Annotated in this window: 129 protein-coding genes, 3 pseudogenes and 1 other annotated feature (2 of these 133 only partly in view); of the genes and pseudogenes, 87 read left to right on the plus strand and 45 right to left on the minus strand. The window is 36.0% G+C overall.

Going from position 1 to position 115,343, the window contains the following annotated elements; genetic code table 11:
• The 3 genes from KVT27_RS06815 to KVT27_RS27185 form a co-directional block, all read right to left on the minus strand.
• Nucleotides 1-394 carry the 5' portion of a LysE family translocator gene (locus KVT27_RS06815; RefSeq protein ID WP_036146067.1) on the minus strand. The gene continues 236 nt to the left of window position 1, outside the view, so the window shows 394 of its 630 coding nt (coding positions 1-394); it begins with the start codon at nt 392-394; its stop codon lies beyond the left edge, outside the window.
• A gap of 110 nt (nt 395-504) precedes the next feature.
• On the minus strand, nt 505-699 hold the full coding sequence (locus KVT27_RS06820) for a hypothetical protein (protein WP_036125450.1): 195 nt from the start codon (nt 697-699) through the stop codon (nt 505-507).
• 702 nt (nt 700-1,401) lie between these two features.
• Nucleotides 1,402-1,854: a CBO0543 family protein gene (locus KVT27_RS27185; protein WP_309140222.1), complete on the minus strand. Its 453-nt coding sequence runs from the start codon at nt 1,852-1,854 to the stop codon at nt 1,402-1,404.
• A gap of 149 nt (nt 1,855-2,003) precedes the next feature.
• Between KVT27_RS27185 and KVT27_RS06825 the strand changes: the two genes are divergently transcribed.
• The 3 genes from KVT27_RS06825 to KVT27_RS06835 all read left to right on the plus strand — a co-directional run bounded on the left by KVT27_RS06825 (nt 2,004) and on the right by KVT27_RS06835 (nt 5,278).
• Nucleotides 2,004-2,258, plus strand: a complete 255-nt coding sequence (locus KVT27_RS06825) for a hypothetical protein (protein WP_036127865.1) — start codon at nt 2,004-2,006, stop codon at nt 2,256-2,258.
• Between the two features lie 303 nt (nt 2,259-2,561).
• Nucleotides 2,562-4,334 (plus strand): oleate hydratase, encoded by a 1,773-nt coding sequence (locus KVT27_RS06830; protein ID WP_036125453.1) that lies wholly within the window; start codon nt 2,562-2,564, stop codon nt 4,332-4,334.
• Between the two features lie 176 nt (nt 4,335-4,510).
• A complete protein-coding gene (locus tag KVT27_RS06835; protein ID WP_036146062.1) occupies nt 4,511-5,278 on the plus strand; it encodes a copper amine oxidase N-terminal domain-containing protein in 768 nt (255 codons plus the stop codon).
• Between the two features lie 101 nt (nt 5,279-5,379).
• Here the strand turns inward: KVT27_RS06835 and KVT27_RS06840 are convergent, their stop codons facing one another.
• Nucleotides 5,380-5,841, minus strand: a complete 462-nt coding sequence (locus KVT27_RS06840; protein WP_036146059.1) for a GNAT family N-acetyltransferase — start codon at nt 5,839-5,841, stop codon at nt 5,380-5,382.
• Nucleotides 5,842-5,919: 78 nt separating this feature from the next.
• Here KVT27_RS06840 and KVT27_RS06845 point away from each other — a divergent pair, with 78 nt between their 5' ends.
• On the plus strand, nt 5,920-6,318 hold the full coding sequence (locus KVT27_RS06845) for a pyrimidine dimer DNA glycosylase/endonuclease V (RefSeq protein WP_217580987.1): 399 nt from the start codon (nt 5,920-5,922) through the stop codon (nt 6,316-6,318).
• A gap of 16 nt (nt 6,319-6,334) precedes the next feature.
• Entirely contained in the window at nt 6,335-6,955 is a 621-nt protein-coding gene (locus KVT27_RS06850; protein ID WP_036125463.1) for an HAD family hydrolase, read from the plus strand.
• A 35-nt stretch (nt 6,956-6,990) separates the two neighbouring features.
• Here KVT27_RS06850 and KVT27_RS06855 read toward each other — a convergent pair whose 3' ends face one another.
• From KVT27_RS06855 to KVT27_RS27490, 4 genes and pseudogenes are all read right to left on the minus strand, one after another.
• Nucleotides 6,991-7,461: a DinB family protein gene (locus KVT27_RS06855; RefSeq protein WP_036146056.1), complete on the minus strand. Its 471-nt coding sequence runs from the start codon at nt 7,459-7,461 to the stop codon at nt 6,991-6,993.
• A gap of 147 nt (nt 7,462-7,608) precedes the next feature.
• Nucleotides 7,609-7,830: a hypothetical protein gene (locus KVT27_RS06860; protein WP_052059768.1), complete on the minus strand. Its 222-nt coding sequence runs from the start codon at nt 7,828-7,830 to the stop codon at nt 7,609-7,611.
• A 337-nt stretch (nt 7,831-8,167) separates the two neighbouring features.
• Nucleotides 8,168-8,296 (minus strand): hypothetical protein, encoded by a 129-nt coding sequence (locus KVT27_RS27020; RefSeq protein ID WP_256448880.1) that lies wholly within the window; start codon nt 8,294-8,296, stop codon nt 8,168-8,170.
• A 103-nt stretch (nt 8,297-8,399) separates the two neighbouring features.
• Nucleotides 8,400-8,483 (minus strand): annotated as a pseudogene (locus tag KVT27_RS27490) (YjcZ family sporulation protein); the annotation flags it as partial.
• A 466-nt stretch (nt 8,484-8,949) separates the two neighbouring features.
• Between KVT27_RS27490 and KVT27_RS06875 the strand changes: the two are divergent.
• Nucleotides 8,950-12,168: a collagenase gene (locus KVT27_RS06875; protein WP_217580988.1), complete on the plus strand. Its 3,219-nt coding sequence runs from the start codon at nt 8,950-8,952 to the stop codon at nt 12,166-12,168.
• A gap of 177 nt (nt 12,169-12,345) precedes the next feature.
• On the opposite strand, the gene KVT27_RS06880 is transcribed toward KVT27_RS06875, so the two are convergent.
• On the minus strand, nt 12,346-13,140 hold the full coding sequence (locus KVT27_RS06880; protein ID WP_217580989.1) for an SDR family NAD(P)-dependent oxidoreductase: 795 nt from the start codon (nt 13,138-13,140) through the stop codon (nt 12,346-12,348).
• 30 nt (nt 13,141-13,170) lie between these two features.
• Entirely contained in the window at nt 13,171-14,154 is a 984-nt protein-coding gene (locus tag KVT27_RS06885) for an AraC family transcriptional regulator (protein ID WP_217581368.1), read from the minus strand.
• Between the two features lie 418 nt (nt 14,155-14,572).
• Between KVT27_RS06885 and KVT27_RS06890 the strand changes: the two genes are divergently transcribed.
• The 5 genes from KVT27_RS06890 (at nt 14,573) to KVT27_RS06910 (ending at nt 17,890) form a co-directional block, all read left to right on the plus strand.
• Nucleotides 14,573-16,009 (plus strand): hypothetical protein, encoded by a 1,437-nt coding sequence (locus KVT27_RS06890; RefSeq protein ID WP_217580990.1) that lies wholly within the window; start codon nt 14,573-14,575, stop codon nt 16,007-16,009.
• Nucleotides 16,010-16,100: 91 nt separating this feature from the next.
• Nucleotides 16,101-16,403 (plus strand): RNA polymerase alpha subunit C-terminal domain-containing protein, encoded by a 303-nt coding sequence (locus tag KVT27_RS06895; protein ID WP_036125474.1) that lies wholly within the window; start codon nt 16,101-16,103, stop codon nt 16,401-16,403.
• Nucleotide 16,404: 1 nt separating this feature from the next.
• A complete protein-coding gene (locus tag KVT27_RS06900) occupies nt 16,405-16,965 on the plus strand; it encodes a DUF4256 domain-containing protein (RefSeq protein ID WP_217580991.1) in 561 nt (186 codons plus the stop codon).
• A 303-nt stretch (nt 16,966-17,268) separates the two neighbouring features.
• Nucleotides 17,269-17,469 carry a cold-shock protein gene (locus tag KVT27_RS06905; protein WP_008175097.1) on the plus strand — a complete coding sequence of 67 codons (201 nt, stop codon included), beginning with the start codon at nt 17,269-17,271 and terminating at the stop codon, nt 17,467-17,469.
• A gap of 193 nt (nt 17,470-17,662) precedes the next feature.
• Nucleotides 17,663-17,890 (plus strand): hypothetical protein, encoded by a 228-nt coding sequence (locus tag KVT27_RS06910; protein ID WP_036125478.1) that lies wholly within the window; start codon nt 17,663-17,665, stop codon nt 17,888-17,890.
• Between the two features lie 201 nt (nt 17,891-18,091).
• On the opposite strand, the gene KVT27_RS06915 is transcribed toward KVT27_RS06910, so the two are convergent.
• A complete protein-coding gene (locus KVT27_RS06915; RefSeq protein ID WP_080709324.1) occupies nt 18,092-18,214 on the minus strand; it encodes a YjcZ family sporulation protein in 123 nt (40 codons plus the stop codon).
• A gap of 1,164 nt (nt 18,215-19,378) precedes the next feature.
• On the opposite strand from KVT27_RS06915, the gene KVT27_RS06920 reads away from it, so the two are divergent.
• On the plus strand, nt 19,379-19,573 hold the full coding sequence (locus KVT27_RS06920) for a hypothetical protein (RefSeq protein ID WP_036125479.1): 195 nt from the start codon (nt 19,379-19,381) through the stop codon (nt 19,571-19,573).
• Nucleotides 19,574-19,750: 177 nt separating this feature from the next.
• On the opposite strand, the gene KVT27_RS06925 is transcribed toward KVT27_RS06920, so the two are convergent.
• Entirely contained in the window at nt 19,751-20,278 is a 528-nt protein-coding gene (locus tag KVT27_RS06925) for a GNAT family N-acetyltransferase (protein WP_208704330.1), read from the minus strand.
• A 513-nt stretch (nt 20,279-20,791) separates the two neighbouring features.
• On the opposite strand from KVT27_RS06925, the gene KVT27_RS06930 reads away from it, so the two are divergent.
• Nucleotides 20,792-21,778 carry a hypothetical protein gene (locus tag KVT27_RS06930; RefSeq protein ID WP_217580992.1) on the plus strand — a complete coding sequence of 329 codons (987 nt, stop codon included), beginning with the start codon at nt 20,792-20,794 and terminating at the stop codon, nt 21,776-21,778.
• Nucleotides 21,779-21,832: 54 nt separating this feature from the next.
• Here the strand turns inward: KVT27_RS06930 and KVT27_RS27220 are convergent, their stop codons facing one another.
• The 9 genes from KVT27_RS27220 to KVT27_RS06975 form a co-directional block, all read right to left on the minus strand.
• Entirely contained in the window at nt 21,833-22,981 is a 1,149-nt protein-coding gene (locus tag KVT27_RS27220; protein WP_217580993.1) for a tyrosine-type recombinase/integrase, read from the minus strand.
• The gene (locus tag KVT27_RS06940; protein ID WP_217580994.1) at nt 22,981-23,352 is read right to left on the minus strand and encodes a helix-turn-helix domain-containing protein; all 372 of its coding nucleotides are present in this window, start codon (nt 23,350-23,352) and stop codon (nt 22,981-22,983) included. Before KVT27_RS06940 ends, KVT27_RS27220 begins: the two co-directional genes overlap by 1 nt.
• An 88-nt stretch (nt 23,353-23,440) precedes the next feature.
• The gene (locus KVT27_RS06945; protein WP_217580995.1) at nt 23,441-23,902 is read right to left on the minus strand and encodes an ImmA/IrrE family metallo-endopeptidase; all 462 of its coding nucleotides are present in this window, start codon (nt 23,900-23,902) and stop codon (nt 23,441-23,443) included.
• A 90-nt stretch (nt 23,903-23,992) separates the two neighbouring features.
• Complete coding sequence (locus tag KVT27_RS27225; protein WP_217580996.1) at nt 23,993-24,766, minus strand: DUF1829 domain-containing protein; 774 nt, start codon at nt 24,764-24,766, stop codon at nt 23,993-23,995.
• A gap of 26 nt (nt 24,767-24,792) precedes the next feature.
• On the minus strand, nt 24,793-25,278 hold the full coding sequence (locus tag KVT27_RS06955) for a DUF6978 family protein (RefSeq protein ID WP_217580997.1): 486 nt from the start codon (nt 25,276-25,278) through the stop codon (nt 24,793-24,795).
• A 62-nt stretch (nt 25,279-25,340) separates the two neighbouring features.
• Nucleotides 25,341-25,856, minus strand: a complete 516-nt coding sequence (locus KVT27_RS06960) for a hypothetical protein (RefSeq protein ID WP_217580998.1) — start codon at nt 25,854-25,856, stop codon at nt 25,341-25,343.
• Nucleotides 25,849-26,364 carry a hypothetical protein gene (locus KVT27_RS06965; protein WP_217580999.1) on the minus strand — a complete coding sequence of 172 codons (516 nt, stop codon included), beginning with the start codon at nt 26,362-26,364 and terminating at the stop codon, nt 25,849-25,851. Before KVT27_RS06965 ends, KVT27_RS06960 begins: the two co-directional genes overlap by 8 nt.
• Nucleotides 26,315-27,553: a hypothetical protein gene (locus KVT27_RS06970; protein WP_217581000.1), complete on the minus strand. Its 1,239-nt coding sequence runs from the start codon at nt 27,551-27,553 to the stop codon at nt 26,315-26,317. Before KVT27_RS06970 ends, KVT27_RS06965 begins: the two co-directional genes overlap by 50 nt.
• A gap of 175 nt (nt 27,554-27,728) precedes the next feature.
• Nucleotides 27,729-28,085, minus strand: a complete 357-nt coding sequence (locus tag KVT27_RS06975; protein ID WP_217581001.1) for a helix-turn-helix domain-containing protein — start codon at nt 28,083-28,085, stop codon at nt 27,729-27,731.
• A gap of 164 nt (nt 28,086-28,249) precedes the next feature.
• Between KVT27_RS06975 and KVT27_RS06980 the strand changes: the two genes are divergently transcribed.
• On the plus strand, nt 28,250-28,444 hold the full coding sequence (locus tag KVT27_RS06980) for a helix-turn-helix transcriptional regulator (RefSeq protein WP_217581002.1): 195 nt from the start codon (nt 28,250-28,252) through the stop codon (nt 28,442-28,444).
• A gap of 65 nt (nt 28,445-28,509) precedes the next feature.
• On the opposite strand, the gene KVT27_RS06985 is transcribed toward KVT27_RS06980, so the two are convergent.
• Nucleotides 28,510-28,677, minus strand: a complete 168-nt coding sequence (locus KVT27_RS06985) for a hypothetical protein (protein ID WP_217581003.1) — start codon at nt 28,675-28,677, stop codon at nt 28,510-28,512.
• 237 nt (nt 28,678-28,914) lie between these two features.
• Here KVT27_RS06985 and KVT27_RS06990 point away from each other — a divergent pair, with 237 nt between their 5' ends.
• The 24 genes and pseudogenes from KVT27_RS06990 to KVT27_RS07110 all read left to right on the plus strand — a co-directional run bounded on the left by KVT27_RS06990 (nt 28,915) and on the right by KVT27_RS07110 (nt 48,827).
• Nucleotides 28,915-29,223 (plus strand): DNA-binding protein, encoded by a 309-nt coding sequence (locus KVT27_RS06990; protein ID WP_217581004.1) that lies wholly within the window; start codon nt 28,915-28,917, stop codon nt 29,221-29,223.
• Between the two features lie 74 nt (nt 29,224-29,297).
• Entirely contained in the window at nt 29,298-29,564 is a 267-nt protein-coding gene (locus KVT27_RS06995; RefSeq protein ID WP_217581005.1) for a helix-turn-helix domain-containing protein, read from the plus strand.
• A 35-nt stretch (nt 29,565-29,599) separates the two neighbouring features.
• Nucleotides 29,600-29,965 (plus strand): hypothetical protein, encoded by a 366-nt coding sequence (locus tag KVT27_RS07000; protein WP_217581006.1) that lies wholly within the window; start codon nt 29,600-29,602, stop codon nt 29,963-29,965.
• A gap of 118 nt (nt 29,966-30,083) precedes the next feature.
• A complete protein-coding gene (locus tag KVT27_RS07005) occupies nt 30,084-30,293 on the plus strand; it encodes a hypothetical protein (protein ID WP_217581007.1) in 210 nt (69 codons plus the stop codon).
• Nucleotides 30,290-30,511: a hypothetical protein gene (locus KVT27_RS07010; RefSeq protein WP_217581008.1), complete on the plus strand. Its 222-nt coding sequence runs from the start codon at nt 30,290-30,292 to the stop codon at nt 30,509-30,511. Before KVT27_RS07005 ends, KVT27_RS07010 begins: the two co-directional genes overlap by 4 nt.
• Before the next feature lie 116 nt (nt 30,512-30,627).
• Nucleotides 30,628-31,278: an ORF6N domain-containing protein gene (locus KVT27_RS07015; protein WP_217581009.1), complete on the plus strand. Its 651-nt coding sequence runs from the start codon at nt 30,628-30,630 to the stop codon at nt 31,276-31,278.
• A complete protein-coding gene (locus KVT27_RS07020) occupies nt 31,275-32,078 on the plus strand; it encodes a conserved phage C-terminal domain-containing protein (RefSeq protein ID WP_217581010.1) in 804 nt (267 codons plus the stop codon). The genes KVT27_RS07015 and KVT27_RS07020 overlap by 4 nt, the downstream gene beginning before the upstream one ends.
• Nucleotides 32,078-33,354, plus strand: a pseudogene (locus KVT27_RS07025) (replicative DNA helicase). The gene KVT27_RS07020 and the pseudogene KVT27_RS07025 overlap by 1 nt, the downstream one beginning before the upstream one ends.
• The gene (locus tag KVT27_RS07035; protein ID WP_217581013.1) at nt 33,351-33,845 is read left to right on the plus strand and encodes a hypothetical protein; all 495 of its coding nucleotides are present in this window, start codon (nt 33,351-33,353) and stop codon (nt 33,843-33,845) included. The pseudogene KVT27_RS07025 and the gene KVT27_RS07035 overlap by 4 nt, the downstream one beginning before the upstream one ends.
• Nucleotides 33,846-34,089: 244 nt before the next feature.
• Nucleotides 34,090-34,317 (plus strand): hypothetical protein, encoded by a 228-nt coding sequence (locus KVT27_RS07040; protein WP_217581014.1) that lies wholly within the window; start codon nt 34,090-34,092, stop codon nt 34,315-34,317.
• 95 nt (nt 34,318-34,412) lie between these two features.
• Nucleotides 34,413-34,604 (plus strand): XtrA/YqaO family protein, encoded by a 192-nt coding sequence (locus tag KVT27_RS07045; protein ID WP_254636121.1) that lies wholly within the window; start codon nt 34,413-34,415, stop codon nt 34,602-34,604.
• A gap of 159 nt (nt 34,605-34,763) precedes the next feature.
• Nucleotides 34,764-35,561, plus strand: coding sequence for a hypothetical protein (locus KVT27_RS07050; RefSeq protein WP_217581016.1), 798 nt, complete (start codon nt 34,764-34,766; stop codon nt 35,559-35,561).
• A gap of 96 nt (nt 35,562-35,657) precedes the next feature.
• Nucleotides 35,658-36,101, plus strand: a complete 444-nt coding sequence (locus KVT27_RS07055; RefSeq protein WP_217581017.1) for an ArpU family phage packaging/lysis transcriptional regulator — start codon at nt 35,658-35,660, stop codon at nt 36,099-36,101.
• Entirely contained in the window at nt 36,098-36,670 is a 573-nt protein-coding gene (locus KVT27_RS07060) for a tyrosine-type recombinase/integrase (RefSeq protein ID WP_217581018.1), read from the plus strand. Before KVT27_RS07055 ends, KVT27_RS07060 begins: the two co-directional genes overlap by 4 nt.
• A gap of 289 nt (nt 36,671-36,959) precedes the next feature.
• On the plus strand, nt 36,960-38,315 hold the full coding sequence (locus tag KVT27_RS07065; protein ID WP_217581019.1) for a potassium channel family protein: 1,356 nt from the start codon (nt 36,960-36,962) through the stop codon (nt 38,313-38,315).
• Nucleotides 38,316-38,689: 374 nt separating this feature from the next.
• A complete protein-coding gene (locus KVT27_RS07070) occupies nt 38,690-39,268 on the plus strand; it encodes a hypothetical protein (RefSeq protein WP_217581020.1) in 579 nt (192 codons plus the stop codon).
• On the plus strand, nt 39,234-39,935 hold the full coding sequence (locus KVT27_RS07075) for a phage terminase large subunit family protein (RefSeq protein ID WP_217581021.1): 702 nt from the start codon (nt 39,234-39,236) through the stop codon (nt 39,933-39,935). Before KVT27_RS07070 ends, KVT27_RS07075 begins: the two co-directional genes overlap by 35 nt.
• Before the next feature lie 51 nt (nt 39,936-39,986).
• Nucleotides 39,987-40,463: a hypothetical protein gene (locus KVT27_RS07080; RefSeq protein ID WP_207974146.1), complete on the plus strand. Its 477-nt coding sequence runs from the start codon at nt 39,987-39,989 to the stop codon at nt 40,461-40,463.
• A gap of 265 nt (nt 40,464-40,728) precedes the next feature.
• Nucleotides 40,729-41,160: a BrxA/BrxB family bacilliredoxin gene (locus tag KVT27_RS07085; RefSeq protein WP_036125483.1), complete on the plus strand. Its 432-nt coding sequence runs from the start codon at nt 40,729-40,731 to the stop codon at nt 41,158-41,160.
• Nucleotides 41,148-41,936, plus strand: coding sequence for a class I SAM-dependent methyltransferase (locus tag KVT27_RS07090; RefSeq protein ID WP_150907680.1), 789 nt, complete (start codon nt 41,148-41,150; stop codon nt 41,934-41,936). Before KVT27_RS07085 ends, KVT27_RS07090 begins: the two co-directional genes overlap by 13 nt.
• A 62-nt stretch (nt 41,937-41,998) precedes the next feature.
• Nucleotides 41,999-42,559, plus strand: coding sequence for a hypothetical protein (locus KVT27_RS07095; RefSeq protein WP_217581022.1), 561 nt, complete (start codon nt 41,999-42,001; stop codon nt 42,557-42,559).
• Between the two features lie 572 nt (nt 42,560-43,131).
• Nucleotides 43,132-43,923 (plus strand): nucleotidyl transferase AbiEii/AbiGii toxin family protein, encoded by a 792-nt coding sequence (locus tag KVT27_RS07100; RefSeq protein ID WP_217581023.1) that lies wholly within the window; start codon nt 43,132-43,134, stop codon nt 43,921-43,923.
• 549 nt (nt 43,924-44,472) lie between these two features.
• Nucleotides 44,473-47,910, plus strand: coding sequence for an immunoglobulin-like domain-containing protein (locus KVT27_RS07105; protein WP_217581024.1), 3,438 nt, complete (start codon nt 44,473-44,475; stop codon nt 47,908-47,910).
• Nucleotides 47,911-48,284: 374 nt separating this feature from the next.
• Nucleotides 48,285-48,827 (plus strand): histidine phosphatase family protein, encoded by a 543-nt coding sequence (locus KVT27_RS07110; RefSeq protein ID WP_217581369.1) that lies wholly within the window; start codon nt 48,285-48,287, stop codon nt 48,825-48,827.
• Between the two features lie 184 nt (nt 48,828-49,011).
• Here KVT27_RS07110 and KVT27_RS07115 read toward each other — a convergent pair whose 3' ends face one another.
• Nucleotides 49,012-49,644, minus strand: a complete 633-nt coding sequence (locus KVT27_RS07115; protein ID WP_036125492.1) for a Crp/Fnr family transcriptional regulator — start codon at nt 49,642-49,644, stop codon at nt 49,012-49,014.
• A gap of 93 nt (nt 49,645-49,737) precedes the next feature.
• Here KVT27_RS07115 and KVT27_RS07120 point away from each other — a divergent pair, with 93 nt between their 5' ends.
• From KVT27_RS07120 to KVT27_RS07150, 7 genes are all read left to right on the plus strand, one after another.
• On the plus strand, nt 49,738-50,691 hold the full coding sequence (locus KVT27_RS07120) for a nucleoside hydrolase (RefSeq protein WP_254636061.1): 954 nt from the start codon (nt 49,738-49,740) through the stop codon (nt 50,689-50,691).
• Nucleotides 50,692-50,708: 17 nt separating this feature from the next.
• Nucleotides 50,709-51,593 carry a ribokinase gene (locus KVT27_RS07125; RefSeq protein ID WP_217581026.1) on the plus strand — a complete coding sequence of 295 codons (885 nt, stop codon included), beginning with the start codon at nt 50,709-50,711 and terminating at the stop codon, nt 51,591-51,593.
• Nucleotides 51,594-51,873: 280 nt separating this feature from the next.
• Nucleotides 51,874-52,422, plus strand: coding sequence for a helix-turn-helix domain-containing protein (locus KVT27_RS07130; protein WP_025117096.1), 549 nt, complete (start codon nt 51,874-51,876; stop codon nt 52,420-52,422).
• A 139-nt stretch (nt 52,423-52,561) separates the two neighbouring features.
• Nucleotides 52,562-53,818, plus strand: coding sequence for a hydroxymethylglutaryl-CoA reductase, degradative (locus KVT27_RS07135; protein WP_150907674.1), 1,257 nt, complete (start codon nt 52,562-52,564; stop codon nt 53,816-53,818).
• Nucleotides 53,811-54,260 carry a hypothetical protein gene (locus KVT27_RS07140; RefSeq protein ID WP_230584788.1) on the plus strand — a complete coding sequence of 150 codons (450 nt, stop codon included), beginning with the start codon at nt 53,811-53,813 and terminating at the stop codon, nt 54,258-54,260. The genes KVT27_RS07135 and KVT27_RS07140 overlap by 8 nt, the downstream gene beginning before the upstream one ends.
• Complete coding sequence (locus tag KVT27_RS07145; RefSeq protein ID WP_008175065.1) at nt 54,257-55,612, plus strand: tripartite tricarboxylate transporter permease; 1,356 nt, start codon at nt 54,257-54,259, stop codon at nt 55,610-55,612. The genes KVT27_RS07140 and KVT27_RS07145 overlap by 4 nt, the downstream gene beginning before the upstream one ends.
• Before the next feature lie 19 nt (nt 55,613-55,631).
• Nucleotides 55,632-56,528 carry a hydroxymethylglutaryl-CoA lyase gene (locus KVT27_RS07150; protein WP_217581027.1) on the plus strand — a complete coding sequence of 299 codons (897 nt, stop codon included), beginning with the start codon at nt 55,632-55,634 and terminating at the stop codon, nt 56,526-56,528.
• Between the two features lie 378 nt (nt 56,529-56,906).
• Here the strand turns inward: KVT27_RS07150 and KVT27_RS07155 are convergent, their stop codons facing one another.
• Nucleotides 56,907-57,059, minus strand: a complete 153-nt coding sequence (locus tag KVT27_RS07155; protein ID WP_191967729.1) for a hypothetical protein — start codon at nt 57,057-57,059, stop codon at nt 56,907-56,909.
• Nucleotides 57,060-57,444: 385 nt separating this feature from the next.
• Here KVT27_RS07155 and KVT27_RS07160 point away from each other — a divergent pair, with 385 nt between their 5' ends.
• A complete protein-coding gene (locus KVT27_RS07160) occupies nt 57,445-60,192 on the plus strand; it encodes an S-layer homology domain-containing protein (RefSeq protein WP_217581028.1) in 2,748 nt (915 codons plus the stop codon).
• Between the two features lie 391 nt (nt 60,193-60,583).
• Here KVT27_RS07160 and KVT27_RS07165 read toward each other — a convergent pair whose 3' ends face one another.
• The 3 genes from KVT27_RS07165 to KVT27_RS07175 are packed head-to-tail and all read right to left on the minus strand — an operon-like array spanning nt 60,584 to nt 62,327.
• The gene (locus KVT27_RS07165; protein WP_217581029.1) at nt 60,584-61,720 is read right to left on the minus strand and encodes a zinc-dependent alcohol dehydrogenase; all 1,137 of its coding nucleotides are present in this window, start codon (nt 61,718-61,720) and stop codon (nt 60,584-60,586) included.
• Between the two features lie 22 nt (nt 61,721-61,742).
• On the minus strand, nt 61,743-62,105 hold the full coding sequence (locus tag KVT27_RS07170; protein ID WP_217581030.1) for a spore coat protein: 363 nt from the start codon (nt 62,103-62,105) through the stop codon (nt 61,743-61,745).
• A gap of 12 nt (nt 62,106-62,117) precedes the next feature.
• Complete coding sequence (locus KVT27_RS07175; protein ID WP_016993944.1) at nt 62,118-62,327, minus strand: hypothetical protein; 210 nt, start codon at nt 62,325-62,327, stop codon at nt 62,118-62,120.
• 464 nt (nt 62,328-62,791) lie between these two features.
• Here KVT27_RS07175 and KVT27_RS07180 point away from each other — a divergent pair, with 464 nt between their 5' ends.
• Nucleotides 62,792-63,301 carry a DUF3231 family protein gene (locus KVT27_RS07180; protein ID WP_036146001.1) on the plus strand — a complete coding sequence of 170 codons (510 nt, stop codon included), beginning with the start codon at nt 62,792-62,794 and terminating at the stop codon, nt 63,299-63,301.
• 28 nt (nt 63,302-63,329) lie between these two features.
• Complete coding sequence (locus KVT27_RS07185; protein ID WP_036145998.1) at nt 63,330-64,187, plus strand: manganese catalase family protein; 858 nt, start codon at nt 63,330-63,332, stop codon at nt 64,185-64,187.
• A 234-nt stretch (nt 64,188-64,421) separates the two neighbouring features.
• Here the strand turns inward: KVT27_RS07185 and KVT27_RS07190 are convergent.
• Nucleotides 64,422-64,754 (minus strand): annotated as a pseudogene (locus KVT27_RS07190) (manganese catalase family protein); the annotation flags it as partial.
• Between the two features lie 443 nt (nt 64,755-65,197).
• On the opposite strand from KVT27_RS07190, the gene KVT27_RS07195 reads away from it, so the two are divergent.
• The 3 genes from KVT27_RS07195 (at nt 65,198) to KVT27_RS07200 (ending at nt 67,398) form a co-directional block, all read left to right on the plus strand.
• Complete coding sequence (locus tag KVT27_RS07195) at nt 65,198-65,806, plus strand: YpjP family protein (protein ID WP_036125508.1); 609 nt, start codon at nt 65,198-65,200, stop codon at nt 65,804-65,806.
• Between the two features lie 157 nt (nt 65,807-65,963).
• Nucleotides 65,964-66,095 carry a hypothetical protein gene (locus KVT27_RS27045; protein ID WP_255350113.1) on the plus strand — a complete coding sequence of 44 codons (132 nt, stop codon included), beginning with the start codon at nt 65,964-65,966 and terminating at the stop codon, nt 66,093-66,095.
• A 391-nt stretch (nt 66,096-66,486) separates the two neighbouring features.
• Nucleotides 66,487-67,398, plus strand: a complete 912-nt coding sequence (locus tag KVT27_RS07200; protein ID WP_036125510.1) for a 1,4-dihydroxy-2-naphthoate polyprenyltransferase — start codon at nt 66,487-66,489, stop codon at nt 67,396-67,398.
• Nucleotides 67,399-68,180: 782 nt separating this feature from the next.
• Here the strand turns inward: KVT27_RS07200 and KVT27_RS07205 are convergent.
• Nucleotides 68,181-68,741, minus strand: a complete 561-nt coding sequence (locus tag KVT27_RS07205; RefSeq protein WP_052059767.1) for a hypothetical protein — start codon at nt 68,739-68,741, stop codon at nt 68,181-68,183.
• Between the two features lie 1,058 nt (nt 68,742-69,799).
• Between KVT27_RS07205 and KVT27_RS07210 the strand changes: the two genes are divergently transcribed.
• The 4 genes from KVT27_RS07210 to KVT27_RS07225 all read left to right on the plus strand — a co-directional run bounded on the left by KVT27_RS07210 (nt 69,800) and on the right by KVT27_RS07225 (nt 76,189).
• Complete coding sequence (locus KVT27_RS07210; protein WP_208704321.1) at nt 69,800-70,462, plus strand: serine/threonine protein kinase; 663 nt, start codon at nt 69,800-69,802, stop codon at nt 70,460-70,462.
• Nucleotides 70,463-71,207: 745 nt separating this feature from the next.
• Entirely contained in the window at nt 71,208-72,074 is an 867-nt protein-coding gene (locus KVT27_RS07215) for an alpha/beta fold hydrolase (RefSeq protein ID WP_036145992.1), read from the plus strand.
• A 986-nt stretch (nt 72,075-73,060) separates the two neighbouring features.
• Nucleotides 73,061-74,059, plus strand: a complete 999-nt coding sequence (locus KVT27_RS07220; protein ID WP_150907663.1) for an ABC transporter substrate-binding protein — start codon at nt 73,061-73,063, stop codon at nt 74,057-74,059.
• A gap of 540 nt (nt 74,060-74,599) precedes the next feature.
• Nucleotides 74,600-76,189, plus strand: coding sequence for an AraC family transcriptional regulator (locus tag KVT27_RS07225; RefSeq protein ID WP_217581031.1), 1,590 nt, complete (start codon nt 74,600-74,602; stop codon nt 76,187-76,189).
• Nucleotides 76,190-76,479: 290 nt separating this feature from the next.
• Here KVT27_RS07225 and KVT27_RS07230 read toward each other — a convergent pair whose 3' ends face one another.
• A complete protein-coding gene (locus KVT27_RS07230) occupies nt 76,480-76,773 on the minus strand; it encodes a hypothetical protein (protein WP_036145983.1) in 294 nt (97 codons plus the stop codon).
• A gap of 373 nt (nt 76,774-77,146) precedes the next feature.
• Between KVT27_RS07230 and KVT27_RS07235 the strand changes: the two genes are divergently transcribed.
• From KVT27_RS07235 to KVT27_RS07245, 3 genes are all read left to right on the plus strand, one after another.
• Nucleotides 77,147-77,833, plus strand: coding sequence for a DUF421 domain-containing protein (locus KVT27_RS07235; RefSeq protein ID WP_150907660.1), 687 nt, complete (start codon nt 77,147-77,149; stop codon nt 77,831-77,833).
• Nucleotides 77,834-78,011: 178 nt separating this feature from the next.
• Complete coding sequence (locus KVT27_RS07240; RefSeq protein ID WP_036145980.1) at nt 78,012-78,809, plus strand: MerR family transcriptional regulator; 798 nt, start codon at nt 78,012-78,014, stop codon at nt 78,807-78,809.
• A 22-nt stretch (nt 78,810-78,831) separates the two neighbouring features.
• The gene (locus tag KVT27_RS07245) at nt 78,832-79,476 is read left to right on the plus strand and encodes a DUF1295 domain-containing protein (RefSeq protein WP_036125527.1); all 645 of its coding nucleotides are present in this window, start codon (nt 78,832-78,834) and stop codon (nt 79,474-79,476) included.
• A 437-nt stretch (nt 79,477-79,913) separates the two neighbouring features.
• On the opposite strand, the gene KVT27_RS07250 is transcribed toward KVT27_RS07245, so the two are convergent.
• Complete coding sequence (locus KVT27_RS07250; RefSeq protein ID WP_036145978.1) at nt 79,914-80,180, minus strand: gamma-type small acid-soluble spore protein; 267 nt, start codon at nt 80,178-80,180, stop codon at nt 79,914-79,916.
• Nucleotides 80,181-80,554: 374 nt separating this feature from the next.
• Here KVT27_RS07250 and KVT27_RS07255 point away from each other — a divergent pair, with 374 nt between their 5' ends.
• Nucleotides 80,555-82,636 carry a serine hydrolase domain-containing protein gene (locus tag KVT27_RS07255; RefSeq protein WP_217581032.1) on the plus strand — a complete coding sequence of 694 codons (2,082 nt, stop codon included), beginning with the start codon at nt 80,555-80,557 and terminating at the stop codon, nt 82,634-82,636.
• A gap of 596 nt (nt 82,637-83,232) precedes the next feature.
• On the opposite strand, the gene KVT27_RS07260 is transcribed toward KVT27_RS07255, so the two are convergent.
• Both KVT27_RS07260 and KVT27_RS07265 read right to left on the minus strand, forming a co-directional pair.
• The gene (locus KVT27_RS07260) at nt 83,233-83,385 is read right to left on the minus strand and encodes a YjcZ family sporulation protein (protein WP_081937001.1); all 153 of its coding nucleotides are present in this window, start codon (nt 83,383-83,385) and stop codon (nt 83,233-83,235) included.
• A 343-nt stretch (nt 83,386-83,728) separates the two neighbouring features.
• Complete coding sequence (locus tag KVT27_RS07265) at nt 83,729-84,175, minus strand: helix-turn-helix domain-containing protein (RefSeq protein WP_036125533.1); 447 nt, start codon at nt 84,173-84,175, stop codon at nt 83,729-83,731.
• 388 nt (nt 84,176-84,563) lie between these two features.
• Here KVT27_RS07265 and KVT27_RS07270 point away from each other — a divergent pair, with 388 nt between their 5' ends.
• On the plus strand, nt 84,564-84,749 hold the full coding sequence (locus tag KVT27_RS07270) for a hypothetical protein (RefSeq protein ID WP_036125535.1): 186 nt from the start codon (nt 84,564-84,566) through the stop codon (nt 84,747-84,749).
• A 921-nt stretch (nt 84,750-85,670) separates the two neighbouring features.
• On the opposite strand, the gene KVT27_RS07275 is transcribed toward KVT27_RS07270, so the two are convergent.
• The gene (locus tag KVT27_RS07275) at nt 85,671-86,039 is read right to left on the minus strand and encodes a DUF4180 domain-containing protein (protein ID WP_208704313.1); all 369 of its coding nucleotides are present in this window, start codon (nt 86,037-86,039) and stop codon (nt 85,671-85,673) included.
• A gap of 174 nt (nt 86,040-86,213) precedes the next feature.
• Here KVT27_RS07275 and KVT27_RS07280 point away from each other — a divergent pair, with 174 nt between their 5' ends.
• Complete coding sequence (locus KVT27_RS07280) at nt 86,214-86,450, plus strand: DUF3953 domain-containing protein (RefSeq protein ID WP_150907656.1); 237 nt, start codon at nt 86,214-86,216, stop codon at nt 86,448-86,450.
• A gap of 237 nt (nt 86,451-86,687) precedes the next feature.
• The gene (locus tag KVT27_RS07285) at nt 86,688-87,110 is read left to right on the plus strand and encodes an ester cyclase (RefSeq protein ID WP_150907655.1); all 423 of its coding nucleotides are present in this window, start codon (nt 86,688-86,690) and stop codon (nt 87,108-87,110) included.
• Nucleotides 87,111-87,638: 528 nt separating this feature from the next.
• Here the strand turns inward: KVT27_RS07285 and pdxR are convergent.
• Nucleotides 87,639-89,045, minus strand: coding sequence for a MocR-like pyridoxine biosynthesis transcription factor PdxR (gene pdxR, locus KVT27_RS07290; RefSeq protein WP_036145962.1), 1,407 nt, complete (start codon nt 89,043-89,045; stop codon nt 87,639-87,641).
• A gap of 156 nt (nt 89,046-89,201) precedes the next feature.
• Here pdxR and KVT27_RS07295 point away from each other — a divergent pair, with 156 nt between their 5' ends.
• Nucleotides 89,202-89,819 carry an FMN-binding negative transcriptional regulator gene (locus KVT27_RS07295; RefSeq protein ID WP_217581033.1) on the plus strand — a complete coding sequence of 206 codons (618 nt, stop codon included), beginning with the start codon at nt 89,202-89,204 and terminating at the stop codon, nt 89,817-89,819.
• Between the two features lie 118 nt (nt 89,820-89,937).
• Here KVT27_RS07295 and KVT27_RS07300 read toward each other — a convergent pair whose 3' ends face one another.
• The gene (locus KVT27_RS07300) at nt 89,938-90,111 is read right to left on the minus strand and encodes a hypothetical protein (protein WP_170844050.1); all 174 of its coding nucleotides are present in this window, start codon (nt 90,109-90,111) and stop codon (nt 89,938-89,940) included.
• Nucleotides 90,112-90,386: 275 nt separating this feature from the next.
• Here KVT27_RS07300 and KVT27_RS07305 point away from each other — a divergent pair, with 275 nt between their 5' ends.
• The gene (locus KVT27_RS07305) at nt 90,387-91,016 is read left to right on the plus strand and encodes a LysE family translocator (RefSeq protein WP_036125548.1); all 630 of its coding nucleotides are present in this window, start codon (nt 90,387-90,389) and stop codon (nt 91,014-91,016) included.
• 713 nt (nt 91,017-91,729) lie between these two features.
• On the opposite strand, the gene KVT27_RS07310 is transcribed toward KVT27_RS07305, so the two are convergent.
• Nucleotides 91,730-91,822: a YjcZ family sporulation protein gene (locus KVT27_RS07310; protein WP_080709335.1), complete on the minus strand. Its 93-nt coding sequence runs from the start codon at nt 91,820-91,822 to the stop codon at nt 91,730-91,732.
• Nucleotides 91,823-92,421: 599 nt separating this feature from the next.
• Here KVT27_RS07310 and KVT27_RS07315 point away from each other — a divergent pair.
• A complete protein-coding gene (locus KVT27_RS07315) occupies nt 92,422-93,435 on the plus strand; it encodes a S66 family peptidase (protein ID WP_217581034.1) in 1,014 nt (337 codons plus the stop codon).
• A 65-nt stretch (nt 93,436-93,500) separates the two neighbouring features.
• On the opposite strand, the gene KVT27_RS07320 is transcribed toward KVT27_RS07315, so the two are convergent.
• Nucleotides 93,501-93,848 carry a hypothetical protein gene (locus KVT27_RS07320; protein WP_036145955.1) on the minus strand — a complete coding sequence of 116 codons (348 nt, stop codon included), beginning with the start codon at nt 93,846-93,848 and terminating at the stop codon, nt 93,501-93,503.
• Nucleotides 93,849-93,955: 107 nt separating this feature from the next.
• Here KVT27_RS07320 and KVT27_RS07325 point away from each other — a divergent pair, with 107 nt between their 5' ends.
• The 9 genes from KVT27_RS07325 (at nt 93,956) to KVT27_RS07365 (ending at nt 101,149) form a co-directional block, all read left to right on the plus strand.
• Nucleotides 93,956-94,810: a leucine-rich repeat domain-containing protein gene (locus KVT27_RS07325; protein WP_225316208.1), complete on the plus strand. Its 855-nt coding sequence runs from the start codon at nt 93,956-93,958 to the stop codon at nt 94,808-94,810.
• Nucleotides 94,811-94,913: 103 nt separating this feature from the next.
• Nucleotides 94,914-95,162: a hypothetical protein gene (locus KVT27_RS27230; protein WP_152564530.1), complete on the plus strand. Its 249-nt coding sequence runs from the start codon at nt 94,914-94,916 to the stop codon at nt 95,160-95,162.
• Between the two features lie 542 nt (nt 95,163-95,704).
• Nucleotides 95,705-95,913 (plus strand) — a binding site (T-box leader).
• 166 nt (nt 95,914-96,079) lie between these two features.
• Nucleotides 96,080-96,532, plus strand: coding sequence for an HIT family protein (locus KVT27_RS07335; RefSeq protein ID WP_036125557.1), 453 nt, complete (start codon nt 96,080-96,082; stop codon nt 96,530-96,532).
• The gene (locus KVT27_RS07340) at nt 96,525-97,337 is read left to right on the plus strand and encodes a PP2C family serine/threonine-protein phosphatase (protein ID WP_036125559.1); all 813 of its coding nucleotides are present in this window, start codon (nt 96,525-96,527) and stop codon (nt 97,335-97,337) included. The genes KVT27_RS07335 and KVT27_RS07340 overlap by 8 nt, the downstream gene beginning before the upstream one ends.
• Before the next feature lie 455 nt (nt 97,338-97,792).
• Nucleotides 97,793-98,734, plus strand: a complete 942-nt coding sequence (locus KVT27_RS07345) for a phosphotransferase (protein ID WP_254636063.1) — start codon at nt 97,793-97,795, stop codon at nt 98,732-98,734.
• Nucleotides 98,735-99,054: 320 nt separating this feature from the next.
• Nucleotides 99,055-99,405, plus strand: coding sequence for a PadR family transcriptional regulator (locus tag KVT27_RS07350; RefSeq protein WP_036125561.1), 351 nt, complete (start codon nt 99,055-99,057; stop codon nt 99,403-99,405).
• A complete protein-coding gene (locus tag KVT27_RS07355) occupies nt 99,392-100,390 on the plus strand; it encodes an HAAS signaling domain-containing protein (RefSeq protein WP_217581035.1) in 999 nt (332 codons plus the stop codon). Before KVT27_RS07350 ends, KVT27_RS07355 begins: the two co-directional genes overlap by 14 nt.
• Before the next feature lie 216 nt (nt 100,391-100,606).
• Nucleotides 100,607-100,816 carry a hypothetical protein gene (locus KVT27_RS07360; protein ID WP_025117169.1) on the plus strand — a complete coding sequence of 70 codons (210 nt, stop codon included), beginning with the start codon at nt 100,607-100,609 and terminating at the stop codon, nt 100,814-100,816.
• Nucleotides 100,817-100,942: 126 nt separating this feature from the next.
• Entirely contained in the window at nt 100,943-101,149 is a 207-nt protein-coding gene (locus KVT27_RS07365; RefSeq protein WP_217581036.1) for a hypothetical protein, read from the plus strand.
• 52 nt (nt 101,150-101,201) lie between these two features.
• On the opposite strand, the gene KVT27_RS07370 is transcribed toward KVT27_RS07365, so the two are convergent.
• Both KVT27_RS07370 and KVT27_RS07375 read right to left on the minus strand, forming a co-directional pair.
• Nucleotides 101,202-101,855, minus strand: coding sequence for a FusB/FusC family EF-G-binding protein (locus KVT27_RS07370; protein ID WP_036224511.1), 654 nt, complete (start codon nt 101,853-101,855; stop codon nt 101,202-101,204).
• 437 nt (nt 101,856-102,292) lie between these two features.
• On the minus strand, nt 102,293-102,580 hold the full coding sequence (locus KVT27_RS07375) for a hypothetical protein (protein WP_217581037.1): 288 nt from the start codon (nt 102,578-102,580) through the stop codon (nt 102,293-102,295).
• 386 nt (nt 102,581-102,966) lie between these two features.
• Here KVT27_RS07375 and KVT27_RS07380 point away from each other — a divergent pair, with 386 nt between their 5' ends.
• The gene (locus tag KVT27_RS07380; RefSeq protein ID WP_217581038.1) at nt 102,967-103,611 is read left to right on the plus strand and encodes a class I SAM-dependent methyltransferase; all 645 of its coding nucleotides are present in this window, start codon (nt 102,967-102,969) and stop codon (nt 103,609-103,611) included.
• 173 nt (nt 103,612-103,784) lie between these two features.
• On the opposite strand, the gene KVT27_RS07385 is transcribed toward KVT27_RS07380, so the two are convergent.
• A complete protein-coding gene (locus tag KVT27_RS07385) occupies nt 103,785-104,120 on the minus strand; it encodes a hypothetical protein (RefSeq protein ID WP_036125567.1) in 336 nt (111 codons plus the stop codon).
• A 300-nt stretch (nt 104,121-104,420) separates the two neighbouring features.
• Here KVT27_RS07385 and KVT27_RS07390 point away from each other — a divergent pair, with 300 nt between their 5' ends.
• The 8 genes from KVT27_RS07390 to thrS all read left to right on the plus strand — a co-directional run bounded on the left by KVT27_RS07390 (nt 104,421) and on the right by thrS (nt 110,428).
• A complete protein-coding gene (locus tag KVT27_RS07390; protein ID WP_025117176.1) occupies nt 104,421-104,819 on the plus strand; it encodes a MarR family winged helix-turn-helix transcriptional regulator in 399 nt (132 codons plus the stop codon).
• A complete protein-coding gene (locus KVT27_RS07395) occupies nt 104,819-105,166 on the plus strand; it encodes a DUF3147 family protein (RefSeq protein WP_025117177.1) in 348 nt (115 codons plus the stop codon). Before KVT27_RS07390 ends, KVT27_RS07395 begins: the two co-directional genes overlap by 1 nt.
• 14 nt (nt 105,167-105,180) lie before the next feature.
• A complete protein-coding gene (locus KVT27_RS07400; protein WP_036145946.1) occupies nt 105,181-105,663 on the plus strand; it encodes a GNAT family N-acetyltransferase in 483 nt (160 codons plus the stop codon).
• Nucleotides 105,664-105,714: 51 nt separating this feature from the next.
• Nucleotides 105,715-106,179: a hypothetical protein gene (locus tag KVT27_RS07405; protein WP_036125569.1), complete on the plus strand. Its 465-nt coding sequence runs from the start codon at nt 105,715-105,717 to the stop codon at nt 106,177-106,179.
• 134 nt (nt 106,180-106,313) lie between these two features.
• Nucleotides 106,314-106,823 (plus strand): hypothetical protein, encoded by a 510-nt coding sequence (locus KVT27_RS07410; protein ID WP_208704303.1) that lies wholly within the window; start codon nt 106,314-106,316, stop codon nt 106,821-106,823.
• 133 nt (nt 106,824-106,956) lie between these two features.
• The gene (locus KVT27_RS07415; RefSeq protein ID WP_036145937.1) at nt 106,957-107,547 is read left to right on the plus strand and encodes a hypothetical protein; all 591 of its coding nucleotides are present in this window, start codon (nt 106,957-106,959) and stop codon (nt 107,545-107,547) included.
• A gap of 12 nt (nt 107,548-107,559) precedes the next feature.
• Nucleotides 107,560-107,916: a hypothetical protein gene (locus KVT27_RS07420; RefSeq protein ID WP_036145935.1), complete on the plus strand. Its 357-nt coding sequence runs from the start codon at nt 107,560-107,562 to the stop codon at nt 107,914-107,916.
• A gap of 598 nt (nt 107,917-108,514) precedes the next feature.
• On the plus strand, nt 108,515-110,428 hold the full coding sequence (gene thrS / locus KVT27_RS07425; protein WP_217581039.1) for a threonine--tRNA ligase: 1,914 nt from the start codon (nt 108,515-108,517) through the stop codon (nt 110,426-110,428).
• A 109-nt stretch (nt 110,429-110,537) separates the two neighbouring features.
• Here the strand turns inward: thrS and KVT27_RS07430 are convergent, their stop codons facing one another.
• A complete protein-coding gene (locus KVT27_RS07430; protein WP_036125579.1) occupies nt 110,538-111,008 on the minus strand; it encodes a hypothetical protein in 471 nt (156 codons plus the stop codon).
• Nucleotides 111,009-111,168: 160 nt separating this feature from the next.
• On the minus strand, nt 111,169-111,339 hold the full coding sequence (locus KVT27_RS07435) for an aspartyl-phosphate phosphatase Spo0E family protein (protein ID WP_025117185.1): 171 nt from the start codon (nt 111,337-111,339) through the stop codon (nt 111,169-111,171).
• A gap of 911 nt (nt 111,340-112,250) precedes the next feature.
• Here KVT27_RS07435 and KVT27_RS07440 point away from each other — a divergent pair.
• The gene (locus tag KVT27_RS07440; RefSeq protein WP_217581040.1) at nt 112,251-112,808 is read left to right on the plus strand and encodes a histidine phosphatase family protein; all 558 of its coding nucleotides are present in this window, start codon (nt 112,251-112,253) and stop codon (nt 112,806-112,808) included.
• A gap of 163 nt (nt 112,809-112,971) precedes the next feature.
• Here KVT27_RS07440 and KVT27_RS07445 read toward each other — a convergent pair whose 3' ends face one another.
• Nucleotides 112,972-113,526, minus strand: a complete 555-nt coding sequence (locus KVT27_RS07445) for a GNAT family N-acetyltransferase (RefSeq protein WP_036145928.1) — start codon at nt 113,524-113,526, stop codon at nt 112,972-112,974.
• Between the two features lie 131 nt (nt 113,527-113,657).
• On the opposite strand from KVT27_RS07445, the gene KVT27_RS07450 reads away from it, so the two are divergent.
• The 3 genes from KVT27_RS07450 to KVT27_RS07460 are packed head-to-tail and all read left to right on the plus strand — an operon-like array spanning nt 113,658 to nt 115,203.
• Nucleotides 113,658-114,290 (plus strand): SMI1/KNR4 family protein, encoded by a 633-nt coding sequence (locus tag KVT27_RS07450; protein WP_217581041.1) that lies wholly within the window; start codon nt 113,658-113,660, stop codon nt 114,288-114,290.
• Nucleotides 114,290-114,778 (plus strand): GNAT family N-acetyltransferase, encoded by a 489-nt coding sequence (locus tag KVT27_RS07455; RefSeq protein WP_036125588.1) that lies wholly within the window; start codon nt 114,290-114,292, stop codon nt 114,776-114,778. Before KVT27_RS07450 ends, KVT27_RS07455 begins: the two co-directional genes overlap by 1 nt.
• Nucleotides 114,775-115,203, plus strand: a complete 429-nt coding sequence (locus tag KVT27_RS07460) for a GNAT family N-acetyltransferase (RefSeq protein ID WP_036125591.1) — start codon at nt 114,775-114,777, stop codon at nt 115,201-115,203. Before KVT27_RS07455 ends, KVT27_RS07460 begins: the two co-directional genes overlap by 4 nt.
• A gap of 17 nt (nt 115,204-115,220) precedes the next feature.
• On the opposite strand, the gene KVT27_RS07465 is transcribed toward KVT27_RS07460, so the two are convergent.
• Nucleotides 115,221-115,343 carry the 3' portion of a class I SAM-dependent methyltransferase gene (locus KVT27_RS07465; protein WP_036125595.1) on the minus strand. 615 nt of this gene lie beyond the right edge of the window, so 123 of the gene's 738 nt are visible here — the last part of the coding sequence; its start codon lies beyond the right edge, outside the window — the gene reads right to left on this strand; the stop codon is at nt 115,221-115,223.

The raw sequence follows: 115,343 nt of genomic DNA on the forward strand, positions 1-115,343 counted from the left end.
CAATGAAAAATAAGGAAACCTTTGGATTCGTCAAACTTGTAAATAGGCCCTGTATATAAATGTTTCTTAAGTTTAGTGTCCCTGTAGATGACTCAAAACCGATCGTTGACTGATCGCGTATCATCTTTATTCCTAAATAAGCGAGGTATATAACACCCATTACCTTAATGATTGTAAATAATATAATTGATTTTGTCAGAATGAGTGATAGACCAAAAGAAACCAATAACGTATGAATTAGGGAGCCAGTAATAATTCCAAAAACAGAATATACACCCGCTCTTTTTCCTTGGGCAATACTTCGCCCAATAATATACATAGTGTCTGCGCCAGGAACTAGATTTAATAAAATTCCTGTTAATAAAAACATTTCATAATTAATAATACCAAACATGTCAGCACCTCTATCTCTTTATTTTAGGGTGCCCTTATTGATAATAAAGGAAAAGACTTAGAAATAAAAGGATTTATTTATGTGGAAATTTACCTGAGAGTCCAAGTGGTTTATCGAGTATTGACTTGTTTTTTATCAGTTTTCTGTGTAAAAGGAATCCGTACAATACCGACGATCAATAAAATATTGCCTGTCCATCTTAGCCATACATAATAAGGATGATCCTTTAACAGAAACAGTGAGGTAAGGATAATAATCATCCCAATCCCAATGAGCAGCTTTATATAAATGGGTATTTTTGACATTCGCCAACCTCCTTTTATAAAAACTATTTGAATTTATAAAAATGTCGAGAGGGGAAATCATACGAAATACATAGTAGCCTCACAACAGCGTTACTACGTATTCGGTCTTATACTTCATTTCGTTTAAAAATAAGAATGAGGATATTTAATAGAATCGTACTTACTAATAAGAATAGGAGCCAGTATGGAACTTCTTGATAAGAGCACTTCAATCCTTAATCTTCACAAGATGGACATTATAAATTAATTGGAAACTAATCGAAATAGCACAAGCACTTAGACTTAATATGCGTATCGTTAATCAATAATGTTGAATTTGTTTCGAAGTTGCTGAAAGACTAGCAATGGGTAACGATATGGCCATTAATCCAAGGACTATGCTTCCCACATTTAGCATACTCATCATGGAACAGTTCCTCCTTTTTAATTTGAAAACGAAAATAGGGAGGAAAATGTTTTGATATATTGTAAATTTTACGTTTACTCAATCTTCCTAATAACTTATGTAAGTCCTATTAAACATATGAAGGGTCACTTTGGTAAGAAGTGACCCTAAGTAACAAATCAGGAGGTTGTTAAACTAGTTTAGCTTAACTACTACTATATATATGAAGCGTTCACTTAGTATATCTAGTTGATTGCCTCTTCAGTAGAAATTAAAACTATATTGAAGAAAAATTATTTATTTTAGCAAAAAAATAGTTATTGGAGGACGCGTATTTTCAGTAAAAATCTATAATACCCATACAAAAATAAATAAGGGAGCAAATAGGAGAAAAAGGTAAAATAAATATTCCATCCGTTTTGGTAGTTGACCCTATCAAAGAAAACAAATATCCCTTCTAAAAAAGTGGTGAGCAATGTCATTAATAATAGAACCAAAAAAGGTTTGTTCGTTTTTTTTATGGAATAGATACAGTAGCAGGATAAGACAGGATATATGCCAATATCAAAAGGTAGTGAAGCGAAGCTTTTTTGTTCGGGAAAAGGTAGCACCTCCCAAAAATCAAAATAAAAGCCAAGAGAATTCATCAGATAAGCCACTACGCTAAAAAATGGAGCCACTAAAAAAAGCAATACTTTATCTTTTTTGTATAGATGCATGAGACAAATCGTCCAAGGAATTAGAAAAACTAAAAATAAATGTAAAATCATCTTTTACCCTTTCATTACTAACTAATCTAATCTTTATTAGTATTACTGCAGAACCGTTGAAACATACAGATGTTGGTGATGTGAAAAATAACAAGACGTCAAAAATATTTTATGGATGTGGACAATAATGAGGACGGGAGTTGAAAAAAGTGAGCGGAATTGATAAACGAAATCGATTAAGCGAGGAGCCTTTTACGTATCAAATTATGAAAAAAGGGACTGTCGCTATTTATTACGAGGGGAAACAAATTAAAGTGGTTAAGGAAAAAGAGGCAGAGCGTCTTTTAGCAAAAATACATGAAGCGGAACAACAGACAATAGAAGTTCAATTATTATTAGCGAAATTGACAGGTAATTTTAAAAGAGGTAATGAAAAATTTGGTAAACATAAAAGGAAGTTTTAACTAAGGAGAATCAAAATTTATGTGACGAATGATTTTTTTAATATAATATTTATGCAATTTGTACATCCAATAATTGTATTCCGTTTTCCTTTTTAAGGCATTGATCTAGGTGTAGATCGTCATTTTTTGTACTTCATCATCCACTTATAAAAATACAACCGACTGTTATGTCCAATTATAGGGGACTTCGAATGGAGTGCTTTCTTTTGAATTTGAATATTTTGTTAATCATTCTTTCCTTTTACCATTTCTGTGGTAATTCATGTTATTCTATATTGGAATAATAAATATGGAGGCGGTAATATGTATTACAGCAATGGTAACTATGAAGCTTTCGCACGTCCTAAAAAACCGGAGGGAGTAGATAAAAAATCTGCTTATCTCATTGGTTCGGGCCTAGCCTCGCTGTCAGCAGCATGTTTTTTAATTCGTGATGGCCAAATGAAAGGTGAAAATATTCATATTCTGGAAGAGTTAGATATTTCAGGAGGTAGTCTTGATGGCATACTTAATCCGACGAGAGGATTTATTATTCGCGGTGGTCGAGAAATGGAAGATCATTTTGAATGCCTATGGGATTTATTCCGTTCCATTCCTTCATTAGAGGTAGACAATGCTTCTGTGTTAGATGAATTTTATTGGTTAAACAAAGAGGACCCCAATTATTCAAAATGTCGTTTAATAAAAGATAGAGGTCAAAGACTTGAGGATGATGGCAAATTCACCTTATCGGATCAGTCATCCGAGGAAATGATTAAATTATTCTTTACACCTGAGGAAAAGCTAGAGGATAAAAAAATTACAGATGTTTTCTCAGAGGAATTCTTTGAATCGAACTTTTGGCTGTATTGGTCCACTATGTTTGCGTTTGAAAAATGGCATTCAGCAATGGAAATGCGCCGTTATATTATGCGTTTCATTCACCATATTGGTGGATTACCAGATCTATCAGCATTGAAATTTACGAAATATAACCAGTATGAATCGTTAGTGCTGCCGATGATAAAATATTTAGAAGGTCATGATGTTGATTTTCAATATAATACGGTAGTGGAGAATGTTTTGGTCGATAAAGTGGGCGACAAAAAAGTAGCTCATACATTAGTTTTAAGAAAAAATGGTGAGAAAAAGAATATTGAACTTACAGAAAATGAATTGGTATTTGTGACAAATGGTAGTATCACAGAGAGTACAACATACGGGGATAATTATACACCAGCCCCTGTCAATAAAGAATTAGGTGGAAGCTGGTCACTGTGGAAAAACATCGCTGCCCAGGATACTGACTTTGGACGACCAGAAAAGTTCTGTGATAATCTTCCAGAGGAAAGCTGGTTTGTTTCCGCCACCCTAACAACTTTAGACGATCGAGTGGCACCTTATATTGAAAAAATTAGTAAAAGAGACCCGTATGCAGGCAAAGTAGTGACTGGAGGTATTGTCACAGCTACAGATTCTAATTGGATGCTAAGCTATACGTTAAACCGACAACCTCACTTTAAGCATCAACCAAAAGACCAATTAGTCGTTTGGATTTATGGTTTACTATCAAATAAACCAGGTGATTTTATTAAAAAAAGCATTACGGAATGTTCAGGTATTGAGATAGCACAAGAGTGGCTCTACCATATGGGTGTACCGGTTGATGAAATTCCAGACATCGCCGAAAATTCCTGTAATACGATTCCGTGCTATATGCCTTATATCACCTCTTATTTCATGCCAAGAGCCATGGGGGATCGTCCACTAGTTGTGCCAGAAGGGTCTGCTAATTTAGCCTTCATTGGCAACTTTAGTGAAACTGTAAGAGATACCGTTTTTACTACTGAATATTCAGTAAGAACTGCGATGGAGGCAGTCTATCAATTATTAAATATTGATCGTGGAGTTCCAGAAGTATTCGCCTCTTCTTTTGATGTTCGCACATTATTAGCTTCAACTGCTCGCTTATTAGATGGCAAAAAATTAACAGATATTGATGCGCCATTTATTTTAAAACAAATTGGTAAATTAGGAATTCACAAAACAAAAGATACGATTATTTATGACTTACTGAAAGAAAGTAAATTAATATAGACAAGTGATACTGGTTGAAATCAGCTCAGAAAATAGACAAAGTCTTGAATAGGACTTTGTCTATTTTTTTCTATTACAATCCTAGAAAGATTTAACGGAATTTAATAAAACTATTAAATTTAGTAAAAATATGATATTTTAGACATGGATAATGACTAGATGAAAGAGTGGGAATCATGAAAAAATTAGTGAGTGGTTTACTGGCGCTGGTCGTTTTATTACAGGTAGGTACTGTCCAAGGTACTGCCTATGCCAGTGAAAAGGATTATGAAATCTACAATGGTAAAGTCGTGAATGCTAGACTTTACGCGCCTATACGAGCTGTAGGTGAAAAGCTAAAAGCTAAGGTAAATTGGGATAACACTACAAAAACGGCAACGGTCATCACTGACAAGACGGTGATGAAAATGACACTTGGCTCAAAGGTATTAAAAGTCAATAATGAGCAAATTCAAATGGATGTCTCATTACTTTTAGAAAATGGCAGCATTTTTTTACCCATTAGATTTATTGGTGATGCATTAGGGCATAGTACGTATTGGGATAAAAAAGCTCGGATGGCTAGTTCCTCTTCAGAGCAAAATAGGTTCGTTGTTTATGCACAACCACTGTTTTATCGGGATGGCTATAAGCTGCTAGATGAGGCGATTAACAAAGTGAAGAATTTGTCGAATGTCGCGCAAAAAAGACAATACTTAAAGCCGTATTTTACTGATGAAATGATTAATTTAATTATTATGAGAAATGTAACCTATACAGATTTATCTCCATATACAACAAGTTATAATTATTATTATCCAAAAGAAACAAATATGTATATCTATCGTAGTGAGAGTTTACCTAATCAATCTAATGAAATTTCTCAGCAGATTTTAATCACGAAGAGAAATAATCAATGGGTAATAGGTTCTTTGAGCGAACGTATGTATGAGCCGATGCCATAAAACGAAATAAACATCAAAAAAGTCGCCCTATTATATAGGCGACTTTTTGATTATATGCATCAGAAGGGCTGAGCGCAAGTTTTTCATTGCTTGAGAGTACTCTACAACTCAAAGCGCATCGTATGGTTCATATCCTGAAACCCAAGTTTTTCATATAAAGCGATAGCTCCTTTATTTCCAGACAGAACGTTCAACTCCAAATAATCCAATTTGCGCGTATCAGCCCATTTCTTCGCTTCTAGCAGTAGGGCCGTTCCAATTCCTTTACTTTGATATCGCTTGCCAACAATGACATCAATAATAAAAGCGTATTTGTATTCAACCATGCATGTATAACGAGGGGTCGTCATTTCCTTTAGTAATAAAAACCCTACGATTTCTTGATCTTTTTCAGCGATTAAAATATCGGAATCTTCCTCGATAATTGTAAAGCGAATAAAATTGACATCTTGTTTAGTAGGTCTGATATATTTAGGTTGTAGAATGGACATTTCTAAAAAGAGCTCTTGGTATAACACCTCGATTTGTGGAATGGCATCAAGTGTGGCAATTTTTATTTCCATAGTAATATACCTCCATTTGTGTTTTACTAATATGGAATATTTTACATGATTGAGTGAATAATAGAAAGGGGAGAGAGCATGAGATTATGGCATGTAGATTTAATAGCCTTCCTACCAAAAGGGCAGCTACTTTCACAATGGCGAGAATTAAACAGTATATTTGCCAAGGAAGATAAGCATATACTCATTAATTATATATACGAATATCCTAAAGACGACTTGTTTATTTATACGGAAATGATCATTACTGAAATGAAAAAGCGTGGCTATCAAATTAGAACATTTGAAAAGATGAATAAATACTTTGAGGCGTTGGGGACAGTCGAGGCAAAAATACCTTTCAAGCAGCATCATAATAAGGAATATCTTGACATTTGTTTTTATAATTTAAAAGAGAAGTTTATACGCGGTCAAAAAGATTATGATGAGGACAAGTACCATCAATTATGTATGTTTGTCAACAGCAATCATGTATAGGGAAGGCGGGATGGTTATGCTACAGGCGATTATTTTTGATGTAGATGGGACAATTTTGGATACAGAACAAGCGATTTTACAGTCGCTGCAAAGGACATTGCGTGAGGAAACAGCAAAAGAGTATGCTTTGGATGAATTAAGGTTTGCCCTAGGCATTCCAGGGAAGGACACATTACAACAGCTTAACGTTGATAATATAGAGACAGTTCATCAAAAATGGTCTACAGCTGTTCTTGATTTTTCACAGGAGGTTTCGGTCTTTCCAAAATTAGAAGCGGTCATCCAATCTTTAGCAAGTAAACCCATACAGCTCGGCATTGTTACATCGAAAACAAGACAAGAAGTAACAGATGAGTTTGATCCTTTTGGGTTAAGTAATTATTTCACGCACATCATTAGTGCCAGTGATACGGAGCAACATAAACCTCACCCAGAGCCACTTTTAGCCTGTCTGGAATTATTGCAGGTAGCCCCTGAAAATGCTATTTATATTGGGGATTCGGTATATGATTTGCAATGCGCCAAACAAGCAGGAGCCAAATTTGCTCTAGCTTTGTGGGGGGCCAAAACGACTAAGGGGTACGAAGAGGCAGATTATGTTTTACAGGAGCCGAAGGATATTTTAACGATCATTTAAAAAAGGTGTATCTACTAGTGATACACCTTTCATTATTAATCCCAAATTTTCGGGATTGTCACTTTCGCTGTTCGGAAATAATCCAGTAATTGCCCCGTATGAACGGACTCATGGTAGGCAATCCTCAGCAACATATCTCCCAAATCTCTTATGTATCCTACATCTGAGCGGTCAATTTGAATCCTTGTTAAATCCTCATTCGCGAATGATTGAACCGTTTCCATAAATTCAAGTCGATAAGGCTCTGCCCATAATAGTTCTGCTTCAACAGTGGTGTAAGGCCGTTTTTCAAATGGAGATTCATAAGTACCTAGACTGCCTTTATTTTTAATCGCCTGGTGGTAATAATGTTCACTTTCAAGCACATGTCGTATCATCTCGATACAAGACATTGCCTCATGATCGGGCTTCCAACGTAACTTTTCTTGAGGGATAGATGTCCATAGCTTAATACTACGTCTACGCACTTCCTCGAAATTTAATACAAGTAGATCAATTGCGTTCATATTCTTCCTCCATTCGCTCGTATACTAAAATTATACACGAATATATGTTCTGTTGGAAGTTATTTCTACCAACCTAGAGGACGATTTTTCAATTGTTTGTGTAAAAAATCTATAAATTTGGCTTGCGTTCTTTTTTTTCTTCATCATCTAATTGACTCGTCTATTATGTTGAAGATATTTTCTGACGTGACGATTGGCAAAAAATAATCTGTGGTACCGATCATCTTGGTATTCTTCCTCAAACCAATCATACTGTCGTAGCCTTTCCATATTGCGATCGATTTTTGTTGTATGTAAAGTGGTAGAACCATCCAATGCATTGGCTAAAATGGCTAACATAAACTCTAACATGGATTCACAACCAATCATGTTGAATACTCTTATACGAATGTAATGAAATCGCGTGACCGAAAAATGGGAGGGGCACTCATAGAAAGTACCCCATAGTAACAAATCAGGAGATGCCTTGTTAAACGCTTTTCGCTTAACATTACTATTTATATGATAAGATAACTAGGATTTATAGACCATCATAACGATTTCACCATTAAAAAGAGATCTATCTATCGACTTTAGGATAAATGTAAAAAAATAAACCAGGTACCCTTTATTTAGGCGTACCTGGTTTATTGTATGAATGAGGATGAAATTGTCTATGTAATAAATGGATGCCTATAAAAATACTGCTGACACCGATAATTCTTACTTATACATTTTGGAGAAATTGCTTATCGTCTACAGAGATTACGATGAACATGAGACCTATCGTTAGTAATGCAGAGCCAATGACCCCTTTTATTATTCTCATAAAGATGTTCGGTTTATAATTTTGCAAAAAAACGAATCGCTCCTTTCTGAAAAGCAAAAGGATCACTAGGCTGGTTTAAGTGACCCTTTCATTATATTGAAGGGATATTTTTAGGTGCTAAAGGGATGTATTAGTATCCGTAACCCATAAAACTAGCGCCAACGATAATTAAAAGAATGAAAAGAACTACGATTAATACAAAAGATGAACCGTTATAGCTGCCGCCATTGTCGCCGCCATAATAACAACCGCCGTTGTTCATATTACCTACATTTCCGCCGTATCCGTATCCCATTGAAGATCCCCCCTTTCTACAACCTATAATATGTAGGTGGGGAGGGTAGAGAAATGGTATTTACCCTATACTAGCTTATTTATTTTCAAGAATATCATAAATAGAGGGGATTTTCTTTGTTTGTCTAGTGAGAAAGAAGGAAATGAGGGGAATTCTCTCCGCTTGTATGGTCGCTCCTTTCTAAAAAGAATCCGCATCTCGGGTTTTTTTAATAAGGAAACAATCTAAATGTGTCTTAGTGTTCAAAATATGGAAGAAAATATTCCTAAATATAACATTTAATGTTGATATTTTTACATAATATGTTATTTTAAGATAGGTAATATAGTACCAAATAATAACTATATTGCCAAAAAACCTACATAGGACTATAGGAGGATATAGAATGAAGAAAAAATTTACATTCAATCAGTTGTTAATTGGGGTTAGTACAATGGCCATTTCGTTAGGTGGGCTACAGGCGGAAGCATCGGCAGCAGAAAAAACGCCCTATAATGTATTACAAATGAAACCCATTGGCATAGAAATGTCGAAAGATGAAATGGTGCATTCGACAATGGCTGAAGAAACATTATCCTATGAAGAACGTTTAGAAATTGGAGATTTTTCACAACATCCAGCACCCATTATGGAACAGATGGATACACAGCAATTGCAGGAGCAGTACTCGATGGCAGAGCTTAATAAAATGAGCGATCGTGACCTCATCCATACGCTGGGCAGTATCCGTTGGTACCAAATTACAGACTTATTCCAATTCAATGATGACACAAAAGCTTTTTATCAAAATGAAGAGCGCATGCAAGTAATCATTAATGAATTAGGGAATAGAGGAAATTCGTTTACGAAGGATGATTCAAAGGGGATCGAAACATTTGTTGAGGTACTGCGTTCTGCTTTTTATGTAGCGTTTTATAATAATGAACTAGGTTATTTAAATGAGAGAAGTTTCCAAGATAAATGTTTACCAGCCTTAAATGAAATAGCTAAAAATCCAAACTTTAAACTTGGTACAGATGAGCAAGATAAAGTTGTATCTGCCTATGGAAAATTAATAGGTAATGCTTCTAGTGATGTGGAAACCGTTCAACATGCTACGAAGATTTTAAAACAATATAATGAAAATCTTTCTACCTATGAACGTGAGAATTCAAAAGGACAAGCTATTTACGATTTAATACACGGCATTGATTATGATATGCAGTCGTATTTATATGACACTCGTAAAGAGGCCAATACAACGATGTGGTATGGGAAGATTGATAGCTTCATAGAGGAAGTTAATAACATTGCCCTAATACATAATGTGACGGATAGCAATAGTTGGTTAATTAATAATGGCATTTATTATGCAGGGCGTTTAGGGCAATTCCATAGCAATCCGAATAAAGGTTTAGAAGTAGTTACACAAGCGATGCATATGTATCCCTATTTAAGTGAAGCTTATTTTGTGGCAGTAGAGCAAATTACGACAAATTATGATGGACGTGACTTAAACGGAAATACCGTTGATTTACAAAAAGTACGCGAAGAAGGAAAAAAACAGTATCTACCGAAAACATATACATTTGATGATGGATCTATTGTATTCAAAACGGGAGATCAAGTAACGGAAGATAAAATTCAAAGATTATACTGGGCGGCAAAAGAGGTAAAGGCACAATATCATCGTGTAATCGGGAATGATCAAGCACTAGAGCCAGGTAATGCTGACGATGTCTTAACAGTTGTCATTTATAACTCTCCCGATCAATATCGATTAAACCGTCAATTGTACGGATATGAAACAAATAATGGTGGTATTTATATTGAAGAGACTGGAACATTCTTTACATATGAACGTACACCTGAGCAAAGTATTTATAGCTTAGAAGAGCTGTTCCGTCATGAATATACGCATTTTTTACAAGGTAGATTTGAGGTGCCTGGTCTATTCGGGACGGGTGATATGTATCAAAATGAGCGACTCACATGGTTCCAGGAAGGGAATGCAGAATTTTTTGCAGGGTCAACACGTACAAATGACGTTGTGCCTCGTAAGAGCATTATAAGTGGGTTGTCACATGATCCATCACAACGCTATACAGCTGAACAAACAATGTTTGCCACATATGGTTCCTGGGATTTTTACAATTATTCATTTGCTTTACAGTCTTATATGTATACTCATCAATTCGATATGTTTGATAGAATTCAAGATTTAATTCGCGCGAACGATGTGAAAAATTATGATGCCTATCGTGACACTTTAAGTAAAAATTCACAGTTGAATATGGAATATCAAGCGTATATGCAGCAATTGATCGATAACCAAGAAACATACGAGGTGCCACAAGTAGCAGAGGATTATTTAATGCCGCATGAACCAAAAGCGTTAAACGAAGTACAGCAAGAAATTGTCGATATTGCACATGTGAAAGATGCAAATATGACGAAACACCAGTCTCAATTTTTTAATACGTTTACACTCGAGGGAACATATGTAGGTGGTGCTACACAAGGAGAATCTCAAGATTGGAAAACGATGAGTAAGCAAGTAAACCAAGTGCTGGAGCAACTGTCTCAAAAAGAGTGGAGCGGCTATAAAACATTGACTGCGTACTTTGTCAACTATCGTGTAAATGCGGCAAACCAGTTCGAGTATGATGTAGTCTTCCACGGCGTTTCCACTGATGACGGTGAAACGCAAGCACCAATTGTACAGGTAAATGGTCCATATGCTGGCACGACCAATGAAAAAATTCAATTTAACAGTGATGGGTCAAAGGATACGGATGGAGAAATAGTTTCTTATCTTTGGGATTTTGGTGATGGCGCAACAAGTGAAGCAGCAAATCCTACTCATGTATACGAAAATGAAGGAACTTACAAAGTGACGTTAACCGTGAAAAATAATAAGGGACAAGAAAGTAAAGGGCAAACAACTGCCACTGTACGGAAAGGAGGACAGACAGGGCAAGAACATGCGACGATCATTCCATTCAATAAACCACTAAAAGGTAGTTTGATTGATAATGATACAAATATCTATCAATTTGACATTACATCGCCAGAAGAAATTGATATTTCTGTCGTAAATGAAAATCAAATTGGCATGACGTGGGTGCTTTATCATGAATCTGATAAGCAAAACTATGTAGCATATGGACAGGAAGATGGACAGACAATAAAAGGTAAGTACAATGCGAAACCAGGAAAGTATTATTTATACGTTTATAAGTTTGATGATGAAAATGGAACATATACAGTTCAAGTACAAAATAGTACCAAAACGGAGATAGAACCAAACAATCGTCCAGAAGAAGCCACTATGCTTCCATTTAATACACCACTAAACGGTAGTTTAATGGAGGATGATCATACGGATGTATACGAATTCAATGTTACATCTCCTAAAGAAATAGATATATCAGTTTTAAATGAAAACCAAATTGGCATGACATGGGTGCTTTATCATGAATCAGATAGCCAAAATTATGCGTCTTTTGGACAGGAAGACGGAAACATGATAAACGGTAAATTGAATGCAAAGCCTGGAAAGTATTATTTATATGTTTATAAATTTGCGAATGAGAACGGAACATATACAGTTCATGTACAGTAATGAATGGATAGAAGGTAAATAACAGTATAAAAATATGCCATTCAAACGGTCAAAGCCATCGAGAGTTCACACTCTTGATGGCTTTTATAGCATAAGTTAAAGGGCGGTGACACATGAGGTAGACAGTTCGACTCGCCGTAGTGGTGACATTGGCTTTCCGTTTTTGAGCTCTACCTATTAAAAGATAGTCGGTATCATACCTCCGTCCATACGAATCGGAGAGCCTTTAAAGGCGGAAGCATAGGGACTACAAATAAAGGTAGTGATTCGCCCAATTTCAATGGGTTTGATAAACCTTTGTATTTCCGATTGAGGGAGGTTTGTAGTCATAAATTTGTGCTCTTTCTCGGTAAAGCTCATCTCTTGATTAGCATACATACTATCAATGATTGCATACACATTCTCAGAAAGTGTTGGGCCAGGCATAATTGTATTGACGGTAACCTCTGTTCCTTTTGTTAATTGAGATAGGCTTTTTGACAAAGAGAGGAGCATCGTTTTTGTCATACAATATTGAGGCATTTGCCCAGAAGGCATAATGGCCTCTTCACTCGCGATAAAAATAATGCGGCCGAACTCATTTTCTAGCATTGTAGGTAAGTAAAATTTACATAGACTATTAGCCGCAAGAACATTCGTACGGAAGTATTTTTCCCATATCTCATCGTCAACATCTTCATAGGACATCATTTCATAAATACCCATATTGTTCACGAGTATATCTATATGGGGATACTTTTCGAATAAAGCTTCTCTTTGCTGGGTATCTGCAAGATCGGCTGTTGCATTTTGAGGTGACGTAGATGGGTAAGCGGACTTTATTTCATTTACAATGCGTTCTACCTCATTATAATTTCGCCCATTAATGAGTACATGAACACCTTCCTTGGCTAGCTCAAAAGCAATGGCTTTCCCTATACCTCTCGTTGATCCAGTAACTAAAGCTGTTTTATTGTTCAATCCCATATCCATACTCTATTTCTCCTTTATTATTATAGTAATTTAAACATTTGTTTCTATATGTTTAGTACGCCAATTTGCTGGTGTATCCCCTTCCCAAAGGCGGAAGGCACGGTAGAACGAGTTCTGATCTTCATAGCCAATTAAAAAGGCGACCTCTTTAATATCAAGAGAGGGGTCTGCTAAATAAACCTGTGCCTGCTCCTGTCTAACTTCCATTAACAGATGCTTAAAGCTCGTACATTCGTCTGAAAGCCGACGCTGTAAAGTACGGTCGCTCATCCCTAACTCGCTGGCAACCGTCAGAATGTCTGGGCGTCCTCCCATTAAGCTACGTTTCATCATCCACTTGACCGTCTCGGTAAGCGAACGGCTTTGTTGGTGCTCGCTCAATGATTGATCTAGAGGCGGAGTCAGCATCTCTAATAGCTCTAAATTATATGAAGAGAAGGGGCGGTCCAAATCCTCTCGATGTAACGTCAACCTGTTCCATTTTGTTCCTATCTGGATACGACAACCGAAATAGGCTTCAAGCGTTTGGATATCACCCATTGAATGTGAAAATTCAACGCATTTTGCTGTTAAAGGGCTATCCGTTCCTCGTCGTCCTAGCTCAAGCAGAAAGGCCAGTGTGATGCCAACAAGCATCGGCGGACCCGACTGCTCCCTATCTGACCATTGCAGCTCGATTATACAATTTTCTCCCTCCTCAGTAATACGGAGGCTCTCAGGCGGGCACAATTGCTTGTAGCGTGCCATTCTGTTGAGAGCATCACGGAAATCACGAGCATGGTAAGCTGCTAAGACGGTTGGTGGGTAATGATTGCTATCAAAGCTAGTTGCCAGCTGGATGATTCCTGTAGCCATGTCGTCCATGTGATCGGCATATGCCTGCCAAATCGCGTAATATTGTGCTAGCGAAACAGTTGGTTCAGTCATCAAAGTGATAGGTAATTGTGCTTTTCGGATGACATCGTGGGGGGCTATCCCTAATTGACGGAGCCCCTCCCAAAATCCTAATGGCATTTTAATACGAGTAGAGGTAGGTAACGTCAATGTATCAGGCTCCTTTATTCATTTATTGTCTTTAAGAAGTTGTGTTTAAACGGAACAGTATATATAGTAACTTTTTCATCACGCCATGTAACTAGCAAACACTGACTACCAACTTGCAAATTACGCCAAATTTTTTTGAATGACAACGGGGCATTACTTTTCGATTCAGAAAGAATGTAATTATCATCAATTTATCATGCTACTAGGACGGAAATACATTTTGTAACATAATAATATCTTTTATATAAACATCCTTTTGGTTATTTTCTTATAGTGTTTACGTAAAATCAAAATTTTACTAGATACAGCTTAGTGATATTGGTATAAAGTAGTAAATATAGGAAATTGATATAGATATTATTAAGGTATTGAAAGGTTGTAGTGTTAAATGAAAAAAAGTTATTTATTATTATTATTTTTAGTTGTACTAATGTACGGATGCTCTAACGGAGTAAAGGAGACACCTACTGCTAAAGCTGAGGATGCTGAAAAAATAGTCACAAACGATCAAGAGAGGCAAAAGCAAGTGGTCGATCGTCAATTATACGAAAAACTATCTGAAGCAGTAGAAACATTAGGTTATACATATGACATGCATACTTTTGCAGAAAATGAGCATGATAGAGGAGTTTTATATGCGGAATTAGTTGATTTTGATAATGATGGTGTTAATGAGGTTTATACATTCATGAAAGGAATTGACTACCCGCTATCTGCCTATCCTCATCGTAATAAAGATAATTACATACAAGAAATTTGGACGGGAAATCCAAATGGAGAAGATGCGTTGCTATCTTTTTCAAGTGAAATTGATAAATTAGTATGTTCCGCTTGTGACATGAATGTTTCTTTAGTAAAGGGGAAGGATGGTCGTACCTTTGTTAAAATGTTTTCCCATCAAATGAGTCAAGGTATTGCTAATAACAACATATGGGTTTACGCAAAGGATCCCAAAAAATCAGAGATGGAATTAGTAGTGTCCGGTAATTTCGGTCATAATAATGAAGGCGATCTCTTTTATACATTAAATGATGAAGAAACAGATCGAATGACGTTCGAAGAAGAATTTGCACGATATGATGGAGAGGAACGTCCCATACTGATTAGTAATTTTGCTGAGAAAAATTACGGTTTTGACGCTTCTAGTCCAGCCACTATTGTTGGAAAAACCCTTGCAACTCTTTCACCGAGTGTAAATAATATTGTAGGGAAAGAAGAATTACTGGAGAAGGATAAAAAGAAAGAGATTGTTGAGGCATTAGATGAATTTAGTAGTATGAGAAGCATTAATCATCATGACCCGCAAATTGTTATGACTTTAGTGTTAGACGTTGTCCAGAAGTACAATATTGATCATGAGTATTCGGAAAATGGCGAAATGGTTTTCGATGGAGCTATCGTACAAGCGAAATATAAAGAGGTATTCGGCGTTGACCTTGCTATAGATAGTATGAATTTTCCATCGAGAGATAGCCAAGGCATTATAACTTATGAGTTAGGTAAGTTTTATATTTATCCAACTGGCTTTTATTTCGATTCCATTCATCGTAATTATCATGATGTCTATAAAGTATCTAATGATGTATATTATGTAACATTTCTTGACTCTGAATTTAATAGCTTAGATTATTCCTTAACAAAAGATGTGACGGTCACTTCTGAGGAAATGTTCAAGAAGGACATTGCAAGTTGGCCAATGGATGCTCGGGAATTGCTAAAGCCAAATATACAAAGATATGCAGTGGTTAAATATGTGGATGGTGAACCAAAAGTTCAATATATGGGCGTACAGAATTTAACAGATAACCAATTACAAACGTTTTAAATCGAACAAATTTTGATCCAGTTCTTCTTTTCATTCCGACAAGTGAAATATGATACTATAAACAAATAGTATGTATGTTGGAGGGATGATAGTGAAAGCAGAAAAACGTTTAAGGTTTTGCGAAAAAGGACATCGTTTTTACAAAAGCACAGATTGTCCAAGCTGCCCGACCTGCGATAAAGAAAATAAGCCTACGAGTGGTTTCCTTTCAAAACTGAGTTCTCCTGCAAGAAATGCCTTAGTTCACGAGGGGATTGATACCTTGCATGAACTATCCAAATACACCGAAAAAGATTTATTAAAAATTCATGGAATTGGACCAGCGTCAATCCCCATGATGAGAGCTTCATTGGAAGAAGAGGGACTATCATTTAAGCGTGAGGGGGAAAACTAAAATGGCAAATAAAGAACTATCAGTTGAACAACGCGAGGAACTATTGCAAACATTGCAAGCTCGATTTGAGAAAAATATGAATCGCCACGAGGGCCTTCAGTGGACAAATATCCAGGCTAAGCTGGAAGCGAATGTAGATAAACTGTGGTCGCTCCATGCAATGGAAGCAACTGGCGGAGAACCGGATGTCGTTCGCTATCATCCAAATTCGGATGAATATATGTTTTATGATTGTTCGGCAGAAAGTCCAAAAGGTCGCAGAAGTGTATGCTATGACCGAGAGGCATGGGAAGCAAGAAAAAATCATAAACCCGAAACGACCGCAATGGATATGGCAGCAGAAATGGGGATTGAGCTTTTAACGGAAGAACAATATCGTGAGTTACAGCAACTAGGTAAATTCGATTTAAAAACATCAAGCTGGATTCAAACCCCTGAAAAAATCCGTAAACTGGGCGGGGCTATCTTCTGTGATCGTCGCTACGACACAATCTTCCTCTATCATAATGGGGCAGATTCTTATTATGCAGCTAGAGGTTTTCGAGGATCACTAAAGGTTTAAGTGGAAAATAATCATGAAAAAACATTTTTCTCTAGGTAATCAAGTGACTTGATTACCTGAGTTTTTTTAGAAATACACGCAAACATATAACGAGCCAAATAATTGTTTATGGATTTTTTTACTTAGTACTAGACAAATATGGTTTTTTATTATACAATGATATTAATAAAATCGGTCCTAAAGAAACAATGAATTCACATATTACAAAGAGTAATCGTGTTTTTTTGATACTTTTTGCAATATGTGAATTTTTTCTTGAACGATGTAAGATTTTATTTAATACAATTAATGGAGGTCATTCAAATGACACAAGGTACAGTAAAATGGTTTAACTCAGAAAAAGGTTTTGGATTCATCGAAGTAGAAGGCGGACAAGACGTTTTCGCACACTTCTCAGCTATCCAAGGTGAAGGTTTCAAATCACTTGAAGAAGGCCAAAAAGTAGAATTCACAATCGAAGATGGTCAACGTGGACCACAAGCTGCAAACATCGTAAAACTTTAATATTTGCATGCTTTCAATACCCATTATCGGGTAATAATAAAACCAGGCGCTCATTTATAATGAGTACCTGGTTTTTTTCTATGGATTATATAAGAACTCTTACAATGGCATGGGATTTTATTACATTTATATTTCTTTTGATTACTTCCACACTATTTATCCCATGATAAAGATAGATGGGGGGTGTTGGTTCGTGGATTATGAATATACAGTGAAGTTCCACTTTAACGAAAGTCGCGAAGAAGAATATAAAATCAAAACTAATATTGGACAAGAAACTTTTACAGAAGAAGTATTTAATGGGTTCAACGAGAAACCATGGTATACCTTTACAGAAACAGAACATTTTAAATCGATATTAATTAATACGAAAGACGTTTATAAGGTATCCATCGTGCAACAGACTATACAATTTGATTAATTTTATGTCGAAGGCCATATCCCATGTCGGAGTGGCTTTTTATCATGTCGTTCGTAATGAAAAGGGAGGCGGAAAAAATTAAAAGAGTCACCCGAAAGTGACTCATAAAATAGATAGGTGCATGGATTATTGTTATTACCAGTATTGGAGGATTTATTGTTTTCACGGGACGGATTAATAGGGTGTTCCCTTTTAAAGGTATTAATATGAATTATACAGGAAAGCAGCTCCAACGATTATGAGAAGTATGAATAGAACAACGAGAAGTGCAAACCCTGTACCATTCCCGTAGCCTCCACCGTTACCACCATAGTATCCAGACATAATGATAAACCTCCTTTCGATAATTTTATAATATGTATGCCTAACCAAATGATTAGCGATAAATGTCATAGGACACATCAGAAAAAAGTTAAAAGTTGAATTCATGAAGGAGAAATTGAATGGGATACAAAAGGAAACAGATGAAGTGGAAGGGTGTAGGTTTTTTTAACGGAGACTAAGCGATTAAAGAACTGTATGAAAATCGACGATCAAAAAATGCAAGCGCACGAGCACCTGCTTCAGATAGGGACTACATCCATTTTAACCATCATTACATATTCATTTTTCGCCTTTTTTCTTTTCTTGCATAATATGTTCTAAGGAAGGTATTAAATACAGAAGTGGAAATGATTATATACCATGGAGCCCCGATCTCCCCTGTCGTAATCCGATCATAAATTCCCCAAACCATTACAGAAGCCAATAAAAACACAGCCGTATATCTTTCTGATTTTGGATAAATTTTATACTTTTTATAGTCATGCTCACTAATGATTAACCACCTCTTTCATTTTTTATGGGACTATATTCTATTAGAGGAACGACTAAAATACAGGCTGATGAAGAATGCCAAAAGGAAGCATATGGCTTTCAATTAACCTAATATTGGAATATTAAGTAATGATAAGTATATTATAGAATGTGCCGTAAATAATCAATGGGGAGCTATGTAACGGTGTCTAAACTGGGATGTTAATCTCCGTGTTTCTATATGTGCATAAGGTGGCAGTTACATAATTACGCTAGAAGCGAGACAAGTCACCTATCGTTCGAATTTCAAGCCCACCTACAGAAAATATTTTTTCATGAAATTGAAATGGGACATAATGAATTTCCGGTACGATCAGGTATGGCGAATATTTATTATACGTGCTTAAATCGGGTGGCGGACGTTTGTTATGAACAACTCAATGTCTGATTTTTCCGCTCATGCATGGAATCTGAATCCAAATTTATAGTGTGGAATACATCTGGCTGACGTAGATGAGCCGTGCTTGATTTAAACTTTTTTATCTCTCAAAGAATGAAGATGTTTGATAGGGAAGGTACGGTGGAAAGGAGTGGATAGCTGCTATTGAAGGGGCTGTAAAAGGAAAATAATTAGTAGTGGGCCAGGTACTTATTCATGTTTTATTTTATCTGATTGACATAAGGAGGATTTGAATGAAAAGTTTAGCAGGGACACTATCATTATGTTTTTCATTTACATTATTCATCTATTTGTTTGGCATAAAAATGGAGCATTCCGTCAAATATGATGCAGGACTCTTTTTCCTCCCCGTTATTTTACTAGGGCTTTCACTCTCTTTCTTTATTTCAGATTACAAAATAAATAGTAAAAGTAAGGGAAGAGGATGACACTACATTATTCAGTAAAGCGTCAATTGGATGAAGACTTCGAAGCTTAAGCTGAATAATCTTTTTTAGTAAGCATCCTCTTATGATAATTTGAATGCTTGTTAATATGTTCTAACTGGAGGGCTGAACAATAGTAAATGGTAAAGTATGAGCCCTCCGTTAGCACAGTAAATAATTCTACTCCTTCAAATCAGAGGCTAACATGCCATACACAATGCTATCGGTCCATTCATTTTTATTCCAAAAATCTTGTGTGAAATGGGCTTCTTTTCTCATGCCTATTCGTTCACATAATTTTTGTGAAGCGATATTCCGTGCATCCAGCTTAGCTTGTAGACGATGTACATTAAAAACATCAAATAATTGAACTACTAAACTACTTACTGCTTCGGTTGCCAAACCTTTCCCAGCCACTTCATTGGAAAAGCTATATCCAATTTCAACAGTATCTTTCATATCTGTATACCATACAGACAAATCACCAATGACTTTATTCTTATAGACAACTGCCAAACTTAACATTGACTCATTTGAGAGTATACCATTCGCTAGTTTCTTATTAAATTTTTTCTCCATATTTTCATGAGTCCATTGATTATGTAATAGGAATTTACAAGTATCTTCATTATTATAAATCGCAAATACATCCTGTAAATCGGTATTCTTAAAAGGTCTAATCATTAATCTTTCTGTTGTGAATTCCAAGCTAGCTCGCCTCCCTTTCATTCATTCTACAAAATTAACCAAAAACATACAATGTTCAGGTGCTTAATAGAAAACCTTACTTACGAGTAAAAAATATGACCCTGTTGCTTGCGATGTTTACTGAAAGTTTGGGGGTGGGCTAATATAATTAAATATGCTCCTCTCGTTACACCAAAATCGAAAAAGCATGTCTTTGTACATTCGCACAAAACCTTGCTATAATAAGGTTTGCGAATACATATGAAAGAGGGTAAAAGCATGAACGCTTATGATGAATATAAGCGTTCATGCTTTTTTGATTCTTGATATACCAGGGTTTGTAGAGATTAAATGAGGTTGATTTTTGAAAAAAGTCACGGAAAGTAAACATTTATTCTTGTATTAAATCTGTATGTGACTATTAGATTCTTACATTTCATTACAATATTTATATATTTTATAAATTATTGTATTATTTATTCTTTCTATGTAATATTAAGAAGTGAACTATAAATTTGAAGAAGATGAAGTAATATGTTGTGTAGCTATTGCCAAGAGGAGAAACAACTCACAGGTGAACATTTGTTTCCTAAATCAATAATCGATCTTTTCCCAGAAAGTGAATATAATTTAAGAGGCAAAGATGAAAAACCATTTAAAAGTGAACATATTGTTATCAATGATGTTTGTAATAAATGTAACAACGAAAACTTATCCGATCTCGATACATATGGCTCCAAGTTAGTTGAAGAGTATTTTGTGAAAACCTATGAAGCTGATGATAATCTAACTTTAAATTATAATCATTCAATGCTTTCTAGATGGCTTCTAAAAATCGCATTTAACATTGCCAGAACAAAAAAAGACGATATCGACACTACTTGGTTCAATTATAATAGAAAATATATTTTAGGCCATCTAACCGATCCTGAAGCTCCTTTCTCAATTTTTGGGGGTCTATCTGTAGATATGACACCTCTCCCAGAGTTTTATTTTGATAATTTAAAAATGGGGTTGTACTTTAATCCATTGTTAATTAGAGATAGTATTTTAACTTTTGACAACCCAGTAGAATATAAATTTAAAACACGAGAAAGTTTAGAGACTTTAAAAATAGATAAACTATTACTATCTGTAATAATTAGATTTGGTTCTGGCATGTTTTTAGTTTTTCTTTGGGACAAAAATATTAGTTCTACTGAAAAACGGACAATGGAAAAATTAATAGGATCATTGTATCCATATGTTCTTTTAGGTAGTGATTTAGATGAAGTTAAACTTGAAAGAGTAACTCATGCTTATAATTATCATCATTATTATATAATTGATACAAATATGGGATTAGGAATTGCAGACCAAACCAATTGTCTTTTATCAACAAGTATAGACCCTATTCAAAATAGAAAAGATGCAAGTAAAGAATGGAATCAACATGTTGAGGGTATCAGGGAAAATAGGAGAATTAAAAGACAAAAAGAGCGTGAGAAAAGAAAAAGGAAGAAACAAAAGAAAAATAGATAATTTAGATAGTTTTATACTTATAAGGAGATATTGAATCAACTCAATATCTCCTTTTTAGTCATTTAACAATTTTGTAAATTGATCATGCATTTTCTCAGTAGCAGCTGCACGCATACCAGACGTAACATGCAAATAAATTTTCGTTGTTGTATCAGAATTTTTATGCCCACCACGATTCATAATGAAATTCAAATCCACACCAGCCTCTGCCAACAGACTAATGTGTGTGTGGCGGGGGATGTAGGTGCGGAATTGTTTGTTGAGGTCGGTGAGGGCTCCAAGGCGTCGAACTGTTTGATTGAGCATTTTGACAGTAGGGGGGATGCCATCCTTATCACCGAATACAAAATCGGACTTGATCCATTCACGATCCTCTCGCCATTGATAGAGCTGCTTCAATTTTCCTACTATAATATCATCAATATCAATGGAGCGGATGCTTCCAAATGTTTTTGGAGGAGTGAGCTCAAAGTCGCCTCGTATGCTTTTTTTCGCATATACCGTTTTGTTGATGTGAAGAACCTTTTTCTCCAAATCGACATCCTCATATTTTAGTGCAACAGCTTCTCCTGGTCGCATTCCTGTGAAGGCGATTGTATAAATTAAAGTTCGATAAATGATATTACGATGCTTGTCCACGTATCTAAAAAATTCCTTCAATTCATCCGTTTCTAGATAGAGCTTTGATGTTTCCTCAGTAGTAACTTCTTCTAATGTCATTTTCTTTTTTGGTACAAAAGTTGCTTCTACAGGGTTTATCTCAATCAATCCTGTTTCTTTTGCATAGGCAAAAATCAATTTTGCTGCATTATGAGTACCCCGTAGTGTATTAAATGCGGTACCATTTTCAAATAGGTGATTGAGCACACCTTGTAATTCAATCGTTGAGATTGCAGTCATTTTCTGTTTCGCTAAGTAACGATTGAGTAGGGAAATGCAATAGGCACGATGTTCATTTGTTGTTTCCTTATTGCCTTTCAGCTGATAGAGCTTCAACCATTCTTGGCTAAACTCATCAAACGTAATCTTTGCATCGAAGGTATATACCTTCTTTAGCTCAGCAATAGCTTTTTCTACCCTTTTACGAGCTTCACCTTTACTTTTACCACGGCGTGTAATTTGACGACGTTTACCAGTGGAAGGGTTACGGGGGCCCTCACCAGTACAACGCCATGTAGTCTTATTAATTTGAACGAAATGCACTAGTTGTCACCACCTTCATGAATTACATCCCAGATTATTTTTAGTTTTTCAACATCTTGCTCATTGCAATAGGGAAGAGACTTATACCATTGCTGTAATGTAGGATTATGAGCAAAAGGTTCTTTTAATGCTGGATTATAAAAAGGATCATCCGAAAAACCTGCCACTTCTATTAACTTAAAATAATCATATTTATATGCGTTAGCGATTTGTAACAGGGTTTCTGGTGTTGGTTTAATAGTATTACCTGTGCGACAATCTTTTCCTCTTTCAAGCATAGCTAAGTAAGAATACGTAATGTTCATACGCTTTGCTGCATCACGTAAACCCTCATCACCACGTAGTTCCTTCAATAACTCACCTAATCTCAAATTATTCACCTTCATTTCATTAGTTTTGAATGCCTATATCATTCTGATTAAAACTATAAAATAGAGTCATTTGATTGCCTATTCCATTTCAGAATGGGTTCTTCTTACTAAAGTATTGTTCTATTCGTTTGAAGGCCAATTCATATTCCACATTAAATTGCTGCTGAACATATTCAACAGTTAGATTACGTGGCTCTATTTCGTCTAACATGAAGGTAGGGACACAAGCATGGTACATAAAGTTGTTTGCCTTATTCTCTTGATACTCACGAAATAGGGGAGACATATGTCCTTGATGTCCAGTATGTAAAAGTACATGTCCTAATTCATGACAAAAATCTTGCCATAGTTGCTGTTTAGTTAGTTGTTCATTTAAAAATAAATATGAGTGTTCTTTTATGAAGAGGGCTTGGCTTTTATCTTGCCAGTAAAATACTTGAATCCCAAGCAGCTCAGCGATTTTATGAAATCCAAGCTGATGAAGCAATAGAATGTTCAAATAACTATAAAGCTCTTTAATAAAGTCTTCGGTATAGGTTGTATAGCTCATATAAACATCCCCTAAAAATAATATAAATAGAACGTGTGTTCTAGTAAAGTGTACAATAAAACCCTACTTATTGGAAGTAGAGTTTTTAATTTATGCTATTGTTGGATTCAAATCATTGACCCACTCATTTCTTTGACTCCAACGGAGAACCTTTATTCCATGATTAACAAAGGAGGTTTCAAACTTTTCACTAATTTGATTTTGCGCATCGTTTGCGATTACTACAAATTCTGATTCTGATCTATTATCTTTGATATCCAAAAATGATAAAAGTGGATATTTGTAGTTGTCACCATTTGCTTTATTAATAGTTTTAATTACTTTTTCTTGTTTAATCCGACTAGCTGGTATAACATAGTCAAATTTATTCTCGTTTCCACTCGTTCCTGTAATACCTATATCAGGAGTTTTTAAAATATAATGATCATCTAAAAAATTTCCAACTTCTTCATAAAAAATACTTGTAACAGTTGAGCGACTTGTAAGAAGCATATCTGAAATTCTTACAATACATTGTAATAAACTAAGCATTTTTTTCGGATAGACGTTAATATCATTAAAAGTAATTGTTAATTCAGAATTAATAATAGAAACACCGAAGCTATTGAGCGTTTGTTTTAAGAATTCTTTTCGCTTGGAATTTTTTTTATAATCAATTTCATAGATATCCAATTCGTTTAATGTATATCCGTCGTCTGTAAGAACAATCTGATTATTATTGGTGTATAAAACCAATTGAAGGAAATCATGGTGATTGTCTACGAAAGGAGTTGTAATTTCAACGAAGTCACCTTGATCTATAATTTTTATGTTTTCTTTATTCCATCTAATATAGATATTTTCTAATTCGTTGATTTTAAACACTTCTTCTCACCCTTTCCGTAATTTTTCTAAATCCCCATATCTTCTTGATATGCATAATTGTAGTTATCTATACCCTCAATATTACTTCTCAATAAAAAAGTTTTCAATATTACTACAAAATCATCTAATTGAGCCTCTGTTAAATTCATACGTGTGATTTCATCTGTAAGCGGATAAGCAATTCTATCTCCATAATCTTCATGTGCAATATGTAGATGTGGACAAGGAATCAAATGTCCTGCATATGGAAAATCTCCAGGTGGATTTTCGTGTGGAGGTCCTAATAAATCAAATCGAAGAAGGGGAAGATCTTTCCTTTCTTGACTTCTCAATTGCAATGTAAATCTTCTAATTTTATTACCTTTTCTGTTTAAATCTATGTAAAAAAATTTACTCACAGATTTTGCTTCTAATTTTTCGTATTGATTACTTTTAGGTATATTTATAGTATTATTATCTAAAATAAGTCTTTTGAATTGGTTAATCAATTCGTTGATTTCATCCTGTTGCATATCTAGAACACCTTCTTATTCTTACTAATTTTTTTATAGAGCAAGCAAAGTGATATGGTAGTTTAGATTATTAATAATTTATCAATTTCTTGTTTGAAATCGTTAAGAGTTTCTAATTCTGCAATTAAATCTTTGATATTATCTTGTTTAAGTAAAAAATCATCGTTTTTTATTCTAAATAATAAAGAATAATAATCCAATAATGCTTGATAAAGATCGTCTATATCTAACTCTAACTTTATTTTATTAAAAATATTATCACTTAAGCTATATTGAAGTATACTTTTTATGGTTTCTATATCTGTTTTTATATTAATACTAGTAGTAAATAAATTATTGTTTTCTAATTCTTGTCTAAGGGCTTTTTTATATCTAATTAAGGTAGAAAGTCTTTCTTCATGTACAAGATCTTTTTCTTTTTGGACTTGTAATTTAGCTACTTTGTATGCAACTAATCCACCAATCGCACCTCCGAGAAAACTACCTGTAGCACCTATAACTGCAGCAAACATATTAGAACTAAGTAGGGGTTGAATAACTTTACTATAAATAAATAAATAGAATTGTATTTTATCCATTTCGACGTTGTTTTAAAATATCTCCCATTCTATAATTCAAACGCTCTTTTGACTCTGTGTAGGTAGTTATATCAACCCCATAACTCTTTCCCGTAGATTTTTGTTCCTGTGGGAAACTTCTAATTGATGGGGGAGATGTTGGTTCCATTATCAATTCATAATATATAACTATATCCCTGCTTGAAATTTCTTCTTCTAGGTTAAGGTCATAATTAAAATGAGATGTTGGAATATCATCTAAGTTATAAAAAGATCCTACATTCGTGTTTGATGATTGAATAACTACATCAAATCTTTCTCTTAGAACATTTATTTCTTCATAGGTACATACCTGAAATAAATCTAAAGAAAGCTCATAGTCAATATTTGCATATTGACTGAAGCTCAAGGGATCTAAATAATTTTTAATTGCCTCTCTACGGGATGCTAACCAAAAATCTAACTGTTTAACTAATGGTTCATCTATCCCAATTAAAGGTATCATATTCTCTAAGCTTGGAAAATACATACTCTTGGTCCTCCTTTATTAGAAAAGTATCTAAAAAATGTATAAGTAAATATTCATTAGCTGTTTCAAATTTTGTTTTTATTTTAGCTATATTTTCTTTATTAGTATCGTCTATTTTAAACCAATCTATCCATAAAGTTTTTAACTTCTGTTCTTTTTCAATTGATTTTCTAGTATCAAAAAACACATCACTTAGCTCTAAAGTATCACCATTTTTACTTCCTGAGCTAGCTTGTACTGAAGCACCCGTCCCATCTTTAAAATGCATCTTATTTAAAACAGCTACTTTTCCCTCGGCATAACCAATATATTCTTTAAAGTTATCTTGTATTAATATTCGCTCCATTAAATCAACAATTCTTTCATTTAAAAGACTGTTATATTTTTCATTTGAGAATAATTTTTCTTGTGAAACATTTTTAATAAAAGGTTCTATTAAGTGAGTGTGTGTTTTTATTCTATCTCTGAATGGTTTTTCAGAAACATCAGTAGTATTTTTAAACAAATCATAGAGCATTTCTTGATAAGAAATCATTTCCTTGAAATTAATCGTTTCAGAAAGCAAATCTCTTATACTATTAAATAGCTGAATTGCTGAATAGTTTTTTCCGAAAATATCATTCTGAGGTGGATGAATTCTAATTATCAGATTTCTATGTCTAATATCTATATTTACCCATATGTATTCTTTAACTTGGTTAATAGCTTGATTTTTCTCTTTATCTTTAACAGTAATCTCTGAAAAATAGGTAAAGCAAATGTCTATTGAATTAACATTAACTTGTTTATCATTTGTAATTAAGCTAATATATTCAGTGTTTAAATCTTTAGAGATTTTAAAATTGTTTGATTCAATACTATTGAGAGTATTGAGATTCATTGATTTTTTCCCAGTTATATTAAACAAAAATGCTGTTGCTTTTTCAACCGTGTTTATTTTTTTTGCATCTGCAAAACTAAATTTTGCAAGAAATAAAGATCTTCTACTACCATATTTAATTTCCTCTTTTATCAAATCATTGATTGCAGTTTCTGTAAATGCTGGATTCTCAGAATTTAGTTCTGCTTCAATCTTTTGAAACAAGTCTTCTTTTCTATGTGAATATGATTTTCCATAATTTTTCATGAAATTTTGTAGAGATTGATGAGATATTTCTTCTTTGACGAATTTACCAAATCTAAATGACATAAGCTGACCCCCAAATTAATATATATGACTATTGTCTTAAGTAATATTTCCTAAATGAAGTACAAAAAAATAACCTAGTTTTGTGTAATGTAAAGGACAAGATTTTTCCTTCTACCATTATTGTTTTATTATTACATTTATAGTGGTTATTAAGGGCATGCAGTCAATGCATGCCCTAATTTTTTTCGTTTTTTATGATTTCCCAAATGTTGCGAAGCTTGCGTACTGCTTCTTCATCTGATTCAGGAAGCTCCCTGTAAAATACATTAAGTTCTGGATCATTGGCGAAGGCTTGAAAAGCAGCTTCGTCTTTTTCTTGCTGTGTATTTGCTGAATTGTCTGTACGTCCAAGAAGGTAGTCAGTACTTACTTCAAAATAATCAGCTAATTTAGCTAGTGTTGAGTTATCAGGTTCACCTAAATTATTTTCATATTTTGCATAACCTTGTCTTGTAATCCCAAGTAAATCAGCCATTTCCTGTTGGGTCTTACGTTGTTGTGTTCTTAAGGCTTTTAAACGAATTGAGAGCATTGTAACCCCCCTTAGTTTAGTAAATATTAAACAATTTTTATTATATCGTAACTATGAGTTGCTGTGTGCAACTCATAGTTGCTAAAAACGTTGACAGTAACATATAGTTGCTTTGTATTGGGTTTAAAATGTAACTAAACGTTGCTTTTGAGGAGAGGTGAAACGTGAGAGATAAATTAATTAAACTTCGCGGAGATAAAACATTAACAGAAGTTGCACAAGGTCTTGAAATAACAAGACAAATGTTAAGTGCCATTGAAATGGGTGTAAGAACACCTTCATTAGAATTAGCTAGAAAAATTGCTATTTACTATTCATCCACAATTGAGGATATTTTTTTTGAATCCGAACGCAACTAATTGTTACTTAGTTCGAGGAGATGATTTGAAATAGAAGCAGCCTCTAGAAAGACGGCTAAGAAGAATTATTTATACAACATACGAACAATTTGTTTTTTTCGGTTAGCTAATTCTTTTGAAAATAATTCGATTTCCATATTGAGTTGCAAATAGGCATTGAAGGCTGCTCCAGGTTCAGAGGCTTGAAACGCCTTGGCGATACTTGATATTTGGTTTGTATCACCATCAATCAAGCCTTATGGAATCTCACCTTCAAGAATTGAAATGATTTGTTTGCAAAGTTGTTGTTTTACACTAGCAGGGCAGCTGCATTGAGCAGAAAAAGTGGTGTCTGTGTGCAAGAAGTTTGTTGAATATGAATCGGTTCCACTACCTTGAATTTTGAATGTTGGTATCATATGTAATCACCTAGTCACTATTCGACAAGGTAGGTGGAAAATCCTACAAATAACTAATAAGGAGGTGAGAGGATGTATAGCGAGGAGTTTAAGGTGGAGATAATAGAGGAATTTCGCCAGTTGTTTCGAGAGGAAATAGAGAAGGCACTTACACCAAAACCTCTAATTCGTGAATTACCAGTCTTATTAACCCGTAAGCAGTTGATGGAGTTGTTCAACATCAGAGATACAAAAGCATCAGCATTATTAGGAAGATCCGATTTCCCGAAGTTCTATGAAGCAGGGAGGGTACTGATACCATCCAAAGCATTATTGCAATGGATTGATGAACATACAGAATGGGTCAATACAAATACAAAGTATTTTCGCTCCATTGGATGAATTTCATATAAAAATTTTAACGTACAACAACTGAATAGAGTATTCCAGTTTGGAATGTGGAAGGTGGTGAAACTATGAAAATAGGAGCCATATTGCAAGCTTGTCGTGAGCGTGCTGGACTATCCCAAGAAGAACTAGCACATCGAATGAATCGTACGCAGCCTTGTATCTCAAAATTTGAGAACAGTGCAAAGGTTCCAGATGCCATCACCTTTATGGATTGGTTCAAACAGACAAATACACAAGAGGTCGCGGTCGTATTCTTAATGGGCATGGACGGGCTTACGATTTTACAAACACTGCTACCGATTATTGGTGGGTTTGTTTGGTGGTTTATTTAAAAGCATAGAGCAAATTATTAGGAAGGGAGTTAAATATGAAAAAAATCAAAGAATTTCTTGCTTGTCTTGAAGAATCTAAATTTAAGATTCATAGATTAGCAAATACCAATCTGGATATGTGTTATTCAAATTATGAGATGGAGAATTTGTTTTTGATGCTAAAGGAAAAGCATGAAATGGCACAGAAGGCTGGAATATTGTCTACAGATTTTCATGATGGAAACTTAAAAGTGCAAGTGACGTATGAATATTTTCAGCATTTAACGGGAGGAATCAAGGAGATTCACAATGAGTCTTCAAGGTTTCCACAGTTTGGATATGAGCATCTTTTTGCTGAAGTAGATGGCGTTCATTTATTAGCTGTAAGAAAAATTGAGAATAAAAAAATGCAAGCGCAATAGCACCTGCATCATGCTTGAACTGTAACTTTGGTCGGTCCACAGTTCAAAAAAATATTAAATATCTTGTCCCTTTATTATGGACAAGAACTGTATATAAGTCAATAAAGGAGGAGTTTACATGGAACAAGTATTAGAAAAACTACGTACATTTTTATCACAGGAGGAAGAATTGCTACGGGATTATGCGGTCGATGTAGCGGAGGCCTTCAATAGTTGTTTGTATATGAGCAATCAAAAGGATTATTTTGCACAAAAGGGTCGAGTAAATGCTATTAAAGACGCTATCGAACTAGTTGAAGATTTAGAGAATCCATTAAAAGCTGTTTGATTCGTTCTCGTCACAGGATTCATAAGCAACAAGCTTGTGAGTCCGATGATGTGAATGCATCGGAAAGGCAGGTGATTCAAGTGAAGATTAATGTAAAAGGATGGCTAGCAAAGAAGCCAGTAGATCGTTTTATGGCTATTTATAAAGCCGCACGACAAAATGACGCTACCCTTAAAAATAAGCATAAAAAAGGCTTACAAGCACTGGCATGCGAGTAAGCGTCTATCTAATATCATTAATAAAATTATATCAATTATCTAGCAAAATATCAACTAGGAGTATAGACAAGGGGAGGGCGACAATTTGTCGTTACCCTTGTGAAAGGGGAAGTAGCATGATTTTGATGGAGATTCAGCATGCAGATAAAAAGGTTTTAACAACAGCGCAAATTGCTGAGGTGTATCAAGCGGATAGTAAGTCGTTAATGCGTAACTTCCAGCGAAACAAGGAGCATTTTAAAGAAGGTGCTCATTATTATGCCCTTACTGGTGAGACTCTTAAACAATTTAAAGGCGGACGACAAAATGACGCCACCCTTAAATTTGTATCTGTGTTGTATTTATGGACCGAAGAAGGTGCATTTCTGCTAGCAAAATCGCTCAACAGTGAAAAAGCGTGGCAGGCTTATAACATGCTTGTTGCGCAATATTATCAAATAGCTAAAGGCTTGCAGCAGGCGCAGCATGTTTCCTTGCCGTATGACGAAAAGCGTTTTTTAGCTTTGGAGCAACGTGTCCAAGAAATTGAGCAACGATTGCAAGGAGTTACACTGCATTCAGGGGAGCAGAAGCGTCTACGACAGGCAGTGACAGAGCGTGTCGATCAACTGTGTAAGGTTCAAGCACGTCGCGCAGCCTGTTTTGCGTCCATTTATCGTGAAATTAAAAGGCGGTATCAAGTGGAGTCTTATCGTGATGTACCTCAGTGCAAGTTGCAAGATGCCCTGCATTTTGTGACAACTTGGAAAGGAGGGGCAGATGCATGAATTTACTCATCAATGAGCCGCCTTTACAAGTTCTGCCTAGTTTAGCTGTAAAAGTGGGCTTGAATGAGGCAATTATCCTACAGCAATTGCACTTTAAATCACTTATATCTGCACATGTTCATGATGGGCATAAATGGGTGTTTAACAGCTATCAGCAATGGCAAAATATGTTTCCATTTTGGTCTGAAAAAACGATAAAACGTGCAATTAGAAAGCTAGAAGATGATAGCTATATCATCTCTACAGATGAATTTAACAAATACAAAATCGATAAGACAAAATGGTATCGGCTGAATTATACAAAACTTGGTTATTTGACGATGGGACAACATGACCCTTCGAACGAGACAAAATGTCCTGACACATGGGGACAAAGTGACCCTACACAGGAGGACAAGTTGACCCCATCAAGTAGGGACACTTTGTCCCCACCAATAACCAAAGATATTAAGAGTAATAAAAATAATATTGTCGAGGAGCTCGACATTGTGCATGAAATTATTGGTTACCTAAACCAAACTGCACTTAAAAATTTCAAAGCAACAACGACAGCTACGAAGCGACTCGTCAATGCTCGACTTGCAGATGGCTATACGCTAGAGCATTTCAAATGCGTAATCGATACAAAGGTCAAGCAATGGCTGCACAACCCTGAAATGAATAAATACTTACGTCCAGACACGTTGTTCAATGCAACGAAATTTGAAGGCTACTTGAACGAAATACAAAGCGTACAGCCTGTTCAGCATAATTCGTCTGGTCCACTAGATTTAGATTTTAGCAAGGGAGAGGATCTGTAATGGAATTACAAAACATTAGCTTTGAGCTAGCAGAAAAAAGCTTACTCGGAACGATGCTACAAGAAAATTATTTGATTGCAGATAGCAACTTAGAGGCTGATCATTTTTCATCACAGGTGCATAAAAATATTTTCTCCAGCATGCTCCAGCTAGTCAGTGAGCGTAAGGTAGTGGACTATATCACCTTACTGACAACACGAGAGTCGATAGAGCTGGGAGGGGCCAATTATTTAGCAGAGCTTGGCAACTTCGCCAGTGGAACTAATTATGAGCAGCACCACAACATTGTGCTTGAAAGTTGGCGAGAGCGTTCTAAGCGTCAAATCATGGTGCAAGCACAGCAAGAGGATTGGGGTATTGAAGAGATTCAACAGGCATTGGACAAGCTAACAACCCAACACATCAGTACAAATACGAGCATTAAAGCAGATTTAATCCAAATGGCAAATCGGCCTTTCGAGCAAGAAAATGTTAAAACGGGTGTGCCTACAGGATTACTTGACTTGGATAAAATGCTAAACGGCTTTCAAGATGCAGAGCTGACTATCATTGCCGCAAGACCCTCTATGGGGAAAACAGACACGATGAATCATCTTGGGCTAAATGCTGGGTGGAATGGCTATGTACCGATTATCTTTTCATTGGAAATGAGCAGGACAACATTAATTGATCGGCTCATTGCAACAGCAGGGAATTTTAATCGCTTAAAGATGCGTAATCCCTTTGAATATTTTACAGACGGACAAAAAGAAAAGTGGATGTCAACACTCGGTATGATTGACAATGCCAATATCGAGATTGATGATCGAGCAGGGCTGACAGTACCTCAGATTCGTGCAACCGCTCGTAAAATCACCAAGTCCAACCCTAATAAAAAGCCCATTATTTTGATTGATTACTTGCAAATCATTCGAGGAACTAACCCACGAGACAATCAGACAAAACAATTGGGCAAATTTCATGGGATTTAAAGCAAATGGCTAAAGAGTTTAACTGCCCTGTTGTTTGTTTGTCACAGCTCAATCGTAGTGTAGAGCAACGCCAGAACAAGCGACCCGTAATGAGCGATTTACGAGACTCAGGCAATATCGAACAAGATGCTGATGTAATTGCATTTTTATATCGTGATGATTACTACTCCAAGGAATCCGAAAGTAAAAATATTCTGGAGTTCATTATAGCCAAACACCGTAATGGACCAACTGGCACCGTATCCGCAGCCTATATAAAAGACACCGGTCGCCTATCAAATATTTCCTGGGGAACGATGAAATGAATGAACTAATCACAGTGAAGGAAATTTTGGAATATGCCACAGAGTTCGAATTGTGTCGCCTTGCCCACCAAGTATTTTGGGCTGTATCTACACAACAAATTAATCTAGCAGATGATTCTAATAAATTGCTAGATGTGGCCTATGATGAGCTTGCTGTTTATGAAATGACAGAAAGTAACGTACTTGGGATTGGTCGCATTAAGCTATTTGTTGTAGAAAGTTTTGCCGGATACGCTTTTTACTTTGCCAGCAATTCACTGGAAGTCAGCGTAATGCACCGTGAGAAATTTGGTGAGCGTACAGGAGCCATTACAGAGGCACATCGACTATTGACTAAAGTGATGTATTTCGCTGATTTAGATATACACATTCCACTAATCGATCATCGCAAAACCATCGTACAATTTCCTGCTTATCTCGGACATGCAGCTGCAGGACAATATATTTTGCATCGTCTAGATCAGTATAAAGGGGTGAGAGGTATTGTCTAAGGAAGAACGTGAGGAAATCATTGCAATTATCATGATGCGTAAAAATTATGCGGAGGAAATGCTACGTAATATGTCGGACGAGCAGCTATTAAAAACATTGGATGAGTTGTAATTTGGGGAGGAATAGGTAAATGAAATTTAGAAAATGGTTATCGTTGTCTCTGGAGCGTCGTTTAGTGATTATTAGTAATGCTATTCATACTAAAAATGTTTTTAAGAGAAAAATTTTTTAGGGGGATGAGGGATGTTGAAGATAGTTAATGTAAATATTTATGATATCATTGGCCTTTCTTTTGATCCTGTTTATATGGCATTACAACAACTTGAGGATAACGAAGAAATTCTTATTGATAAATATACCATTCGAAAAACAGATAAATTTTACGAAATTGAAAATGGAGACATGCATGAATGCTTTATGGAGAAAGAGAAGTGCTATCATGTTCTAAGCAATCTGATTATGACCATTTAAAAAAGCTATGGCGGCAACCATAGCTCTTCAATAACAAGGCTTCTCCCTTGCTAGCAGTAAAACTATTATAGCATAAGGGGGAAGCTATTGTGAGAATGAAAGAGTTAAAAGTTGGTGTTGATGGAAAACTTTATCTTGATATAATGGAATTACCTGAGACTTGTGTAATAGTTCTTTCGAAAGGGGTAGCCAAGTTGACGGAGCTTCCAGCATACGCAGAAACAAAGATTATTACACACCAAGGTCAGGTAAAACGTGTGAAGTGGGATGAGGGCGAGGAGTTTTGAATAGGGAAATAAAGAAAGATTAGAAAATAAAGTAGACGAATAACCATAATTTTCTGAATTTTATTTACGAGGTAACCCATTTTATTTTACCGTATAGAAAGAGAAAATTTGCTGGTTACTGAAACAAATGTGGTGAAGTAGCAAATAGAGGGAGGAAATTTGATTAAATCTAATTTAAAGAGTGCTTTATTTTATAATATAGTATTCTATTTAATTATTGTAGCCATAATATTTTTTTTTAAAACTAAATTATTTTGGAAATATTCCTTAGTTATGTTGATTTTTTTGGTTCTCATGGTGGTCTTTTCTTATCTTATAAGTCCACAAATTAAATTAATGATACTAGATGAACCTAAATTTTTTACTGTACTTCTAGGAGAAGCCCTTGTGCTCTTAATGTATTTAGTTATTTCTATATTTTCTTGTATAACTAGTTTTTTACTAATCCAAATTATATGGAAAATAAATTTATTTAATCCATCTGATTCATTTTGGGGCAAATTATCAATGTTGTTTGCAATTGAAGATATAGGATACATGTATTTTCTTATACAAAGTATTTGGATTATTATTAGCTTCATTGTGTATAGTATTGCTTTAAGAATTTTTAATGCTATTTCAACATTAAGAAATGATGGTTTTAATTTTAATGATCAAATTTTAGTAAAACCATTATTAAAACATTGTACAGTTTTTGTAGGGCTTATTGCAGTAATAGCTGTAGGTACTGTATTTATTCAGCAGGACAACTATGTTTATGATAAAGAAACGGAAACATTATATAAAGTAGTTGAAATAAATTATGATATTAAAAGAATTGAAAAGCTGACAACGCAAGAAAAAGAAATCTTTGAGAATTCGTATGAAGGAGATAAAACAAATCCAATATTTCCCTTATTCATATTTTCAGTATTTTTCCTTATACCGTATGTTCATTTGATTTATAAAAGTAAATAAATTCTACCAGTTCTTTGGAGGACAACAATGTATAGTAGCAAAACGCTGCCAACTTTTGTTGTCCTTTTTTATTTTATTTAAAGAAGTGGAAAGATCATGGATATCTTAAAAAATATTGATGGTAAGGCTACACAAAAAGCTATTGAAAATGTACTACGACAATATCGAACTTATCAACTAACAACGCCAGAGGATTTATTGCCAACTATTACACCAAAGTATACATTAGAAATGCCGTTCTTTGGTGGAGGAATCCATTCAAAAGTTGAAAATGCTGCTATTCGGAACGTAGAATATTACAAGCAAGCTGAAAGTTTTTTCGAACGATTTAATAGAGGTTTTTATAAGCTGAACCAAAAAGAGCGTCAGATTATCGTCATGGCATATTTAGAAGAATTGCCAATGTTTAATTATCAAATTTCAAAAGATCTTCATATCAGTGAACGAACTTTTTATCGTATAAAAGCACAAGCTTTGTATAAATTAGCATTAGCTTTACAAGTAGAGGTATATCAAGAGGAAGAGGCGATTACTCAATGAATTTTGTCCAGCCAATACGTGATTTAGAAAAGGTTCGAAATGTCAGAACAACATTGCTGGGCAATCCACGTGATGAGCTACTATTTTGTTTTGGGATATATACTGGGTTAAGGATTAGTGATATATTACGTTTAAAAGTTGGTGATGTCCGTAATAAAAACGTATTACATATAAAAGAGTTAAAAGTGCAGAAAAAGAAAAAACTCAATAAGACGAAACGCATCCCCATTTTAAATGAATTACAAAAGATGATTGCTTCATATATCGAAGAAAAAGAAGACCAAGAGTATTTATTTAAATCCCGACAAGGTAAAAATAAACCGATCACTAGGGTAAGGGCTTACGATATTTTACGAGCAGCTGCCCGAGTAAATGATTTGGATGAAATAGGGACATATACTTTGCGAAAGACATTTGGCTATCATGTTTATCAAGAAGAAAAAGATGTTGCATTATTACAGGATATTTTTAATCATTCAGCACCATATATCACAATGAAATATATTGGAGTAAACCAAGATGCGATTGATAAAGCCTATCAAAAATTAAATAAGCGTTTGAAGTTTTAAAATAGCACTGATAATGGTGCTATTTTTATTTTGCTCTTTTTAGGAAATGGTACATTTTCTAAAAGAGTGGAATACTTTCGTATACTAAAGACATTTACAAAATAAGGACATGTACAACTCATTTTCAAAATAGGGTGTAAAGTGTTTATAAATCTAGTTTTTTTAAGAGTTTCGCAGGTTAACAGAATATAAGATATGTTAATGTGAATACTAAAAATTAATTAAGTGATATAATATTGGAATATATATGTTATTAAAGAATTTAATTGAAATTATATAGGAGGAATCTATGGAAAAATATATTTTTAAATTTTTTAAGAAGTTATGGTTTTTTATTATAAATAGATTTAGAATTCCATATATAGAGTTTGTAATGATAATTTATTATTCGTTAGTATTATTTAATGATGTAGCTATACCAGAAAAATACTTATTGAAACTAGTAGTTGCATATTTAGCTGGGTTTACAGGTTTTTTAATATTGTTAGATTGTATAATAAGTTTGTATAAATATATGACGATTGAACATAAAGGCACAGATAAAAAACTAGTTATAAAAAAAATCGTCTTAAAAATCGTTTTACTGATTTTTCCTTTAATAATACGCTTCATAGAAAAAGTCTTATCACAAATAATTATACCTTCTGAGGGGATATCAAACCTAAGCCAATTAGGGCTGCTATATGTACTTTTAGTATTAATTAGTTCACTAGTTTTCATTTCCTTAATTGTAAGGTATTCAATGATAAGTGGATTTTGGAAAAATGGCTGGGTTTCCTTAATATTTGCTTCGTATATCTTTATAGCGTATTCTTTTTCATTAATATATTATATTGGTGATTATTACTCTGTTAGTAAGGGAGAAGGATTTAGTTTTAGTGAGAAAATAGAAAATGAGATTTTAGTAAGAAATGCTCTAAATAATTTTGACAAGGAATTAGTTGGTTTTCAAGAGGGCTACCTAGAGACAGTTATTAAAGAAAAACAAAATAAAATTGGATATACGGTTATAGATGTTGAAGGAAATGAGTTGAATCTAACTACTGATAAGATAGGTGAAGGTTGGGCCGGCTATTTTTATGATGATTTAATAAAAAGTTATAATCTATTTTCTATTTTAGATATAACTGACTTTAAGTTTAGTAATAATAGTTTTATTGAATCTTATTCCAAAGTAAATTATAATATATTTATAAATGGTAATTATAAATTGCTGAAAATTGGTTTATATAATATTCCTAACAATGAATTAAACGGTAGTATTATTAAAGATAAATACTCTGGATTAGGAATTGAACGATATCTAAAAAGAGAAATATATTTGGTTATTAGTGAAGAGAATTTTACAAATTATTCAGTTTTAGAATTACAAAGTAAGAATTACATATTGTTAAATAAATTATTAGCATTCTCAAATGTTTTATTAGATGATTCAATTGTTCAAATAAATCAAATAATTACGGAAGGGAAATCCATTAGTTTTATTGATTATCTTTACTATAGCTTTGTGGTAATTACAACTTTAGGTTTTGGCGATATTACACCTATAAGCAAATTATTCAGATTTTTAACGGTATTAGAAGCACTTTTAGGTCTAATAACTATGGGACTTTTTTTAGCTAAAGTTTTTGATAGTAAGAAATAAGCAGAGGTAGTTTTGAATATTTATCAAGAATTAGTTCTCAAATAATAATAGCAGGAAATGATTTTAAGTTATTTTTTGTTGTTAAACCTTGTAACCTAATAAATTTTGGCAGACTTTTGGCAGGAAGTTGGCACACTTTTTCAAAATAAACGTGCTATTATGGTAGTAGGCAATATTAATTGAACAACATAAAGACAGGCGATGTGGCTCATGCTGCGTCGTCTTTTTTGTTGTGTTCATAATTCTATAAATACAAATTTAGGTTCTCCAAGAGGCTTTTAAAAAGACTGCGGGTCTCGTGAGCCCCAAAAACGGTCTAGATATATGGGGGAAATAAGCGTTCCTTCCATCCTTTCAGAAAAGGAGGTGAGAATTTGAGTGAAACAGCAAAAACGAAGCTGGATGAAAAAACAGTCGTAAATACCAAGTCGATTGCCAAAATGTTCAATATGACAGAACGTAATGTTCGTTACTTGGTTGAGGAAGGTGTCATTTCTCGTGTTACGCATGGTCGTTATGATCTTATAGACACAGTGAGCCGATATATTACTTTTCTTAAAATGTCTTTTGATGGGATAGATGAAAGTAAGGTAATGGAATCACTAGACTATGAGAAATGGCTACATGAAAAGGCGAAACGAGAAAAGGCAGAGATTGAGCTAGCTCATATAAAAAAAGAGATGCACAAAGCTGATGAGGTAGAGAAGGTTCAGAATCATATGGTGATGGCATTTCGTTCGAAAATGTTGTCTCTCCCATCCAAGGTAGCATTACAGTTGGTCAATAAAGATGATCCTAAATTGATTGAAGCCATTTTGGAAAGGGATATACATGAAGCTTTGTCAGAGTTGGCTGAGTATAATCCAATGCAATATTTCATTGAGGATGATGTAGAAGTAGAAATGGTAGGTGATGAAGATGGTTCGGAAACAAACGATGAACCTGTTCAATAAGATAGCAAGCTTGGTAGCACCACCACCGAAATTAACCGTATCACAATGGGCAGATAAACATAGGGTCTTGTCTAAAGAAGCCTCTGCAGAACATGGTCGATGGAATACAGATCGTGCACCTTATCAACGTGAAATAATGGATGCTGTAAATGATCCTGATGTGGATCAAATTGTTGTAATGTCCTCTGCCCAGGTTGGGAAGTCGGAAATCATTAACAATATTATTGGCTATCATATTGATTATGATCCAGCACCAATGCTATTAATGCAGCCGACACTTGAAATGGCCGAAGCTTATTCAAAAGATCGTATAGCATCGATGATACGTGATACGCCAGCTTTGTCTAAGAAAGTTAACAGTCCTAAAGCGAAAGATGGTAACAATACACTTCTTCAAAAGAAGTTTGCAGGTGGTCATTTAACGCTTGTAGGTGCAAATTCACCAGCAAGTTTAGCGTCACGTCCAGTTCGAATAGTGTTGGCCGATGAGGTAGACCGATTCCCACCGTCTGCAGGAGCTGAGGGAGATCCGTTAGCTCTTGCGCAAAAGAGGACTAAAACGTTTTGGAATAACAAATGGGTGTCTGTATCAACACCAACTATCAAAGGTGCGTCCAGAAAGAGTATGAGTATCTGGTCTATAGTTTATAAAGCATTGGTATATTAAGTAAGTTAAAGTATACTTTATAAATAAATACATATTAGGAGCGGTGAAGCGATGGTTAAAGCCCTGAACTGTCCAAACTGTGCTGCAACTTTTAATCCTAAAGACTCTATATGTGAGTACTGTGGCAGTTACATCATCACATCAGAAGCAAAACAGTTAACATATGATTTAAATGAATTTAAACCAACCTATAAAAAAATCTTTTTCCATGAAATTGAGATGTGTGCAAATGAGCTGCCAATACGGTCAGGTATGGCGAATATCTATTATAGTGCAACAAAATCAGATGGTGGCCGTTTGCTATTAACAAATCAACGTCTTATTTTTTGTGCACATGCACTAAACATGAACCCTAATTTATATTGGGAAATTAGTTTGAAAGATGTAGATCGAGCTGAACTTGGCTTAAATCTTTTTATTTCACAAAGAATTAATGTTTTTGATGTGAAAGATAATGAAACAACTTTTGTTGTTTATGGCGGGAAAACTTGGATAGCTGAAATTGAATGTGCTTTAAACCAAAATTAACATAGAAATGACCAGGTATTTAATTATTATAAAGCCTGGTCATTTTTTCTATATGCTGAATTTACTTTATTTTAATTCCATCTTTTAGGTGTGTAACAACTGCGAATAAAACTACTATCCGTTACACAAAAAAGTCACCAAAATCACGAAAAAGTCACATTTCCCCCGAAAACCTACGAAATGAGGCAAAAAGCATGTCTTTGTACATTCACACAAAACCTTGCTATAATTAGGTTTGCGAATACATATGAAAGAGGGTAAAAACATGAACGCTTATGATGAATATATGAAGCAGGTTGTGAAACCGATGCGTGAGGAGCTAGTGGGAGCTGGGTTTACGGAGCTGACGACGGCTGATGCGGTAAATGAATTTATGGCAGAGACGAAGGGGACCTCGTTAGTAGTCATTAACTCGGTGTGTGGTTGTGCGGCAGGGCTTGCTCGTCCAGCAGCGCGTGAGGCGATTGCGGCAGTGAAGCCGGATCATCTTGTGACAGTGTTTGCGGGGCAGGACCCAGAGGCGACTGCAGCAATGCGTGGTTATTTCGATGAAGTACCACCAAGCTCACCTTCCATGGCGATTTTAAAGGATGGGGAATTGGCTTATTTTATTCCACGTGAACAAATTGAAGGCTTCCCTGTGGAGCAAATTGTTTCCCATTTAACTGGCGTATTAGAACAAACATGCGAGCAATAAATACGATTGTAACAACAGCGGGCAGACCAGACGATGAATCGATGGCGCTCGCTGCTTTTGCGTGTCAAACATTAGGGGCTACATTTGAGCCGAGGAAAAAGCGCTCTGTTCGGAAGATGTCAGAGGCGTTTCAGGCAAATATTATAGTGGCGGGGAAAAATCGCTATGATTATTATGCTTATGGGGTAGAGGAGCCGTTTTTCTTCCATCCTAATTCTGCGGCATTTCGCTTAAAACGGATTGCTCGAGGTGAGGCAGAGCCATTTTTAGAAGCCACGCAGCTTCAGCTAGGAGATACAGTGCTGGATTGTACGCTTGGACTAGCGGCGGATGCGATGTTAGCCGCTTATATCGTTGGGGAAACAGGGCGCATTGTAGGCCTAGAAGCAAATCCAAATGTCGCCTTTATTGTCGGGCAGGGAATGCAAACTTATGATACAACAGAGCTACCGTTAACGGCCTGTATGCGACAAATCGAGGTCGTTCAGTCCGAGGCAGTTCATTATTTAAAAACATTGCCAGCGAATGCGTTTGATGTCGTTTATATGGATCCAATGTTTGAGGAAGCTATTGAAGAATCCAATAATTTCGAGGCTTTACGCCGAGTGGGTGAGCATGTTACTTTAACTGATGAATGGGTGCAAGAAGCGAAGCGGGTCGCGAAAAAGCGTGTGGTGCTGAAGGCTCATTTTCGATCAGAATGGTTTACGAAGTATCATTTTCAGCAATATGAGCGAGTGACCGCTAAGTTTCATTATGGTGTTCTCGAAGTGTAGGGGCTTGTTTTAAGACAGGCCTCTATTTACTTATAGGGCAAAAATAAGGAGGCTCCAAATATATGACGAATAGCGAAATTAGAACCCCTTTTGAACTAGATTTATTAGCCAAAGCACAATCATTGAAAGCTACAAAACCTCCGAGTCCGTGGGAGCATGAAACGATCATTCCTGCCAATGGTGTACGAGCCTGTGGATGGGATCAAGATGAAAATATCATCCTCATAAGTGGGTCGGGCTATAGTATCACTGAACCGATAACGGGTCTTTGTCTTCATCGTGAACGAGATGCAGAATTGACGGAGGACTGTGTCAGTGAGGATCGCTTAACTTTTCACTCTCCATTATCAAAAAAAACTACCTCCATTTTTGGCTTGGAAGCGGGGGATGGGATACATGTGACAGCGGACGGCTGGCAGGTTGAAGTTATTTACCCATGGTGGCCACGTGCAACAGTAGTCCTCGATTATCTATTTACACCCCGTTATAGCTATTTAAGCAATGCTACAGCTATTGATATACAGCGTTTGGATGGTGCTATAAAATGTGGATTTTCTCCTTCTGGTAAACATTTAATGATGATGGGATCAGGTGGTGCCTTAATCTATTCGAGAAAAGAATGACATCCCATTTGGTAACTCTATTTATTTTTGAACGATAATTCGTATGGTGTTTGAGAGATTTTATAATTAGTGCTTTACATTTTTAATATAGAGTGATATAATTGAAAACGTGCTATTTTAGGTGGCATATTTCAGTAATCTGGCATTCTGCTTTTTGTTTTTGTAGATACTTATTCACACTGGCGCATGCTTTGGGGCTGCAAGGACGCAAAAGATGGTAGGGTTTGCGTTGCTTAAGTTAGAGAGCACACAGTGGAATTTTACCGCGGTGATGAAACAACTATTGTTTCAAGATAATATTCCCCAGATGATTGGGTTGAGACTTTTACAATTTACGAAAATGTTACCTATAAATACTAAAGGGGTAGTTTCGCATGAGCGAGGCTGCCCCTTGTCTAATTGTTGGACGCTGTCGCATGAGTTGCTGGCAGTTTTTTTGTTGCCAAAATTATGCTGGTATACATTACCGTTTACTATGCTAGTAAAATAAGTAATAATAAAAGCAAGAATTTTAGTAAAAGTCTAAATTCTATAGTTAAAAATCTGAAAAATCAAAAAGGTGAGGGAAGTTTATGGAGAAAATCAATACAATAACAGCAGATGTAATTACGCAATTAACAAAAATGGCAGAAATGAAGAAAGTAAGCATTGAGCAACTAGTAGCATTTTATTGTCAGGAAAGACTTCTCTACCGTTTATCAACATCATCCTATTATGATCAATTTTACATAGAAGGGGATCTTTTCTTCTTTACATTAGCTGAAGGAGTAGGGATGTCTCCGAATGAACTAACACTCACAGCACAAAAAAGCGCGTATCAAAACGACATAGTCCAACAGGCATTTACAGAAATTTGTTCGATCGGAATACAAGAGGACGGCGTTCAATTTTTAGAAAATGACATCGAAAGTATAATAACGGATTCGCGTATTCACTTAAAGATACCGGCAAAATTGGATACGATCACTACATACATAGAAGTTAAAATAACCTTTATAGAAAATCGAATAGCGCCGACGACCATTACTTTCCCGTCGATGCTAGACATGAAGCTAGCGGAGCTCTCTACCTCTCCAATTGAATTTGTAGTTGCCCAAGGCTTGCTTGACATATTCCAATATCCCTCTATGACTTCAAAAATAGTAGTAGATATTGAGAGGGTATTAGAAACACAAAACATAGAAGGTCGTAAATTACAAGCTTATCTTGAAGAATTGTCTGACCAACGTCACCTGACATGGGAGCCAACAACTATACTAGAAAAAGGTATTGTTAAACAATTTTTCAACCCAATATATGAAGTCCTATTGGCAGATGAAGAGTTTTTTAAACAGTGGGATGGTAAGGAGCAGGCTTGGCAATAACGATAGAAACCCCTCGAACAATAAAAAGTTCGAGGGGTTTTTCATAAAATGATTTCGTGTATCTGGGATAGGGAGATGATCAAAACGCAATTGCTGGGGAGCAGTCGTTACGCTATCTTCTCACTAGTTGTACAAAGACATGCCTAGAGCAGTTTCAATAAATTATGTAAGAATATATATGAATTTGTACTAAGTCCCGCTTTAAAAACGATAGAAATATGATAATTTGTCGGTAGCATCAGGAAAAATTTCAGGTGCTACCTTTTTTATAGCTTTACGGGTGACTATTCTCGTAGGTTTCTTAATTTGAGAGTAGTTGAAGTGGTCGTGTGAATGAACTCTTTAGGGTTTTAAGTAACGGATTATTACTTACAGTCCACTTTACATTTGATGCTATACAAAAATCTATTAATTTTGAATGTTAATTTGCTAATCATTAACATTATTCAGTATTACTCTTTTTTTTTCTATAGTATAGTGAAAATGTATGTATTTCTATAATGATACATAGAGAAAAACGGCAAATCACGTAAAGGAGGGCAATTATCTTTGAAAAAAATAAGTAACATCTTCATCATTTTATTTCTATTTGGTTTACCCTGGGGGAATATGTCTGCCGATGCAAATGATACAAACGATGATGATGTTGTTGTGACACCTATCGATTCGGATGTCATGTTAACTGATGATACTGCACAAGAGGAAAATGTGGTCATTCCAGAAAGACTTAATGGTCTTCGATCTGCATCAGCTGCTGATACGCTTGACCAAACATCCGGAGCGGGGGACCCGGGTGGAATCTTTCGAGCGCACGGAAAGGGTCAAAGCTTTACGGCAGGCTTGTCCGGTTATTTGAATAAAATCGATTTGTATATGGTGGATTACGGAAGCTCAGGTATTGTTTTTACGCTCAGTATTTATGCTGGTGAAAGTGTTTCTGGAGCTGCTCTGGCAACTGCGACATTTAGCAGTAAGGATATTCCCTATAATCCGGGAGGCTGGGTGAACGTATTATTCGATAAGCCGACGCAAGTACAAGCGGGACAGCAATATACAATGCTGTTAACATCCTCAATCGGTGATACGCCGCAAACGTCTTGGAAGGTTTATACTTCCGACGTATATGGAGGGGGCCAAGCCTATACGGAAAACAATTGGACAAATTATGACTTCGGCTTTAACACCTATGTCGGACAATCACCAAGGGATTATACAACTACGCTCGCAGTGTCTCCTTTGAATGGTACATACGGCCAAACGGTAGTTATTTCGGCAATGCTGACAACACCTGATGGGCCTATCGCAGGAAAGAGAATTACTGTCTCCATTAATGGAAGTACTATAGGGTTTATCACAACCAATTCAGCAGGTATTGGTTCGGGCTCCTATTCACTTAGGCAAGCTGCGGGAAGCTATGAATTGAAAGTATCGACAGAAGCTTCGTATCCTTACCCTGCGGCAGAACAGACAACAACACTTACGGTCAACAAAGCCCCGCTTACTGTAACGCCTAACAATGTGTCTAGACAATATGGAACATCTAACAACAATTTTACACTGAACTATAACGGCCTGATGCCATGGGACACAGCTGCCTCCATCGGGCAACCAGTGTATTGGACAGTAGCTGATACTTCAAGCTCAATCGGCAATTATAATATAACAGCCAGTGGTTTGGCATCAACGAAGTACACAATCACCTATTCACCAGGTACTTTAACTGTGACACCAGCACCTTTAACCGTCATGGTTGCGAATCAATCCCGGGCATATGGACAAAGCAATCCGCCTTTGAGTGGTTCAATCACTGGAATTGTGAATGGAGATGAAATTCTAGCGACCTATTCGACAGCAACAACCGAATCAAGCTCAGTAGGATTGTATCAAATCGTTCCGTCCTTATCTGATCGCGAAAACAAGCTTAGTAATTATCAGGTTGTGATGGTGGAGGGAGTGCTAACAGTTACAAAAGCCGAGCTTCGCGTTGCGACAGATTCAGTATCACGCTGGGCTGGTAAAGCAAATCCTCCATTCACTGGTAATCTTACAGGCGCTGTTGCCGATGACTCCATTACGGCAAAATATGATTCAGCAGCGAGGGAAGATAGCGCTGAAGGTGTTTATGATATTACTGCACAGCTTCTTGATCCATTGAACCGTTTGTCCAATTACGAGGTTATAAACGACATAGGTAAGCTAACCGTTTATGCTACTCCAAAGCCAGTGTTCGCCACAGGAGAAACGTTCAATGCGGTGAAGTCAAATGTTGGGTTACCAAGTGCAGATGATGCAGGCCGTCCAATTCGCTGGACGTCTTCGGACAACAGCTTACTTGATGCAACAACAGGAGCCGTGCATCGGCCGGCTTACCCAGTTGGCGACTCAGCCATAACGCTAGAAGCAGAGGTTGATGCGAATCAGACAACTTATAAAATCCGATATAACCTAACGATTTTAGCTACTGATATGGTGGATAAAGAGGCAGTGGCTCGAGATATTAAGCTACTTGCGATTGGTTACACAGCTGGTGATGACGAAAAGCACGTACGAAATCGGTTAAGCCTTCCAGCTACAGGGAAGAATGGTTCTTCCATTACATGGACTTCTAGTCGGGCAGAACTGATTAATCCTGCTGACGGTTCCGTTTCCCAGCCATCATCTGGAGACCAATCAGTTACCCTTACAGCTACGGTAACAAAAGGACTGGAATCAGACAGTCGACAGTTTCATTTGATTGTTGTAAGGAATAATACAAATGTTGAGGGGCCAAAAGAACCTATTAAAGAACCAACTAAGGAACCTACTAACGAATCTGAACAGCAACAATCGGATTTTTACATTGATTTTATTGACCAAAATAATCAAAAGGAAAGAATGAACCTTACCCAGTCTCAAGTGAAATCTGGCTTTATTGAGCTCGATAAGAAGACAGCAAAGGGATATTTCGAGGTGAGCGGAGAAACGGCACACAAATTACTCAAGTTGAATCCTTCGTTTGCATTTCAAATAACAACAGCTGGTGGAATAATGAAACTACCTGTCTCTGAATTAGTTGCTTCTGCAAAGAACCAATTTATAGGGAAAAACAGCGATAAAATCAACTTTTCAATTTACGTTGGAGGGACGGAAGCTCCAGTTCCTTTATTAAATGATTTGAAATCTCGAGGTGCAAAATTATTGACTGGCCCTATTCAATTTAAAATTAGTATGAGTATGGGAGACGAAGCTGGAATTGCTATCACACAATTAGGCAGCAAGGTTGAAAGACGCATAGCCGTTTCCGATAACCCTACAGATACGATTGTAACGGTATGGAACGAGCAGCTTAAGCAACTGAAATATGTTCCGGTCCGTTATGAAAATATCCGAGGCCAAGTCTATGCCTTGCTTCCCGCCAGCAGTGATGGCTTGTACTTAAATTTTGTAAACCAACAAATTTTTGCAGATATGAAAAGACATTGGGCCAAAAAAGAAGCGGAAAAGTTGGCTTCAATGCTTATCTTTGAGGGAAAAGGACAGGGAATCTTTGACCCGAATGCCCATTTAACGCGTGCGGAGACAGCCGCACTATTGGTCAGAGCACTAGGCATCCCAGAGCCGGCGCACACGGCAGCATTATCCGATATTTCTGGTCAATGGTATGAAGAGGCGATTTCCTCTGCAACAGAAGCTGGATTTGTGAATGGGTATGAGGACGGTAGTTTCCGACCGAATGAATTTGTTTCAAGGGAAGAACTTGCGGTCATCCTTTCGAGAGTCCTTGAATATGGTAGCAGCACTTCTTCAAATGCTTCTGTAAACTATTCGATATCTCTCAATGATTCCAAAGAAGTATCCAATTGGGCTACTGAGGCAGTGCAAAAAATCATTTCCAACGGTATTATGATAGGTGATAATGAAGGTGATTTTAAACCACATCAAACTGCAACCCGTGCTGAAATGGCGATAATAATGAACCGTCTTCTTAACAAGCTAGGATATATGTAAACACGCCGTTGGAGCGTCATTTAACAGTTGTCAATTATACTTAGTAAGACATTTGAACATAAGTAGATTTGGTTTAAAAGAGCATCATTCCTGAAAAAGAATGATGCTCTTTAATGTTGAATGAGAATATTTGAGTCTTATAGGCAACTCTTTTTTCTTTATCGAATTTCAGGGTGATTGATTTGGTGTTAAATTACATTTTTTGAAACTCATTTCATCCAGATTCGTTCTATAAAATGGATTATAAAAAAGGATAAACCATATATTTTTGGGAATTTCATTGATATACCTACTCAAATATATGGTTCCTGCTAAATAATACACGAGGTGAGTGATTAGTGGCATTTGTTAAAGGGAAAACGACGTTTATTTATATGGTGAGGCACGGTGAATCTCCGTATGATGGAAATGACCGGACAAGAGGGTTAACTGTAAACGGCCAATTAGGTGCTCAAAGTATAGCTGATGTGTTAAGGGGTGAGGGAATTGAAACTATAATATCCAGTCCATATACTCGTTCCATTTTAACTGTTGAGCCATTAGCTAAACAACTGAGTCAAGAAGTTATCGTTTGTGAAGAATTAAAAGAGCGAATTTTTTCATCAGAAGAAAAGCGATTACCTGATAGTGAGTTATTTCCGCTATTAGAGAAATCCTTCTTGGACCCCAATTTAGCATTAGAGGGTGGAGAATCGAATAACGATTGTCAAAAAAGAGCTGTAAAAGTTTTAAAAGATCTATTAAATACCTATGAGGGACAGAAAGTAGTAATAGGAACTCACGCATTAGTCATGACCTTGATGATGGGATATTATCATGAAGCGTACAATTTAAATTTTTTGCTACAAACAACCAAGCCCGATATATATAAAATGGAATTTAACGGACAGGAATTGATGGGGGTGAAGAGGCTCTAAGAATGTAGTAAGGACGGTTAATACATGTGCTGGAAGTGATGGAAAGTATTTCGTTATTGAAAGCCTTGATCATAGACCAAATTAGATGAAGCAAAAAAGTCGGTATCCTGAACACATAGGAAACCGACTTTTTTATGTGCTAGAAAAATCTACCGTTCTCCAATGGAAACAAAAGATAGTATCTTTATAAAAAATGTTTAAGGTGTTTTTCTATTTCTTCAAATGAATGAATAGTGAATTTTTTATTTTTATAATGTATAAGGCCCTCATTGATACACTGACTAATTGAACGATTTAAGCTTCTAATGGGGGCACAGACCTCACTTGATAAAATTTGCTTTGTAAGATGATCTAAATCACCGATTTTATAGTGATTATGTATGCTTAATAAAATACGGTCTTTAACAGTTAGCAATGATAATTTTGCTGTAGTATCTGAGCTTAATGTTAACTTGGAGGCAAGTTGTTTCACGATATAAACATTAAAATTAAAATCGATTTTCATCCATTCGTACACCTTTGTTTTATGGATAGCTATCGTTTCACAATTTTGTTTCGCGATTACACCGAGTGTTTTCATTTTTTCATTAAAAATTTCTATTTCCCCAAAACAACTATAAGAATCATAAATATAAAGCGACAGCATTGCTCCCTCATAGCTTTGTCTATACACTTCTGCCGTTCCTGTAGTAAGGATATAAAGATAATTATTTTGTTCATGCGGGTGAATGATAGGGCTGCCTTTTGTATGTTTTCTATAAATAAATTCTTTCTTAATAGGCGCTGGTGCATCATTCACAATAGCTTGAAAATCCATATGTTCACCATCTTTTTAGTTTTGGTCATTTGACCTATTTTCATTATAGATTGAATTATATAATCAGAGCAAATATGAATGGGAGGTCTTGTTATGAGGAAATTAATTATTGATACAGATACTGGAAGTGATGATGCGGTAGCCTTAATTATGGCATTAAAATCAACTAATCTAAAAGTAGAGGCGATCACCACTGTTTGTGGCAACGTCCCGATTGAATTAGCGACGAAAAATGCACTAATGACAATTGAGGTTGCGAATGGTCAAAAGCCACCGCTTTATGTTGGAGCAGCCAAACCACTTATGCGTGATTTAGTTACAGCTGTGAATGTTCATGGTGAAGATGGAATGGGCGATTGTCATTTAATACATCCCACACTTTTGCCAGAAAGCAAGCATGCCGTAGATGCGATTCTTGAATTGATTAAAAATAACCCTGGCGAAATCGAAATTGTAACGATTGGTCCCGTTACAAATATTGCCCTTGCTCTATTAAAAGCACCAAAGACAATGAAAAAGGTCAAGCATATTTACACAATGGGTACTTCTGGCTTTGGCCCTGGAAATACAACACCTGTTGCTGAATTTAATGTGTATGTAGATGCAGAGGCCTATAGTATTATGCTTAATTCTGGTATACCTACTACCATCATTGGATTTGATGTATGTTTAGGCGAAGCAGCATGGAATAAGGAAGATATGGATGTATTACTAGCGAGCGGTAAAGAGGAAGCTGTATTCTCTGTTCAATGTAACCGTTCCTTGCTTGCGTATAATTTAGAAAGAAGTAATGAACATATTGTTGATTTACCAGATGCGGTAGCCATGGGGGTTGTGTTATGGGATGAAATCGTTGTGGAGGACAAATTATGTTATTGCTATGTGTGTACGACAGAAGCTGCTGCCTATGGTCAAGTAATCTTAAATGACGGTAGTAAACTTGCCATTTCAGATGGATTTGCCGGGCATACGCCTAATGCCACAGTTTGTAAGACGATTGACAATCCATTATTCAAGAAACGTCTAATAGAATTATTGATAAGTTAATAGGAGGGGGTGGGTAGATGAAATTTTTAAATTTCGGATCATTAAATATTGATAAGGTCTATACATTACCTCACTTTGTGAAAGAAGGAGAAACATTATCTTCGGACAGCTTTGAACAATATCCAGGTGGAAAAGGATTAAATCAATCCATTGCCCTTTCAAAATCGGGCGCTCAAGTGTTTCATGCAGGTAAGATTGGCAAAGATGGTCTATTCCTCAAGCAAACATTAGCCGTAGAAGGAATTAATGTTGATGGAATAGTTGAGGACGGTTTGATTACAGGGCATGCCATTATTCAAGTGACGCCGACAGGTGAAAATTGTATTTTCCTTTATGGTGGAGCGAATAAAGAAATAACGGCCGAACAAATTGAGCAAGTACTAGAGGACTTCAATGCGGATGATTTCCTCGTTCTACAAAACGAAATAAACGGTCTAGATGATCTAATTAATGCGGCATATAGGAAGGGTTTAACCATTGCGTTAAATCCTTCTCCAATAAGTGATACGATGAAGGATTTAGACCTTTCGAAAATTGATTTTTTACTACTAAATGAAATCGAGGGACAGGCCATTAGTGGAGAAACCTCACCTAACAAAATACTCGATCATTTACTATCAAACAATAGTAATTTAAAGATTGTGCTGACCTTAGGTACAAATGGCGTCGTATATAGAGACAAAATTCAAGAACACCAGCAAGAAATCTATAATGTCAAAGTGAAGGATACGACGGCAGCAGGGGATACTTTTTTAGGCTATTTCCTTAGTATGATTTCTCAGAAAGCAGACATTAAATCCGCACTAAATATAGCCTCAAAAGCTGCTTCCCTTGCAGTATCTAGAAAAGGCTCCTCTTCCTCAATTCCGCTTTTGGTGGAGGTACTTGGTAAAGATACCTAATAGATAGGAAAATTGATGATATTTCATCATGGCTATGACGCCACTCTTTTTAGGTTCTTTTGACAAACTTTTACGTTGTTTAGCTGATTCACAAAACAGGGCGGAAAGACTGCTAATAAATCTTTTTTCATAAAACATAGTAAAGGGTGTGTAGTGAGCAGCATTACACACCCTCATCATTTCAAGACCTTAAATAGCTACTTTCCGTATTTTCTATCCTACATTTAAAAATATAGTATAGTTATGTAAAAAGCCTAACTGATCGAAGGGACTGGAATTTATGAACTTACTAGAAGTGGGAGTAAAAATAAAGCAGATGCGAAAGAAAAATAAAATGTCTCAGGATGATTTAGCTTCGCAGATCAATTTAACGAAAAGTCATATATCTAAAATAGAAAATGGCAAAGCGACACCGAGCCTGGTGACATTGTCCAAAATTGCGGAAATATTTGATGTGCCTATGGCTTGGTTTGTTATTCAGGATCAATTTGATGGCATTTCTATTGTTTCGAAAAAAGAGCGCAATGAGACGGTTGAAACGAATCAGCTTGGTTATCAATACGAGCTGTTAGCGAATAAGAGCTATATGAGCAATATCAATCCTTCAATTGTCACTGTACATAATGGGGCAGAAAATTTAGCCCTTTATACACACGATAATGATGAATTCATTTATATCATTTCGGGTAGTATCATCTTGAAATACGATAATAAGTTTTACCAATTAGAAGAAGGTGACTCGGCGTATTTTTCAGGAAAAAAAGAACATATCTTTATTAATAACTCTGCGGAAAACTCAAAAGTATTGACAATTTATGTAGAGGATTAAATCTATCTTTTAAACGTAAATATAATCGAAAATACAATTTTCTTGTTTACAATACTATTCAGACAATTTACAATTGGTGTAATGCTATTCAACTTAGTTGAATTGTATTACACTTTTTTATATTTTTGGGGGTATGGGGATGACTTCACGAATTAAAGGATTTTATTTACTTTCAGTGGAAGATCGAATTAAGTTAATCGCTGAAAAATCAAAGTTAACAAACGAGGAAGTTGAAGCTTTAAACAGTGGAATTTCATTAGAGCTTGCAGATGCAATGGTTGAAAATGTTATTGGCCACATTTCAATTCCTTTAGGGGTAGCAGCCAATTTTAAAGTAAATGGTAAAGAGGTATTTATTCCAATGGCTACGGAAGAACCGTCTGTCATTGCTGCAGCTAGTAATGCTGCACGTGCCGCATATGAGCTAGGCGGAATTTTTACTTCCAGTTCAGGAACAGTTATGCGTGGACAGATTCAAGTATTAAATATTGATGACCCTCATGCAGCAAGGGCGAAAATTTTTGAACATAAAGATGAAATCATCGAACACTGTAATGCAAAAGATCCGACGTTAGTAAAGCTAGGCGGCGGAGTAAAGGATATAGAAGTGCACTTAATCGACACAGCAAAAGAAACAATGGTTGTTGTGCATTTGATCGTAGATACGAAGGATGCGATGGGGGCAAATGCTGTAAATACGATGGCAGAATCTGTGTCACCATTAATCGAACGGATTACAAATGGACGAGTTGTGCTCCGAATAATTTCAAATTTAGCAGATAAGCGTATTGTTCGTGCCCGTGGTGAATTCTCAACAGAAATGCTCGGGGGGATAGAGATTGCGAAAAATATTGTAAGTGCTTACGAATTTGCAGATTCTGATCCGTACCGTGCTGCTACCCATAATAAAGGAGTTATGAATGGTATTACTGCAGCAGTATTAGCATCGGGTAACGATACACGTGCTGTTGAGGCAGGCGCTCATGCCTATGCTGCCCGTTCTGGCAGATATCGTTCTTTAACAACTTGGGAGCTGAATAAAGAAGGCAATCTTGTTGGCACATTGGAATTACCGTTAGCTGTTGGTATTGTGGGAGGGGCTACAAAGACTCATCCTGTTGCAAAAGCCGCACTAAAAATTATGGATGTGCAATCTGCAGAGGAACTAGCCAGCTATATTGCCGCGGTAGGATTAGTAGAAAACCTAGCCAGCTTACGAGCGCTTTCAGCAGAAGGTATTCAATCTGGTCATATGCGTCTGCATGCCAAAAACTTGGCTGTAATGGCTGGAGCAACCGGGGATATTATTGACCGTGTTGTGCAGCAGGCTGTTGAAGAGAAAGATTTCCGTTATGATCGTGTTTTAGAGATTACAAATTCTCTGCGAGGTGAATAACTTGGCGAATACTCCATATAATGAGCAAAAAAATGTAGATGAAAAAAAGTTTATCGAAATTCTAGGTGACACGGTTTCTGGTAATCAGTTAATCATTTCAATTATCTTAAGCGTTGCAGCAAGCTTTTTGGGCTATCAATTAGGCCAGTGGGTATTTCCGAAGTTTGCAGACCCTCAAATGATTAATTCCTATTCACTATTAACAGGAATTGCAGGTATTCTGATAGTTGTCGTTATCAATACCATCCTATTTAAACCAAAGCGTATTTTAGTAGAGGATGAAACATCTAGTCATTCTTTAAAGGAAGCGTTTGAAGATTTACAAATTGATATCGATGAGGAAATACGCTTAATTGAGGAAGACCCTGTGACAAAAAAAGAGCTTGAGGAATTTGGTATTCTTTCTAGCTTACAAGGCTTGAAGGGAGCGGATAAAAAATGAGTATTTATTTAATCGCTCTGCTATTTGCTCTTCTAGGTGCAGCTATTTTCACTGTCATTGGTCTTATTTCAGGTACAGATGAAACTGCAATTATGGTACCCATTACATTGCTAGTTATTTTACTAGGAGCGCCTCCTGAAGGTGTGTTCGCATTTTTTATGGCGGGGGTGTTGGCTAAGCATTTAACACATGCTGTACCCACTGCGTTATTAGGTATTCCTGGTGACACAACGGCTGTACCGTTAATCGACCACGCAAATACATTACGTAGATTAGGCATGCCGCATGTTGCACTACGTAAAATGATTTCAGGCGGTGTCATCGGTGCCTTTATCGCCTTACCAACTGCCGTCCTATTAGGTCAGTTTTTAGGTCAATTTGCCGACTTCTTTAAATCTTCGTCAGGCATTATTTTTACACTTGCCGCTATTTTAATCGCGTTCTTTTCAAAAGGGAAATGGGCAAGTCTTTTAATCATTATTCCATTTGCGTTTTTCATTAAGGCTTTAGATAGCGTTAGCTTTGCAATGCTTGATAAACATTTAAGTATTACATTCTTTTTAGGAATTGCCATTGGGCCAATGTTTAGTAATATTTTAATGGCCGCATCTCCTGTGGCTAAAAATGATTTAACACGCAGTAAGCAAAATCAATATAATCTTGCACCTGAAACGAAATCATGGAAAGGCTATTTTCCGAATCCATTTAAAATTTTATCGAAAAGGCAGACAATTTTCACGAGCATTACAACGTTTCTTTCTTCCTTAACATTTGTCTTTAGTCCTGTAGGGATGACGTCTTTAATGGGAGAAATTGTAGGCTCTCGCACAAAAGGTGCCTATAAAAAATCAACAACCAGTCTTACTGTCATGAATGGAGTAACGGAATCGACATATATCGCTGAAGCGATTATTCCATTAATTGCATTCGGTATTCCGTTAAGCCCAGTAGCACTTGGACCTGCATCACCTTTATTTAATGCACCACCGATTTTTACTGTGGATCCGGTAAACAACCTACACACGTTAATGTCATCATGGGACTTTTTCATTTTTGGGTTAATCGGTATTAGTGTGGCGGCTTTAATTGCTTATCCGTTTGCGATGAATTATGCACGTAAAGCGTCTGTATTAGTATTAAAATATATTAGTCAGGAAGCAATCGTAGCCATGTTCATAGGATTAGCTTTTTTGCTTGCCTATAATGAGGCACAATTGTTAGGGGTAGTTCTAACATTTACAGTCGCAACGGTTGGTGGTTTATTAAATCGTATTTTAGGTGTAGGTGCCGGTGTGCAATTCATGGTATTCTACGCATCAAGCTGGATTATGCTACAACTGTTCGGCATTTAGTTAAAGGAAGTGTATCTTTATGACTTTACCAAAAAAAGTGGAAATAAGAGAAGTGGGTCCGCGTGACGGCTTACAAAATGAGAATTTATTTATTCCTACTGATTTGAAAGTGCAATGGATTAACTTAATCAGTGAAACGGGTGTTCGCCATATCGAAGTATCCTCGTTCGTTAGCCCAAAATGGATACCAGCCTTGGCCGATCATCATGAAGTGTTTGAGCAAATCACACGTAATGAAAAAATAACGTATGCAGCGCTTGTCCCTAACTTAAAAGGGATAGAAGGAGCCATTCAACAAAAAGTTGATGAAATTGCATTATTTATTTCTGCCTCTGAGGAGCATAATCAAAGTAATTTGAATGCTTCCATCGACCAATCTTTGCATAACCTAAAGGCTGTAGCTGAGGCAGCAAATCGTGAAGGTATAGCGTTAAGAGGCTATATATCAACTGTATTTGGCAGTCCGTTTGGGGACGAGGTAAAAATTCAAACCGTCAAGAGAATAATTGATGCCTATATAGAAATGGGCGTTGCTGAAATTTCGCTGGGCGATACAATCGGTGTAGCAGACCCTGTACAAGTGAAGGCTATTTTAACAGAGCTGCTCACGCAATACGACAGTAATCTGTTTGCCCTTCATTTTCATGATACGTATGGCCGCGCTTTAGCCAATATATATACTGCTCTTGAACTGGGGATCACAAAATACGACAGTGCTATTGGTGGATTGGGTGGTTGCCCTTATGCCCCTGGTGCAAGTGGCAATGTATCAACGAATGATTTAGTGAATTTCCTACATCGTTTAGGCATTCAAACATCTATTGATGAAGACAAATTGTTTACCGCAACGCAATTTTTACAACAGGCAATGAACAGACAGCCTGATAGTAAAGTTTATAAAGTGCAAAGTAAATAGGAAAGAGAATATGGGAATCAATCTGCGCCCCCAATTGTTAGTTATACGCTAATAGTTGGGGGTGCTGTTTTTAGGAAGAATCTATTGCTAGGTAAAATTAGAACAAGTTCTAGTTAAAGAGAAATCGGGGATGAAAATACGAACATAGCGACATAGAAGCTATTTTAAATCATATTTACAGACAACCATTTTAAACTAAGCGTGCTAAATTTTGAGATTGCACAAGGTACGTCTTTAATTGGAATTTCAGCGTTTTTTTATCGATTTCATTTATATCATCCACAAGTTAGTTGTGATGAAAAGCATTACATTGTTCACGTTTACTTGTTTGCTTTATCGTTGTGATTTTTAAGTGTTCTGGTAGCATCGATAAATCAGCTAAGTCCCACTTTTTATATTTCTCAACATAGCTTTCTTGCTCATTATTAGAATTAAAACCAGAATCGCTATACCATGTTTTGGCTTATAGGCTTTGTTTAAAAATATAAATAACTGATCTACCATGTTTGATATTTTTTGAGCTATAGCCATTGATTTATCACCTTGATTAGCGGGTTTAGTCTGTCATAAAGCTTTTTAGTATATGGCAATTAGAAGGGCCTTACAGGACAATGTAAGGCTTTTTTTATAATCTACTACTGTTTTCAAAGAAAGTTTATGATGAATTGTGGAGTGTATAATTTGAAAAATGTATAAGAAACAAATGTTAATACTGAACTATTAACATTTGTCAGTATTTTAATTTGAAATTCCTTTTTATAATGGAATAGATATTCAGTGAAAATCATCTGAATACTGTGGATGTAATGAGATTAAAGAAATCACCAAGCGAAAAATGTGGTTGAAGCCACAAAAGGCGATATAAATTGAACTATTACCGTAGTTATTTTAGTTAAGGAGAAAGGAAGCATGTATGATGAAAAAGAAAATAGCTTCGATTGTAAGTTTACTGCCTTTGATAGTTAGTATGGGATTAATCTTTATTTTTAGTAACAAAGATATAGCTTTTGCAAATATGGTTTCTACACCAATTTATGCATCTGAGGATACAACAATGATTTACGAGGGTATTAATGCTGGGTTAGTTTATGAGGATGGGAATTTAGGATATCTTGATGTAGGCTATCAGGGGATATATGGTAATCCTTTAGAGGCTCAAGTATTACTTAAGTTTCAGTTGCCACCCATTCCTGTAGGGTACAGCGTTGAAACTGCAAATCTTTATATTCCTGTAACAGGTGGTACTTTTCAAGGAACAACTAACTTTTATCTAAAAGTGTCTACAAGCACAAATCATAACTGGACTCAAGATGCTGTGATGATGTCGTCACCACCAGCCCCTACTTCAGGATCTATACAAACAAGATTGCTAGCCCATAGTGTCCCTATACTCAAACCTACGCTAGCCCCATTTAATTTTACTAGCTATATATCAGAGGAGTTTACGAAAGCTGATCCTAGAGCAACCTTTATTCTTTCAGGAATGACTGCTCAAGAAGCAGCTCAAGCAGGAATACCAAATTCTGATCATTTTATACAGATGACTGAAAATCATGCACATGACGGCAGACTGGGTCCATATTTAATTATTACGTATTCTGAAATGGCTAACATTGAAATAACTGGTGTTGTAGATGGTGGTCTATATAACACAAATGTAACACCGCAATTTAATGTCGGAACAGCAACGTTAAATGGACATCCATTTACAAGTGGAACACCAGTTACTGCTGAAGGCTCGTATACACTAACCGTTACAACAGGCAGCCTATCAGAAACGATTCAATTTCAAATAGATAAAACTCCACCAACAGGAACGGTAATTGTGAATCAAGGCAACCAATATACCAATAGTGCAGCTATATCCGTTTCAGTAACGCCAAATGTGGGTGTACAAGATAGTACGTATATACAATATTCGGTTAATGGAAATCCATTTACACAAATCCCTTATGTACCAAGCTTTATGCTAAGTATAGGAGCTGTTAACGAAGATAAAATATTGACATTTAAGCTTGTTGACGCTGCGGGGAATGAATCACCAGAATATCAAAGAACCATAACTCTAGATACTGTAGCGCCTTCAGGTATCGTAGTTATTAATAATGGCAACACGCATACAATGAATCGTGAAGTAACGCTTAATTTAACCTTAGGGAATGGCGTCACTGATGTGGTAGGAGTGCAATATTCAAGTAATAATAGTAATTGGACACCTGACGAAGCCTTTAGCTCCACTAAGAGCTATACGTTACCAGATGGAGACGGAAATAAAACGGTATATGTTCGTTTAATTGATCGAGCAGGCAATATTAGCGTCATTCAAGACAGTATTGTATTGGATACAACAGCTCCAATCGTCAGCGGAGTAGTAAATGGAGCTAGCTACAATACGGAAAGAACAATTACCTTTAACGAAGGAACAGCAACATTAAATGGTCATTCATTTGTAAGTGGCACCTCTGTGGATACAGAAGGGTGGTATACGCTCGTTGTTACAGATATAGCAGGCAACTCAATTACCATGACTTTCAGCATTGTTAAGACAGCTCCAATTAAATATACAGTAATATATGACGGAAACAGAGCTACTGGAGGACAAGTACCCGTCAATAGTCAAACTTATGAGAATGGACATAGTGTTACAGTAGCTGGTAATACTGGCAATCTAGTGAAAACTGGATTTACGTTCAATGGTTGGAATACAAAAGCAGATGGCAGTGGGATAAACTATATGGTGAATACCAAGTTTATTATTAATGCGTCGGATGTCACATTGTATGCCTTGTGGAAGGTTAATCGTTATACATTGTCATTTGAATCAAATGGAGGCAGTGTTGTAGCAGATCAGAATATATCCTACAACGGAACAACAACAGAACCAATTGCGCCAACAAAACTAGGTTATACATTTGGGGGCTGGTTTAAAGAGGCTACTCTTAAAAATTCATGGGATTTTACAAAAGATACGGTAATAGGGAATACAACGCTCTATGCGAAGTGGATTGAAATTAATTCATCAGGAGGCAGTGGAGGCCATATTCCAACACCAGAAACAAATCCTAACCCTATTCCTAAACCAACACCAGAGATTCCAGTAAAGCCAGAAATACCAACAGATCCAGAAATCCCTGTTCAGCCAATACCAACTATTACGTTTAGTGATATTTCAACACACTGGGCGAAGGAAATGATTGAATATATAGCACCACGTGGCATTATCAATGGTTATCCAGACGGTACATTTCGTCCAGATGAGTCAATACAACGTCAGCATGTTGCAATCATATTCACTCGTGCATTTGAGTTAGTACCTAGACGTGAGGCAATACCATTTAATGATGTTGCACCAAACCATCCGTACTATGAGGAAATTATGAAATTACAGCAGGCAAAAATTATCGATGGATCAAATGGATCCTTCCATCCAAGTGAATCATTAACACGAGCTCAAATGGCAAAAATAATAGTGCTTGCCTTTGGATTGACACCAGAAGGAACAAGTCATTTCGAAGATGTTTCTACTACACATTGGGCTCATGATTATATTGCTACACTCGAAGATCATGGTGTTGCATTAGGGGATAATGGGATTTTCAGACCGAATGAACCAGTAACACGTGCACAGTTCATTGCTTTCTTATACAGGGCGCTTCATATGTAACATAGTAGCACTGGAATTGTACCTATTCTGTAAATATTCTCTGAACGGCATGAATGATAAATAGAAGCGAAGCATCTACAGTTATTTATAGTAGATGCTTTTATTATGCTACCAAATAAAAAAGATTGAAGCGGTTAGCCCCAATCTTTATTACTCACATGTTCCTGTATACACGCCGGATATTTCTATTTGCTCAATTGAGAGCGTTATTTTACATCATATTGCAATAAAAGAAATTCAAAAATAAAAGCTAAAACCTTGATAACACGACGTTATACATAAGAACAGTTTATATTATGCATATTGATTAAATTAGTCCGTGAAGCATTAAATAAATGGCAAAAGTATTGAACTTTTGCAATAGAGAGACAAAAGTACCGTAATACTATATTTAGGGTTTTAAAACCACTTTAATACAGTCTTCCTGTTTGGTATCGAATATTTCATAACCATGTTTTGCTTTTTCAAGAGGGAGGACGTGTGTAATGATATCACCTGCGTTCACTTTACCATCTGCGATTAAGTTATAGACATGAGGCATGATATGAACAACTGGAGCTTGTCCAGTACGAATCGCTACATTACGCTGGAAAATATCTCCGAGTGGGAAGGCGTTGTATCGACCACCATATACACCTGTAATTTGGATAGTTCCTCCTTTACGTACAGCTTGACTGGCTGTGACAATAGCTCCCATAGCACCACTTTGAAGTTTTACGCCACTTGCAAGAAATTCGAGTGGCGTCATTTTTCCGCTCATCCCGACACAATCAATGACCACGTCTGCACCGCCCTTGGTAATCTCTTTTAGATATTCACCACAATTTTCATGGTCTTCAAAATTAACAATTTCGACTTTATTTGTCTTCTTTGCATGTTTAAGACGATATCCGATGTAGTCAACTGCGATTACTCTTTCTGCTCCTTTCAACCAAGCAAATTTTTGTGCTAATAGTCCAACAGGTCCGCAGCCAAGAATTACAACAGTATCTCCTTTCTTTACACCAGCATTATCTACACTCCAGAAAGCAGTAGAGGCAGCATCTGCAAGGAGAACTAGACTTTCATCGGGAACTTCAGATTTCTCTGGAATTTTGAAGGGAATAAAATTGCCATAAGGAACTCGCATATACTCTGCCTGTCCTCCAGGAAAACCGCCTGTTGTATCTGAATAACCAAAGTAAGCACCCATTTCGCCATTATCGTTTGCATTATCACACTGACTTTCCAGGTCATGATTGCAATACCAACATTCCCCACAAGCAATATTAAAAGGAATGACAACTCGGTCACCCTTTTTAACCTTCGTCACACCCTTGCCAACTTCTTCTACAATGCCCATCGGTTCATGGCCAATCACATAGTCCTGTCCAATATTCGGGATCATTCCATGGATCAAATGCAAGTCTGACCCGCAAATGGCAGTAGTGGTTAAACGAACAATAATATCATCGACTTTTTTTATTTTAGGATCTTTTACTTCTTTAACCTCGACATTTTTTATGCCTTGAAAAGTGACAGCTTTCATTAATAAAATCCCTCTTTTTCTTTTATTTTTTCGGTGGGGTAGGGAACATTCCTTTTCGATTCATGCTTTTAGGGAATAAATCCAACTGTGCAATACTAATCGCATTTTCGGCAGATTTAATATCCAGTTCTTTTTGACCTTCTAAATCATAAGGTTTTAACCATTCTTTTCTTAGCATCAGTTCAGAAATTTCAAAGTATAAATCAACCATCACATCCAGCTGAGTTCTCATGATTTTCCGAAGTGCAGGAGAAGCTGTTTCGGTTAAGGCAATTGAAAGATTTCTAATACCCGTCTTGGTTGTTAGTAAAAACTCAAGAGCAATCCCCGAATCAGTTAGTTCAGGCATTCCAATTGAATTTATAGGATCTAAATAGTCTTCCATACAATTGCCCTCCTAATATTCTAATTCCGATTTAGAGTATAACTTAACCATAGCAGTGAGTGCTGGGGTAGATAATTTCACATTCTTGTCCAATAATGCTCTTAAATCATCATCAAAGACCACACCTTGACTCAGCTTTGATTTAAGTAAACTAGTTGTCATAAAGTTAATGACTTCATGAAATTCCATTGTTTCATGAAGTGCTAATTTTTTCTCAAACACGTAATTCGCACCTCCAAAATTTTCTTTAAAAAGTCTGCCCTGTAGCAAGTCTATTTATACAAAACGCCTTAGGTTTGGATTAAATGGTCTTTCTAAAACTATATTGATTGCTAGAAAATAAATGGCAGTTTGATTGAAATAATTGTATGAAAAGCAGATAGAACTCTGATTTAAACAAATAATGATCCTAATATGGGACTTAATACTTTCCCATACGTGTTAGTCGTTTCAATTATCCCTAATAAAGTAAACGCCTATCATAGTCAGTTTTGAATACATAATATAATCGTAGGTATTATTACTCCTAACATTCACTTAATTACTTGATCACTTTCTGAATAGAAGGTGGTCCTTTTTAATTTAATTACCTAGACCTTAAATACTTTTTTTAAAAATGAATGGTAATTATTATTTCAGCCATACTAACCATGCTTTAGCCAAAAATAAGAAAAGGATGTGTAAGTATGGGTATTCTTGGTGGAAATCCAAAAGACGAACCTTTACATTACGGTGAAGTATTTAGTGTTTGGACAGGTTTAATTACAGACTACGGAATGATTGCTGGTTATCAAACGTTTTATAATCATGCAGGTGACGGAGATCTAAAAAAAATTATTGAAGATATAATCGAACTTTGTAGAGATGAAGTTAAAGAATTAGAAAAGATACTAAAAACGAATGGTATTGGTTTACCTCCTGCTCCACCTGAAAGACCTGTAGCAAGAATGGAAGATATTCCTCCAGGAGCAAAATTTAGTGATCCAGAAATTAGTGCTGCACTATCAGTAGACCTAGCTGCTGGATTAGTTGCATGCAGTCAAGCAATGGGTACATCAACTCGAGAAGATATTGCTTTAATGTATGGTCAATTTCATGCAGCTAAAGCACTAATCGGTGCTAAATTACTCCGTCTTAATAAAAATAAAGGTTGGTTAGTTCCACCACCATTACATGTTGATTATCCTGAAAAATAAAGCAATTTCTCCGAATCGAGGAATGTAAATGTATTACTATAAAGAAGAACTAATTAACATTATTAAACCTGACAAACCGGATCCACAAGCAGCACGTGTCATGCAAGAAATACTAGGTGGCCATTATGGTGAAATGAGAACCATGATGCAATATTTTTTCCAAAGCTCTAATTTCAGAGGCAAAGAAACACAATATCGTGATTTACTTCGTGGCGTTTTCTTGGAAGAAATTGCTCACGTAGAGCTCGTACAAAACACCATTAATCAATTACTAAATGATTCTGGAGAATCTTCTGCCATAGGCAATAGCGGTATGGACCAAGCTCCTTTAGACGAGGCCGTTAGACATGCAAACCCACACCATTATATTGTGGGGGCACAATCATCTTTACCTGTCGATGCTGCAGGTAACCCTTGGAATGGCTCTTGGGTGTATGCTCACGGAAACCTCATTGCAGATTTATTAGATAACTTAGTTCTTGAGTCAACTGGTGTACTTCAAAAAACACGTATATATGAAATGAGTTCTAATCAGACATTTAGGGAAACACTTGCTTTTCTAATCGTTCGTGACAATGCTCATCAGAACGCTTTTGCCAAAGCATTGGAAACTTTAGGAGTAGATTGGGGAAAACTATTCCCTGTACCAAACTACGATATCAACAAATATCCTGAATGTAGGAAGTTCGTTGAAATGGGCTATCATAATGCTCAGTTTAACTTTAGATTAGATCCAACTCGAATCGGTGAAATCTTCCAAGGACAAACACCTAGTAGAAATGGTGGAGATTTAAATGTGACTCCACCACCTGAAGGATTTCCAGTACCAGTTATGCCAGAGATGCCAAATGAACACAGCCCTGGCCTTAAAGATATGAATAATTAAACAACGCATTTTAAGCTGTGACGTGCGACGACGTTGCAGCTTTTTTCAATGTATTAATTCTACACAAAAGGATAGTTATTATGCTTTGATTTTTATAATCAGAGTCAGTCATCCGAGGATACACTTATTCAAAGGAAGCAAAAAATGAATAGTTTTTATAAAAAACTTTGAGTGACTTAAAAAGCCCCAAAAATTAAAAAGAGACCACCTCCAAAAAAGTGGTCTAACATATTGTTAGAAAATTTTCTTTTGATTTCTGCCATCTTTTAAAATTTCTACAGCTTCTCTAAAACGCTGAGAATGGACAACTTCTCGCTCACGTAAAAACTTTAAGTTATCATTTAAATCCGTATCATCAGATAAATCGATAATCCATTGATAAGTGGCACGCGCCTTTTCTTCTGCAGCAATATCTTCATACAAATCAGCTATCGGATCTCCTTTAGCCTGTATATAGGTCGCTGTAAAAGGAACCCCTGAGGCATTTTCATAAAATAATGCTTTATCATGATTTACATAACGGTCTCCAAGACCAGCTTCTTTTAACATTTCTGGAGTAGCGTCTTTCTGGTTAAGTTGATGGACAGTTAATTTAACCAATAGTTAATACTCATTACTAAATAAATTAAAAATTTTGCTTAACACACTGCCAAGTATTAGTAATATTATATTAGCCCCAACTTTTTGCATTATTTTGCGTTAATATGCATTGTAAAGAAAAATAAAAAACCCCAAAAGACTGCATATAACAGGCTTTTGAGGGCTTAATAAAGTGCTTATTACAAAATAAAAAAATTAGTCCGTGAAACATAAAGATGATAAGTAACCTAACATTAATAAAAGACCAATACCCATTGCGATGCTCATGCTTTGTACCTCCTTTAAAAAACCGACACATTATTCATAAATATTGTACAATGAATTATAGAAATATGAAACCTTTTAATGGCGAGAACGTATATAATAATAGGAGAATTACCAATTTGTACATAAAGAGTAGGTGATACTGAATGAAAACGTGGGTTAAAAAAAGTATTGTCATAATGGTTGCGTTTTTAACATTTGGTTTAATTACGCCAACGCATGAAATATGGGAAGCATTTGATCAAAATCCTTCGAATCGTGCATCTATCGGTCCTGCATCGGGGTCAAGCACAGCTCTAGCTGCTGAGCCTGATTATAGTAGTGACGAGCAGATTCATATCCAAGAGGAAGAAATTGATTATAATACCTTGCTTATGGATGCAGCGAGAGAGCAATCATACATAAAGTTTGGTACTAAAATTGGTCCTAAAATTAGCCATGAATTTGACAACATCATCTTCCCAAAAATGGAGGAGGCGATTGCCATGACTGTCGCTAGTTTGGACGAGCAATCCTTAGCATCTTTAACCATCTCTGAAAAGCCAAGTGGTAATTATGGTGAGAAAATTTTCAATGTCATCAACAACGACACAGGATCAGATGTCATCCGCTTCCACGTACGTACGGAAAAAAGACCGCAGGAAGGCTATTATTACAACTTCCACTATCACAGCGTCGAGGACGACTTCATGGCACACTATAACCTAGGCGATATTTACTGGGAAAAAAACACACCACCGAAGTGGTTATCATAAAATACTCGAAACACTCGTTTACAAAACGGGTGTTTTTTTGTTGTAAAACGTTGATATATCAATGTTGGCTGTAGTTCATTAAGTTGTTTGTTTTTAACAAAATAGAGGGAGGGGGGAAGTAGGGGAAAGTATGTACCCCAAAAAGTAACCTAAAATCATGGTTACAATGCTGAATCGTTCACTGATTACGGCAGAAAACAATAGCTTTATTGGATCTAAAACGGCTATATATGGCATTGAGGCAACATTACCAAAGGCAAGTTGTGGAACGAGTGATCTGTTTATATAGAAGTATAGCGTGTGTATTATCGCTAAATTATCGCATTAAGGAGTATGAATAAAAAATTGCAGAAGTACAAAAACGTATTCAGTTCGTATAAGGAGACAGAGAGATTGAGATACTTAATAGGCTTTTAAATGGTGATAGCATACGCGTGATCGGAAAGCAATGAGATTATCAAGCATGAGGATTATTTACATAAGAGACTATATAATTAAACAAATGTTGTTGGGGGCATAACATCCCTTATCACAGAATTTTTCCTAATAGGTCCTTGTAATCCAACTAAAAACTCTGGATAGTTAAATTTTTGATAGATATGATATAATTTATTACGGAAAAATGAAATAAATAGAATTAATACTTCTAGTATAGAAAATCTAGGGAGATAGAATGCTTTATGGGAAGTAAAAAAGAAATCAGTTCAGCTAAGTTAATGTGGACAATGACTCGACCACATACATTAACAGCGACGTTTGCTCCTGTTATATTGGGGACAGTTGTAGCACTTTTTGAAACCAAGATTGATTGGTTACTATTTATCGGAATGATAATTTCGTGTTTAGCATTGCAAATTGCAACAAATTTATTCAATGAGTATTATGATTTTAAACGCGGGTTAGATACTGCTGATTCTGTTGGGATTGGTGGCGGGATTGTCCGTCATGGATTAAAACCCAAAAACGTCTTAACTGTGGCTATTCTATTGTATATCGTTGCAGCATTTATCGGTGTATATATTTGTATGAATAGTACTTGGTGGTTAGCAGTCATCGGTTTATGTGGTATGGCAGTTGGCTATTTATACACAGGCGGCCCATTACCAATTGCGTATACACCGCTTGGAGAGTTGTTTTCTGGATTGTCAATGGGAACAGGTTTTGTATTAATAGCTTTCTTTATTCAAACAGGTTCTTTAACAGTTGAAAGTATATTGATATCCATTCCAATTGGGATTTTAGTTGGGGCAATCAACATGTCCAATAATATTCGAGATATTGATGAAGATATTAAAGGTGGAAGAAAAACGTTGCCTATCCTCCTTGGTAGAGAGAAAGCAGTTAAATTGTTAGCGATAGCATTTGTATTTTCCTATTTGTGGATTTTACTAATTGTGTTAATGGGATATATAAGCCCATGGTCTTTAGTTTTATTCATGGGTTTGAAAAAGCCAATAACAGCAATAAAGGGTTTTCAAAAGGGTGCAATAGAACCCCAATATATGCGTATTGCCATGAAATCAACAGCATTGACAAATACAGTTTTTTGTTTTTTGTTATCAGTAGGGCTATTAATCAGTTATCTATTTTAGAGATATGCAAATGTAGAAATGGATTCGAAATCAAAATATAAAACCAGAGTGATCCTCAAAATTGTGGATTAACTCTGGTTTTTATGGTTAAAAAATAAAACAAGCAATTGATAAGTATAGCTCCTTACTAAAACCAACTTACTACATCAACAAAGTGCACGGAAACGCACTTATCTAAAACACAATTACGAATTAACTTTGTACGCTCTGCCACGATGTCAAAAGTGAGTTCTCGATAATTTACAACAATATTTAAGCTTTCATTTTCGTATGGAGGCTTTTTCTTATGCTCTGTAAACTGCCTCAAACAGCCGAAACACTACGGGTTGAAAGGGTAGAACTTGATATGATTTTGAGAGCATAAAGAAATAAATAAAATCATAAATAAAAAATTCGAAACAATAAATGAAAATCTTGAATTACTATTGGAAAGCTTTTTACTATGGAACTTATTTATACACTTTAACCCATATGAGCTAAAGAGAATCTAAATTCACATCTCTTTTACTTAAATCCATTTATCTTGTTAAAAAATCATTAATTTCTAAAGGATCAATCAGGTATTCCTTACTCTCGAGCTAGGTGATGTGGTTCCCCTACGTGATAAAGGTTGGGGGTGTTACAATAGACACTCACATAACTGCCGTAAAAGAAGCATATGAATTCGGCAAGAAAAAGATAGAGGTATTGTTCGATAATGATATAAAGGCCCGTTACCCTAATTGGTAATAGGCTTTTTAAAGTAAAGGCCAAAATCCAAAAGTATACTCGCAATAAAATCCTTAAGCTAATCTTAAAATGACAATAGACGCGCTGACAACCGGTGTGCCCCCAATAATTGTGTTTAATAAAGCTGTCGGGTTTGGATGAATATTTCTCAAAGTAAGAACATCCGATGAATTTAAAGTCGTTATTACTTGACCATTTTGCGGGTCGGAACCACCATTGCCTCCGTAATTAGAACCTGCTATTTGGTTGTCGCCGTTGAAAAGGGCAAATGCAAAAGGACCACCTGTAACGAACACTTCGTAGGTAATAAGATAAGTCCCCGTTTGGTTTATAATGATAGGTGCTGTTCCTGGTACATGTGATACAAATCCCGAAGGGGTAATATTACCATTTGTATTGAACGTAACTTGGCCATTATTTGGTATACCTGGTTGTGCAGTTGTATCATAAATATAAGCAAAACCTGGAAGTCCAGTACCAACAACTTGTTGTGGTACCTGTACTCCTTGATGAACATTTTTGTTATTACAACTTTCCTCACAATCATCTTGAATTCTGCTAATTCTTTTATAAGTAGGTTCCTTTTCACTTTTATTGAAATTGTCAAAACCCAATTTATCACGCTCCTTGTTTTTACATTATTCAACAAAGAGATACATTTAGACCAAACCTTTATGTTTTATTTGGTCTTGAGGTAAAGTCGAACTGTTTATAAAATTTATAAGTTGGAAATTACATTCCTAGAAAGGTTTATCTAACACTTGATAAAAACTCCAATGAGCTTTATAAAATTGAACAGATTAGAGCAATGGGTTTAAGGGATGAAAGTGTAATACACTAGAATCCTGGAGACTAAAGCAACCTATCTCTATAAAATTACACCATACAAAATCATTTGAACTCTGGGAAAAAAACACACCACCGAAGTGGTTATCAAAAAAGACTCGAAACACTCGTTTACAAAATGGGTGTTTTTTTACTCCAAAATTATCATTTTTAATTTTTCATAGATTTTAATGAATTTTAAGTGATGATTTCATGCAAAACATTAGATGCGTGTACCTCATCTAATGTTAAGGATGTACTTAACATGAACTTAATTTAGTTTTCTGTTAAATACTGTTCTCTCATTGTTTGGGTGTAATCCTCTTCTACTTTTGGATCATTGCCTATGAAGCGATAATGGAGAAAATGAATGTCAATCGTTTTTTTAATGAAGATATGAATAAAAATATATTAATAATATGTAGCTGGGGGAGTAGGTTCTATTGCTATCCAACTAGCTAAATGGACTGGGTTAACGGGTATAGGTAAAGCTACATCTAATCACTTTGAAAGTTTTTAATGAAGGTGGTTAAGGGTAAATATTACTGATGGAGGGGAAGAGGGGAACTGGTTCTTCTACAGCTAACGAAGCAGTAAAATTACATAAAGAGAAATGTATATGGGAACTAATATTAGTTCCCAACGTTATAAAATTAAAGAGAAAATTGGGTTTTAAGTGTGACATTTAGAATGTGGTGAAAAAGCAGGAAGATAGTACAGCCTAATCTTTAATGGCTGCTAGATAAAGATCAATGTATAAACTAAATATTGTTAAGAGCAATATCGAATCCCTACTAAAGTAATTAGATAGTGTAATTTCTTCAATGCAAATGATGGGAGAGATGATATGGAAAACGACTGGGACAAAGCTATAGGTTCTCTTTCTAAAATAAAAGTTTTCTCAAATCCAAATAACGAGCCGGTAACCATATGTGGTGAGGCTAATGATTTGAAGTGTATAGGTATTGGTACAGATGCAGCTGTTTTTCAGTCTCTTTCCGCGCCGGCTTATGCATTTAAAATATATGCCAAAGACAAAGTACACAAAGTAAAAATTGAAGCAACTGTTTATCAAGTTTTAGAAGAATCACCTTACTTTTCAACATGTTTTGCTGCATACAATGAATACCTGGTTTTAAGCTACGAAGAAGGAAAAACGCTCTTTGACTGCATTCTTCAAGGTATTCACATCCCAAAACAGGTTGTAAATGAAGTGGAGGAAGCAAGAGAATATGTTCGGAAGAAGGGACTTAACCCTCGTGATATACATTTAAAAAATATTTTACTACAAAATGGAAGGGCAAAAATAATTGATGTCTCTGAATACACACTACAAGGTAATGATCATCGATGGGAGCATTTAAAAAAAGGATATGAGCAATACTATCATTTAATAGATGGAAATTCAGTGCCGTTTTGGTTAGTCGAAACGATTCGAAAGTGGTATAACCAGCGTGGAAAGAAATCATCATTTGAAGAGTTTACAAAATATATTTTAAAACTTCTGTAAAAATATAATTGAACTTACGGGTAGTTTAATAACAAGTAGGAGCTAACCTCTTACAAGATTATTTCATATTGGTCAGTAACGCTACTCACACACCGAGTAGCGTATTTTTTAGTAGTAAGAGGGTGAGAGTATGTCAATTTACTACTGCTATTATAATCCATTTTAAGTATGATAGATTAATTATTTACTATAAATGGAATTATTTTTAAAAGCCTCTAATTGTATGGAGGAGAATTTTATGCATTTTACATTTTAGTGTATATATTGTTAAAAACATCTTTAATTTCGCTATCTACGTCTTTGTCTTTTAATCTTCTGAACCTAGCTGCGAAAAAAGTAAAAAAATAACAAAAAACAATAGCTAGTGGCCAAGTCTGCTGGTTGTATTTATTGGAATGAATGATGTTTGAATGAACAATTTGAGAAAGCGCTATGGAAATCATTCCAAGTGGTAGAATTAATGGTCTGTGATCATTTAGTTTAAGCATATGACTTATTCCGATTTAAGAAGCGTAAAAATCTAAAAAAGCATTGAAGTATTGTAGGAAAACTTTCAATTTATAGAAAATTCGCTGATGGGTAATCGTTATGAACAAGAGGAGTTTGATGAAGTTATACGTTTTAGTCAGACTCGTAATTTACTAATTTTGTGCAACTTACTTTTTTTACGTTTATGTGTGGGAACCTCTCAAACGCAATGGGCATAAGTTGTTTATATATTTCGATTTGAGAGGGTGTCTTGTACATGTTTTCGTATCATCAAGATATACATCAATCTCCCTATCAACATGGTTTTATGCCTAGGGTTTATCATTACGTCCCTTATTCATGGAACAATAGTGCTCTAGAATTTGAAAGGCACCATTTTTCACCACAGCAACGGCTTACTTTTGTACTTGTACATGGTTCTTGGGCTGACGCTCATTTTTGGGACGGTGTAGCAGCAGAACTCCGCAGTCGAGGGCATATTGTCTATACTCCAGAATACGCAGGCCACGGCAAAGATCCGAATAAAAATGTCACACATGCTATGATTACTAAGTCCATAGTGGATTTTATTCTGGAATGTAACTTATACGACTTTGTTCTTGTAGGACACAGTTTCGGGGGAACAATCATTCAAAAAGTTGCTGAACAGGTACCAAAACGTATAAAGCGTCTTGTTTTCTGGGATGCCTTTGTGTTGAAAGATGGAGAATCGGTTGCCGATGCATTTCCACCACAAATGAGGAAAGGGTTTGAGCAACTCAGAGCTAACTCAAAGGACGATACAATCATGCTTCCATTTGCGTTGTTTCGGGATGCTTTTGTCAATACTGCTACTTTAGAGGAAGCTAAACAGATGTATTTAAATGTTACTCCAGAACCTGCTAAGCCTCTTTTCGAAAAACTAAATCTTAAAGCTTTCTACACATTACCAACGCCTAAGAGTTATGTCTATTTCTATCAAGATAACGCTTTGCCACAAGGAGAGGGTTACGGTTGGCATCCGAATATGTCCAGCCGACTAGGGCAATTCCGCCTGATAGTAGGCGATGGTGATCACTTTACGGACACACTTTCAAGACCATATATGTTGGCACAAAAAATTTATGAGGCCAGCCGTGACTGATGCAATATAAAAACAAAAAACAGGCACTCACGTTGATATGCTCCCTATTAGGTAGACAGATGAAAAAATAAAATCTGTTTATCTAAGGGGAGTATTTTTTATGGGGAATAATTAGAAATGAAATGGGTTTCGTTAGTGAGAAAATTTGCAATAATATTTTCAGTTATAGTCGGGGCACTACTCCTTTATCTTGTGGGGACTTATGGAAATGTAAAATATCAGCTATATGCAGTCAAAAAAGATACTCATGAATATTTAATAAATAAAAGAAATGATAGTGAAGATGATGTTTATAAGATAGACTCTAAAATAGGGAGTGGAATAAAGTAGCAAGCGACTGTAATTTTTGAAGATGAAAAAGTCCATGTTTATGATTATGGAAAATTGAACGGAAAGATAAAGCAACTTTTCCTTATCCTGAAATGGAAAAAGATGATAGTTATAAACATTGAGAATAGAGAAAGAGGCTGGAGAAAACCCACCTCTAAATTAAAAAGCTTGTGAAAATTTACGATCAGTAAAATTTCACAAGCTTTAAATTTTTCCATAAAAAAATAAGGACCACCTCTGATAAAGCTAAGACTAAACACCCCCTTTAGATAATTGATCTGTGAAGGGGTGTTTAATGTCTAAAAATAGACTTTGGAGTTGGCCATTCTTTATTTATTAAAAATAAGGAAAATAGATGAGAGAACATATACTAGCGTATTTTTTTAATCACCCTTTGATTACTATAAGGTGTTCGCATCCGTTTTTTAGGTCCAAACCACCGCAAAAAGTCATGTCGTCCGTTTGGTTCATGAAGGTTTTATTGTTTTACCTTATACGGAAGTGGCGAGTTTGTATAAAGCCGGTCGTAGAGAATGTGTATTGATTATGTCATCCAATTTGGGGTACTATCTACACAGGCTAAACGATAATGATTATCATTCTAAACGATCGAATTGTTTTGCTACTATACATAAATTACGGGAGTGAATTTAATCATGGCAAGATTGATGCTTATGAAAACAGGATGGATATCGCTTATAACTGCAGGAATGATTACGATGTCAGGTTGCGCCTCGACAGGCGATCAAGCTGTGGGGACGACCGATCAGTCTGCAAATGCAACGGCAGTGTCAAGCGAAGGCATGCCTCAGACCGAAACACGCGTCGTAACAGATGGCTTTGGAGAGGTAGAGATTCCGATAAATCCGAAGCGAGTCTCAGCGCTTTATCGTGAAGATTATTTGGTTGCACTTGGGGTAACGCCCATTGTGCAATATTATAACCCGATGTGGGGCAAGCAGGATTATTTGAAACTGGATGTGCCATTGTTCGACGTGACTGGGAACATTGAAGCTTTACTTGTATCCGAGCCAGACCTGATTATCGGCGCTGGAGAGGTAGACGCCGAACAATACGAGCTCTATTCTAAGGTTGCACCGACGTTCCGCTTGCCGGACGACGTACTTGTGGATACGCGCAAAACATTGACCTTAATCGCCGATTTGCTTGGTCTAAATGATAAGGCGAAGCAGGTTCTTGCTGATTACGATGCACGTATTGCGGATGTGAAAACGAAGCTGAACGCAGCGATCGGCGATGAGAAGATTGTTGTTCTGCGAATGAACGTCGTAGACAAATCGATTAATATTTTTGGCATTCATAACACGTTTGTCGGACAAATCTTGTATGAGGATCTTGGACTGAAGGCTCCGGGGTTCGCCGAGGCAATGACGGAGGGCAATATCGTCTTGTCGAAGGAGGTCATTCCAGAGCTTGACGCGGACCATATTATTTTGCTTCCATCCAATGGGACGTGGGAGGAAGAGAGCAACGCGAAAGCTCTTGAGGAAATGAAGGCAGACAGGTTATGGCAAACCGTTCCTGCATTTAAGAACGGCCATGTATATCCAGTTGAGAGATCCTATTGGCAGACGGGAGCCATTACGGCTAACGAGTTGAAGCTGGACGATTTACTTCGATTACTGGCTCCTTAATATGAAATAGGGTGATTACATTCCTAGGCATGCCTTATCGTCATCTTTAGGAAATATACCTGTCCCCTTTATAAAGGACAATTTTAAGAAACTTTTTTTGAAGCTGCCGTCTTCATTTTGCGGCAGCTTTTCAACTTCCATTAACTATTTTTCCATCTATTCTTAATTCACCTTCTGACGCACGTCTTGTATTTGTTTTTCGCATATCTTGTAAACTTTCAACTTCAGCTATACAAAAGTGGTACGCCACCGTTTCCCCTGATTACGCTTTAAACGACTTCATTCTACATCTAAACCTGCTGCTTTATAAATTTCTCTAGGTTTTTCAGCTTTCCTAATAACATGACAGTTACATTCTTTTATATATGTAATCGCTAGCCTGTATATTTGGACTGCATTTTTTTCCTGCTCTTTTTTAGTACATCAACCTCTTTTTTCTCAATTTAAAAAAGTACAGTTTAAGGTTGATGGGCGGCTCTTTTTGATTTACACTATATTCATTGAGAATGAATATCAATTAAAGGGCGGTTGTTAGTTACAATGGATATTGAACAGTGCAAACAAGCCGAGATGGTCCCATTAGTCCAATATATACTACGATCCATCCGCTTCATCGTTGTAGGCGACCAAGCCGAAATGAATGATTGGGATGGCGGCAATAGAAGCGATAAGGAAAGCTATGAACTGCTCTTTATTATGAGTGGCACGGAACAAGGAAAGTGTTATTTACAGGGGCCTGGCAGATATTTCACTATTGATCGAAAGATTTCGAACTGCAGTTACTATCAGGTGCGCTTTGAAACGAGAGGCTATGATGCAGCTTCGGGCTTACTGCCTGATAAGCAAGAGCTTGTCTGCTCACCATTCGCAAAGACAATGGAACTCCTTAATGAGTTATATGGACTCCGCAGAGCGAGCGACGAGCTCGAACTGTTCCAACGATTTGTGAAATTCCAAGAGTTGCTGCTCTTTCTATTCCACCAAAATGCACCGGCAATTGAAGAGAAGGGAACGGATACCGTGCATCAGGGGATAGAGCTCAGTATACGGCACATTCAGCAATATTACCGTGAGCTGCTGACCGTGGAAGAGCTGGCCTCCCTTGCAGGTATTGATCGTTGGAAGTATACCCGTTTGTTCAAAGAAGCTACTGGGCAAGTACCGCTCCAGTACTTGAATGAAGTACGGATCAATCAAGCCAAGAAGTGGCTAGCGAGCGCCGATGACAAGTTGCTCGATATAGCGCTAAATGCAGGCTTCAGCAATGAATATTATTTCAGCCGTCGTTTCAAGCAGACGGTAGGCATATCGCCTGGACAATACCGTCGCAGTCGCAAGGGAAAGCTTAGAATAGTAGCGCCATATTTGGAGGATTTCATCGTCGCGCTGGATATGGAGCCTATCGCTCAATATCGGCATGAGAAATGGGGAAAACAAGACTATCTAGGCTTAAACGAAATTCCGACATTTGAGGAGAACAGTGACAATCTTGAAGAGCTTTCCTATTATAAGCCAGATTTGATATTGCTTGTGGATCGTTACGAACAACAGCAATATGCTCAGTGCCGACGCATCTCCAACACGTGCATCCTGCGTGAGCAAACCAATAATTGGCGTACATTGCTGCGTAACGTCGCTGATTATTTCGGTCGGGAGGAGTTGGCCAATGAAGCTATCACAAATTATGATTTCAAAGCAAGGAGTGCGGGTCAAACGCTGAGTCATCTTATGAAAGGGCAGAGTGTTGCTTTTTTGCGTATTTCGGCGGACCAAATCATCCAATATACGGAAGGAGGGCAAGCCTTTGTTTCAACAGTTCTTTATGGCGATGTTGGTTTGCGCTCCCACTCCGCAGTTGGTGTAGCTTCAAAAGCGAATAGGCCGGGTATGTTCACTCTCACTGTAAAAGATCTGCATATGCTAACCGCAGATCACCTGTTCATTACGTTCGATAAATGGCATAGCCAAGAAGAAGGGAAGGAGAGGGAACTGCTCGAGATGCCGGAGTGGCGCGATTTGCCCGCTGTTAGAAACAACCGTGTTTACGAGGTTGATTTTCTAACATGGATGAATAATGGAATTATTTCCAACAGCAAAAAAATCGATGATATACTGCGATCGTTAGCTTGATTGGGTTTTGCTTGTGGGTCTCAACTTTTACTGTTAACGGTTTAAGAGCACCACGATGGAGATGATAATCAATGCCGAACTTTGATTAAATAGTATGATTACAAAAGGAGTGTTTCTTTCAGACAAAGGAATGCTTCTTTTTCTTTAGTTATACGAACGAAAATTAATCTCTTCTTTATAAAGTGCAAAAGTTATGATATCGTCCACGAGTGCTTCTAATGGCGATAAAAATGCTAATGCCTGTTACCAATTGGGAATGGGCTTTTTAAATGTACAGAATAAGCGTAAAATCACATTTTACTGCTATTAAATTTTTTAATGACAGTAGCAAAAATGGCGACCATCAAAACGATGACACTATTGATCAATAAAAAGTACCCTATTTGCATGCCATAAAACAACGCAAAAGGATCGCGAATAACCATTACCGCTAAAGACCCACCAATGGCACCAAAGAAGACTGCTAGTAGTAATAGTATGAACGCAGAAAAATAAAGATTATTCTTTTTTCTGTACGCTATAAACGCAATCATATTTGCAATAATGATAAACAAGACCATAAGTATGATGAAAAAAGTACCCATTTTTATGCCCTCCTTCAAAATCAAACACGGCATTATTATGTTTGTTGAACTATTCTGCACCGATGGTTGAAAGATGGATTTTCCATTTTACATGTATTTACTTAAATACGCTTCAAATGAGTAAAAGTTTCATTGTGAAACAATTCACCTACCTAAAAAGGACGGACATGGCTAATGACGACGCAGTGTTACAAAGGCGTATCAAGATCTTTATCTACAGCAGAAAATGACGTTGTACTACGCTATGTTAATAGTGCTCTTCAAGCACAAGTAGAAAATTATTAAAGCCCAGGCACTGCATTAATTTTGAGCATGGGCTATTTGTGTATTTTCTCAAAAAGTTGACCATTCTATTATGGATAGGAGTGAAACAATGAACGATATAGGCTACTTACAAATAGCTATTGAAACAATTATAACTTTTTTTGTCCTTCTGGCTCTTACACGTCTTTTAGGAAAAAAACAATTAAGTCATTTAACTTTTTTTAATTATGTAACAGGAATAACAATAGGGTCCATGGCTGCAAATATGGTTATTCTTAGTACAAAAGATTACACAAAGGATCTACTTAGCCTAGTAATTTGGTGTTTACTTACTATAATTATTAGTTATATAAGTCTTAAGTCAGGGAAAATTAGAGTAATCCTTGATGGTCAACCTACAATTATTATAAAACATGGAAAGATAGACAGAAAAGCATTAAAAAGAACAGGTGTGAATATCGATGACCTAACGATGTTGATTAGGCAAAATCAAATCTTTTCAATAACAGAAATTGATTTCGCCATACTAGAACCCGATGGTAGACTTAGTATTCTCAAAAAGCCTGAATATCAAGGGACACAAAAATGTGACTTAAACATATATCCTTCGCCACCGACTTATTTACCGATTGAAATAATTGCGGATGGTAAATTATTACCTAAAAATTTGTTGGAAGTTGGTAAAAGTAGAGATTGGTTGAAAAATGAATTAAGCAGGGTCCATATAAAAGAGATAGAAGAAGTATTTTATGCTGAGATTCAATCTGATGGAAGCTTATTTATACAAAAATTCTAAACAAAAGTAACCAGGCACTCAATGGAGTACCTGGTTATTTTTTTGAAGCTCACGCAGCAGCCAGTAAAAAAATAATCGAAGGCTAGCTACGAAAGTAATAAAATATAGCTATATTTATTGACCTTCCCCTTACAGGAAACATTATATTTAAAGTAATTTATTAAAGGAGGTGATGATTATGCTTTCAATTGGTGAATTCTCGAAAATATCACATCTTACGTTGAAGACACTTCGATACTATGATGAAATTGAACTTTTAAAGCCTGCTTCCGTAGACAGGCAAAATAACTATCGTTACTATCATCTTTCCCAATTAAAAACGGCTCTATTGATTACGCGATTAAAAAACTATTTATTTTCGCTTGAAGAAATCAAGGTTATTTTAGCAAATTTGGATGATAGGGACTTTTTAAATGCTAAAATGCAAACCAAGCAAGAAAAGTTAACAAAATATATAACTGATCATTGTTCGCTATTAAAAAAATTAGAGCTTGATATTCAACGTTTAAATAAAGCCGAACATATCATGAGTTACTTAGATAAAATAGAGATTAAGCTTATGAATCACTTGACCTTTCATATATTATCTCAACGAAAACAAGTGAATACCGCTGATTTTCTATTACACTTTAATGAATTATTGAGTAGAGCTTTGTTTGCAAATTTAGCACCTATTGCGAAACCACTTGCCATTTTTCATAGCGCAGAATATGTACCAGAAAAATATGATGTAGAAATAGCCATTCCCTTGGCAGAGGCCACACATGAAACAAAAGTGTTTAACCCTGGTCTTTGCGCAATGGCAACGCTTACTGGTTCTTATGATGAATTACCGTCTATTCATACAAAGCTACATATGTGGGTTAACGATAATCACTATAATCTGAATGGAGCGCCGTTTGAAGTTTATCAAACGAATCCATATAGTACTTCGGAGGAAAAAAATATTGTAGAAGTATATTTTCCTATCCAATAAATAGTTGAAGGAGTGTAATACAATGTATGGCATTAATAGGCCAACGATAAAAGAAAAAATCTTGATTGTAGTTGCTGAAATGATCTATCTAGTCATTGCATATTATTTACTTTTCATTACTTATGACAACTCAGGCATTGCACTAGGGCTTTTTATTGCTTTAGTTATTACAGCTTTACGATTAACGGCTATGATGTTTATATGGTTGACTAGAGGCATAGCATGGCAAGAAGCTATCATGAACAGTTTGGCTTTTGGGATCTATTATTTAGGTTTCCCAATCTTAATGATTACTAGTAATCAAGATCCAAATGTAGTAATCCTTATTTTAGGTTGGGTATTTTTTGTAGGAGGAAGTATGCTAAACACCGTTTCAGAGTTATTAAGAAAGCCTTTTAAAGACAATCCTGCTAATCAAGGAAAGCTATATACAGGAGGATTATTTAAATATGCAATTCATATTAATTATCTAGGGGATTGCCTCTGGGTATTAGGTTTAGCGCTCATCTCTAACAATATTTATAGTTTACTTATACCACTTGGTCTAATTTTAGTATTTGTATTTGGATATATTCCTAAATCCGACGATTATCTACAGAGCAAGTATGGAGAACAATTTACAGTATATAAACTGAAAACAAAAAAGTTAATTCCGTTTATCTGGTAAATCCGTAACAAGCGTTTCTAACAGAGCAAGATCACGCTTTAACTTGGGACAATTTCCTATTTTTATTCTATAAAAATAATTATTAATATGTACCGTTAACAGGTTTTGCTTGTTGCTTTGCATATTTGGATTAGCTAGTTCTTCGTCTTACAAAAATAAAAAAGCTGCGGCTTTAATAAACGCCACAGCCTATAAAAAGTGCGTGCGAGGCACCAATATTAATGTATGTAATGTAATGTTACTTATTACTTTTTAATCATTTCAACTAGGACGTGTTGTTCTAAAATAAAGGATATAAGAAGAAATGAACTTGTCATAATAAAACAAAAGCCACTTTGACATCTCTTCAGTTTTCATTTTAACTTTGAGAGAGGCCTTTATAAAAAAGAATATAAATACAACCGGCAAAGGCTGCCGGTTGTGGATGATAAGTAAATTTACTTTGTATTGTTTTCGTTTGAAAATCGACCAGACGCAAATTTTTTGTTAGCTTCAGCTTGTTGAATTTGCTGTCTGATTTCATTAACATCCGTCTCATTTCCAAATTCTTGACTCATCGAATTCGTTGAACCAGAAGCTTGCATTTTCTTAGCTTCAGCTTGTTGGATTTGTTGTTTAATTTGATTTACATCCGTTTCATTTCCAAATTCCTGGCTCATGGCATTTGGAGTGTTTGAGTTAAAGTTTTGATTGTTGTTCGCCATTAAAATCACCTCCTGGAATTAGTGTGTACAGAAGGTGTATTTGTATCCGTTTTTTTCTAAAGCTCGTACGTTTAAAGGTTTCGACCTAAACAGCAGCTTGGCTAGTAGAGGATGAAACAAAATAATAATCTAAGTAGCACAAGTTACAAATATTGTAGCTAGCCTAATAGAAATGACCAGCAAAGCCAATTTAGCCAAGCTGGTCTTTTTAAGTTACGTCGTTAATTATAGGTCTTAAGCCTGAAAGGGGATAAGTCTATCATTGTATTTACGAACATAGTATACTACGATATTCTATTTATAGAAAATATTTCTTTTTTTCTAAGAAATATTTTCTTAATATCTATTACTTCACTAAGGAGGAAATTTTTTTTATGAAAAATAAATTATCCGGGGTGTTAGCGGCTACTTTAGCGTTAACGATGAGCCTACCAACAGTAGCTATGGCAGTTTCTGACAATCAGACTACGGTTGTAGTGAGCCAAGAAGTTGCTAGCCATAAACTGAAAAAAATTGCAGCAGAGAAGGCAAATCTACTCACGCAGTCCTATGAGACGACTAGTGTGCAATATGCGCTAATTGATAACGGTAAAGTTATTTTGTCGGGTCAAACAGGCAAGAACGATATGGAAGGAAAACAGCCGCTGACTAAAAATACCCTTTACGGGATTGGTTCAGTTAGTAAAATCTATACAACGGCGGCTGTGATGAAATTGGTCGACGAAGGAAAAGTTGATTTAGATGTTCCAGTCGTTCATTATATTCCTGATTTTCAGATGAAAGACGAGCGTTACAAACGCATTACGCCACGTATGCTGCTGAACCACTCCTCCGGCTTGCAAGGTACTGGGTACGGTAACAGCTTTTTATTTGATGATAATGATACGTATGCCCATGATAATTTGTTGCGACAATTGTCCAACCAGAGCTTAAAAGCGGACCCAGGTGCATTCTCGGTATACTGCAACGACGGCTTTACGTTGGCTGAGATTATGGTGGAAAAAGTAAGTGGAATGAGCTTTACCGAATTTATCCATCAGCAGTTTACGGAACCCTTAAAGCTCAATCATACGAAAACACCGCAGAACACAGGGAAAAACGACAAGTTTGCTGGACTTTATTTTCCAACATATGAAGGGCAGCTTCCTGCTGAATCGGTGAATGTGATTGGAACGGGAGGAATCTCATCCACAGCAGAAGATATGGTGCGTTTTTCACAAATATTTATGGGACAGGGAAAAGGAATTCTCTCTGATAAGGCAGTCAAGGCAATGGAGCAAGAGGAATATAAAAAAGGAATGTGGCCAGGAGATGGAGATAATATTATCAACTATGGTCTTGGCTGGGATAGTGTGAAACTATATCCATTCAGTGAATACGGGATAAAGGGCTTGGCTAAAGGTGGAGATACAGGACTACAACATGCTTCATTGGTCGTACTTCCTGAGCAGAAGATGGCAGTGGCTGTGTTGTCATCTGGCGGTAGTAGCTCTACAAATCAACTGATGGCGACAGAAATACTGCTCGCTGCGCTTAAAGAAAAGGGCGTAATAAAGGATATCAAGCCGAACAAATCCTTTGGTAAGCCGGTCAAGGCCAAGATGCCTGAAGATATAGCAAAGAAAACGGGTTTTTACGGCAATAGTTTCAGTCATTTCAACATAGAAATTACGAAAAATGGAGAACTACTCTTACCCGGTAATTCAGAAGAAAAATATGTCTATACTGCAGATGGAAGCTTCATTCATGAAACAGGCACTTCCAAGCTCTACTTCATCAAAGAAAAGAATGACCGAACATACTTGGTGGAGAGCTCATTTATTTCGTTACCAGGTTTAGGGCAAGTAGCGGTTACTCAATATTTAGCCGAGAAATTAGAAGACAATATGCTATCGAAGGAAACGACTGTCGCATGGGCACAAAGGGAAGGGGTTAAGTATTATCTCGTAAATGAAAAATATAGTTCTGCTCTATATCTCTTACCAATGATGCTGACAACACAAATTAATCGTAATGAAGGTCTAGATGGCTATTGGAATGGCAGAAAAATTACAGGTCCAAACACGGCTGCGCATCAGCTTCAGATCCCTGTATCGGCAGGTCGTGATACGTCGGAAGCTCGTTTCTATACAGAAGGTGGTAATGAATATATGGAGATGGGCGGATTGTTATACGTAAGTGGGTCCAACGTAAAATCACTTGATGCAGATCAAACATCCAAAGTGAAGCTACAAGCAAATGGTCATGCGGAATGGTTTACGATCCCGCAAGCGGCAGCAGGGAAAACGATGACAGTGTCATTACCAGCAAAAAGTTCGTTCGCAGTGTATGATGAGGAAGGACTATACGTCAATTTTACTGTTGTGAGCGGCAATAACAAAGTAAAGCTACCGAAGAACGGAACGGTTGTATTTGCGGGTGCACCGAACTCGCAATTTACAATTACGTTGAACTAGTACTACTACAATCGGATGGGTATTCTGAGTATACATTTAAACCACTGCCCACATGATAACATTCTTATTTTATGCCATGAAATAGATAGAACATAAGAATTAATACACACAAAAATCACTCATTTGAAAAATAATGAGTGATTTTCATTTTATTCTTCTATTAATAGTGAAAAGATACACCTACTGAACTTCATTTACTAATATTCCATAGAAGCATCCTACACATTGCAAGATAGGGTCAATTGATTCTGGGAGGGAAGTAAATTAAAAAATTGAGCCATTTCCATAATAGGAAATGGCATAATGGGCAATTAGAATAAGGGTACAAAATGGGATACGCGAAGCTAAACAATAGGGCTTAATACTATTATTTATATGATTTGATATTCTATGTTTTTTAGTTAATTGTCTTTAAATAAAAATTATATGGTCTCCATTGAAATGAACAGGAACACCTTTTAATTTAGTATTTAGGAATAGGATGTTCTATGTGTTATTTTATGTATCAAAAGTTTTGTGATAGAAGCGTTCAACTCAGATAGATGTTCTAGAAATAAGAGCTGTAGCGGTACACACGCTACAGCTCGTTGGTTGTATTAACAATCTTCTTCTCTTTTTAAGAAAGTTGCGCCGACAATGATTAAAAGAATAAATAGAACAACAATTAGGGCAAATGTTGAGCCATTATTAGATCCGCCGCCATAATAGCCACCATTTTCTATGCCGCCTACATTTCCACAGTATCCCATAATATATCCCTCCTTTCTACAATACATAGTATGTTAGCTGTGGACAAGGATGGGGGTGTTAACCTATCAATTATAGGGCTACATAAAGTATATTTTTGTTAGACAAAACAATAATAAAGCCATTTGGGATAAGAGCGATCATTAGATAGATAATTAGGGTATGTGTGATCAGGTTAGCTTTACCTTACTATTCATAAATGTGATAACTAATCATGAAAATAGGTAAAGCAATTCAAAAACTGTCGGAGCAAATTTGAAGAAGATATATACTGAAAAAAGCCCCTTCAGATAGTTTGAAGGTACTCTCCTATATGATTCGTGTATGACGATAGTTCTGAAATGGTTATTTGTATTTTTTAGCTAGAGATTCGCTGCCAATTGCTCCAATGATCGTCATAAAAAATGGTGTAATTTGAAAGAATAGAGAATCCTTTAGGAACACAATATTTAAATCAAATAACTTATTTCCTATGACAATGAATATCTTAGCCAGTATGAATAAGAATCCAATGATTAGAAGAATATCAAAAAATAACTTCCATCTTGGATAGACTAATTTTTGGCTATCTTTGATGAGTTTCTCTTTCAAAGAATGATCCTCCTTTACTAATTCATCAAGCGTAATATCAAAAATGTCACTTAACTTAATTAACAATTCAATACTAGGGTAACTTTCTCCACGTTCCCATTTAGAGATAGATTGTCTACTAATAGTAAGTTTTTCTCCAAGCTGTTGTTGTGACATATTATGCTTTTGACGTTCTTCTTTTATTTTTGAAGAAAAATACATATGATCAACTCCTATCCACAGTATATTTATTTGCATTTAAAAACTAAAGAACCGCATCGTTGCATAGGGTGTAAACTATTAGTTTCCCCTTGGAAAATGCGCTTATTTCTGTGTATAGTCCTTTATTTATATAGTGTTATTACAAAAAAGATGTTTGGTGGAATTTTCGTGAACAAACCATTTTGTCTGTATCTTATAATAACGGGTTCTGTTGTTGATTGCGAAATGTAAAAAAAGTAAAATTAAAGGGAGAGCATTTCGCAAGCGAATAAGACTCCCTTATAAATATTGATTGATCAGTATTTTATCATGTGTAAGTTTCTAGCAATATACATTAGGATAGTGACCAGCAGTCAGTGGTCAAATGTTTAGAATAGGGGTGAGTATGATGTCGAAAATTTCCTATAGTGGTTTGAAATATGGAAAAAGTGATGTAGAAATAAAAATTTTAGTGGATATACAAAATGATTGGTTAGAGATAACGCATACCAAGGAAGTCTCTCAAGTGATGAACAAAACAACAGGTGAATATATCATAGTCAATCGAAATACCTTGAAACTTGAGATAGTTTAAGCTTTCAATGAAGATTCCAAAGAGGTAAAGCCATTAAACGTTGTGATAACGTTTGTGAAGTATGAAGAGGGGAAAAGCAAAAGAGGTTTTAATCCTTTTGCTTAATTTCTAAAAATACTGAGAAACTGAATGCACTAAACATAATGATTGAAAAAATAATGGTAGCGGTGGATTTGAGAGAAACTGATGTAAACAATAAAACAAGAGTACCAATGGTAATGGCTAGGCGCACTAAAATATTTGTTTTTTTACTTGGCTTAAAAAAATCCTCCAATAGGCCAAGAAAAAAACAAAATGCTATCAATATGAGATACTCATAAAGTAGTATTGGTTCTAAATATTCAGGACTGAACCTTGTTAACTGAATAGCAGAAAGAATCATAAGAATATATTTGGTATATGTAAAAATGACCGACAAAGTATCACCTCATTTTTATGATAGGCAACTAAATAATGTAAGTCTAGATGAAATTTGAAGTAATTTTAATCGAAAGTCGCCTATTTAGGTGGCTTTTTAATTTTGCCAAATATCTCGCATGCTAAATAAAAATTCTATACAAATGCTATTTAATTTTTAAACAAGCATAACCCCGATCTAAGCAAGGGCGGGGTTAAAAGTATAATTGTTTAATTTTTGAAGTAGGGTATTTTTCACACTAAAAAATCCTTATATTAAAAAAACTATTATTCAATTTTTAGAAAGAACGGCATCAGTTTTTTAGGAATTGTCTCGTATCGTGGTTGTGATTTTAGATAAAGTTCAACATGGCGGCACAAATTGAGGTTAGAGCTGGTAAAGTGTTAGGGAGGAAGAACGTAGTTAGTTGAAAGGTATAGGGCAGTAGAATAAGTATTTTTAAGCAAAAGGGGATAAACCGGGAAAGAATTTCCCGGTTATTTGAAACTTATTATGCTAATGTTTTATTTTGCATTAGATAATTTTTCAATCGCTTCTTGTTCAGTGGGAACAAAAAATATATGGTTTCCTTTATTACATTCATAAATAAAATCTTTCAGTGCTTTACTACTATAAACTGAAAAATCACCTATAATAGCAAACTTAATATGGTAATTAACGAACTTTTGAAGGATATTACCTGCAAGCTTTGTACTAAGATTAAAAAAATCTTCTGAAATGGCTTCCTTATTTAGCGTCAATCGATTACTGCTTGTTTCATAGCTAGTCGTCATAATAAAGTCCAAAGCACTTTGTTCATCTTTCAATAAAATAGTATCTTCATGAACTAGTGCTATTTTTTGTCCGTTAACTTCTGTTATTTTTATATTCATTTTCATTACCCCTATTAACTATAATGATTTCTATTATAACCTAAATTTTCAATTGTGAAATGTATAGAGTAATAGGGAGACACATTGCAATGAGAGTAGAAAGTGGTTTATGGTGGTAATTATATCCATTTCATCTTTTGTATTGTATAATAAAAGCACACTATTTAAAAGGTGATGGTCATTTTGCTAACAATCTTACAAATTGTTTTTTCAATCCTAGTAGTATCATTTTCAACTTACGGAATTATCACAGGTGATTATCGGTTAAATTTCTTAATGATTTTGTCCTTAGGTGTTTTGCTTTTAATTTTAGGATTGAAAGAATTTCAAAAAGAGAGAAAAGTTAATGGCTGGCTCTTTATTGGGGTATTTTTATTTTCAGTATTTGTGTCCATTTCTAGTATCTTTTAATAAACAGGAGGTATAATGTTACCTCGATTTTTTAAACCTCCACCTTTGGGTGGAGGCATTTTCTTTTGCTTTGAAATGGCATCCAACAGCTGACATGCTCCAAATTAAGAGGGGAGAGTTTGGTATGGTTATGAGTGGCTTGGTAGAATAAGATTCCAATTCGGTAATTTTTGCATTATGATAATGTATGGGAGATGTAGGTTTCCTCGCCATCAAGGATAACAATGGAGGGTTTAAATGACACCGGAGCATATTGTTAAGAAATTTTTTGAAGAAGTACGTTCAGGAAAAAATCCAGATTATGCAACTGAATTAATGGCAGACCAAGTATTGGCACACCAAGTTATTTCAGAAGAAGAAATAACGGTTGTAAGAACACCAGAGGATTATGCTGACCATGTAAAAGAAATGATAGACGCATATGGCGATTTTGCATTAGAAATACAAGAATTCATGGTACAAGATCATAAAGTATATGTACGTTGGAAACAAGCTGGAAAGCATGTTGGAGAGGTCGATGGTTATCAGCCAACCAATCTTCCAGTTATTGAAATAGCGAGCGCGGTTTATAGAATAGAAGATGAAAAAATAGTAGAATACTGGATACAAATTGATCGAGCTGGTATTGAAAACCAACTCAAACGCAATACGAATCATTAACATCCTTCGGGGTGTTTTTATATTGTTCAGAACTGTGAGTATTCAACAATTTCTCGCCTCGGATTCGTTGATACTTGCTGTTGAGGCTCATACAATCAGATTGTTTATCATATTTAGGGAAAGGTAGTTAGCCGGATAATTTCTTTTTCGTAAAACAGGTATGGGTAATGTCATTAAATAGGCATTAATGCTAGTTGATATAATCATCCATAAAATAACTGTTCTAACTATAAACATACTACTTTCCCCATTTCTTTGCGTCCATATCAGACGTAAGATGTGTAGTTTTTTATTGGATTCATTTAAAAAAAACGAAGAGCTCTAATCAATCCTTTGTCCTTTACCCGTAAGCTTCTATCTTTTTAAAGCAATTTGAATCAAGCTTTCCTTATAAATCCGCCTAGATAAACTTATTTTTACCATGCAGAGGAAGAGAGGTAGGGGAAAGGAAGTACGCCGTATAATCCCCAACAATTTATGTAAAGGACATGTAACACAAAAAGTTTTAGAAAAAACACTCATTTTTCCCTAACATTCATACCAAGCCTTATTCAATAGCTCAATACCTTGAAAGATCTCTTCCTCATTTAAGTTGGCAAATCCAAGCATTACTTTTGCAGATAATTCTTCTGAAGGGGTAGCGTAAAAAATGGAGGTTGGATATACTTTTACTCCTTTGATTGTTGCTTTTTCAATAAGTTCATCTTCGCTCATATTATTATTGGGCTCTAGCAGTAAATGCAGACCACCACTGTCCCCATAGATTTTCATCTTATCGCCAAATATTTGGTGAATGGCTTTTATGAGGGCCTCATATCTTTTCTTATAATTATTTCTCGATTTATTGAGATGTCTCTCCCAATGACCACTTTCCATAAATAGCTGTAAAGTATGTTGATGTAATCTCGATACGGTTTGAACATAATAGCTGTTTTTACGATATACATTTATTAAATTTTTAGGTAATACCATATAGCTTATCTTGATAGAAGGAATTAAGGATTTAGAGAAGGTTCCCATATAAATTACATGATCATATGAATCCAATCCTTGAAGTGCGGGTATTGGTTTACCAGCATATCTAAATTCTCCATCATAATCATCCTCTATAATGTAGGCATTCTCTTCTTTTGCCCACTCTAATAATTCTAGTCTTCTGGAAATAGGCATCACATGACCTAGTGGGAATTGATGGGATGGTGTGACGTAAATGGCTTTTATGGGGCTATTTCGTAAATGAGTAATACTCAATCCTTTTTCATCTAATGGTATGGGCCTCATCTTGATATGATGATCTTTAAATAGATAACGAACTCGATGATACCCTGGATCTTCCATCCCAAAAAGCTCATCTCTCCCAATTATGTTACATAGCACGCCTAAAAGATACTGTAAACCAGCTCCTATGACAATTTGATCTGCTGAACATTTAACTCCTCTAGCTTCATAAAGATAGGTTGCAATATATTGTCTTAATTCAAGCTCACCTTGTGCATCGCCATACATAAAAAGGTGACTCTGTTCTTCATGAAGGCTGTGCATACTCAATTGACGCCAAATTTTATAGGGAAAATCTTTTACATTAATATCTCCATATTTAAAATCAAATTTTATGACAGAACTATCTTTTATTTGGTTAGATTTTTGGGGCATCTCCATGGATTCTAAAACAGAACCCTGGAAATAATGCTTCTCCAGCTCTTCAACATAAAGACCTTGTCGTTCCTTACTTACCACATAACCTTCTGCAAGGAGTTGTTGATAGGCTGTATCTACAGTATTACGACTAATGTTTAAGTGATGTGCTAGACTTCGTTGAGAGGGCAGCTTGGTTTTAGCGACAATGTTGCCAGCTTGAATTTCAACTTTTAAATATTTATATAACTGAAAATAAAGTGGTTCTTCATTGTTTAAAATGGGGGTAATTTCAATCATACGTTTCACTGGCTCCTTCCAAAATTACATATTTGGCTCTGTTAACAGGTGCAGTCAACCTTTTATAATCAAAATACATGGTGAAAGGGAAACTGTAAACAAATTAAGACGATCGTTTTTTTTATTTCACAATGAATGTAAAGAGGAGGGGTTTATATGTTTATCCCAAAGTATTATAAAATAACAGATATGAAAGAAATACAAGAATTTATTAAAATGAATTCATTTGCGACAATTGTGGCGATAAGTAAGGGGAGACCCATAGCGTCCCATATTCCATTACTGCTTAATCAAGATCAGGATGACTATTACCTAACAGGTCACTTAGCTTACGGCAATCCGTTATGGAAAACTTTTGAGGAGACGGATCAACTATTAACTATTTTTAATGGTCCACATGCTTATATTTCTTCGTCTTGGTATGAACAAGAGAATGTACCCACTTGGAATTATCAAGCGGTTCATATTTATGGGAAAGCAAGTATTATGGAAGGTAAGGAATTAGAACAGGATTTATCAAAATTACTAGAAAAATATGAGAAATTCCGTGAAAACCCTGTCCTGTGGGAAAAGCTATCTCCTGAAATGTTACAAAAAGAAATAAAAGGAATAAAAGGATTTAAAATAAAAATAGAAGAGGTTCAGGCTGCCTATAAATTAAGTCAAAATCGAAATAGTACGGATTACGCCAATATTATTAAAGAGCTTTATCAAGAAAACGATCCACATGCTTCTGCAGTAGCTGAGGCAATGAAGAAAAACAGAAATGACTAAAACAAAAGGCAGAAACGAGGTATTAAGAGCGTTTCTGCCTTTTAATGTAACTGAAGAAAGAGAAGATTAAAAAGAAAAAAGAGCTGTCCTTTAATAGAAAAGCTAATAACTAGTAAAATTATTTAGCAGATTTAAAAAGTGCTTTTCCTTTTTTGTATACAAATCTTTCCCACTTAGCTAACAGCCCATTTCCATTCTCGCCATTTTCTAATGCTAACGCATGATTTTTATGGAAATCTTTTACTCGATGATGATGTTCTTTTTGCCATTGGTGTAAAGGACGATGGTTCATTGTCTAACCTCCTTTTAGTGATTTAAGTATATGGCGAAAAGAGATGAATGAAAAGCAATCTGTGAATTTTAGGAAAAGGAAAATAATTCGTTAACTTATTTCAATCGAGAAAAGAATTTAGCGGTCCATGATATTTCTCCTATTCATTTCGTAGATTGAAAGGGTACAATACCATTAGTTCTTTTAGGCATAATTTTATGGATAAAGAAATTAGGTTATTGAAATTCATTCATTCAGTAAGTTTTTTTCTAGATCAGAGAGGTAGAAACATAGGTATGGTAACTTTTAGTACTTTGATAGCTTTTGCACTTGTTTCACTTGGGATGGTTTGCTCGCCAGGACCGAATATGATGTATCTCATTTCTCGTTCTATTACACAAGGACGGATGGCAGGATTCATATCATTATTAGGTATAATGCTAGGTTTTATCATTTACATAATTGCCACAATGTTTGGACTTACAGTGCTGTTCATTACGGTTCCATTTTTATATGAATTGGTGAAATGGTCAGGAGCCATGTATTTATTATGGCTCGCTTGGAATTCGATAAAACCTGGCGCAACATCTATTCTTGAACCTCGGACAGTTTCTATAGAACCACCAAGAAAACTATTTTTAATGGGGCTTATGACGAATTTGCTAAATCCCAAGATTGCCATTTTGTATGTATCACTTTTACCTCAATTTGAAGATCCCACAAAGGGTTCTTTACTGATTCAGGGGGGGATATTGGGCCTAACACAGATCACCGTGAGTTTTATTGTCAATCTCATTATTGTTTTGGTAGCTAGTCGAGTTGCCAAATTATTGGGCACACGTCCTACTTGGATAAAAGTCCAACGATGGTTCATGGCAAGTGTTTTGACATGTCTTGCTGTTAATCTTGTATTTCAACGCAAATAAAGTTTGATAACTAGCTCTTAATGAAATGAAAGATTCGGGCGCAGTTGGCGTTGTCTATACAAATGGGCTAAAATTTGCATTCCTACAACGGCATTTTGTTCGACTATTCGAAAAGGCATATAGAGGGTGATTAAAGTTAGTGGGAGAAGGGCGTTTATAAGAAGTGTATTCTTAAATTAATAAGAATTTTTTATAGTTTTGGATGTCTTATGTGGGGAGCGGTACAACTCATTTATACCACTTTACAAACAAAGTTGGATCATGATATTGGCGGGATAGCAATATACATCATATTATTCATTCTGTATTGGAATAAGTTACAATTCTCAGGCCTTTATGAAGGTCCCCATCAAAAAGTATTACCCAAAATAGTAACTCTTGTATGAATGGCTTGCTCTCTATTACTATTCCTACTCCCAATCTTCATACAATAAACAAGAGAATTTAGTGGCAACAGGCTCAGGGCTCGTTTTTAGAGTCCAGGTCTTTTTATTTCACATATTTTCCGTACTTCGTAACCTAGCGTGAATTACGAAATCCTTTTGTGGTTGGACTGTTTAGGAAAAAGAGGAATGAAAATTAAAAAAAGGGTCAATTTTCGGGGCGACCCTTTTATGGTAAACATAGAAAAGGCTGTTATGATTATTTTATCTCGAAGAAGGAAGGCTATATGGAGACTATTTATTATTGCCCGACATGGATGTTGAACAAAGCTAGCGCCTAGTGCCGACAATAATTAAAAGTATGAATAGGACAACGATTAGTGCGAATGATAAATTATCGTGTTTGTCATAGTTTGTACCCATTATAAATCCCTCCTTTCTATCATCTAGAATATGTAAAGTTATAGATAGGAGAGATGCTATTCAACTAATCAATCCTTTCTTTTGAAAAATTTAATATGAATATTTCGTCCATAAAGTTCCTATTTATTTCATGCAAATAGAAGATTGCTGAAATCAGTCGCTTAGTGCTGTAATATGAATCGATAATGTCAGTTCCTGCGCTTACCCGGGAAATTTTTTTCTTATTTCCTAGGCGAGTAACCCAATTGATTAGGGAAATATAAATCATGGCAGCATCTGAAATAACAGCGGATGAACGAATTACCGAGGAAATAAAGCTGTACAGGGAGCGTCATTTGGTAGTGAAATGATTGCTAGCATAAAGAGAACATTTAAAAAAGGGAAATAAACTTGATCTATTATGTAATGGATCTTTTTACAGATATCAAGTTTGATGAGAATCCAGCCGGCTTAATAAATAAACATAATCCAAGAGTGTTAGTAGATGGACATGTAATTACACGGTAAAAGGTCTACTCACGGCTCTAAAGATATAAATTTTGTTTTAAAAACCGGATACAATTTGTGTTAAAATGATACAAAATTAAGGGGTGATTCATTTGATCAACTATCCATTTTTAAAAGAGGACGTGACCATTGGAGTTACAGCACCTTCCTCTGGTGTACAGGCTGAACTTCATGATTTATTGAAAACAGCCTGCATTCGTATGGAAAATAAGGGGTTTAGAGTCATTTGTGGAGAAACTGCTTGGACTCAGGATAAGGCAAAATCTGCCCCGGCTATGAAGCGTGCCGAAGAGTTTCATCACATGATGGCTAATGATGATATCGATATTATTATTCCTCCATGGGGTGGAGAGCTTCTTATTGAAATACTCGAATATATTGATTTCTCCAATATTCAGCCAAAATGGGTATTAGGGTACTCAGATGTTAGTCTACTATTGTTGGCAATTACATTAACAACGGGTGTCGCTACTGCACATGGAACGAACTTAGTAGATTTAAGAGGAGAGTATTCTGATGATACAACCGCCATGTGGCAATCCGTTTTATCTTTAAAAAAAGGCGAATCCATCATACAGCATTCGTCAGACTACTATCAAAAAGAATGGCAGTTCGATAGCCCTTCGCCATATGTTTTTAATTTTACGGAAAAAACGAAATGGCTATCTACATCACTGGAGAGGGTGAAAATTGAAGGGCGTTTACTTGGTGGATGTATAGATACTATCAGACATTTAATTGGAACGAAATTCGGTGATGTTCAAAGCTTTCAAGAAACGCATATTCAAGGTGAATCTATTATATGGTACTTGGAAAACTGCGAATTATCCACGACTGATCTACGCAGATTCCTTGTACAAATGAAATTAGCTGGATGGCTTAATAAGTGTTCAGGTATTCTATTTGGTAGAAGTGCTGCGAATACATCCGTTGGAAATTATACAATTGAAGATGTCTATCAAGAACTTTCCGAGGAGCTACAAATTCCTATAATCTATGACATTGATTGTGGGCATGTGCCACCACAAATCACTTTTATAAACGGAGCATATGCAGAAATAGAATCATATAACGGTAAAGGGACTATTGTGCAACACTTTATTTAAGGATTTCCCAATATAAAACCACCCTCTAAAAGATGTTGAGGGTGGTTGTTTGTATGGTTATGCGATTAGATGGAATTTCGATAAGCTTTTTGTGTGGTGAAGTACTTAGATTTTGATAAAATATTTTGGAGATTATGTTGCGCTAATGGTCCTAATTTATTAATATTAGAGCCCAACAAACCATCCTTAGCCGCATTTTTAAGTGTGTCAATTTGTTTAGTTGTGAGTTTAGAGGTTTTGCTACTTTCAATAATTTTATTCACATTATCGATTCTCTCTTGTTTCTCTTTAGAAGTACGGTTAATGTCGTTACTGTTTTGGTTGTTTTGCTTTTGTTGTGTGAGACCTTGTTTATAAGATCGACGAGTCATTAAATATTGCATAGTTGATGATGAGTTTCTCGATGTTATCATAAAAAGTTTCCACCTTCCTAATTTTTTAGTATTTACCATACATATCCTATTATCGTCCAAAACTCTCTTTACATTAGCTTCAAAATTAAATTATGGAGAAGATGAACATGAAAATTAACTTAGCACAGATGAATTTAAAAACTTTACCTGATTTTAAGGAATCCCAAATAAAGGGAATAAGGGCTTTGAATCTATTTGATAACGATTTGAGGGAAATACCTACACAAATCTTTGAAATGACGAGTATAGAAATACTGAATATTTCAGTCAATAAAATTAACAATTTGCCAGCAGAAATCACGAACTTAAAGAATCTGAGAATGTTAGATGCAGGGCATAATCATATTGATCTCATTCCTCCTGAAATTGGTCATTTAGTGAATATGGAGGACTATTTGTATTTTCATAATAATCAATTGCAATCGATCCCTCCAGAAATCGGCCAGCTTACAAAAGTAAGATATTTAAACCTAAGTGATAATTTGTTGAGTGAACTACCAGAGGAAATAGGGAATTTGAATAAACTGGTAGAACTGCGAATAATGAATAATCGATTAACAGAGTTGCCAGAAAGTTTGTGTAGATTAACGAATTTAAGAGAATTACATTTGAAAAAAAATAGCATGACCATTTTGCCTGAAAAAATCGGAGAACTAGCATTATTAAGGGTTTTAGAGTTAGAAGACAATCAATTACAGGAAGTACCTGATTCATTATTTACATGTATAAAATTAAGACGGTTAAATCTAAGACAAAATAAATTGAAAACATTGCCGGCATCGATTGGTCATTTGAAAAATCTAATAGAATTAGATCTACGAAGTAATGATTTAAAGGAAGTACCGGAATCATTATTGGCAATGGAAAGCTTAGAACGACTAGATTTAAGGTGGAATCATGAATTAAAGATTCCGAGCTGGTTAGACGAATTAGAGGAAAGAGGCTGTATCGTATATTTGTAGAATTAGAACAGTTGAGTATGCTTTGACCATATAAGTAAAGTTCGAAAAGCACGTGAATAGTTCTCGCTAAACGTTTTTATCGTAAATAAAAAAAGGGTTTTATTTGCCTTCCACAATCCAAGGTGGAGGGCTATTATTGCTAGTTGGGCTAAGTTTCATAACCGATTGGAAAGGGATTATGCTTTCGGTAGTAGGATTATTTATCATGATGCAGCCTTTCCAAAGGCTGCTGCCGGAGTGTATCTTAAGTGCCAGAAGAGGTTTGCCTGCTACGATTACCTCAAGAGCGACCGAAAGTTATGTTGTATTGACTTTGACAGAAGTGAAAATGCTTCCTGCAGATTTGGCTTGATTAATTGGGGCCGCAGGTGCATTAAGTTGGTCAACTGCGGCTTGACTACAGTCAAAACTTGATGCTAAAGATAATGGAAATGGGCGGAAGAAACGGGGATCGGTGGGACTAGGGATTATGATTACTGGAGTTATTATGGTAATACTGGCTGTTGATCTTTCAGAGGGAGGAATCATTTTTACAGTAATCTCACAGCTATTTACTGGATTTGGTATCGGTTTAGCACAACCTACCACTGGAGCGATTGCGTTCAACACGCTAAATCAGGTGAAGAGGGAGAAATATCTACCAGTCTCCTGCTTATTGATGCATTTAGTCCGGGTTTGAGCATCGGGATTGGCGGAGCTCTCATCGGTGTTAGTCAATCGCTGAATTTGGGGTAGTTGACGGGGATTCTTTTTGGCATTGTTTCTTCAATAACTTTTCGTACTCATAAAGGGCCGAATTTTTGAATAACATTTTTTAATGAAAGGTTCTAAAACGATGATATGGGAATTTTCCATTGACAAAATTTTCAATATTTAATATGATTTAAATCAATATATAAATCAATGATTGGAAGTAGTAGGGAACAATTATTGTATAGAGAGCTGTTGGATGGTGCAAAACAGTCAATAAATTTCTGAACTCGTCCATGAGTATTTATGCTGAACTAAAGTAAGTATAAACGGCAGCTACCGTTATAGCTTAAGTGGATTAATGTTTAATTAATCAATTAGAGTGGTACCGCGAATATAACTTCGTCTCTTTATTGAGGCGAAGTTTTTTTATTTTTAGGAGGGTGAGCCATGAAATGAAACTATTATGAGAGAAGTTAAAAAAGTGAACGAAGATTTCGAATGTAAAAGGTTATTACAATAATATTTACAGCAATAAATATTAACTTTCAATGTGTTAACCGAAAGGGGAGAAATATTATGAATGATTGTTTTATTTGTAATAAACACGCTGGAAATATTCATACCGCAGGGATAATGATTTACGAGGACGAATATGTTTTTGTTGGACATATTGATAGAAATGGTAATCCAAACTATCTTGGGCATATTATGATTGATTTAAAAAGACACGCTCCCACACTTGCCGATATGACAATGGAAGAAGCAAAAGCGTTTGGAGTTATTATGGCTCGAATTAGTAAAGCTCTAACAGAGTCAGAAAATGCTGAACACATCTACTCATTTGTTTCAGGAAATTCAGTCCCACATCTTCATATGCATCTAGTAGCTCGTTATCCAAATACGCCAAAAAAATACTGGGGACCATCTGAAGTTTACGATTGGAAAGATGCTCCAATGGGTGATAATAATGCTATTATAGCGCTTTGTAATCGTCTTAAAACGTATCTAGATGGTAATCCACATGAATAATAAGAGTAAAGATTTTAGTTGGATCGGTAGTCAAGAAAACTTCGTAGACAACCCAAGCATTCTTCAACTAAATCATATTCTAGTTGGTCGTTACGGTGGTAATTCTAATGCAGGACAATATAAGAATGAAGATGGTTGCTTAGTTTGGCATAACATCAAAGAAAATTGGGAGTTCGTGATTCTCCTTGATGCACATAATACAACAGAGAGCGCTAAAATTATTTTAGAGCAGTTCAATAAAGAAAAATGTACCATCAAAAATTTATTATCCTCACCTGTAAATATGAAATTTTTTAATAGGATGGAAGATAAGATTTTAAGTATGTTTCAATCGGCGTATTTCCTATCTAGTTGTCGGAAAATCAAGGGAGAAACAGCTTGCTTAATTGTAGTCAGGAAAGATAAATATGTATGGTGGTTTTCCGTTGGAGATTGTATTCTTTGTTTATTTCATCCACAATTAGCTGCATTAGGTCAATATCAATTGAATCAAAGGCAATTTTATGAATGGATAGGACAGGTTAATACTTTTGAACAAGAAGTTCCTTGCTATACAGTTGGAAGAAGGGAATTAAGAAAAGGAGAAAATCATTTATTCCTTACAACGGATGGAATAACGGAATGCCCGAATGAACCCTATGCAAACGTGATAGATATTTATAATGCAGTTAATAACCTAGATGATGAGCGTAGTATTTGGAAAATGTTACGAGACATCCAAGAAAATAATGTTAGAGACAGTACAACAATTATTTCCTGGAAGATAAATATTTCGAAGACTGCCACAATCCCTAGTAATCAGTAAAATATATTAATTAGTATGCAAAATAAATCTAAATAACGTTCCCAAACCAAAGTTTGGAAAGAAACCGAAATCCCAAAAATGCTGTTAAACCAACATTTGTTAGACTTTCGTTTGAATATTATATAGCTTTTTATGTAAATATAGAAACATGTCTACTAAAGTACTTTTCAAAATTATTAAGAGTTAGCTGAATAAAAACCAGTAAATTTAACGCTTTAAACCTGCAATATTTAATCGTTTCTATACTTCAATTACAGGGGTTTTAGTTGAAAACGATCTTCAACAATCGGGCGCTTTTCTTTAATGATGAGCGTCTTTCTTCATGAATAGGTCCATTTCATGGAATAATATCAGAATATATTGGATATTTATGTTAAAATTTTAAAAGGGTTTCCTAAGATATTACCTTGCAGTTTTCATGCTTTTAACCTCAGCAATCGGATGCTTTAGAAAAAATGAATAGGTGGTTAAAAATGATGAATGGAAAAGAGATTTTAACTATATTTGGATTTGAGGTTAGTGAAGAGCCTAAAAGCATTTATCCATATTCACCAGTATATCGAGTAAAATATGGTGATAAGGATGTTGTTGTAAAACGTACGCAAAGAAGAGCAAAGAATGTCATGTCTTATATTACTATGCTAAAAGATAAAGGGGTAAATGTTGTAACACCAGTTAAGTTACAAGTAAATAACCCACAAAAGTATGAGGATACAAATTTTGTTGTTTATCCATTTATAGAAGGCAAGAAATACTCAGGCAAAGAAAAAGAAATCTATGGAGCTGGAAAGCTGTTAGGACAAATTCATAGTTTTTCACCTTCTTCAAATGCCTATAATCTTCTTGACTACGATGTTTATGATTTTAATGAACTAGAAGTAGAAGAGAGTATGGAAGCAATTATACAACATGCTGACAACGCTGGAGTTGAAATTGATACAGGGTTAAAAACAAAATTACTAGAAAGTGTTGCAAGTCAACAGGAACTCTACCATGCAGGATTACCACATGTTTCTACGCCGCATGATTTTAAAGCGAATAATTTGGTTTTAATCCCTGAACCATATCTAATTGATCCGGATAACGCTACTTGGATACCAAGGATCTTTGACCTAGCTTTGGCATTACTACTTTTTCATAATGAACATGAAGAAGCACCAGACCAGATTTTTACAATAGATGAATGGGCATTATTTTTAAAAGGCTATAAAGAATATATTGTTTTAACTGATCATGAAAAAGGTCATTGGGACAAGGCGAAACAGCACGTCTTTCTCGATGAAGTAATGTGGTTAATGGCTGAGTATGAAGAGGACTGGCAAAATTCTTCTCAACAAAAATTGTTCAATAGCTTAATTCGTGTTGTGATGGATAGTGCTGCCTATAAACTAATATAAGAAGTGCGAAAAGAAACCTAACTATTTATCCCGTTTCTTCAACAATCGGGCGGGATTTTGAGCAACACAGATAGAAAATAATCTTTTTTATAAAATCTAACTTAAAACTCTAGAAAAGAATCCCTTTTGATCAATCTTTTTTCAAAAGGGATTCTTTTTATTTAACCTTAAATAAGGGTTAGGGAGCCATTTTTGCTCTAACTTTATTTCAAAGCAACAATAGTGTTTAATTTCGCTTGTTATTGTAACAACAATAGTGTACGATACATAGTATGAATTATACACTGTATGTCATATAGTATAAAAATTGAGGTGGGTGAATGAGTACACTACTGAATTCATTATCGACAGAACTTAGGAGAGGAACGCTGACATTAGCCGTTTTGAGTCAATTAAGAACACCCCAGTATGGGTATTCCCTTGTTCAGTTATTGGAAGATTCGGGCATTAATATTGATCAAAGCACCTTATATCCATTGCTTCGCCGATTAGAAAAACAGGATTTAGTGACGAGCAGCTGGGATACATCTGAGAGTAGACCGCGAAAGTACTATGTATTAAGTGAATATGGATTAGAAATCTTTTTGCAATTAAAAAGTGAATGGATTAATAATTCAAAACAACTTTATGAGTTATTAAAGGGGGATGAGGATAAAGATGAATCTGATTGATATTTATATTCAAGAGGTCACACGGAGGTTGCCCGAAAAAAATCGTGAGGATATCGCACTAGAGTTACGCTCAACAATTAGCGATATGTTGTCTGATGATTACAGGGATGATGATGTAATGGATGTTCTTGAAAAATTAGGGAATCCAGCGGAATTAGCGAGTGGTTATCGAGATCAACCTATGCATTTAATTGGCCCACGCTACTTTGATGTATATTTATCGTTATTAAAAATGATCTTACCAATTGCCGCAGTCATTGCGTTAATCTCGATGGTGGCTGAATATTTTATTGGTTTTGGCGGAGAAGAAGAGGTTATCAATGCGGTCCTCACACTTTTAGGTGAAGGCATATTTAGAATCATCGAAGTAGGAATCCACGTCTTTTTTTGGCTAACGCTTGTTTTTGTTATTGTTGAACGAACGGATAAAGAAAAAGACCAGCATCCATTGTCAACGAGTCTTAAAAAGTGGACCCCTGACGATTTGAAAAACGTCATTTATATTCCTAAGAAAAAGGCGATTACGAGGCTTGAAGTATTTGGCTATTTAATGTGGACGGCGATTTGGGCAACACTTTACTTTAATGCCAATTACCTTTTAGGAATCTATGAAGGCGGGAGAAATGGACTCGAATTCGTAACTCCAGCATTTAATCAGGATGTTTTGCTTCGTTATTGGCCTATTATAATAGTTATTATCGCACTTGAAATTGGGTTAGCACTCTATAAATTATTCAAAAGACAATGGACGAAAAAAATAGCTATCTTTCATGCTATTCTTGAGCTTTTATCAACGGTTGTCTTTATTGTGATAATAAGTAATCCGAATGTAATGAACCAAGAATTTATAACACGCATGAGTAATTTATTTAGCACAACAACGAAGCAATTTGAACTATGGGTAGTTAGCGGGGGAATCATCATATTTATTTTATCTGTAGCCATCAATATATTTGATGGATTCCGTAAGGCTCGAATCCGTTAATTCTTTTTGCGATCTTCCATCACTCCATCTTACTTAAATCATTTTAGCTAGTCCAAGAAAAGAACACATTGACGAATACGAACGTTGAATAAGATAGCTTCGATCTATTTTTTGTATGCCAGCTCATGTTATAATGAGGAGCTTAAGTTAATTAAGACCTTGAACGGATGCCAAGAAAAGCCTCCGCAGAACGAGAAAGTATGGAGGTGTAAGAAAATGAATAAACGTTGGACGATTGGTAAAATTAAAGAATTTGTTGAGAACAATTCGGAAAGTAAGTTGCTATCAACGGAATATCACGGGTTTTCTCAAAAGTTACTATTTAAATGTGCATGTGGTAGTAACTTTGAAAAAACATTTACTAAATTTAAAAATAAACATCAACGAAAATGTGATGTATGCCAGCCACCAAAAGAGTCACGCTAAACGTAGTGTCGATATTGAATAAAGCTTTATGTGACTTATGGCAAAATAGTTTTATATGAGTTTGATTTAAATCACCTTCCACTATAGTTTCTTTATAGAGGAGGTGATTTTTTTGTATCTGTAATGATGGCTGAAGTTTTTCCAAGCAGGATGCGGGAGGGGGATAGTGTCATCAAAAAGGTAGACAAAGATACAGTAACGCTTATTAGTCATGAAAGAAATCTTCAGCAAGACGGTTTATCTGTTTTGGGTGTTGAACATCTGGAATGGAGAGAAGGGGAAAGTGTCATGTTTCATTTAAGCTATGCCACTACAAAAGTCAAATTGCGCTAGCCATTAAAAAGGCAGAAATGTTGCCTACACAACATTCCTGCCCTTGTTTCATTTATTTTTGGGTTATTCGTTGGAAAAATTCGCGCGTTCTATTCATATCTGATACATGCTCATTACATGTTTGGCTATCTGCACAAATATAATTACTATGGTTAGTAAATGTACCAACGACTTGCCCTTTAATGGAAGTCGTAAATAAGCCAACATCTGAATGACGGTTACAGATGGCGCAAATACCGCGAACAGTATTGTTGGAAAATACCCCTTTAATCCCCTGTAGTTTGTCGTCTTGTTCGAGGACAACGTATTTTCGATGTGTCCCAACATCATCCCATGCTAGGTAACAAATTTGTTGAAAATCAAGTTCATCTAAATTAGGTAGCTTCAGCTTTTTCTCCTTTTTAAACAATGATTTGAGCGTGCTAGCTGTCACTGGCTTAAACGGTATGACATAGGGCTTTAACTGCTCTAACAAGGCATCGCCCTGTGCACGGTCTGTGACGGTGAAAAGCTGTTCAACAAGCTGTGTTTCCTCAATGGATAACTCTAATTTGGTAGTAATTTCCGTTTCAACAAGCCCCCGTACTGCAAGAATGACACTTTTGTCCTGCGTTGTGGTAAGAGCATGTAAAATTTTACTTAATTGCTGTTCCAGTAAGTGATAGTTTGCGACCGTTAAGAACGGCTGAATAGTTTGTTTTTCCATTTGAAATCTCTCCTGTTTTATAGGCTAATTTTAAAAGCATTTGGCCTAAGAGATCATTCAATTTCTGTTATGGATATAACTTAATTTAGACCTCTTTGACCTCAGAAGCCGTTCTAGAGCATGCATTACAAGTGAATGCGGACATTTCGATCCCTCCCTTAAGGATTGTTGATTTATATAAGTTTTTTATTTTTAGTCTAAAAAGTGAATGATCTTGATTTATTAATTTTATCAAATGTAACGCTTGATTTTCAATAGTCAAATGACCAGTGAAGTGGTGATACGTATTTAAACATGTATGACCCAATTGCTTTCATTAACTATGGCATATGGATCGAAGTTATGTCTAAGACCATGTAAATTTATCAAGTTGAGATCGTTTATACTTTAAATAACAGCCCGTCGATCTTGAAATCCAGAGCTTCTTAAGATAAAACTTAGGATTGTTTGCTTATTTTTAATAAACTAATTATTTTTCTACCATAAAAAAGAATAAAGTAAATAAGTGTAACATCTATAAAGAAATAAAGTATATTAAATTGAATTGAAGTAATACCATTTTTGGTAAATAAAGAAAATACAGATGGTAACTCATTCTCACCGATGTAACTTATAAATTGAAAAGGGGCTCCAAATTTATTGATACCATAAGATACAAAGAAAATGGACAATAAGGTCATGATAATGCTAATCCATAATAACCCCTTTTTATTTGTAACTTGCATTTAGCCACCTCATTTTTAACTACCCAATATAATTATTGTATCATAAAAAAGATAATATGTAATATTTTGTAAATTAATAATGTTTTACATGATGAGAAAACCACTATTAGTAGCAGTAGCTTCATTTTCAGTATGAATTTTTGCATCATGTTAATGCGCATGTGCCAGTAGCACAGGAAGAAGTATCTACAGCTGAACAAGAGCTTAGAGAATTTCAACAAAAGTATAATATTTGCTTATTGTCCTATATATTTTCTGAATTGTTCGATAGATAAAAGATTGCTATAATTGAATGAATTGGTTAATAAAGGAGGAATTGTGATGACACAGAAAATGAATTGTCAACGAAACAATGCTTGGAGAATTTATTCAATTTAGGAGGCACTATGCTATTAAATCAACAAGGTTTTGATCTCTGGGCGGATGGCTATGACCAAACCGTTCAACTTAGTGAAGAAAATCAGCAATACCCATTTGCGGGCTATAAAGACATTTTAAATAAAATTTTTAATGAGGTCATGCAAGTTTCTGCATCGACTGTATTAGATATTGGCTTTGGGACAGGTGTTTTAACAGCTAAACTTTATGAGCATGGGCACAAGATCGATGGTTTTGATTTTTCTTCGAAGATGATGGCTATTGCACAGGCAAAAATGCCACATGCTAACTTACTTGAATGGGATTTATCGAATGGTCTACCTGCAACACTGATGAATAAACAATATGATGCGATTGTTAGTACCTATGCCCTGCATCATTTTACTGATGAGCAGAAGGTTACGTATATCACGCAATTATTACAGCAACTAACACCCGAAGGTAAAATTTTAATAGGCGATGTTGCCTTTCAAACAAGAGAGCAGCTAGAACAATGCCGTCAGGCTAGCAAAGGCTATTGGGATGATGATGAGTTTTATTTTGTCCATGAGGAGCTAAAAACTAGCCTGCAGGATCGTTGTCAGCTGCACTTTTACCCAATCTCGCATTGTGGTGGTGTTTTTGTAATATCGAATTGTGCTGAGGTAGATTAAAGACGTTTTATATGGAGAATTCAAAATAGATGGTGTGCTAGAGGAACTTATTCAGTCAGCCCCTGTTCAACGATTAAAAGGTTTATGTGAGAATCATCAAAAGTTAGTCTATAACAGATAGGGCTAATGTAAATAATGCGAAGGAGCTGTCAAAAGATAGCTCCTTTTGCCTGTTAGGCAAACATCGATAAAATATATTTGCCAGAAAGCATAAACACAGCATAGACTGCTAGCGCACTCATAACCGAAGTACCAGGCTTAAACCAGTTCGTTAAGAGGAAGACGAGTACAGTAAATAACAGCATGCCGATCGCTCCAAATACGGTGTTTTGTAGGACCGTATGAAAGGTAGAAGCTTTCATATTTTTCATTTGCATGCCCATGTTAATCAATGTCAAAATCGGCAGGGCCGTAATGACACCTGAGAGAAATAAATAGTTGGATTGGCTTAGTAGTAGCGCTAAAACCATGATGGTGCCGCCTACTAAAAAATACAGAAAGTATAACATAGATTGCCCTCAATTTAATTCAGAATAGAGTAATAATACTGTAGAACATCCATGTCTACAAGTAGCAGTCGATGATATTTTAGCAAGATGCGCAAAAAATTAGATTTTTATGAAAATGAAATAGCATATTTTTGTTAACGAGAATCATCATATCTTTCTAAGTTGGTTCTTCTCATAGACTCCATTTGCCATTTTTGCTCTAGTAAACTATCTGAAAATATAAACTTTATGGGGAGTACTTTTAATATATCGTTAATTACGATATAATCGTATTCAACGATATATAGAAGGGGTACCAACATGATTACAAATATAAATGAGTATTTTACTACGATATTTTATCATCTACATACAACACATGAAGATGTGATTTCTCACCAAAGTGTGCGAATTTTACAGATGATTCAAAAGGAAGAAGAGGTAACAGTACGCGATATTGCAGGGTTATTAAATATTTCTCCTAATACAGCGTCAGAGCATGTGAAAAAACTAGAGAGACATGCCTGGGTGACAAAAGAACGTGCGAGTGACGATCAACGTAAGGTTATTCTTCATTTGACAGTAGAGGGCTTACAAATACTGAAGAAAAACTCAGAATTAGATGAAGAGAAGCTCAAGCATGCACTTAATCAGCTAACAGAACAGGAACAGCAGGCCATCCTACAGGCATTCCGACGTCTAAGTGAGGTGGCGAAATAATGTATACATTGTTTAAAATTCTTAGCTCGGCAGCCATTATTGGTGTCGTCACAGAAGTGGCGCGAAGATTTCCTTCCTATGGCGGAATTATTGCGGCATTACCTTTAGTGAGTATTTTAAGTATCATTTGGCTGACGGTTCAAAGTGAATCGAGCGAGCATATTCAACGCTTTACAGTTGGTGTCATTATTGGTTTACCGGCAACCATGTGCATGCTGTTTGTTATTTACATGGCGATGAAATCCTCTATTCATATTGTCTTTGCTATTGGTCTAGGTATTCTTTCCTGGGCAGTTTTCTTAGGCATTCAAAAGGCCATTGCAGGTGTTTTTCACCTATCCATTTAACGAGGAGTTCTGACATGACAATCATTGAAATTCAACAATTACCACAACAAAATGTGCTTCATTTTTTTAAGGAGCATTGGGGAACTACAGAAATGGTCATTTCAAGTGGCGTTTATGACTGTAGTCAATTAGAGGGCTTCGCTTTTGTCAATGACCGTCAAGAGATGATAGGGCTTGTTACTTACATTATTCGTAGGCAAGACTGTGAAATCATTTCTCTCGATAGTCTTGAAGAAGGCAAAGGTATCGGTTCAGCGCTTGTACAAGCAGTGGAACAAATAGCTTTAGATAACGGTTGTACAAGCATTACTCTTATTACAACGAATGATAATTTACATGCCCTAAAGTTTTATCAAAAAAGAGGATATTACTTCATCGAAATCTTGCCTAATGCGGTGGAAAAGGCAAGAGCCTATAAGCCTTCCATTCCACTTATCGGCAATGATGGCATTGCGATACGAGATGAATTACGACTACAAAAACAGCTTGACTTCTAAAAAGTCAGGTTGTTTTTTGTTATACTGAGAAAGTGGAAAGAGAGGGAACATATGAAAAAAATAGTATTTGCCTTATTACTAAGTGTGCTTGTGGTGGGCGCCGCATTTATGATTTATCTTAAGAGTAACCCACCGCTTGTCATTCAAAGTTACACAAGTAAGCAGGGTAATGAAGCGGTCAAGATCATTGCGATTGAAAATAAAGGATTACGTGAAATTAAACTTACACAACTACTCGTCAATGAAAAACTTCCTGACAGTGCTGAGCTTATCGTTAGTAAGTCTGAACCATTTGAGGTCGAAACAAAACTAGAGGGAAATCCCAATATGTCATTTCATAAATTAACGCAAGTTAAAGTTTTACCTCGTTCATACATAGATCAACAAGCCATTGGCAAGCAGCCACAGCACTACGCGGTTCAAGTCAAAGCAGCCGACATCAAAAAGGTGAAGATTCAATATGAATATTTACGGATACCTTTTACCCTAACCGCGGAGCTTCAACAAGGTCAATAGACAGACGACACGCTAATTTTGTCTTATCATTTATGCCTGTGTCATTTCCTAAGATTGTTTGCTGAAAAGCACTGATTCCTCCTAAATCATGGTAATATTATAGTAATAGCAATCGTGATACTAGGAGGGACCTAATGGCAATTATCTTAATGGGTATAGTACTATTTATCTGTGTTATCACTGTGGCTTTAGTGTTAATGAGAAAGTTTTCGAAGAATGAAATTATGCTTGAAGTAACGGCCACCTCAGAAGGAAAAAATGAATTAGATCAAGCGATAATGAAAATATATTTTACGTATTCTATCGGCAAACTTGCTAGTAGGAAACGTCAAATCCTTGGCAGTGTTGAATGGTCTGATGGGTGGATGCCTGTTAGCTATAATCTAAAGGAGAATGGTGTGTATCGTGAGGAGAGACTACTTTATGCAACAAAAAATCAGTCCTACTCAACCTTTGAGATTCATGCACCCAATGCAATTGATGATCAAGGGCGAGGTGAAGGGTACGCTGTTCTTGTATTGGAAAATCCCGATATTTCCCATAGATCATCTAGAGCAGGTGTCATCCTTGCCGTCACGGCCAATATGATTACATATCAATTATCAGATTCCACTAGCTGGCATAATGAGGTTGTCATCAATTAACTAGAAAAAAGCTATCCAAATAGGGTAGCTTTTTTTATTAGTGCTAAAAAGTAAAATTAGGCTGATTATGGAACTAAATGAGGGGAATAACGTATAAAAAGAAGAGGGACTTGTAGGATGGAGGAGGATGTAGATGAACGAAATGCCCAGCATACACCAAAAACGATTGCCAATAGATGAGCAATTATGTGCGCTCTTATGTCAACGGAAAGAGCTCTCTGCTCATACAAAAGATAGCCCAACAGATAAAATGATGAAGGAATGGGCACAAAAATATGGTTTCGATGACACATTTTTAGCCATGATTTTCAGTGTGATTAAATCAGAAAAATACTATCAATCACGTGTCGAGCCCGTCGGATTTCGTCAATATATTCCGGTATTACAATCGCAGGAAGTAGGAGATCGAATCTATACGGTTTCCTATGTTCGGCAATACGAAAATGCAAGTGTTGTACAGCTTTTGATTGACTGGGATGATGAGGAAGATTCCTATCAAGATATTCGTCAAAGATTAAACCGCCATTATTTAGGGTTATTTATAGACCAACATTATGAATGCCACCATACAGGAGCAAGCGGCTCAGACCAGCATGAAAGTAATAGATATGTAGTGACGCCTCCATTACCAGATGACATACAAGGACTCAGCTTTATTTTTACAGAATACAAAGATATGTTTGAAGAAAAGCCAACAGGGTTGACTGTCACCATGCATTGTTAGGGGGAATAAAATATGAAGAAATGGATAGTGCCAATGATTTTACTACTTCTGCTAACAGCCTGTCAGAGTCCTGAGCAGGAAGTGCATTATATTGCTAAGAGTGAGCATTGGAAAGCGATCTACCATAGTAATTCTGATCAAGGATTACGCTTATATTATCTGGATGAGAAGGATGATTTAGGGCCCTTACAAATCACCATTGAAGGGGAAAAGGAATCCCAAAATATAGTGGATGTGGAGTTAAATAAAGAGGGGTATTATTCCTTTACGAAAAAAGAAAGTGAGAAGTTTTTTAAACGGAATGCTAAGCCAATTATTCATATGCAGTGGCTATCTGAAAATGAGTCTTTAGAAATAAAGAATCATTAATGGATAATAATAATTCGATATTGAACTTTTGGTCTTATTGTTTCATTTGTTAGAGAGATAGCGTGTATGACGCGTTATGTATGTAGTTGAAATAAATGTAAGCGTTATAAAATTTCGACTCGAACAACCGTGGTCATTAAAACGGATGATTTTTTTATTTCAAGGTTTGACAAAAAAAACAGGATTCGTTATAGTAATTAACAATTTCATGCAAAAATGAAATGAGCCATGATAAGGACAAGAGATTTGATCAACCATTTTCAGAGAGGGAGGCATTTGCTGCAAGCTTCCTAATGTTGTGATCCCTTCTTACTACCTTGGAGCTGTGCTTGGAAACTTGCACCGTCTTTTGCAACGTTACAGCAAAATCAATGAGCCACTAGTCTATTTACTAGTGGGAATTTGGGTGGAACCACGGGTAATGAACACATACTCGTCCCTATATAGGGGCGGATATGTGTTTTTTTATTTTGGTCCCCATTCTAAAGCTGAATGAGGACCATGTCTTTGGCAGGTCCATAGTTTTTCAAATTGTATGCACAATTAGGACTTCTATGACACCAGAGCAAAATTGATAAAACTTAAAGGAGTCGAGAACATGTCAAATCAAGTTATTCACATTCAATTTCCAGATGGTCAACAGCAAGCATTTACAAAAGGCGTGACACTAACCGAAATTGCCCAAGCGATTCGTCCTGAGCTTCGCAAAAAGGCAGTAGCGGGGAGTGTCAATGGAACCATCGTTGATTTGACGCGCCCGATTATGGAAGATGCTCAAATTACATTGTATGATGCTAGCTCTAAGGAAGGAATTGAAGTTATTCGTCATTCAACGGCCCATTTATTAGCACAGGCTGTCAAACGTCTATACCCCCATGCACAGTTTGGGGTAGGACCTGTGATTGAAAACGGCTTTTATTATGATATAGACATTGCAGATACACTGACACCAAGTGATTTACAACAAATTGAAAAAACGATGAAACAAATTGTGCGGGAAAATGTACAAATCAAGCGACGAGAGGTTTCTCGGAATGAAGCCAAGGAGCTTTTTACTCATGATGCGTTAAAGCTGGAACTGTTGGAGTCTATTCCAGCTGATGAAACTGTGACAATTTATGAGCAGGGGGAATTTTATGATTTATGTCGAGGTTCCCATGTTCCATCTACGGGGAAGTTACAACACTTCCAATTAATGCATGTATCGGGTGCGTATTGGCGAGGCAATAGCGACAATCAAATGCTACAACGTATTTATGGGGTCGCCTTCGCAACAAAAGAAGAACTTCAACAATACTTCGTGTTTTTAGACGAAGCAGAAAAGCGAAATCATCGTAAACTGGGCAAAGAACTGTCATTGTTTATGTTTTCAGAGGAAGCGCCTGGAATGCCCTTTTATTTAGCGAATGGTCAAATTTTACGGAATGAGCTGGAATCCTATTTGCGAAATTTACAAGCAAAATATGACTATCGGGAAGTACGGACACCTCTAATGATGAATCAGCGCTTATGGGAACAGTCAGGTCATTGGAATCACTATAAAGACAATATGTATTTTACACAGGTGGATGATCAAAGCTTTGCCTTAAAGCCAATGAACTGCCCAGGACATATGCTCATCTTCAAAAATAACCTACATTCTTACAGAGATTTACCGATACGAATGGCGGAATTTGGCCAAGTGCATCGTCATGAATTTAGCGGTGCACTGAATGGATTGTTACGCGTTAGGTCATTTTGTCAGGATGATGCACATATTTTTGCAACACCGCAGCAAATTGAGGATGAAATTGCATTGGCTCTAAAAATAATAGATGAGGTGTACAATGTATTTGGTTTCCAATATTCGGTAGAACTATCGACACGTCCAGATGACTATATGGGAGAATTGTCGTTATGGGATCAGGCAGAAGAGGCACTTAAAAATGTGCTGAAAAATTTAGGCATCGACTATACGATTAATGAGGGGGATGGGGCTTTTTACGGACCGAAAATCGACATTCATATTAAAGATGCCATCCAACGAAGTCATCAGTGTGCCACAGTACAACTCGATTTCCAGCTACCTGAGAAATTCGATTTAACATATATTAATGAACACAATGAAAAAGTTCGACCGGTTGTCATCCATCGGGCAGTGTTTGGCTCCATTGATCGTTTCCTAGGTATTCTCATTGAGCATTTTGGAGGGGCGTTCCCCATTTGGCTTGCACCACAACAAGTGCAAGTCATAGCAGTAGCTGATGCACATCAAGACTATGCCAAGCAAGTAGTAAAAGCCCTACAATATGAACAGATTCGGGTGAAACTTGACGATCGTCAGGAAAAGCTCGGTAAAAAGATTCGGGAGGCGCAATTGCATAAAATACCGTATATCCTTGTTATCGGGGATCGGGAGGCTACCAATCAAAATGTGTCTGTCCGTAGACATGGACAACAAGCCACTGTTGAATATTCGGTGCCCCAATTAATAGAGGAAATGACAGAAGCCATCAAACAAAAGAGCTTATAAAAGAAAGCTTGCTTTGAATAGATCTACTATTCAAGGCAAGCTTTTTAAAAAAATAATTTCTATTTTTTTGAAATGACTACTAGAATCTAGATGCGATGCATACAATGAATTAAAGGTCCTTGGTCCTCTCTTGGAATTGGGATTGACCAAGTAAAACGGTTTGTGTTTCAGCGTCGATGACTAGAAATTTTCGATAGGTCTCATCGGTATTGTGCTGAAAAGATGCTAAAAAATAAACTTGTCGATTGGGATGAACAAAAGTATGTTGAGAGAGGTCTAATGTTTCTTGTTTACTATTAGTTTGTAAATAAAAATTTTCTGTCGCCTCTGCTATATCTCTAAAGGCCATTTTTTGCCGAATATTCCATGAAGCATAGGGATATTCCTCGTAAATTGTACGATTAAGCTGCTGATAAAATTCGTCCTCATCACGAAACGATTGAAATTGGTTGTTTGGATATTGATATAGTGTATTTATTTCAGTTGGTGTGCAAAGTGTGGGTGCCGTATGGTCTACTGAATGTTGGGGTGGCAATAATATTTTGGAAACAACCATAAAAGTTAAGATGAATACATGCATTATTCAACCTCCAAATGTCTTCTTAACAAAAACATCGCCTACTTTGTTGTGATCTATACATGTAGAGGTTGGCTAGCCGAATGCAAAGATAAAACCAGCCAGAATGTAGGTCTGGCTTTACCCATATCTATACTTTCTTCTATTATATGCCTCGTTATGATTAGGAAGCTTGTGCTTGTTTTAAATATCTATTTAGTAGGACATCCAATTCTTGACTGTAATCTACTACAGCCGGATGAGTGAAACCAAGATCCTTTGCTTTTTTATACATAATTCTACGTTTGATCTCAATTTCCGCCTTCAAGAATTGTTTAAGCAATAAGTTTACCAAGATATTTTCCTCCTAATTTTTTTTCCTTATTCATAAAATTAATGTTCTATGACCTCGATTCAACTTTTTCATTGTATATCACTTATATTAAAAAAAATGTCATATTGTGTATCGTAAATCAAATTCGTAATTTAGTCACAGATAGGGACCTTCATCCTGTTATGTGAAAAACAAACTATTTTCTCTTTATAGTTAAAAGGTTATAGTTAAAATTCCAATTATTGATTAAAATATAAGTATAAAAACCCTAACGATGAAGTTGTTGGGGTTGTTTGCGTGTTTGGATTTAGAAAAAATTAAGTGAGAAAAAGAATTTACTTAAACCATTTATACTATGAGAAAAGTTGTTGTTTGATATTGAATTTTCCAACAATTTATGGCGCTTTACGTATCTTGTCACATTTTATCAAATAAGCTTTAATGTTGTTTAGAAATGTGGACATTTCATTGAGTGTGGAGAATTATTGAGAATTTTTGAAATTAATGGAATAATGGAAGGGGGAGGAAAGGGTGACTTTGTGTCGTTTAGTTTTCCAAAAAAACTAGCAGCATATGTAGGGAAGGTAAGAAACCCTCACCGGAACCAGCCGCTCGAATTACCTATACTAAAAATAAGAAACGTATCATCTTTTTTAACTTGATTGCTACGTTGGCAAAAAGTTGAGTAAATGCTGATTCGCTTGAATGAATGATATGCAATTACATATAGCAATCATGAATACAATAAAAGAAATATTTGAGCAGCAGCTTGAAGTGGATTGGCTTGTTTGATGCAATGAACGAATAGCTTGAATGAAACGAGCCTTTCTGATAGGGATGTTTATTTGGAAATTTTCAATGGATAGCCAGCAATCATTGTATGGTAATTACATTTACCTTAATTCAGCGAAGGATGAGTGGAGGAGACACGAATGACAGAATTATATTTTGTGAGACATGCACATGCCGATTATTCCGAGGATGAATATCATCGTCCACTATCATTAAAAGGAAATAGGGATGTAGAACGAGTGACATATTTATTTAACGATCAACGCATCGATGCAATCTATTCGAGCCCTTATAAAAGAGCCATTCAAACAGTACAGGGTATTGCTAGGTATCATGATGTACCCATTCAAATTGTGGATGCACTAAAGGAACGACAGCTTGCCGATGGAGCGATGGAAAATTTTCAAGAAGCGCTGCAACGAGTTTGGCAAGAGCCGAGTTTTGCATGGGCTGGTGGAGAGTCCAATCGGCAGGCAATGATACGGGCTGTACAGAGCTTACAATCTATCATTCTTTCTCACCCCCATGACAGCATTGTGATTGGTACACATGGCAATATAATGGTGCTAATGATGCAATCCTTTGATTCACAGTATGATTATGCATTTTGGCAAAAGCTATCTATGCCTGATATCTACCGATTATCTTTCCGTGAGCTGACTTTATTAGAGGTGGAGCGAGTATGGCAAAAGGGCTGACAGACAACTAGTGATGGTCTTATGGGAGCGCCCAGGTAATTGACTATGATGGAGGCAGTTGGATAGAACAACGTGGATGAATTCGTTAAATCCAGTCTGAGTTGATGTAAAAAAAGAACCCCAAAGAAGACATGATTTAAGTATCTCCTCAGGGGAACATCTACTATTTGACTTGGGTCCATTCCGAACGTAATAAACCAAATACTATGAGGTCATGGAAGGTGCCGAAGCGGAATATTTCATTTCGTAAATGGCCTTCCTTCGTGAAGCCGCATTTTTCATAGGAGCGAATAGCTGCCGGATTAAAGCTGAATACTTGCAGTTTGATTTTTTGAATGGCCATGTATTGGAAAATGAATTCAATAAGTGTTTTCATTGCATCCGTGCCATAGCCTTTTCCTTGCCATTGCTGTCCAATTGAAATGCCGACAGAGCAGGTGCTATTTTGCCAGTTAACGGCAAAAACACCACAGGAACCAATCAGTTGGTGAGTCGCTTTTTCATATATACCAAAGAAGAATTCATCTTTTTTCCCACTGATAGAGCGAAAGAATGCGGAATGGTCCTCCATCGTTTGGGGGAAGGGAATTTCATCATTAGCTAGTAGTAATGTTTTTGTCTCACTTTCAATGGCTACAAATGATTCTAAGTCAGCGGGGGCCATTTGCTGTAAAGTAATGGATTGACCCGTTAAAAATGTTTTTAAATAATGATCCATGTATGATTCTCCCTTTAATAAGGGCTGCAAGTAACGTTACAACCCCTAGATTGATAGCAAAGCTTTAACGTCTACTGCCATTTTCGCACTCATAGGCACAACTCCTTTAGTTTGAATGCTTAAATTGTACCATGTATACCAATTTCGGGGAATATTTTTTAAGAGAGGAAGAAATAGCCGTGCATACAGCCTATTTTAAGAATTTACTACAATATTTACCGCAGGAGGAGCAACAACAATTACAGAAAGCAAATGGTGCCACAGATGCACAAATTGAAAGCTTACTAGAAATATTTCCACAAAGTCCGCAATCCTTCATTGAACTACTACAGGATGTCAACGGTACTTACCATTGTAAACATGGACAAGAAACGATTAGTGTGCTTGTACTAGGTTCCGATTTGGGGGATTATCCGTATTATTTAAAGGCAGTTGAGCAAATACTAGCAGATGCTCAACATCAGCGTGAAACGATTTTTGAGCGTTATCAGGACTTTTTAGAGTATGTGGACATAGATAAAAGGGTCAATATGCACGTACCGTTGAATGAACGATTATGCTTTGCAGATTGCATGAATAATGGAGGAACATCCAGTTTGTATCTTGATTTTTCGCCAGCTGAAGGCGGAAAAATGGGGCAAGTGGTTCGATATGTCCATGATCCCGATAGCTTTGAGGTCATCGCCTCTTCATTTGATGAATATTTACAGCAGCTTGTTGAAGGGGAATATGAGTTTACAGCTCTCTACGAGGAGGAGTTTTGATGGCTCTGACATTGAAGTTTTATGAGGACAAGGCTCAATCGTTAGTAGATCAATACACCATTACTGAGGAGCAGCTTCGCTATACAAAGTCGCCAAAGGATAGCATCGAACTTGCTAAGGAGGATGACAGTAGACATGCTGTTTTAGCTTTAGATGGAGACAAGCTCGTAACCTTTTTTGTGTTACATGAAAAAGAAGGGGTGAAGCCTTATTCCTCGAATGAACGGGCGCTACTAATTCGCTCATTTTCGACCGATTATCATGAGCAGGGCAAAGGCTATGCAAAGGCAACTCTCCAATTGTTACCAGACTTTGTTCGTCAGCATTTTCCATTGATGAATGAGCTAGTACTAGGCGTAAATATCCCAAATGTATCGGCACAGGCACTCTATATAAAATGTGGGTTTGTAGATGAAGGGAAACAGGCGACGGGCTTTGGTGAAGAACTAAAGGTAATGAGTTATTATATGAAGGATGTGGACATTTGAGCAATATAAAAGTGGCAGGGTTGGAGCATTTGCAGACACTATGTGCAATCGATCAAGAGGTGATAGGAAACGCATCCAGAAGTGATGAAATTCAGCAAGCCATCGAGGAGAAACGTTGTCTGCTTCACCATTTTGCTGATGATATTACAGGATTCTTAATTTCTACTGAGGACTTTTTTGGCTATGACTTTATTTCCTTAGTCATTGTTAAGCCATCAGCGCGAAGAAAGGGCATCGCCTCTGCCTTAATAAATGCCTATGTAAAAACAAGCAAAACGGTAAAGGTTTTTTCCTCCACGAATCAATCAAATACAAGTATGCAACATGTATTTCAGACCTTAGGGTTTGTCAAAAGCGGCGTTATTAATAATCTGGATGACGGTGACCCAGAAATTATTTATGTAAAAATAGCCTCACCACTGTAGTAGGGTGAGGCTTGTCTTTATTTTTTTGCTTTTACAAACAAAAAGGATGGTCGGCGAAGTTCCTTTTTAATAGAGGGAAGCTGTTGAATAGCTTCCTCGCTTGGAAGAGGTTCAACCATTTTGTCGATCGAAAAGCCATG

This window comes from Lysinibacillus sp. GbtcB16, assembly GCF_019091145.1.
Taxonomy (GTDB): Bacteria; Bacillota; Bacilli; order Bacillales_A; family Planococcaceae; genus Lysinibacillus; species Lysinibacillus fusiformis.

Coding starts and splice junctions, on each gene's coding strand:
- KVT27_RS07350 (WP_036125561.1), top strand. CDS start 99,055: ATGAGTACACTACTGAATTCATTATCGACAGAACTTAGGAGAGGAACG.
- KVT27_RS06835 (WP_036146062.1), top strand. CDS start 4,511: ATGAAAAAATTAGTGAGTGGTTTACTGGCGCTGGTCGTTTTATTACAG.
- KVT27_RS07115 (WP_036125492.1), bottom strand. CDS start 49,644: ATGGATTTTCAAGCTATTGTGAATGATGCACCAGCGCCTATTAAGAAA.
- KVT27_RS07275 (WP_208704313.1), bottom strand. CDS start 86,039: ATGAATATAAAAATAACAGAAGTTAACGGACAAAAAATAGCACTAGTT.
- KVT27_RS06820 (WP_036125450.1), bottom strand. CDS start 699: ATGTCAAAAATACCCATTTATATAAAGCTGCTCATTGGGATTGGGATG.
- KVT27_RS07420 (WP_036145935.1), top strand. CDS start 107,560: ATGAAGAAATGGATAGTGCCAATGATTTTACTACTTCTGCTAACAGCC.
- KVT27_RS07245 (WP_036125527.1), top strand. CDS start 78,832: ATGTATGGCATTAATAGGCCAACGATAAAAGAAAAAATCTTGATTGTA.
- KVT27_RS06880 (WP_217580989.1), bottom strand. CDS start 13,140: ATGGATATGGGATTGAACAATAAAACAGCTTTAGTTACTGGATCAACG.
- KVT27_RS06930 (WP_217580992.1), top strand. CDS start 20,792: ATGTTGTGTAGCTATTGCCAAGAGGAGAAACAACTCACAGGTGAACAT.
- KVT27_RS07345 (WP_254636063.1), top strand. CDS start 97,793: ATGAATAGGTGGTTAAAAATGATGAATGGAAAAGAGATTTTAACTATA.
- KVT27_RS06845 (WP_217580987.1), top strand. CDS start 5,920: ATGAGATTATGGCATGTAGATTTAATAGCCTTCCTACCAAAAGGGCAG.
- KVT27_RS07455 (WP_036125588.1), top strand. CDS start 114,290: ATGGCTCTGACATTGAAGTTTTATGAGGACAAGGCTCAATCGTTAGTA.
- KVT27_RS07250 (WP_036145978.1), bottom strand. CDS start 80,180: ATGGCGAACAACAATCAAAACTTTAACTCAAACACTCCAAATGCCATG.
- KVT27_RS06900 (WP_217580991.1), top strand. CDS start 16,405: ATGGCAAATAAAGAACTATCAGTTGAACAACGCGAGGAACTATTGCAA.
- KVT27_RS06830 (WP_036125453.1), top strand. CDS start 2,562: ATGTATTACAGCAATGGTAACTATGAAGCTTTCGCACGTCCTAAAAAA.
- KVT27_RS07360 (WP_025117169.1), top strand. CDS start 100,607: ATGAATAAACGTTGGACGATTGGTAAAATTAAAGAATTTGTTGAGAAC.
- KVT27_RS06840 (WP_036146059.1), bottom strand. CDS start 5,841: ATGGAAATAAAAATTGCCACACTTGATGCCATTCCACAAATCGAGGTG.
- KVT27_RS07085 (WP_036125483.1), top strand. CDS start 40,729: ATGAACGCTTATGATGAATATATGAAGCAGGTTGTGAAACCGATGCGT.
- KVT27_RS07320 (WP_036145955.1), bottom strand. CDS start 93,848: ATGATAACATCGAGAAACTCATCATCAACTATGCAATATTTAATGACT.
- KVT27_RS06855 (WP_036146056.1), bottom strand. CDS start 7,461: ATGAACGCAATTGATCTACTTGTATTAAATTTCGAGGAAGTGCGTAGA.
- KVT27_RS07020 (WP_217581010.1), top strand. CDS start 31,275: ATGAATTTACTCATCAATGAGCCGCCTTTACAAGTTCTGCCTAGTTTA.
- KVT27_RS07450 (WP_217581041.1), top strand. CDS start 113,658: ATGTATACCAATTTCGGGGAATATTTTTTAAGAGAGGAAGAAATAGCC.
- KVT27_RS07380 (WP_217581038.1), top strand. CDS start 102,967: ATGCTATTAAATCAACAAGGTTTTGATCTCTGGGCGGATGGCTATGAC.
- KVT27_RS07155 (WP_191967729.1), bottom strand. CDS start 57,059: ATGGCTATAGCTCAAAAAATATCAAACATGGTAGATCAGTTATTTATA.
- KVT27_RS07005 (WP_217581007.1), top strand. CDS start 30,084: ATGGAACAAGTATTAGAAAAACTACGTACATTTTTATCACAGGAGGAA.
- KVT27_RS07335 (WP_036125557.1), top strand. CDS start 96,080: ATGAATGATTGTTTTATTTGTAATAAACACGCTGGAAATATTCATACC.
- KVT27_RS07220 (WP_150907663.1), top strand. CDS start 73,061: ATGGCAAGATTGATGCTTATGAAAACAGGATGGATATCGCTTATAACT.
- KVT27_RS07095 (WP_217581022.1), top strand. CDS start 41,999: ATGACGAATAGCGAAATTAGAACCCCTTTTGAACTAGATTTATTAGCC.
- KVT27_RS07445 (WP_036145928.1), bottom strand. CDS start 113,526: ATGGATCATTATTTAAAAACATTTTTAACGGGTCAATCCATTACTTTA.
- KVT27_RS07120 (WP_254636061.1), top strand. CDS start 49,738: ATGAGGAAATTAATTATTGATACAGATACTGGAAGTGATGATGCGGTA.
- KVT27_RS07165 (WP_217581029.1), bottom strand. CDS start 61,720: ATGAAAGCTGTCACTTTTCAAGGCATAAAAAATGTCGAGGTTAAAGAA.
- KVT27_RS07410 (WP_208704303.1), top strand. CDS start 106,314: ATGGCAATTATCTTAATGGGTATAGTACTATTTATCTGTGTTATCACT.
- KVT27_RS06955 (WP_217580997.1), bottom strand. CDS start 25,278: ATGCAACAGGATGAAATCAACGAATTGATTAACCAATTCAAAAGACTT.
- KVT27_RS07045 (WP_254636121.1), top strand. CDS start 34,413: ATGAAAGAGTTAAAAGTTGGTGTTGATGGAAAACTTTATCTTGATATA.
- KVT27_RS07310 (WP_080709335.1), bottom strand. CDS start 91,822: ATGGGTACAAACTATGACAAACACGATAATTTATCATTCGCACTAATC.
- KVT27_RS07395 (WP_025117177.1), top strand. CDS start 104,819: ATGTATACATTGTTTAAAATTCTTAGCTCGGCAGCCATTATTGGTGTC.
- KVT27_RS07185 (WP_036145998.1), top strand. CDS start 63,330: ATGTATTACTATAAAGAAGAACTAATTAACATTATTAAACCTGACAAA.
- KVT27_RS06915 (WP_080709324.1), bottom strand. CDS start 18,214: ATGTCTGGATACTATGGTGGTAACGGTGGAGGCTACGGGAATGGTACA.
- KVT27_RS07125 (WP_217581026.1), top strand. CDS start 50,709: ATGAAATTTTTAAATTTCGGATCATTAAATATTGATAAGGTCTATACA.
- KVT27_RS07195 (WP_036125508.1), top strand. CDS start 65,198: ATGAAAACGTGGGTTAAAAAAAGTATTGTCATAATGGTTGCGTTTTTA.
- KVT27_RS07170 (WP_217581030.1), bottom strand. CDS start 62,105: ATGGAAGACTATTTAGATCCTATAAATTCAATTGGAATGCCTGAACTA.
- KVT27_RS07295 (WP_217581033.1), top strand. CDS start 89,202: ATGTTTATCCCAAAGTATTATAAAATAACAGATATGAAAGAAATACAA.
- KVT27_RS06850 (WP_036125463.1), top strand. CDS start 6,335: ATGCTACAGGCGATTATTTTTGATGTAGATGGGACAATTTTGGATACA.
- KVT27_RS07305 (WP_036125548.1), top strand. CDS start 90,387: ATGGTAACTTTTAGTACTTTGATAGCTTTTGCACTTGTTTCACTTGGG.
- KVT27_RS06890 (WP_217580990.1), top strand. CDS start 14,573: ATGAAAAAAAGTTATTTATTATTATTATTTTTAGTTGTACTAATGTAC.
- KVT27_RS07325 (WP_225316208.1), top strand. CDS start 93,956: ATGAAAATTAACTTAGCACAGATGAATTTAAAAACTTTACCTGATTTT.
- KVT27_RS07150 (WP_217581027.1), top strand. CDS start 55,632: ATGACTTTACCAAAAAAAGTGGAAATAAGAGAAGTGGGTCCGCGTGAC.
- KVT27_RS06970 (WP_217581000.1), bottom strand. CDS start 27,553: ATGTCATTTAGATTTGGTAAATTCGTCAAAGAAGAAATATCTCATCAA.
- KVT27_RS07040 (WP_217581014.1), top strand. CDS start 34,090: ATGTTGAAGATAGTTAATGTAAATATTTATGATATCATTGGCCTTTCT.
- KVT27_RS07090 (WP_150907680.1), top strand. CDS start 41,148: ATGCGAGCAATAAATACGATTGTAACAACAGCGGGCAGACCAGACGAT.
- KVT27_RS07235 (WP_150907660.1), top strand. CDS start 77,147: ATGAACGATATAGGCTACTTACAAATAGCTATTGAAACAATTATAACT.
- KVT27_RS07370 (WP_036224511.1), bottom strand. CDS start 101,855: ATGGAAAAACAAACTATTCAGCCGTTCTTAACGGTCGCAAACTATCAC.
- KVT27_RS07240 (WP_036145980.1), top strand. CDS start 78,012: ATGCTTTCAATTGGTGAATTCTCGAAAATATCACATCTTACGTTGAAG.
- KVT27_RS06965 (WP_217580999.1), bottom strand. CDS start 26,364: ATGTATTTTCCAAGCTTAGAGAATATGATACCTTTAATTGGGATAGAT.
- KVT27_RS07035 (WP_217581013.1), top strand. CDS start 33,351: ATGAATGAACTAATCACAGTGAAGGAAATTTTGGAATATGCCACAGAG.
- KVT27_RS07375 (WP_217581037.1), bottom strand. CDS start 102,580: ATGCAAGTTACAAATAAAAAGGGGTTATTATGGATTAGCATTATCATG.
- KVT27_RS06975 (WP_217581001.1), bottom strand. CDS start 28,085: ATGCTCTCAATTCGTTTAAAAGCCTTAAGAACACAACAACGTAAGACC.
- KVT27_RS07135 (WP_150907674.1), top strand. CDS start 52,562: ATGACTTCACGAATTAAAGGATTTTATTTACTTTCAGTGGAAGATCGA.
- KVT27_RS07160 (WP_217581028.1), top strand. CDS start 57,445: ATGAAAAAGAAAATAGCTTCGATTGTAAGTTTACTGCCTTTGATAGTT.
- KVT27_RS07385 (WP_036125567.1), bottom strand. CDS start 104,120: ATGTTATACTTTCTGTATTTTTTAGTAGGCGGCACCATCATGGTTTTA.
- KVT27_RS27185 (WP_309140222.1), bottom strand. CDS start 1,854: ATGATTTTACATTTATTTTTAGTTTTTCTAATTCCTTGGACGATTTGT.
- KVT27_RS07270 (WP_036125535.1), top strand. CDS start 84,564: ATGTCGAAAATTTCCTATAGTGGTTTGAAATATGGAAAAAGTGATGTA.
- KVT27_RS06860 (WP_052059768.1), bottom strand. CDS start 7,830: ATGATTGGTTGTGAATCCATGTTAGAGTTTATGTTAGCCATTTTAGCC.
- KVT27_RS07200 (WP_036125510.1), top strand. CDS start 66,487: ATGGGAAGTAAAAAAGAAATCAGTTCAGCTAAGTTAATGTGGACAATG.
- KVT27_RS07405 (WP_036125569.1), top strand. CDS start 105,715: ATGAAAAAAATAGTATTTGCCTTATTACTAAGTGTGCTTGTGGTGGGC.
- KVT27_RS07055 (WP_217581017.1), top strand. CDS start 35,658: ATGGATATCTTAAAAAATATTGATGGTAAGGCTACACAAAAAGCTATT.
- KVT27_RS06945 (WP_217580995.1), bottom strand. CDS start 23,902: ATGAGCTATACAACCTATACCGAAGACTTTATTAAAGAGCTTTATAGT.
- KVT27_RS07390 (WP_025117176.1), top strand. CDS start 104,421: ATGATTACAAATATAAATGAGTATTTTACTACGATATTTTATCATCTA.
- KVT27_RS07255 (WP_217581032.1), top strand. CDS start 80,555: ATGAAAAATAAATTATCCGGGGTGTTAGCGGCTACTTTAGCGTTAACG.
- KVT27_RS06905 (WP_008175097.1), top strand. CDS start 17,269: ATGACACAAGGTACAGTAAAATGGTTTAACTCAGAAAAAGGTTTTGGA.
- pdxR (WP_036145962.1), bottom strand. CDS start 89,045: ATGATTGAAATTACCCCCATTTTAAACAATGAAGAACCACTTTATTTT.
- KVT27_RS07075 (WP_217581021.1), top strand. CDS start 39,234: ATGGTTCGGAAACAAACGATGAACCTGTTCAATAAGATAGCAAGCTTG.
- KVT27_RS06990 (WP_217581004.1), top strand. CDS start 28,915: ATGTATAGCGAGGAGTTTAAGGTGGAGATAATAGAGGAATTTCGCCAG.
- KVT27_RS06875 (WP_217580988.1), top strand. CDS start 8,950: ATGAAGAAAAAATTTACATTCAATCAGTTGTTAATTGGGGTTAGTACA.
- KVT27_RS07100 (WP_217581023.1), top strand. CDS start 43,132: ATGGAGAAAATCAATACAATAACAGCAGATGTAATTACGCAATTAACA.
- KVT27_RS07180 (WP_036146001.1), top strand. CDS start 62,792: ATGGGTATTCTTGGTGGAAATCCAAAAGACGAACCTTTACATTACGGT.
- KVT27_RS07415 (WP_036145937.1), top strand. CDS start 106,957: ATGAACGAAATGCCCAGCATACACCAAAAACGATTGCCAATAGATGAG.
- KVT27_RS07280 (WP_150907656.1), top strand. CDS start 86,214: ATGGTCATTTTGCTAACAATCTTACAAATTGTTTTTTCAATCCTAGTA.
- KVT27_RS07260 (WP_081937001.1), bottom strand. CDS start 83,385: ATGGGATACTGTGGAAATGTAGGCGGCATAGAAAATGGTGGCTATTAT.
- KVT27_RS07230 (WP_036145983.1), bottom strand. CDS start 76,773: ATGGGTACTTTTTTCATCATACTTATGGTCTTGTTTATCATTATTGCA.
- KVT27_RS06885 (WP_217581368.1), bottom strand. CDS start 14,154: ATGCCATTAGGATTTTGGGAGGGGCTCCGTCAATTAGGGATAGCCCCC.
- KVT27_RS07365 (WP_217581036.1), top strand. CDS start 100,943: ATGGCTGAAGTTTTTCCAAGCAGGATGCGGGAGGGGGATAGTGTCATC.
- KVT27_RS07210 (WP_208704321.1), top strand. CDS start 69,800: ATGGAAAACGACTGGGACAAAGCTATAGGTTCTCTTTCTAAAATAAAA.
- KVT27_RS06960 (WP_217580998.1), bottom strand. CDS start 25,856: ATGGATAAAATACAATTCTATTTATTTATTTATAGTAAAGTTATTCAA.
- KVT27_RS06920 (WP_036125479.1), top strand. CDS start 19,379: ATGAAAAGTTTAGCAGGGACACTATCATTATGTTTTTCATTTACATTA.
- KVT27_RS07265 (WP_036125533.1), bottom strand. CDS start 84,175: ATGTATTTTTCTTCAAAAATAAAAGAAGAACGTCAAAAGCATAATATG.
- KVT27_RS07015 (WP_217581009.1), top strand. CDS start 30,628: ATGATTTTGATGGAGATTCAGCATGCAGATAAAAAGGTTTTAACAACA.
- KVT27_RS07130 (WP_025117096.1), top strand. CDS start 51,874: ATGAACTTACTAGAAGTGGGAGTAAAAATAAAGCAGATGCGAAAGAAA.
- KVT27_RS07110 (WP_217581369.1), top strand. CDS start 48,285: ATGGTGAGGCACGGTGAATCTCCGTATGATGGAAATGACCGGACAAGA.
- KVT27_RS07300 (WP_170844050.1), bottom strand. CDS start 90,111: ATGAACCATCGTCCTTTACACCAATGGCAAAAAGAACATCATCATCGA.
- KVT27_RS07285 (WP_150907655.1), top strand. CDS start 86,688: ATGACACCGGAGCATATTGTTAAGAAATTTTTTGAAGAAGTACGTTCA.
- KVT27_RS07400 (WP_036145946.1), top strand. CDS start 105,181: ATGACAATCATTGAAATTCAACAATTACCACAACAAAATGTGCTTCAT.
- KVT27_RS07215 (WP_036145992.1), top strand. CDS start 71,208: ATGTTTTCGTATCATCAAGATATACATCAATCTCCCTATCAACATGGT.
- KVT27_RS07000 (WP_217581006.1), top strand. CDS start 29,600: ATGAAAAAAATCAAAGAATTTCTTGCTTGTCTTGAAGAATCTAAATTT.
- KVT27_RS07430 (WP_036125579.1), bottom strand. CDS start 111,008: ATGCATGTATTCATCTTAACTTTTATGGTTGTTTCCAAAATATTATTG.
- KVT27_RS07060 (WP_217581018.1), top strand. CDS start 36,098: ATGAATTTTGTCCAGCCAATACGTGATTTAGAAAAGGTTCGAAATGTC.
- KVT27_RS07225 (WP_217581031.1), top strand. CDS start 74,600: ATGGATATTGAACAGTGCAAACAAGCCGAGATGGTCCCATTAGTCCAA.
- thrS (WP_217581039.1), top strand. CDS start 108,515: ATGTCAAATCAAGTTATTCACATTCAATTTCCAGATGGTCAACAGCAA.
- KVT27_RS07340 (WP_036125559.1), top strand. CDS start 96,525: ATGAATAATAAGAGTAAAGATTTTAGTTGGATCGGTAGTCAAGAAAAC.
- KVT27_RS27045 (WP_255350113.1), top strand. CDS start 65,964: ATGGTTACAATGCTGAATCGTTCACTGATTACGGCAGAAAACAATAGC.
- KVT27_RS07355 (WP_217581035.1), top strand. CDS start 99,392: ATGAATCTGATTGATATTTATATTCAAGAGGTCACACGGAGGTTGCCC.
- KVT27_RS07440 (WP_217581040.1), top strand. CDS start 112,251: ATGACAGAATTATATTTTGTGAGACATGCACATGCCGATTATTCCGAG.
- KVT27_RS07065 (WP_217581019.1), top strand. CDS start 36,960: ATGGAAAAATATATTTTTAAATTTTTTAAGAAGTTATGGTTTTTTATT.
- KVT27_RS07080 (WP_207974146.1), top strand. CDS start 39,987: ATGGTTAAAGCCCTGAACTGTCCAAACTGTGCTGCAACTTTTAATCCT.
- KVT27_RS06995 (WP_217581005.1), top strand. CDS start 29,298: ATGAAAATAGGAGCCATATTGCAAGCTTGTCGTGAGCGTGCTGGACTA.
- KVT27_RS07145 (WP_008175065.1), top strand. CDS start 54,257: ATGAGTATTTATTTAATCGCTCTGCTATTTGCTCTTCTAGGTGCAGCT.